General features: G+C 33.9%; 117 protein-coding genes and 2 tRNA genes (1 of these 119 running past the window's edge). 61 read left to right on the top strand and 58 right to left on the bottom strand.

The genetic code is table 11. The features are described 5' to 3' along the window. The 3 genes from AA088_RS03865 to AA088_RS03855 all read left to right on the top strand — a co-directional run. A protein-coding gene (locus tag AA088_RS03865) for a sensor histidine kinase (protein ID WP_046743643.1) crosses the window boundary here: on the top strand, positions 1–1,684 show its 3' portion. The gene continues 1,241 nt to the left of window position 1, outside the view; the window shows 1,684 of its 2,925 coding nt (coding positions 1,242–2,925); its start codon lies beyond the left edge, outside the window; its stop codon occupies positions 1,682–1,684. Positions 1,685–1,702: 18 nt separating this feature from the next. Next, entirely contained in the window at positions 1,703–2,458 is a 756-nt protein-coding gene (locus tag AA088_RS03860) for a LytR/AlgR family response regulator transcription factor (protein ID WP_046743642.1), read from the top strand. A 204-nt stretch (positions 2,459–2,662) separates the two neighbouring features. Continuing rightward, positions 2,663–2,845, top strand: a complete 183-nt coding sequence (locus tag AA088_RS03855) for a hypothetical protein (protein WP_156168394.1) — start codon at positions 2,663–2,665, stop codon at positions 2,843–2,845. A gap of 806 nt (positions 2,846–3,651) precedes the next feature. Here AA088_RS03855 and AA088_RS03850 read toward each other — a convergent pair. Genes AA088_RS03850 through gpmI form a run of 5 tightly spaced genes read right to left on the bottom strand, consistent with a single transcriptional unit; the run spans position 3,652 to position 7,805 of the window. Continuing rightward, positions 3,652–4,419, bottom strand: a complete 768-nt coding sequence (locus AA088_RS03850) for a class I SAM-dependent methyltransferase (RefSeq protein WP_046743640.1) — start codon at positions 4,417–4,419, stop codon at positions 3,652–3,654. 12 nt (positions 4,420–4,431) lie between these two features. Further along, positions 4,432–5,241 (bottom strand): type I methionyl aminopeptidase, encoded by an 810-nt coding sequence (map, locus tag AA088_RS03845; protein ID WP_046743639.1) that lies wholly within the window; start codon positions 5,239–5,241, stop codon positions 4,432–4,434. After that, entirely contained in the window at positions 5,238–5,648 is a 411-nt protein-coding gene (locus tag AA088_RS03840) for a BT0820 family HAD-type phosphatase (protein WP_046743638.1), read from the bottom strand. Before AA088_RS03840 ends, map begins: the two co-directional genes overlap by 4 nt. 45 nt (positions 5,649–5,693) lie before the next feature. Continuing rightward, on the bottom strand, positions 5,694–6,275 hold the full coding sequence (locus tag AA088_RS03835) for a thioredoxin family protein (protein WP_046743637.1): 582 nt from the start codon (positions 6,273–6,275) through the stop codon (positions 5,694–5,696). Positions 6,276–6,287: 12 nt separating this feature from the next. Beyond that, positions 6,288–7,805 carry a 2,3-bisphosphoglycerate-independent phosphoglycerate mutase gene (gpmI, locus tag AA088_RS03830; RefSeq protein WP_046743636.1) on the bottom strand — a complete coding sequence of 506 codons (1,518 nt, stop codon included), beginning with the start codon at positions 7,803–7,805 and terminating at the stop codon, positions 6,288–6,290. Positions 7,806–8,174: 369 nt separating this feature from the next. On the opposite strand from gpmI, the gene AA088_RS03825 reads away from it, so the two are divergent. After that, the gene (locus AA088_RS03825) at positions 8,175–8,549 is read left to right on the top strand and encodes an ankyrin repeat domain-containing protein (protein ID WP_162199670.1); all 375 of its coding nucleotides are present in this window, start codon (positions 8,175–8,177) and stop codon (positions 8,547–8,549) included. A gap of 56 nt (positions 8,550–8,605) precedes the next feature. On the opposite strand, the gene AA088_RS18170 is transcribed toward AA088_RS03825, so the two are convergent. The 5 genes from AA088_RS18170 to AA088_RS03805 form a co-directional block, all read right to left on the bottom strand. After that, positions 8,606–8,779, bottom strand: coding sequence for a hypothetical protein (locus tag AA088_RS18170; protein ID WP_156168392.1), 174 nt, complete (start codon positions 8,777–8,779; stop codon positions 8,606–8,608). A 195-nt stretch (positions 8,780–8,974) separates the two neighbouring features. Continuing rightward, the gene (locus AA088_RS03820; protein WP_046743634.1) at positions 8,975–9,739 is read right to left on the bottom strand and encodes a M48 family metalloprotease; all 765 of its coding nucleotides are present in this window, start codon (positions 9,737–9,739) and stop codon (positions 8,975–8,977) included. Between the two features lie 36 nt (positions 9,740–9,775). Continuing rightward, positions 9,776–10,507 (bottom strand): M15 family metallopeptidase, encoded by a 732-nt coding sequence (locus AA088_RS03815; protein WP_046743633.1) that lies wholly within the window; start codon positions 10,505–10,507, stop codon positions 9,776–9,778. After that, positions 10,500–11,456 (bottom strand): TolB family protein, encoded by a 957-nt coding sequence (locus AA088_RS03810; protein WP_241483379.1) that lies wholly within the window; start codon positions 11,454–11,456, stop codon positions 10,500–10,502. Before AA088_RS03810 ends, AA088_RS03815 begins: the two co-directional genes overlap by 8 nt. 55 nt (positions 11,457–11,511) lie before the next feature. Beyond that, positions 11,512–11,961, bottom strand: coding sequence for a GNAT family N-acetyltransferase (locus AA088_RS03805; protein ID WP_046743631.1), 450 nt, complete (start codon positions 11,959–11,961; stop codon positions 11,512–11,514). Positions 11,962–12,052: 91 nt separating this feature from the next. Here AA088_RS03805 and AA088_RS03800 point away from each other — a divergent pair, with 91 nt between their 5' ends. The 3 genes from AA088_RS03800 to AA088_RS18165 all read left to right on the top strand — a co-directional run bounded on the left by AA088_RS03800 (position 12,053) and on the right by AA088_RS18165 (position 12,863). After that, positions 12,053–12,478 (top strand): GNAT family N-acetyltransferase, encoded by a 426-nt coding sequence (locus AA088_RS03800; RefSeq protein WP_046744133.1) that lies wholly within the window; start codon positions 12,053–12,055, stop codon positions 12,476–12,478. Positions 12,479–12,528: 50 nt separating this feature from the next. After that, a tRNA-Gly gene (locus AA088_RS03795) sits at positions 12,529–12,601 on the top strand. 109 nt (positions 12,602–12,710) lie between these two features. Then, positions 12,711–12,863 carry a hypothetical protein gene (locus AA088_RS18165; protein WP_156168390.1) on the top strand — a complete coding sequence of 51 codons (153 nt, stop codon included), beginning with the start codon at positions 12,711–12,713 and terminating at the stop codon, positions 12,861–12,863. 36 nt (positions 12,864–12,899) lie between these two features. On the opposite strand, the gene pepE is transcribed toward AA088_RS18165, so the two are convergent. Beyond that, the gene (gene pepE, locus AA088_RS03790) at positions 12,900–13,607 is read right to left on the bottom strand and encodes a dipeptidase PepE (RefSeq protein WP_046743630.1); all 708 of its coding nucleotides are present in this window, start codon (positions 13,605–13,607) and stop codon (positions 12,900–12,902) included. A 156-nt stretch (positions 13,608–13,763) separates the two neighbouring features. Between pepE and AA088_RS03785 the strand changes: the two genes are divergently transcribed. The 6 genes from AA088_RS03785 (at position 13,764) to AA088_RS03760 (ending at position 19,930) form a co-directional block, all read left to right on the top strand. Continuing rightward, positions 13,764–14,525, top strand: a complete 762-nt coding sequence (locus AA088_RS03785) for a carboxypeptidase-like regulatory domain-containing protein (RefSeq protein ID WP_046743629.1) — start codon at positions 13,764–13,766, stop codon at positions 14,523–14,525. An 80-nt stretch (positions 14,526–14,605) separates the two neighbouring features. After that, entirely contained in the window at positions 14,606–15,103 is a 498-nt protein-coding gene (locus tag AA088_RS03780; RefSeq protein WP_046743628.1) for a DUF6702 family protein, read from the top strand. A gap of 62 nt (positions 15,104–15,165) precedes the next feature. After that, entirely contained in the window at positions 15,166–17,439 is a 2,274-nt protein-coding gene (locus AA088_RS03775; RefSeq protein WP_046743627.1) for a M1 family metallopeptidase, read from the top strand. A 101-nt stretch (positions 17,440–17,540) separates the two neighbouring features. Then, the gene (locus tag AA088_RS03770) at positions 17,541–17,813 is read left to right on the top strand and encodes a Sec-independent protein translocase subunit TatA/TatB (RefSeq protein ID WP_046743626.1); all 273 of its coding nucleotides are present in this window, start codon (positions 17,541–17,543) and stop codon (positions 17,811–17,813) included. After that, entirely contained in the window at positions 17,813–18,376 is a 564-nt protein-coding gene (locus AA088_RS03765; RefSeq protein WP_046743625.1) for a phosphatase PAP2 family protein, read from the top strand. Before AA088_RS03770 ends, AA088_RS03765 begins: the two co-directional genes overlap by 1 nt. Positions 18,377–18,412: 36 nt before the next feature. Beyond that, the gene (locus tag AA088_RS03760) at positions 18,413–19,930 is read left to right on the top strand and encodes a S8 family peptidase (RefSeq protein WP_046743624.1); all 1,518 of its coding nucleotides are present in this window, start codon (positions 18,413–18,415) and stop codon (positions 19,928–19,930) included. Positions 19,931–20,040: 110 nt separating this feature from the next. Here the strand turns inward: AA088_RS03760 and AA088_RS03755 are convergent, their stop codons facing one another. Next, positions 20,041–20,682, bottom strand: a complete 642-nt coding sequence (locus tag AA088_RS03755; RefSeq protein ID WP_046743623.1) for an O-methyltransferase — start codon at positions 20,680–20,682, stop codon at positions 20,041–20,043. A 193-nt stretch (positions 20,683–20,875) separates the two neighbouring features. Here AA088_RS03755 and AA088_RS03750 point away from each other — a divergent pair, with 193 nt between their 5' ends. From AA088_RS03750 to AA088_RS03740, 3 genes are all read left to right on the top strand, one after another. Next, positions 20,876–24,631 carry a transglutaminase domain-containing protein gene (locus tag AA088_RS03750; RefSeq protein WP_156168388.1) on the top strand — a complete coding sequence of 1,252 codons (3,756 nt, stop codon included), beginning with the start codon at positions 20,876–20,878 and terminating at the stop codon, positions 24,629–24,631. 443 nt (positions 24,632–25,074) lie between these two features. Next, positions 25,075–26,334, top strand: coding sequence for a kynureninase (kynU, locus tag AA088_RS03745; RefSeq protein ID WP_046743621.1), 1,260 nt, complete (start codon positions 25,075–25,077; stop codon positions 26,332–26,334). A gap of 1 nt (position 26,335) precedes the next feature. Further along, positions 26,336–27,733 carry an FAD-dependent oxidoreductase gene (locus tag AA088_RS03740; RefSeq protein ID WP_046744132.1) on the top strand — a complete coding sequence of 466 codons (1,398 nt, stop codon included), beginning with the start codon at positions 26,336–26,338 and terminating at the stop codon, positions 27,731–27,733. A gap of 6 nt (positions 27,734–27,739) precedes the next feature. Here AA088_RS03740 and AA088_RS03735 read toward each other — a convergent pair whose 3' ends face one another. The 5 genes from AA088_RS03735 to AA088_RS03715 all read right to left on the bottom strand — a co-directional run bounded on the left by AA088_RS03735 (position 27,740) and on the right by AA088_RS03715 (position 32,607). Beyond that, positions 27,740–28,261, bottom strand: a complete 522-nt coding sequence (locus AA088_RS03735; protein ID WP_052752775.1) for a TPM domain-containing protein — start codon at positions 28,259–28,261, stop codon at positions 27,740–27,742. 78 nt (positions 28,262–28,339) lie between these two features. Then, entirely contained in the window at positions 28,340–29,065 is a 726-nt protein-coding gene (locus AA088_RS03730) for a phytanoyl-CoA dioxygenase family protein (RefSeq protein WP_046743620.1), read from the bottom strand. Next, positions 29,034–30,278 (bottom strand): hypothetical protein, encoded by a 1,245-nt coding sequence (locus tag AA088_RS03725; RefSeq protein ID WP_046743619.1) that lies wholly within the window; start codon positions 30,276–30,278, stop codon positions 29,034–29,036. The genes AA088_RS03730 and AA088_RS03725 overlap by 32 nt, the downstream gene beginning before the upstream one ends. A 158-nt stretch (positions 30,279–30,436) precedes the next feature. Continuing rightward, positions 30,437–31,324, bottom strand: a complete 888-nt coding sequence (locus AA088_RS03720; RefSeq protein ID WP_046743618.1) for a dienelactone hydrolase family protein — start codon at positions 31,322–31,324, stop codon at positions 30,437–30,439. Positions 31,325–31,434: 110 nt separating this feature from the next. Then, entirely contained in the window at positions 31,435–32,607 is a 1,173-nt protein-coding gene (locus AA088_RS03715) for a metallophosphoesterase (RefSeq protein ID WP_046743617.1), read from the bottom strand. Between the two features lie 206 nt (positions 32,608–32,813). On the opposite strand from AA088_RS03715, the gene AA088_RS03710 reads away from it, so the two are divergent. Continuing rightward, positions 32,814–33,653: a sensor histidine kinase gene (locus tag AA088_RS03710; protein WP_046743616.1), complete on the top strand. Its 840-nt coding sequence runs from the start codon at positions 32,814–32,816 to the stop codon at positions 33,651–33,653. A gap of 36 nt (positions 33,654–33,689) precedes the next feature. Further along, complete coding sequence (locus tag AA088_RS03705; RefSeq protein ID WP_046743615.1) at positions 33,690–34,394, top strand: LytR/AlgR family response regulator transcription factor; 705 nt, start codon at positions 33,690–33,692, stop codon at positions 34,392–34,394. Between the two features lie 9 nt (positions 34,395–34,403). On the opposite strand, the gene AA088_RS03700 is transcribed toward AA088_RS03705, so the two are convergent. Further along, entirely contained in the window at positions 34,404–35,087 is a 684-nt protein-coding gene (locus tag AA088_RS03700) for a hypothetical protein (RefSeq protein WP_046743614.1), read from the bottom strand. Between the two features lie 592 nt (positions 35,088–35,679). Between AA088_RS03700 and AA088_RS03690 the strand changes: the two genes are divergently transcribed. The 8 genes from AA088_RS03690 to AA088_RS03655 all read left to right on the top strand — a co-directional run bounded on the left by AA088_RS03690 (position 35,680) and on the right by AA088_RS03655 (position 44,156). Then, positions 35,680–36,204: a DUF1697 domain-containing protein gene (locus AA088_RS03690; RefSeq protein WP_046743612.1), complete on the top strand. Its 525-nt coding sequence runs from the start codon at positions 35,680–35,682 to the stop codon at positions 36,202–36,204. A 191-nt stretch (positions 36,205–36,395) separates the two neighbouring features. Then, positions 36,396–36,800 (top strand): RidA family protein, encoded by a 405-nt coding sequence (locus AA088_RS03685; RefSeq protein WP_046743611.1) that lies wholly within the window; start codon positions 36,396–36,398, stop codon positions 36,798–36,800. A 4-nt stretch (positions 36,801–36,804) separates the two neighbouring features. Then, entirely contained in the window at positions 36,805–38,250 is a 1,446-nt protein-coding gene (locus AA088_RS03680) for an aldehyde dehydrogenase (RefSeq protein WP_046743610.1), read from the top strand. A gap of 102 nt (positions 38,251–38,352) precedes the next feature. Continuing rightward, a complete protein-coding gene (locus AA088_RS03675; protein WP_046743609.1) occupies positions 38,353–39,141 on the top strand; it encodes an SDR family oxidoreductase in 789 nt (262 codons plus the stop codon). A gap of 238 nt (positions 39,142–39,379) precedes the next feature. Further along, positions 39,380–39,964, top strand: coding sequence for a hypothetical protein (locus AA088_RS03670; RefSeq protein ID WP_046743608.1), 585 nt, complete (start codon positions 39,380–39,382; stop codon positions 39,962–39,964). Positions 39,965–40,261: 297 nt separating this feature from the next. Further along, the gene (locus tag AA088_RS03665; protein ID WP_046743607.1) at positions 40,262–41,347 is read left to right on the top strand and encodes an amidohydrolase family protein; all 1,086 of its coding nucleotides are present in this window, start codon (positions 40,262–40,264) and stop codon (positions 41,345–41,347) included. A gap of 3 nt (positions 41,348–41,350) precedes the next feature. After that, a complete protein-coding gene (locus AA088_RS03660) occupies positions 41,351–42,490 on the top strand; it encodes a hypothetical protein (protein ID WP_046743606.1) in 1,140 nt (379 codons plus the stop codon). 121 nt (positions 42,491–42,611) lie between these two features. Next, positions 42,612–44,156, top strand: a complete 1,545-nt coding sequence (locus tag AA088_RS03655; RefSeq protein ID WP_046743605.1) for a peptide MFS transporter — start codon at positions 42,612–42,614, stop codon at positions 44,154–44,156. Positions 44,157–44,279: 123 nt separating this feature from the next. Here the strand turns inward: AA088_RS03655 and AA088_RS03650 are convergent, their stop codons facing one another. Continuing rightward, complete coding sequence (locus AA088_RS03650; protein WP_046743604.1) at positions 44,280–46,214, bottom strand: T9SS type A sorting domain-containing protein; 1,935 nt, start codon at positions 46,212–46,214, stop codon at positions 44,280–44,282. Positions 46,215–46,333: 119 nt separating this feature from the next. Here AA088_RS03650 and AA088_RS03645 point away from each other — a divergent pair, with 119 nt between their 5' ends. Beyond that, positions 46,334–47,137, top strand: coding sequence for a class I SAM-dependent methyltransferase (locus tag AA088_RS03645; RefSeq protein WP_046743603.1), 804 nt, complete (start codon positions 46,334–46,336; stop codon positions 47,135–47,137). A gap of 31 nt (positions 47,138–47,168) precedes the next feature. Here the strand turns inward: AA088_RS03645 and AA088_RS03640 are convergent, their stop codons facing one another. Continuing rightward, positions 47,169–47,948 carry a zinc ribbon domain-containing protein gene (locus AA088_RS03640; RefSeq protein WP_046743602.1) on the bottom strand — a complete coding sequence of 260 codons (780 nt, stop codon included), beginning with the start codon at positions 47,946–47,948 and terminating at the stop codon, positions 47,169–47,171. A gap of 2 nt (positions 47,949–47,950) precedes the next feature. Continuing rightward, positions 47,951–49,045 carry a Nif3-like dinuclear metal center hexameric protein gene (locus AA088_RS03635; protein ID WP_046743601.1) on the bottom strand — a complete coding sequence of 365 codons (1,095 nt, stop codon included), beginning with the start codon at positions 49,043–49,045 and terminating at the stop codon, positions 47,951–47,953. A gap of 171 nt (positions 49,046–49,216) precedes the next feature. Between AA088_RS03635 and AA088_RS03630 the strand changes: the two genes are divergently transcribed. Both AA088_RS03630 and lpxK read left to right on the top strand, forming a co-directional pair. Then, the gene (locus AA088_RS03630; protein WP_046743600.1) at positions 49,217–49,648 is read left to right on the top strand and encodes a hypothetical protein; all 432 of its coding nucleotides are present in this window, start codon (positions 49,217–49,219) and stop codon (positions 49,646–49,648) included. A gap of 43 nt (positions 49,649–49,691) precedes the next feature. Then, the gene (gene lpxK / locus AA088_RS03625; protein ID WP_046743599.1) at positions 49,692–50,720 is read left to right on the top strand and encodes a tetraacyldisaccharide 4'-kinase; all 1,029 of its coding nucleotides are present in this window, start codon (positions 49,692–49,694) and stop codon (positions 50,718–50,720) included. A gap of 263 nt (positions 50,721–50,983) precedes the next feature. Here lpxK and AA088_RS03620 read toward each other — a convergent pair whose 3' ends face one another. The 7 genes from AA088_RS03620 to AA088_RS03590 all read right to left on the bottom strand — a co-directional run bounded on the left by AA088_RS03620 (position 50,984) and on the right by AA088_RS03590 (position 58,558). After that, positions 50,984–53,185: a response regulator gene (locus AA088_RS03620; RefSeq protein WP_064972160.1), complete on the bottom strand. Its 2,202-nt coding sequence runs from the start codon at positions 53,183–53,185 to the stop codon at positions 50,984–50,986. Positions 53,186–53,210: 25 nt separating this feature from the next. Beyond that, positions 53,211–54,206: a type I glyceraldehyde-3-phosphate dehydrogenase gene (gap, locus tag AA088_RS03615; RefSeq protein ID WP_046743598.1), complete on the bottom strand. Its 996-nt coding sequence runs from the start codon at positions 54,204–54,206 to the stop codon at positions 53,211–53,213. Positions 54,207–54,508: 302 nt separating this feature from the next. Next, on the bottom strand, positions 54,509–55,384 hold the full coding sequence (lipA, locus tag AA088_RS03610) for a lipoyl synthase (protein ID WP_046743597.1): 876 nt from the start codon (positions 55,382–55,384) through the stop codon (positions 54,509–54,511). Between the two features lie 86 nt (positions 55,385–55,470). Beyond that, positions 55,471–56,688, bottom strand: a complete 1,218-nt coding sequence (locus AA088_RS03605) for an Nramp family divalent metal transporter (protein ID WP_046743596.1) — start codon at positions 56,686–56,688, stop codon at positions 55,471–55,473. Continuing rightward, complete coding sequence (locus tag AA088_RS03600; RefSeq protein WP_046743595.1) at positions 56,685–57,242, bottom strand: RNA polymerase sigma factor; 558 nt, start codon at positions 57,240–57,242, stop codon at positions 56,685–56,687. The genes AA088_RS03605 and AA088_RS03600 overlap by 4 nt, the downstream gene beginning before the upstream one ends. Continuing rightward, on the bottom strand, positions 57,233–58,333 hold the full coding sequence (locus AA088_RS03595) for a glycosyltransferase (RefSeq protein ID WP_046743594.1): 1,101 nt from the start codon (positions 58,331–58,333) through the stop codon (positions 57,233–57,235). Before AA088_RS03595 ends, AA088_RS03600 begins: the two co-directional genes overlap by 10 nt. Positions 58,334–58,354: 21 nt before the next feature. Next, positions 58,355–58,558 (bottom strand): hypothetical protein, encoded by a 204-nt coding sequence (locus AA088_RS03590; RefSeq protein ID WP_046743593.1) that lies wholly within the window; start codon positions 58,556–58,558, stop codon positions 58,355–58,357. A gap of 338 nt (positions 58,559–58,896) precedes the next feature. Between AA088_RS03590 and aqpZ the strand changes: the two genes are divergently transcribed. Then, positions 58,897–59,577 carry an aquaporin Z gene (aqpZ, locus tag AA088_RS03585; RefSeq protein ID WP_046743592.1) on the top strand — a complete coding sequence of 227 codons (681 nt, stop codon included), beginning with the start codon at positions 58,897–58,899 and terminating at the stop codon, positions 59,575–59,577. A 110-nt stretch (positions 59,578–59,687) separates the two neighbouring features. Continuing rightward, on the top strand, positions 59,688–60,206 hold the full coding sequence (locus AA088_RS03580; RefSeq protein ID WP_046743591.1) for a DUF4136 domain-containing protein: 519 nt from the start codon (positions 59,688–59,690) through the stop codon (positions 60,204–60,206). A 21-nt stretch (positions 60,207–60,227) separates the two neighbouring features. On the opposite strand, the gene AA088_RS03575 is transcribed toward AA088_RS03580, so the two are convergent. From AA088_RS03575 to AA088_RS03565, 3 genes are all read right to left on the bottom strand, one after another. Further along, positions 60,228–60,836 carry a hypothetical protein gene (locus AA088_RS03575; RefSeq protein WP_046743590.1) on the bottom strand — a complete coding sequence of 203 codons (609 nt, stop codon included), beginning with the start codon at positions 60,834–60,836 and terminating at the stop codon, positions 60,228–60,230. Positions 60,837–60,906: 70 nt separating this feature from the next. Further along, the gene (gene murB / locus AA088_RS03570) at positions 60,907–61,923 is read right to left on the bottom strand and encodes a UDP-N-acetylmuramate dehydrogenase (protein ID WP_046744129.1); all 1,017 of its coding nucleotides are present in this window, start codon (positions 61,921–61,923) and stop codon (positions 60,907–60,909) included. Positions 61,924–61,931: 8 nt separating this feature from the next. Next, positions 61,932–63,122, bottom strand: coding sequence for a pyridoxal phosphate-dependent aminotransferase (locus AA088_RS03565; RefSeq protein WP_046743589.1), 1,191 nt, complete (start codon positions 63,120–63,122; stop codon positions 61,932–61,934). 174 nt (positions 63,123–63,296) lie between these two features. Between AA088_RS03565 and AA088_RS03560 the strand changes: the two genes are divergently transcribed. Continuing rightward, positions 63,297–64,649, top strand: coding sequence for an aspartyl protease family protein (locus tag AA088_RS03560; protein ID WP_052752773.1), 1,353 nt, complete (start codon positions 63,297–63,299; stop codon positions 64,647–64,649). 89 nt (positions 64,650–64,738) lie between these two features. Here the strand turns inward: AA088_RS03560 and AA088_RS03555 are convergent, their stop codons facing one another. Then, positions 64,739–65,164, bottom strand: coding sequence for a DUF1573 domain-containing protein (locus tag AA088_RS03555; protein WP_046744127.1), 426 nt, complete (start codon positions 65,162–65,164; stop codon positions 64,739–64,741). A gap of 193 nt (positions 65,165–65,357) precedes the next feature. Here AA088_RS03555 and AA088_RS03550 point away from each other — a divergent pair, with 193 nt between their 5' ends. Further along, positions 65,358–67,991: a valine--tRNA ligase gene (locus AA088_RS03550; RefSeq protein WP_046743588.1), complete on the top strand. Its 2,634-nt coding sequence runs from the start codon at positions 65,358–65,360 to the stop codon at positions 67,989–67,991. Positions 67,992–68,187: 196 nt separating this feature from the next. Here the strand turns inward: AA088_RS03550 and AA088_RS03545 are convergent, their stop codons facing one another. From AA088_RS03545 to rsfS, 6 genes are all read right to left on the bottom strand, one after another. Next, a complete protein-coding gene (locus AA088_RS03545) occupies positions 68,188–68,445 on the bottom strand; it encodes an acyl-CoA-binding protein (RefSeq protein ID WP_046743587.1) in 258 nt (85 codons plus the stop codon). After that, positions 68,445–69,092: a phosphatidylserine decarboxylase family protein gene (locus AA088_RS03540; RefSeq protein WP_046743586.1), complete on the bottom strand. Its 648-nt coding sequence runs from the start codon at positions 69,090–69,092 to the stop codon at positions 68,445–68,447. Before AA088_RS03540 ends, AA088_RS03545 begins: the two co-directional genes overlap by 1 nt. Next, positions 69,082–69,903, bottom strand: coding sequence for a phosphatidate cytidylyltransferase (locus tag AA088_RS03535; RefSeq protein ID WP_046743585.1), 822 nt, complete (start codon positions 69,901–69,903; stop codon positions 69,082–69,084). Before AA088_RS03535 ends, AA088_RS03540 begins: the two co-directional genes overlap by 11 nt. A gap of 1 nt (position 69,904) precedes the next feature. Then, entirely contained in the window at positions 69,905–70,513 is a 609-nt protein-coding gene (locus AA088_RS03530) for an LUD domain-containing protein (protein ID WP_046743584.1), read from the bottom strand. Between the two features lie 113 nt (positions 70,514–70,626). Beyond that, positions 70,627–72,564: an ATP-dependent zinc metalloprotease FtsH gene (ftsH, locus tag AA088_RS03525; RefSeq protein WP_046743583.1), complete on the bottom strand. Its 1,938-nt coding sequence runs from the start codon at positions 72,562–72,564 to the stop codon at positions 70,627–70,629. A gap of 18 nt (positions 72,565–72,582) precedes the next feature. Further along, positions 72,583–72,954 carry a ribosome silencing factor gene (gene rsfS, locus AA088_RS03520; protein WP_046743582.1) on the bottom strand — a complete coding sequence of 124 codons (372 nt, stop codon included), beginning with the start codon at positions 72,952–72,954 and terminating at the stop codon, positions 72,583–72,585. 92 nt (positions 72,955–73,046) lie between these two features. Between rsfS and AA088_RS03515 the strand changes: the two genes are divergently transcribed. Continuing rightward, the gene (locus AA088_RS03515; protein ID WP_046743581.1) at positions 73,047–73,778 is read left to right on the top strand and encodes a biotin--[acetyl-CoA-carboxylase] ligase; all 732 of its coding nucleotides are present in this window, start codon (positions 73,047–73,049) and stop codon (positions 73,776–73,778) included. 82 nt (positions 73,779–73,860) lie between these two features. On the opposite strand, the gene AA088_RS03510 is transcribed toward AA088_RS03515, so the two are convergent. Then, a complete protein-coding gene (locus tag AA088_RS03510; protein WP_046743580.1) occupies positions 73,861–74,253 on the bottom strand; it encodes an SRPBCC family protein in 393 nt (130 codons plus the stop codon). A gap of 22 nt (positions 74,254–74,275) precedes the next feature. Then, positions 74,276–74,920, bottom strand: coding sequence for an orotate phosphoribosyltransferase (gene pyrE / locus AA088_RS03505; RefSeq protein WP_046743579.1), 645 nt, complete (start codon positions 74,918–74,920; stop codon positions 74,276–74,278). Between the two features lie 7 nt (positions 74,921–74,927). Here pyrE and AA088_RS03500 point away from each other — a divergent pair, with 7 nt between their 5' ends. Further along, entirely contained in the window at positions 74,928–75,509 is a 582-nt protein-coding gene (locus AA088_RS03500; protein WP_046744126.1) for an NUDIX hydrolase, read from the top strand. 72 nt (positions 75,510–75,581) lie between these two features. Here the strand turns inward: AA088_RS03500 and AA088_RS03495 are convergent, their stop codons facing one another. Next, positions 75,582–77,333: a M14 family metallopeptidase gene (locus AA088_RS03495; protein WP_046743578.1), complete on the bottom strand. Its 1,752-nt coding sequence runs from the start codon at positions 77,331–77,333 to the stop codon at positions 75,582–75,584. Between the two features lie 185 nt (positions 77,334–77,518). Here AA088_RS03495 and AA088_RS03490 point away from each other — a divergent pair, with 185 nt between their 5' ends. The 3 genes from AA088_RS03490 (at position 77,519) to AA088_RS17535 (ending at position 83,604) form a co-directional block, all read left to right on the top strand. Further along, positions 77,519–79,126: a SulP family inorganic anion transporter gene (locus AA088_RS03490; protein ID WP_046743577.1), complete on the top strand. Its 1,608-nt coding sequence runs from the start codon at positions 77,519–77,521 to the stop codon at positions 79,124–79,126. Positions 79,127–79,208: 82 nt separating this feature from the next. After that, complete coding sequence (locus tag AA088_RS03485; RefSeq protein ID WP_046743576.1) at positions 79,209–81,425, top strand: tetratricopeptide repeat-containing hybrid sensor histidine kinase/response regulator; 2,217 nt, start codon at positions 79,209–79,211, stop codon at positions 81,423–81,425. Then, the gene (locus AA088_RS17535) at positions 81,412–83,604 is read left to right on the top strand and encodes an ATP-binding protein (protein ID WP_082106548.1); all 2,193 of its coding nucleotides are present in this window, start codon (positions 81,412–81,414) and stop codon (positions 83,602–83,604) included. The genes AA088_RS03485 and AA088_RS17535 overlap by 14 nt, the downstream gene beginning before the upstream one ends. A gap of 17 nt (positions 83,605–83,621) precedes the next feature. Here AA088_RS17535 and coaD read toward each other — a convergent pair whose 3' ends face one another. Further along, positions 83,622–84,074, bottom strand: coding sequence for a pantetheine-phosphate adenylyltransferase (gene coaD, locus AA088_RS03475; protein ID WP_046743575.1), 453 nt, complete (start codon positions 84,072–84,074; stop codon positions 83,622–83,624). 32 nt (positions 84,075–84,106) lie between these two features. Next, complete coding sequence (locus tag AA088_RS03470; protein ID WP_046743574.1) at positions 84,107–85,087, bottom strand: D-alanine--D-alanine ligase; 981 nt, start codon at positions 85,085–85,087, stop codon at positions 84,107–84,109. 121 nt (positions 85,088–85,208) lie between these two features. Between AA088_RS03470 and AA088_RS03465 the strand changes: the two genes are divergently transcribed. Together AA088_RS03465 and AA088_RS03460 are read left to right on the top strand one after the other, a co-directional pair. Then, on the top strand, positions 85,209–85,805 hold the full coding sequence (locus AA088_RS03465; protein ID WP_046743573.1) for a PASTA domain-containing protein: 597 nt from the start codon (positions 85,209–85,211) through the stop codon (positions 85,803–85,805). Next, the gene (locus AA088_RS03460; protein ID WP_046744124.1) at positions 85,792–86,832 is read left to right on the top strand and encodes an RluA family pseudouridine synthase; all 1,041 of its coding nucleotides are present in this window, start codon (positions 85,792–85,794) and stop codon (positions 86,830–86,832) included. The genes AA088_RS03465 and AA088_RS03460 overlap by 14 nt, the downstream gene beginning before the upstream one ends. A 54-nt stretch (positions 86,833–86,886) precedes the next feature. Here the strand turns inward: AA088_RS03460 and AA088_RS03455 are convergent, their stop codons facing one another. Both AA088_RS03455 and AA088_RS03450 read right to left on the bottom strand, forming a co-directional pair. Further along, a complete protein-coding gene (locus tag AA088_RS03455) occupies positions 86,887–87,330 on the bottom strand; it encodes a hypothetical protein (RefSeq protein ID WP_046743572.1) in 444 nt (147 codons plus the stop codon). A gap of 35 nt (positions 87,331–87,365) precedes the next feature. Continuing rightward, positions 87,366–87,914, bottom strand: coding sequence for a hypothetical protein (locus tag AA088_RS03450; RefSeq protein ID WP_046743571.1), 549 nt, complete (start codon positions 87,912–87,914; stop codon positions 87,366–87,368). 190 nt (positions 87,915–88,104) lie between these two features. Between AA088_RS03450 and AA088_RS03445 the strand changes: the two genes are divergently transcribed. Genes AA088_RS03445 through AA088_RS03430 form a run of 4 tightly spaced genes read left to right on the top strand, consistent with a single transcriptional unit; the run spans position 88,105 to position 91,017 of the window. Then, positions 88,105–88,761 (top strand): VOC family protein, encoded by a 657-nt coding sequence (locus AA088_RS03445; protein ID WP_046743570.1) that lies wholly within the window; start codon positions 88,105–88,107, stop codon positions 88,759–88,761. Between the two features lie 30 nt (positions 88,762–88,791). Further along, positions 88,792–89,550 (top strand): peroxide stress protein YaaA, encoded by a 759-nt coding sequence (yaaA, locus tag AA088_RS03440; protein ID WP_046743569.1) that lies wholly within the window; start codon positions 88,792–88,794, stop codon positions 89,548–89,550. A gap of 4 nt (positions 89,551–89,554) precedes the next feature. Next, on the top strand, positions 89,555–90,286 hold the full coding sequence (locus AA088_RS03435; RefSeq protein WP_046743568.1) for a hypothetical protein: 732 nt from the start codon (positions 89,555–89,557) through the stop codon (positions 90,284–90,286). 8 nt (positions 90,287–90,294) lie between these two features. After that, positions 90,295–91,017 carry a uracil-DNA glycosylase family protein gene (locus tag AA088_RS03430; RefSeq protein ID WP_046743567.1) on the top strand — a complete coding sequence of 241 codons (723 nt, stop codon included), beginning with the start codon at positions 90,295–90,297 and terminating at the stop codon, positions 91,015–91,017. A 10-nt stretch (positions 91,018–91,027) separates the two neighbouring features. Here the strand turns inward: AA088_RS03430 and rlmF are convergent, their stop codons facing one another. The 12 genes from rlmF to AA088_RS18155 form a co-directional block, all read right to left on the bottom strand. Continuing rightward, positions 91,028–91,924, bottom strand: coding sequence for a 23S rRNA (adenine(1618)-N(6))-methyltransferase RlmF (rlmF, locus tag AA088_RS03425; protein WP_046743566.1), 897 nt, complete (start codon positions 91,922–91,924; stop codon positions 91,028–91,030). 271 nt (positions 91,925–92,195) lie between these two features. After that, positions 92,196–92,960, bottom strand: coding sequence for a tryptophan synthase subunit alpha (gene trpA, locus AA088_RS03420; protein ID WP_046743565.1), 765 nt, complete (start codon positions 92,958–92,960; stop codon positions 92,196–92,198). Between the two features lie 8 nt (positions 92,961–92,968). Next, positions 92,969–94,156 (bottom strand): tryptophan synthase subunit beta, encoded by a 1,188-nt coding sequence (gene trpB / locus AA088_RS03415; RefSeq protein WP_046743564.1) that lies wholly within the window; start codon positions 94,154–94,156, stop codon positions 92,969–92,971. Between the two features lie 30 nt (positions 94,157–94,186). Then, positions 94,187–94,819 carry a phosphoribosylanthranilate isomerase gene (locus AA088_RS03410; RefSeq protein WP_046743563.1) on the bottom strand — a complete coding sequence of 211 codons (633 nt, stop codon included), beginning with the start codon at positions 94,817–94,819 and terminating at the stop codon, positions 94,187–94,189. Positions 94,820–94,827: 8 nt separating this feature from the next. After that, a complete protein-coding gene (gene trpC / locus AA088_RS03405; protein ID WP_046743562.1) occupies positions 94,828–95,613 on the bottom strand; it encodes an indole-3-glycerol phosphate synthase TrpC in 786 nt (261 codons plus the stop codon). 78 nt (positions 95,614–95,691) lie between these two features. Further along, a complete protein-coding gene (trpD, locus tag AA088_RS03400; protein WP_046743561.1) occupies positions 95,692–96,684 on the bottom strand; it encodes an anthranilate phosphoribosyltransferase in 993 nt (330 codons plus the stop codon). Between the two features lie 111 nt (positions 96,685–96,795). Then, complete coding sequence (locus AA088_RS03395; protein ID WP_046743560.1) at positions 96,796–97,362, bottom strand: anthranilate synthase component II; 567 nt, start codon at positions 97,360–97,362, stop codon at positions 96,796–96,798. Positions 97,363–97,477: 115 nt separating this feature from the next. Beyond that, on the bottom strand, positions 97,478–98,872 hold the full coding sequence (locus AA088_RS03390) for an anthranilate synthase component I family protein (RefSeq protein ID WP_046743559.1): 1,395 nt from the start codon (positions 98,870–98,872) through the stop codon (positions 97,478–97,480). A gap of 197 nt (positions 98,873–99,069) precedes the next feature. Further along, entirely contained in the window at positions 99,070–99,636 is a 567-nt protein-coding gene (locus AA088_RS03385) for a YceI family protein (RefSeq protein WP_046743558.1), read from the bottom strand. 44 nt (positions 99,637–99,680) lie between these two features. Then, on the bottom strand, positions 99,681–100,148 hold the full coding sequence (locus AA088_RS03380; protein WP_241483378.1) for a MarR family winged helix-turn-helix transcriptional regulator: 468 nt from the start codon (positions 100,146–100,148) through the stop codon (positions 99,681–99,683). A 249-nt stretch (positions 100,149–100,397) separates the two neighbouring features. Then, positions 100,398–100,553, bottom strand: a complete 156-nt coding sequence (locus AA088_RS18160; RefSeq protein ID WP_156168384.1) for a hypothetical protein — start codon at positions 100,551–100,553, stop codon at positions 100,398–100,400. A gap of 21 nt (positions 100,554–100,574) precedes the next feature. Continuing rightward, on the bottom strand, positions 100,575–100,730 hold the full coding sequence (locus AA088_RS18155) for a hypothetical protein (protein ID WP_156168382.1): 156 nt from the start codon (positions 100,728–100,730) through the stop codon (positions 100,575–100,577). A gap of 186 nt (positions 100,731–100,916) precedes the next feature. Between AA088_RS18155 and AA088_RS03375 the strand changes: the two genes are divergently transcribed. From AA088_RS03375 to AA088_RS03360, 4 genes are all read left to right on the top strand, one after another. Then, entirely contained in the window at positions 100,917–101,459 is a 543-nt protein-coding gene (locus AA088_RS03375) for a TlpA disulfide reductase family protein (protein ID WP_046743557.1), read from the top strand. 14 nt (positions 101,460–101,473) lie between these two features. Next, entirely contained in the window at positions 101,474–102,145 is a 672-nt protein-coding gene (locus tag AA088_RS03370) for a thioredoxin family protein (protein WP_052752771.1), read from the top strand. Between the two features lie 154 nt (positions 102,146–102,299). Next, positions 102,300–102,611 carry a rhodanese-like domain-containing protein gene (locus tag AA088_RS03365; RefSeq protein WP_046743556.1) on the top strand — a complete coding sequence of 104 codons (312 nt, stop codon included), beginning with the start codon at positions 102,300–102,302 and terminating at the stop codon, positions 102,609–102,611. 51 nt (positions 102,612–102,662) lie between these two features. Further along, complete coding sequence (locus AA088_RS03360; protein WP_046743555.1) at positions 102,663–103,022, top strand: rhodanese-like domain-containing protein; 360 nt, start codon at positions 102,663–102,665, stop codon at positions 103,020–103,022. Between the two features lie 45 nt (positions 103,023–103,067). On the opposite strand, the gene AA088_RS03355 is transcribed toward AA088_RS03360, so the two are convergent. Then, entirely contained in the window at positions 103,068–103,934 is an 867-nt protein-coding gene (locus tag AA088_RS03355) for a peroxiredoxin family protein (protein ID WP_052752769.1), read from the bottom strand. A gap of 162 nt (positions 103,935–104,096) precedes the next feature. Between AA088_RS03355 and AA088_RS03350 the strand changes: the two genes are divergently transcribed. The 13 genes from AA088_RS03350 to AA088_RS03290 all read left to right on the top strand — a co-directional run bounded on the left by AA088_RS03350 (position 104,097) and on the right by AA088_RS03290 (position 115,298). Then, a complete protein-coding gene (locus AA088_RS03350; RefSeq protein ID WP_082106544.1) occupies positions 104,097–105,374 on the top strand; it encodes a DUF2851 family protein in 1,278 nt (425 codons plus the stop codon). Positions 105,375–105,517: 143 nt separating this feature from the next. Next, on the top strand, positions 105,518–106,354 hold the full coding sequence (locus AA088_RS03345; RefSeq protein WP_046743554.1) for a M57 family metalloprotease: 837 nt from the start codon (positions 105,518–105,520) through the stop codon (positions 106,352–106,354). A 92-nt stretch (positions 106,355–106,446) separates the two neighbouring features. Beyond that, entirely contained in the window at positions 106,447–106,674 is a 228-nt protein-coding gene (locus AA088_RS03340) for a PspC family transcriptional regulator (protein ID WP_046743553.1), read from the top strand. 33 nt (positions 106,675–106,707) lie between these two features. Further along, positions 106,708–107,685, top strand: a complete 978-nt coding sequence (locus AA088_RS03335; protein ID WP_316931671.1) for a potassium channel family protein — start codon at positions 106,708–106,710, stop codon at positions 107,683–107,685. 114 nt (positions 107,686–107,799) lie between these two features. After that, the gene (locus tag AA088_RS03330) at positions 107,800–109,395 is read left to right on the top strand and encodes an alanine/glycine:cation symporter family protein (RefSeq protein ID WP_046743551.1); all 1,596 of its coding nucleotides are present in this window, start codon (positions 107,800–107,802) and stop codon (positions 109,393–109,395) included. A 29-nt stretch (positions 109,396–109,424) separates the two neighbouring features. Then, positions 109,425–109,634, top strand: a complete 210-nt coding sequence (locus AA088_RS03325; RefSeq protein WP_046743550.1) for a hypothetical protein — start codon at positions 109,425–109,427, stop codon at positions 109,632–109,634. 83 nt (positions 109,635–109,717) lie between these two features. Then, entirely contained in the window at positions 109,718–110,596 is an 879-nt protein-coding gene (locus AA088_RS03320) for a ComEA family DNA-binding protein (RefSeq protein WP_046743549.1), read from the top strand. Positions 110,597–110,619: 23 nt separating this feature from the next. Next, positions 110,620–111,786, top strand: coding sequence for an acyl-CoA dehydrogenase family protein (locus AA088_RS03315; RefSeq protein ID WP_046743548.1), 1,167 nt, complete (start codon positions 110,620–110,622; stop codon positions 111,784–111,786). 204 nt (positions 111,787–111,990) lie between these two features. Continuing rightward, the gene (locus AA088_RS03310; RefSeq protein ID WP_046743547.1) at positions 111,991–113,373 is read left to right on the top strand and encodes an alpha-amylase; all 1,383 of its coding nucleotides are present in this window, start codon (positions 111,991–111,993) and stop codon (positions 113,371–113,373) included. Between the two features lie 224 nt (positions 113,374–113,597). Then, a complete protein-coding gene (gene rpsU, locus AA088_RS03305; protein WP_046743546.1) occupies positions 113,598–113,792 on the top strand; it encodes a 30S ribosomal protein S21 in 195 nt (64 codons plus the stop codon). A gap of 104 nt (positions 113,793–113,896) precedes the next feature. Next, entirely contained in the window at positions 113,897–114,784 is an 888-nt protein-coding gene (locus AA088_RS03300; RefSeq protein WP_046743545.1) for a tyrosine-type recombinase/integrase, read from the top strand. 46 nt (positions 114,785–114,830) lie between these two features. Next, the gene (gene hpf, locus AA088_RS03295; protein ID WP_046744119.1) at positions 114,831–115,130 is read left to right on the top strand and encodes a ribosome hibernation-promoting factor, HPF/YfiA family; all 300 of its coding nucleotides are present in this window, start codon (positions 114,831–114,833) and stop codon (positions 115,128–115,130) included. A gap of 94 nt (positions 115,131–115,224) precedes the next feature. Then, a tRNA-Thr gene (locus AA088_RS03290) sits at positions 115,225–115,298 on the top strand. The last annotated feature ends 45 nt before the right edge of the window (positions 115,299–115,343 follow it).

Raw genomic sequence — 115,343 nt, 5'->3', positions numbered from 1 at the left:
GAGCTTGTCTTATCTTAATGCTTTTGAATTTTTCTATACAAACTATAACGGAGGTGTTCGTATAAAGAATGGGAAGGAAATCATGCGTTTTAGGGGTGTACGTGGTTACAAAGGCTTTCATGATACGATTAGTAAACATAGTTACATATCCTACGTAGATGATTTTGTAAAGTTTGATGAAGATTTCAAAGCAACCAAAATTAGGTATCAAGGAAAACGAATTCATGCCATGGGAATTACAAAAACTAACGATGGAATGATTTGGGCATCTACCTTCAAAGATGGAATATATGGTATTCAAAACGATAGTGTCGTCATTAACTACTCTATTAAAAACGGACTGATATCCGATCGTACACAAACCATTCAGAGTGATGGAGATCAATTGTGGATTATTACAAATAAAGGAATCCAATTATTAGACACAAAAAGCAATACATTTAAAACGCTCACAAAAAGTGATGGTATAAACACTTTTTTAGTAAGTGATATAATTCCATTTAAAAATCATGTTGTATTTGCAACCAACAAAGGAATTTTTTCAATTGACCGAAAAACGGCTTTTCAGCCTAAAACTCAGCCTGAAATCTATTTTACAGGAATTCAAATCAATGAAAAAGACACATTGCTTCACAAAAAATATAGATTGCCTCACTATCAAAACGCAATCAAACTAAGTTTCAATGCCAATGGTTTTCGTTCTAAGGAACACATTCGTTATTTCAGTCGTTTACTAGGATATAAAGATGATTGGATTCCTGTAGATGAAGAAATCGATTTTGTAAAATATAATAGTTTACCCGTAGGAAACTATACTTTTCAAGTAAAAGCGGTGTCTACCTCTCTAGCAGGAGAATCTAAAATAGCAGCAATTAATATTGCAATTGAAAGTCCTTTTTGGAAACGAACATGGTTTATTTTAATTGTCATTTTTATACTGTTACTGCTCATAGTTCTGTATTATAGGACAATTTTGAGCAAGCGTGAGAAACAAAAAAATAAAGAACTAGAAAAACTGGCACAAGAGCGTGAACTTGTTTTCTTAAAACTTGAAAACTTGCGTTCACAAATGAATCCACACTTTATATTCAATGCGCTAAATTCCATTCAAGAATACATTATCCTCAACAAAAAAAATCTTGCAAGTGATTATCTGGGTAAATTTGCCGATCTAATTCGCACATACCTCAATCATAGTAATCGCGGAACAATCTCTTTACAGGATGAAATAGAATGTTTGCAAATGTATCTGGAATTAGAAAAATTGCGTTTTGAGGATAAATTACAGTACTCTTTTAACATTGCAAAGACTATAGACACTGAAACAGTCACGATTCCTACGATGCTTATTCAGCCATATGTAGAAAATGCTCTGAAACATGGATTATTGCATAAAAAAAATGATAGAAAGCTATACATTACTTTGCTTGGTTCGGATGTTACGGATGTAATTACTTGTATTATTGAAGATAACGGGATTGGCAGGGAGAAAGCAGTGGCTATAAAAGAAAAAAAAGATAAAATGCATCAATCGTTTGGAACACAAGCCACACAAGATAGATTGCATTTACTGAATTATGGAAAAGAAAAACAAATAGGAGTTTCAATAGAAGACTTGTACGATGTTCACGGGCAATCTTGTGGAACAAAAGTAATCATCACAATCCCTATAAAAAACCTATAAATAAAAAACCAAAAAACCATGAAAGCATTAATTATAGATGATGAGCGTAAAGCTAGAAACTTACTACATGTGTTGCTTGATGAAAATTGCCCTAACATAAAAAAAATATATGAAGCAGAAGATTTGTTAGCAGGTGTAGAACTCATCAAAAAAGAACAACCACATATTGTATTTTTAGACATAGAAATGCCACAACATTCGGGGCTAGAAATTCTTGATTTTATAGGAAAAGAACAGTTCAATTTTGAAATCATTTTTACTACGGCATACAGCGAATATGCAATTAAAGCCTTTGAGTTGTCTGCTATTGATTATCTCTTGAAACCAGTACGTGCTACACAAATACTAAATGCTGTAGAAAAAGCAATGGCACATATAGGCAAATCACAAATCAACATAAAACTAGAAGAACTCAAACAAAGTCTAGCTTCTTCAAACTTTCATAAAATTGGACTGCCATTTTCAGACGGTTTCAAATTTGTAAACTTCAATGAGATTATTTTGCTCGAAGCAGATGGAATGTATACCAAAATTACGACAATCAATAACTCGGAAATCTTAGTCAGTAAACCTCTAAAACATTTTGTATCTCTTCTAGAAAAAGTAACTGTTTTTTACAAACCACATCGTTCATATCTTATCAACTTAAAATTCATTAAAGAATATATCAAAAAAGATGGAGGATATATTGTTATGGATAATAATCAAACGGTTTCAATTTCTAAAGACAAAAAAGAAGAGTTCTTAGCTATTGTTCAAAACATTGGATGCTAGTTTAGCAATTCAAAACCTACTTTCAGCAACTAGCAATATATACAGCATGCTGCATACTTTTTGCCTTCGTAAATTATTAATTTTCAGGCTTGATGTTTTATAAAACGTCTATTACTCTTCTTTTTGACGCTTGTTTTTTTTCATTTATTTACTGCATTATTAATTGTAAAATCATTCATTATGAAAAAAAGAAATCTTAAATCTTTGAAGCTAAACAAAAAGTCTATTTCTAACTTTGAAGTTAATGGAGGAGCACTTCCTAGAACTCTTGCTTATTGTGATGTGCCTCCTTATACGGAAGGTGATAATTGTAATACGCTTGCGACAATAGCTGGTTTGGATTGTGTATATACAAATGTATTATGTGGTGATTCAAGATTATGTTAGTTTTAACGTATTAATCGTTTAATTTTAAGCGAACTTCGGTTCGCTTTTCTTTTCTCCTTACTTTATATACTACAGAAAGTAATACACTTTTGGATGGATGAACTATACGATGCAACATAACAATAGAAGTACTAAAGATTGTGGCTGTGCAATTATAAGGGACAAAGCGGTGACTAGAGTAACCAAACGTTTTATCAAGCAATAATTTATAGTTTAGTTTTTACTGTTATCCTGCGATAGTTACTATCGCAGGATTTTTATTTCGAAATACAACTAAAGAATCATATGTTAGACACGTGTTAAGAAATTTAGGTGGAGTATCGAGTAATTAAACAAAAATCAACTTTCAGCAACTTAAAAAACACTTTCAGCAACTATTGCCATTGTTGATAAATCATCTCATGTATTTTAGATTACGAAACAAAGGATAGGGGCTTTTTATACAGAAGAAAGCATCACTTTCTTAATTATTTACAAGAGAATCTTTACGATAAAGATTCTCTTTTTTGTTTTATAGCTTTTCAAATGGAATATAGCACCTTTGCATAATTATTTTTCCTCTTCATCAAATGTTGCTTAAGTGTTCTAAAAAAATAAATGGAAGAATGAATCTTTGTCAAGTTGGTTGCTTTTGAGAAGAGCAGAAACTAGGGTGTTTTTTTAAGCAATCTCGCTGCGCCCGATTTGGCATTTTATATTCAAATCGCAATTTGGAAATACTACTGTGAAGGAAGTATTTGAGCTTACAATTTACGGGAACGAGAGATTTAGGAAGAATCTCATAGTTGATTACTAAAACCTGCTACTTACTTCTTAAAACACACAGGAATAATTTCGCCTTCCATTAAGCAATATCTTTCAATCTCTTCGGGAGTGAAATGATTGGTATAGGATACTTCTTTAACGGTAAAACCTACGCTTCTGAGTTTGTCAAAATAATCGAGTCCATACACACGCACATGGTCATACTGCCCAAAGATTTTAGTTCGCTCTTTTTTATCGGTGATGGAATCATCTTCAAAAGTTTTTTTGCGTTCCAAATCTTGCGGAATCTGTAAGATAGCCATGCCATTTGGTTTTAATATGCGATACAATTCTTCCATGGCTTTGGTATCGTCAGGAATATGTTCTAATACGTGGTTGCAAAGAATGGTATCAAATGAATTGTCTTCAAAAGGCAAATCACATATATCTGCTTTTACATCTGCCAAAGGAGAAAAAAGATCGGTTGTAGTATAGTCTAAATTTTTCTGTTTCTTGAAACGTTTATAAAATGCTTGCTCAGGTGCAAAGTGTAATACTTTTTGAGGTTTGGTAAAAAAGTCTGTTTCATTTTTTAAATACAGCCACAACAACCGATGACGTTCTAAGGATAGTGTGCTTGGAGACAGTGCATTTTCTCTATTGATTGCATATCCATAAGATAGGAATGATCGAAAACTTTTTCCATCAATAGGATCGGTATATTTATTACCTTTTAATACCAGTGTAATGATTGGGCGAATCCAATAACTCATTTTAATTAAAAGAGGTCTTGGAATGTTATTGAGTATATATTTAAAAAGTTTTCTCACTAAAGTAAAGCCTTATACTTTTTGTTTAAACTCTTCCTCTTCATTACTTTCAATGCCTAATGCATCATAAATATATTGGAAAGTAGAAAGCAATTCTGGTTTTCCGTCAATTATAGCTACGTCATGTTCAAAGTGAGCACTAGGTTTTCCATCGCGCGTTAAAATAGTCCAACCGTCACGTAATTGTTTGATGTTTTTTGTTCCCATATTAATCATTGGCTCAATGGCAACAACCATACCTTCTACAAATTTTTTACCACGTCCACGACGTCCATAATTTGGCATTTCTGGATCTTCGTGCATTTTTCGTCCGAGTCCGTGTCCTACCAATTCTCTTACAACTCCGTAGCCATGTGCTTCAGTATATTGTTGAATGGCATGGCCTACGTCGCCCACACGATTACCTACTTTAAATTCTCGAATACCTACATATAGAGATTCTTTGGTTACTTGTAGAAGTTTTTCAGTTTCTGGAGCAATGTTACCCACCGCAAATGTATAAGCATGATCTCCATAAAATCCATTTTTCAAAGCACCACAGTCTACCGAAATAATGTCGCCTTCTTCTAAAGGAGTGTTGTTAGGTATTCCGTGTACAACTTGCGCATTAGGGCTCATGCATAAACTATTAGGGAAGTCATATAACCCAAGGAAAGCAGGCACTGCTCCGTGATCACGGATAAATTCTTCTGCTAGTTTGTCTAAATATAAAGAGGTAACACCTGGTTTAATTTCACTAGCAATCATTCCCAATGTTTGGGAAACGATATTTGCGCTATGGCGCATCAACTCAATTTCTTCTCGTGTTTTAGGTATGATCATTTCTTTAGAAAGGAAAACAATCCTTTTTTCTTTTTAAGGTTTACATTTGGTGTTTCGTTGGTAAGGAGTTGATATATTTTTCCCCAGCCAATAAAACCGCCAATATTTCTATCGTCAATAAAATAGTCAGCGTTAATTTTTCTGCTTAGTTTTCCTTCATAAACTTCTTCAGGATAGCTCTTATTTACAGCGTAAAAAGTAATGCCTTTTTCTTTACAAAAGGCTACTGCTTCTTCCAAATACTTTCCGCTTCGGTATGTCCACAAAATCAATCGATGTCCGTCTTGCTCTAAACGTTTGAGTGTTTCAAATGCAAAGATTTTCGGACTTCCAATTTTGGGATATGCATCTTCTACGATAGTGCCATCAAAATCTACGGCAATTAATAAGCTCTCTTTCACAATCATTCTGCTTCCTATTTTGTGCCTGCAAAGCTACAAAGAAATACTTTGTTATTCAGCATAGGTATGCTTATAGTCTTTTCCTGATAAAATATCAAGCATATCTTGTTCCAAAGAAATTACGGGAGATTCAACGATTCTGTTCAGTTCTTTGCCGTTTCGATAAAAAATCAACGTAGGAACATTTGTAATATCTAGTCCTTCTTCAAGGTTTTGAGGAGTTGTTTTATCTTCATCTACAGTAATTAATTCTACTTTCTTTTCGCTGATGTCCATCATATCGAGAATCTTATAGAATTGAGGAACTTCTCGCTGACTGTCTTCACACCACGTTCCCATGAAAACTTTTACATGTACGTCTTCAAATAAAGGTTTTATTTGTGTAGCTAATTCTTTGTCAACAGGATATACTGCATATGTTGGTTCAAACCAAACATTATATGGCGCTTCAGAAATTGCAGTACGTGATTGTATCCCTGTTAAAATAGGCAGTTCTTCTTCCTCTTCTTCTGAAGAAACTTCAGTGTTGGTTTCTTCTGTAGAGGTAGCTGTATTTTCAGGTGTAGATTCTTTCTTTTCATTTTTGCAAGCCATAAAACTTACAAGAATCAAAATGTATAAGGTTTTTTTCATGAGTGTTGGGTTTTATATAAGTGAGTGTTGCGTCATTAATTCAGATTGTGGCAATCCAATCATTTGTAAAATGGTAGGAGCAATGTCGCCCAGCACGCCATCTTTTACATGTTTGATGTCTTCGTCAACCAAAATAATTGGTACAGGATTCGTGGTATGTGCTGTATTAGGGCTTCCGTCAGGATTTATCATAGTATCGCAATTTCCATGATCGGCAATTACAATGGTACTATAGCCATGTTTTTGAGCTGTAGTGATGATATCATTCGCACATTGATCTACCACTTCACAGGCTGTAACAGCTGCTGCAAAATTACCTGTGTGTCCAACCATATCTGGATTGGCAAAATTTAAACAAATAAAGTCTGCTATTTCTTTTTGGAGTTCAGGAATAATTTTATCGCGAATTTCATATGCGCTCATCTCTGGTTTTAGATCATAGGTAGCCACTTTTGGAGAAGGGCATAAGATGCGCTCTTCGCCCTTAAACGGAGTTTCTTGTCCACCATTAAAAAAGAATGTTACATGAGGATATTTTTCTGTTTCAGCAATACGAATTTGCTTCTTTCCGTGTATTGCTAATATTTCTCCCAAAGTATCTTTGATGTTCTCTTTATTGAATATAACGTGAATCTCTTTAAAGGAAGCATCATAGTTGGTCATTGTGACGTAATAGAGTGGAAGCTTTTGCATGCGAAACTCAGGGAAATCTTTTTGAGACAAAGCTTCTGTTAGTTGGCGTCCGCGATCTGTTCTAAAATTAAAAAAGATAACCACATCATTTGCTTTAATCGTAGCAATAGGCAAATTAGTATCATCGGTTAGTACGATAGGTGTAATAAATTCATCAGTAATGCCTGCTTCATAGCTTTCTTGAATACTCTGTGTCGCATTTTTGCTTAGAGTCCCTTGTCCATGAACTAAGGCATTATAGGCTAGTTGCACACGTTCCCAACGCTTATCTCTATCCATTGCATAATAACGCCCGGTGATAGAGGCTAATTTTGCGTTATTTTGGTTGCAAAACTGCTCAGTTTGAGCAATGAACTCTTTTCCAGACTTAGGATCTACATCTCTTCCATCTGTAAATGCGTGTACAAATACTTTATCAAGTCCCTTATTGTGGGCTATGGTCAACAAACCTTCTAAGTGATTAATATGCGAATGGACACCGCCATCAGAAACTAACCCCAAAAAGTGAACTGCTTTCCCATGATTTTTAGCGTGTTGTAGCGCTTCTTTTAAGACTATTTCATCAGAAAGCGTATGGTTTTGTATGGCTAAATTGATTTTAGCTAAATCTTGATAGACTATTCGTCCTGCACCCAAATTCATGTGTCCAACTTCACTATTGCCCATTTGACCATCAGGTAATCCTACATTCATTCCATCAGTGAGTAAATTAGCATTGGGATAATTTTGGTATAAACTATCTATAAAAGGAACATTGGCATTGGCAATAGCAGATACTTTAGGGTTGGGAGATTTTCCCCATCCATCCAATATCATTAGCATGACTTTCTTATTCATATTGAGAGTGATTCTTTTTTAAAAAATAAAAATAAGTCTATTTGCTTACATAACACAATGCTAACTAGAAAAACGAACTATTTTTATCAAGGTTTATCATATTAGCAGTAAAAAGATGTTTTTTTCGTAAAAATGTCAAAAAATATGGATTAAGGAATTCTTAATGATTTCTGTAGAAACTCTTAATAAAATTGTGATTTTTAAGATGTCTTTAACAGATTTTAGGCCTAATGGTTAAGGAAGTGTTATAATTGGATTTTGGTTGCAACAATTTAGGATAAGTATCGTCTCTTTGGTGTAATCAAATTATAAAAAATCGACAATCATCAATTACAAAAAACAACAATCATTATGAGAAAAACAATCTTTATGATCGCTCTTATAGTAGGAGCTTCATTCACAACGGCTAACGCAACAGAAGGAAACAACGAACCAACAACAACAAACAAAGTTACAGTAACTAAAGTTGTGAAAGTAAATGCATTTTGTATCGCAATATCAAAAGGTGATTTTGAAACGGTGAAGAAAATGATCGAATTTGGAGAAAATGTAAATAAAACATCTAATGGAAAAACTCCGCTAATGTATGCGGCAAGATATAATAGAGCAAAAATTGCTGCTTTGTTATTAGAAAATGGCGCAAAATTAGATTACAAGGATAGTAATGGACAAACGGCTAGCGATTATGCTAAAATTTCGAAAGCAACAGCTGTGCAAAAAGTTTTAAAACAAGCAGCAGAATAATAAGAATCTAATGCAAATAAAAAAGCCGCTTCCATTAGGAAGCGGCTTTTTGTTTATTATGGCATTGGTGGCCATTTTTGGCATCTTATAGCTCCATAGCACATTGTAATTTGTACAGTTTCTTCTGGACAAGCATTTGTCCACATAGGCAAACCTCCTTTTACAGTAGAAGCATTTAGCATACTAATTTGTTTCTTGTTCAATCGTAATTGACTTACTTTTTTCTTCATGGTTTAATTATTTAAGTTGATAACAACTTGAAATATAAATAGAAAAAGTAGTCTTGTGTTACAGTTTTACCGCCATAAAGGTAGTGTTCCCTATAGATGTGATGGTTTTTAGGTAGAATAATTTGTTATAACCTCATGGTTGGGTTTGATAAATACTATTTTTTTAATGAAGAAGAAATCGGGCTAAGAAAAATACTAACCTCGATATTTTGCAATAGCTTCTTTAATTTTCTCTATCCGGTTTTCAGGATCTGGATGTGTGCTTTGAAATTCAGGAACTCTATTTGGACCTCCCGCAGCTTTTAAAATTTGCATTACTTCAATCATTGCTTCAGGTTCATAACCAGCATACATCATTAAAACGACACCAAGTTCATCACTTTCCAATTCATCTTCACGACCATTTTTTAATAATGTTTGTTGTCCAATCCCTCCAATCATATTGCCCATATCAGCACCAACAGAAGCGCCCGTTTGCAATGTTTGCCAAAAATCTGTTTCTGCAATTCGTTCCGCAGAATGCCTCCCCAATACATGACCAATTTCATGGCCTAATACACCTGCCAATTGATCGTCATTGAGTTTACTATACAAAGCATTTGTAATAAAAATTTGTCCGCCAGGCAAAGCAAAAGCGTTAATGGCTCTATTGTCAGCAAGTAAATGAAATTGAAATTTATATGGAGATTCCGCAGCCATTGTATTAGAGTGAACTAGTTTTTCTCCAATCATATCTACACGAGCCTGCGCACCAGCATCAGGATACAGACCTCCGTGTTGTTGAGCCATTGCATCTCTGTTGGCAAAACCTAATTGGATTTCTTCTTCAGAAGTCATGTTGATAGTTTGTACGCGATTTGTGTACGGATTGGTTTCACGATTGGCACATTTCTTAAAAAAGGCAAACGCTACAATAGCAAGTCCAATCAATAAACGAATTTTTAATCTGCTCCCTCTCATGATATATTACTTAGGTGTTGTATAAAAGTACAAAACCTACGACAAAAGCACAGGATTGATATCGAGAATATTCTCATCAATATATGAATTGATAAATTTTTCGTTGAAATGCTCGCTACCCATAAGTTTTTCGGCTTGGAGCATTTCTTTTAAATGTAACTTTCGGTAAGCAGATAACATTGGTTTGGAAAGTGGTGCATAACTGTAATGCCAAGGTTCGTATTTAAAGCCTTTACGTTGTGCATTATCAGTATATACAATATAAAAACCATAAGTTTCTGCATTTTTTTCAAGCCATTCTCTCAACTTGCAAAAAGGACCATCTCCGTGAAATTTGTCAGGAACAAGTACATCGCCACTATAGTTGGCATTACGGTCAATAATATCAATATCTGTTGCCCAATGATGTCTAGAAGTCCCTGGAATAGTTGAATAAGCAATAATTTTTTCAATAGCTTTTAAGGGAGTAAGTCCTTGTTTTGTATATCGTTTAAACTTGCGTTCCCAAATTCTATTTTGATGTGCGTAATTGCGGTAACTTGATACTACGTGAATAGCGATTCCTTCTTTAGCCGCTGCCGAACGCATTTGTATAAATGCATCATACGCTTCTTTTCGTAAAGAAAAACCATTGCCAAAAACGACAGGATTTCCTTTACCAATCAATTCTTTTGTTGTATATGTTTGACTCGCAAACGCCATACTTGGAATACTGTATAAAGTGGCGCTTCCAAGACCGAGAAGTTTTAGAAATTTAGTTCTATTCACGATTGAGAGATGTTAACAATTTGTCAAACGGAAGATAATAAATTTTTGAAGTTCCATTGCTATTGTTATTGAAAACGCTTTGTAAAATGTCTATGGACATTTTTTGATACGAACTTTGTATGGTTGATTTTTCACTAGTAAAGAAAAAATATTTTTGATCAAATGAGACAAATGGACAATAATCAATTTGATTAGAATTAATTAGTGCTCCAAGGTGAATAGCTTCTTGCCAAGCACCATCTTTATAAAAACTGATATACAAATCGCCTCTACCCAAGCTTTTTTCTCTGCCGTAAGAACCAAAAATTAAAAAACGCTCGTCCGGACTTACATAGGCGTTGTATTCATAAGTTTTTGTGTTGATACCAGTTCCTAAACTTACAGGTGTTTGGTATACACCATTGATGTTTTCACTTTTATAAATATCTTCTTTACCTTTTCCATCTTCTCGTTCCGCAGTAAAATAGATAGTTCCATTCTTCGCAATTGAAGGATAATATTCATTTTTGGAAGAATTAATAAGTTCTGGTAATCGTACAGGCTTTTTCCAGATTCCATTTTCTTTGGTGGTAACCCACAAGTCATAATCTTTTTTAGGAATAGAGTCGGAATCTACAGGACGTTTGGAGGCAAAAAATAATTGCGTGCCATCTGGTGAAAAAGCAGGCTCAATGTCGTGATAATTTCCAGAGAAAGAGGCAATAGAAAAAGGAGTCCATTGTCCATTTACTTTTTTGGTGGTCAAAATAGTTCGGAAAGCATTTTTGGGTGCATCTAGTGTAAAAAAAAGTTCATCATACCCAGGAGAAATGGTACAATCTCTAACGTTGATATTTTTAAAATTAGGAAGCTCAATAAAAACTTTAGGAGTACTAAAATCATTTTCAAATTTAATGTTTGCATTTTCTTGCGCTAGCAATGATAAGTGCAAAAAAAGCAAACAATACATAATAAACTTTCTATACAAATTGATTGACGCGTTCATAAAATCTAACGAAAACAGATTATAAGGTTTTAATCATTACATAATGTAACCCTATTTTTGGAATGGTAAAAGGGTTTCCATATTTTTGATAGCCTAGCTTTTCATAAAAGCAAACAGCAATTTCTCTAGCATTCATCCAAATAAAAGTTCCTCTGCGTGCTATGGTAATTTCTTCAGCTTTTTTTACCAAGGCATCACCAATACCTCTTTTTTGAAATGAAGCTAATACTGCCATACCACGTAATTGAAATGATTTTTCCGAGTTGATTGAAGCTAGTTTATTTTCCATCATTGTCACGACGCCAACTAATTGTTGATTGATAAAATAGCCTAAGTGAAATGTAGTTGCTAACGTATCACCTTCAAAATGGCAAGACTCTAATGGTTTGCCTTCACGCAATACAGGATGGCGTACTTCAAAAGCTTTGCGAGCGGAAATTTCTTGTATGCAAATAGCAGGAGTTGGCATAATCACAAAATTTATCGAGACACTCAAAAGTATAACTAATTTCGGAGTTGAGTTTTATGGAAATCGATTAATTTTACCAAAAACTAAGAATATGCAAATTACGTTCAAGCGATTGGAAGCGAACAAAGCGTCTATAATTTTACCATATTTAGACATCATGAATCAGCACAAAGTTCCGATGGAAATCCTCAAAGAACGGTTTGAAGAAATGTTAACACAGAATTATGAGGCATTTGCTATTTATGATCAAGATGAAATTATTGGGTGTTTTGGTTTGTGGCATATGACACGACATTACTGCGGAAAAAGTCTTGAGCCAGATCATGTATACATTAAAGATACCTATCGAAGTAAAGGAATAGGAGCTCAACTTTTTCAGTGGATTGAGTCTTACGGAAAGGAAAAAGGCGTAACGACAATTGAATTGAACACATACATAGAAAATTTTCCGTCGCATAAATTCTATTATAATCAGGGATTTGTGGCGCGAGGATATCATTTTTTGAAAAAAATGTAAAAAAATATTTGGAAAAAGAAATCTTATTTTTCTATATTTGCATCCGCTTTGCGAGAGTAGCTCAGTTGGTAGAGCGTCAGCCTTCCAAGCTGAATGTCGCCGGTTCGAACCCGGTCTCTCGCTCAACTCAAGCCGATTCAGTCTGAATCGGCTTTTTTTATGGAAAAACCTTACTTGAAATTCATTTTCTATTTTTAGCTTGTGAGCTTATTAACTGTTAAAATACATTATCATGAAGAAAAGAGAATTCAAGAAAAAACTAAACTTTTCAAAAGTTGCAGTAATTGATTTATCAAACATAGCTGGAGGAAGAGCTGAAGGAACACATTACGAATGGTGCGAAAAAGGATGGACCGAATTTCCGTGTAATTTAGAAAATGAATAAAAAAACAAAGGCTGTGTAACCTAAGTTAAACAGCCTTTAGTATAAAAACTGAATTTTGGCTCCAGTTTCCAATTCGTAAGGAGTTTTAGCCTGTTCAAAAATACGTGCTGTGTGAGGTCCTTCTATAGTAATACTTTCTCCTTGTACTCGAAGCCAACTACCTTCTCTAATACCCACAACAGGTAAAGTGTTGAATTTATGAAATTCTTTAATACGTGTTTCTCGTGTTTCTCCCATATGTGTACTGCCCTCAATAGGGTCTAAATAGTGAGGATTGATATTGAAAGGAATGACACCTAACGTTTTAAAGCTAGGCGGATATATGATGGGCATATCATTAGTAGTTTGCATTGTCAATCCACAAATATTACTTCCTGCGCTTGTTCCCAAATATGGAGTTCCGTTAAAAATAGCTTCTCTTAATGGTAAAAGAACATTGTGTTTATATAATTGTGATACTAATAAAAATGTGTTGCCTCCTCCTGTAAAGATGCCTTTAGCTTTTGTAATTGCTGCAACAGGATCTTTACATTCGTGAATTCCATATATTTTTTTACCAATGCTAGCAAAAGCTTTTGATACAGTAGCCGTATATTCATCATGAGTAATTCCACCAGGCCTAGCGTATGGGATAAATAAAATTTCTTCCGTATCTTTATAAAAAGTGACTAGTTCATCAAGGATATATGCTAAATAGCCGCTTCCATGAACGGTTGAAGTGCTTGCAACAATGATATTTTTCATGAGGGTTTACGCTAAATTTAATTATTAAGAACGTAAAAATAACGATTAAAAGGTTTTAACAAAAGTTTAATGTAAGTTGACATTTTTTTAAGGAGAATAAATAATTACTTTACCCAAAAATAGAACATTACTTTTCAACCAAAACGCCAAATAACCATGAAACAACAAATACTCGTATTCTTTTTACTTGCTTCCACAATATTAATCGCCCAAGATGCCGAACGCAAACTTTTGCGAGGAGCTGTGGTGTATAGAGACGTGAAAGTTACAGGCGTAAATATTGTTAACAATTCAACGAGTAGAGGGACAACTACCAATCAAAAAGGAGAGTACGAAATACTAGTTAAAGAAGGTGATGTATTGATATTTTCTTCGGTGCAATATATAATCAAAGAGGTGTCTATTACGGCAGCGATTATTCAAAAAAATAGATTGGTAGTTGAGGTTAAAGAGAAAGTAGAAGAATTAGACGAAGTTGTGATAAGTCCAGAGAACAGAGATAAATTTCTGGATTTTCAAGAAGAGCAAATTGTAAAATATAAAAACTATCAATTCTCTGACGACCGTTATTCGCAAGTTAAGAATGAAGCCTTAGGGCAGGCAGATTTTAGAGGGGTCAATGTGCTAGGATTAGCAGGAATGTTATTAAGCTCTATTTTTAAAGGAGGGAAAAAGAAAGAAAAAGAAAAACCAATATACGAACGTACTAGTTTTAATGAAATTCGTCATCGCTACAAAGACGAATTTTTTACAGAGAATTTAGGAATTCCTAAAGACAACATTAGTGCATTTTTATACTTTTTAGATGATCAGAAGCCTTCAGAAGACATTTTTCTTAAAAAGAATGAATTTTTAATGATTGATTTTATGGTAAAAAACAGTAAAACGTATTTAGATTCTTTGCAAACCAAAAACTAGAAAAATAGTCTACTGATATACACTGTATTTGGAATGCTTTTTGAATATCTTTGTTCAGTATATAAACTCTTTTAAGCGTTATGAAAATTCATAAAATACTATTATTTCTGTGCATTCCATTGGTAGCTTTTGTCTCGGCTCACAAATTTTACGTAAGTGTAACAAACATAGAATATAACAAAAGTGCCAAAACGTTGCAAATAACAACACGAATCTTTATTGATGATTTTCAACGATTGCTACAAGAGCGCTATGACCTAAAAGAAGAGCTTACAACGGAGAAAAAAGTAAAAGAGGTAGAGCAAATGATGGCTTCCTATATTGGCAAGAAGCTCAAAATTTCAGTAAATGGAGAATTAAAAACGCATACTTTTTTAGGTAAAAAATATGAAGACGATGTAACTGTGTGTTACCTCGAAATTATTGGTGTAGAGAACGTACACTCATTAGAAATTGAAAACGGAATCCTCTATGAAATAGAAGAAGATCAGCAAAATTTAGTGCATACCAAAATAGGAGATCAACGAAAGAGTTTACTATTAGTTAAAGAAAACGATAAAGGTTTGTTAAAATTTTAACACATACCCTGCAAAATAGTTACTTTTAGAGATTGAATTTAAAAACCTATTTTAAGAACCTAATGAGACATATACATTTTTACCTTCTTGCATTTCTTTTTGCAGGGATGAATTTAGCACTTGCTCAGAATAGCCAAGGTGATGAGAAGCCGCAAGGACACACAAATGAAAACAAGTTTAGGCAACTCTACCAAGAATTTTCAACTCCCAACATGTACCGTACTGCTTCTGGTGCGCCAGGAAAGGCATACTACCAACAACAAGCAGACTATGAAATGGATATTGAATTAGATGATAAAAATCAAAAATTATATGGTGTAGAAACCATTACATATCATAATAATTCTCCTGACAATCTAGAATATCTATGGGTACAGTTAGATCAAAATATCAGAGCAAAAAACTCGGTTGCCAAACTAAAAAATGGAGAGCGAATTCCACGTTTACAAAGAACGTCTACTTTTGTAAGTAGCTACGTAGCAGATCCGTTTGATGGAGGTTTCAATATTGATTATGTAAAAAATGATAAAGGAAAGCCTATGTCATTTGTAATCAATGAAACAATGATGCGCATAGACCTTCCAGAAGCATTAAAATCAGGAGATAAGATTTCATTTTCTATCAAATGGTGGTACAACATTAACAATCACGTTACGAATAGAGCGCGTTCTGGATATGAGCATTTTCCGAAAGATGGAAATAATGCGTATGTAATTGCACAGTTTTTCCCTCGTATGGCTGTGTACAATGATGTTGAAGGATGGCAAAACTATCAGTTTTGGGGAAATGGTGAGTTTGCATTACCTTTTGGAGATTACAAAGTAAATATTACAGTTCCTGCAGATCACGTATTAGATGCTACAGGGAAACTTCAAAATAGAAAAAATGTATATTCAAGAGAAATGATGAATCGCTATGAGCGTGCATTGGAGTCGTATGATAAGCCAGTAATCATCGTAACTCAAGAAGAAGCGGAAGCAGCTGAGAAAAACTTTTCAAATAAAAAGAAAACATGGAAATTCCACGCTGAAAATGTAAGAGACTTTGCTTTTGCTACGTCGCGCAAGTTCATTTGGGATATGCAAGCGGTTGACATTAATGGGAAAAAAGTAATGGCTGTATCGATGTATCCTAAAGAAGGAAATCCGCTTTGGGAAGAATACTCTACGAAAGCAGTTGTAAGTACATTAAAAACCTATTCAAGACACACATTTGATTATCCATACCACAAGGCAATTTCTGTACATGCAAAGAATCAAGGAATGGAATATCCTATGATTTGTTGGAACTATGGGCGTCCAAATGAAGATGGAAGTTACTCTGAGCGTACAAAGTTTGGAATGATTAGTGTAATTATTCATGAAGTAGGACATAACTTTTTTCCAATGATTGTGAACTCTGACGAGCGCCAATGGGGATGGATGGATGAAGGACTAGACACATTCATGCAGTACCTAGCAGAGCAAGACTTTGGAAAAACGCATCCAGAATCAGTAGCTTCAACCGGAGGGAAATATCCTTCACGTAGAGGAGAAGCTTCTAAAATAGTTCCATACATGAAAGGAAGTCAAGATAGATTGTCTCCAATCATGTCTAACCCAGAAAACGTATATCAATTAGGACCAAATGCTTATGGAAAGCCAGCAACAGGGCTAAATATTTTACGTGAAACTATCATGGGGCATGATGCATTTGATCATGCATTTAAAACATATGCGCAACGTTGGAAGTTTAAACATCCAACTCCAGAAGACTTTTTTAGAACAATGGAAGACGCTTCAGGAATTGATCTTGATTGGTTTTGGAGAGGATGGTTTTATACAACAGACTATGTAGATATTGGTATTGAAAAAGTTGATAAATATCAAGTGGGAACTCGTACAGCAGGAAACAATAGCTATGTATACTATATTGGAGAAGAGGATGAGCGTTACAAAAAAACTGACGAAGGAAAATCTGTATTGGATACAGAAGCCAATGCGGCTTTGAAAGAATATTTGATGGATAACTTTTCTGCTGAGGAAAGAGCGCAAATGAAAAATCCAAAATACTTCTATGAAGTAACTTTCAACAAGCCAGGAGGTTTGGTAATGCCTATCATTTTTGAATGTACTTATGCTGATGGAACTACTGAAATGATGAAATATCCAGTTCAAATTTGGAGAAAGAATGATCGAAATGCTACTGTTGTAATAGCATCTAGTAAAGAATTGAAAAGCATTCAATTAGATCCTAAACTTGAAACGGCTGATATTGATACTTCAAACAATGCATGGCCAAGAGAAGAAGGAAAGTCTGATTTTGACCAATTCAAAAATGACAAGATGAAGCAATAAGCTTTAAGAACATCATAAAATCATAAAAAACCAGCAAATAAGCTGGTTTTTTTATATCATAATATTTACTTGATTATATTTGTAAAATAATAATACGAAGTATGGCATTATTCATCAGTGGAGGAGAAATATTTGTAATTATGCTCATCATTGTGATGGTCTTTGGGGCAGACAAGATTCCTGAAATAGCGAGAGGCTTAGGAAAAGGAATGCGACAATTAAAAGATGCAACCAATGAAATCAAGCATGAAATTCAAAAAAGTGCAGAAGACAATGGAATAGATACTGACATTGCTGGAGACGTTCAAAAAGAAATCAATAAAGTAAAAGAAGATATCGAAGATATGTCAGGTCCTATCAAAAGGCAATTTTAATGCTTGAGGTACTGGTAACATACGATAAAGAACTACTAATCTATCTTAACAACTTAGGCGAATTAAGATTCGATACTTTTTGGATTTTCGTCACGAACTTTGTCTATTGGATTCCTTTACTACTGTTCATTTTTTATAGGATATTTAAAAAATTTAGCAAACCGCAAGCTAAATATATCATAAGCTACGGACTTTTTATCTTATTTTTCTCATTAGCAATTGTAGAATTGACAAAAATAGGAGTTGAGCGTATACGTCCTTGCAATGACCCAACTGTTGCCCCTTTTTTAAATATCATAATACAGCCCACAAATTTTACTTTCTTTTCAGGGCATGCAACTGTATCATTTGCTTTAACCACTTTTTTATTTTTAATGGTCAGGAAAACATTACCTAGAATTCGTTTTCTCTACATTTGGCCGCTTCTTTTTGCTTACAGCCGTTTATATTTTGGAGTCCATTATCCTGTTGATATTTTTGTAGGAATGATTGTGGGAATTTTGGTTGGAATTGCATTTCATCGATTTTGTAATGCACGCATAGTAAAATTACGAATTTATTAATATATTCGTTAACACTTTAACCAATCAATAAAAAAAATGAAAAAAACCAATTTGAAACTAGTACTGGTAATGGCAGCACTAGGCATTGTTTCTTGTTCAAAAGATGTAAACGTTACAGAAAATCCTGAAGAAGAAAGCGTTGTTGTCGTACAAAAGACACCTCTTACGCCTACACAAATCAACGCAAAAATCAACGAAACTATTCAAAGTCGAGAAAAATTTGAGTGGACCAAGATGGATGCACACTTTATTTGGAGTGCAACTGTGCATGGAGACCAAATCTTAACGGTTGGATATGGAGATGATGCCAATGACTTTAGTAAAGAAAACTCAAGTGCTGAAGGAATTAAAAACAGACTTTTGCAACGCATTGTTTCTTTAGAAGGAAATGGGCAAAAAAAATCAAGCGATATCTTGATTGATGAAGATGAAAAACTAAATGTTATCGATGTAAAAATTGAAAACATAGAAACGGTTCAAGATCTTCTTGAGCAAAAAGGTATTCGTTATATAGAACCAGCAGGTTACCGATACATGTTGCATCAAGGTGGTACTGCTGAATCTGATTCAGGATGTGGGTATGAATCTCAATCGTTAAACTCAGGAGATTATACAACAGTTGCGCCAGGAGCTAAAGTGCCTTGGACATTTTATAAACACAATATTCCATCTGCTTGGAGTTATAGTACTGGATCAGGAGTTGGAATTGGTGTAATCGATACAGGATTGACTCCAGACAACTCTTTAATGAACGGTAACTTTAATGATGGGTATTCTTCTGGAAGATACAGACAACGTTACGGAACATATGTAGATTCATGGTGGCCATGGTCAACAAGTACTGATGGACCAAATGATAAATGTGGACACGGAACGAGTATGACTTCAGTGGCTACTGCTCCAAGAAATAACGACGGAATGCCAGTAGGAGTTGCATATAATGCAAATTTAATTAGTTATCGTGCTACAAAAAACGTAGTTTTGGATGGCTATCATGAGCAAAAAGGGGTTGCAAATGCGCTAACAGCTCTAGGAAATAGAAGTGATGTAAAGGTAATTTCAATGTCTATTGGTCACATTTTTTCTGTAGGAAGAATCGAAGATGCAATCCGTTATGCGAACAATAGAGGAAAATTAATCTTTGCGGCTGGTGGAACTTCCACAAGTTTTACTAACTTTGTAGGAGTTATATTCCCAGCATGGATGGATGAAACAGTTGCAGTAACAGGTGTAACAGACGCTAGTTACTACAAAGAATGTAACATTTGCCACAAAGGAGGGAAAATTGATTTCACAGTAGTTATGCAACGCAATGGAAATGCAAGTAGAACTACGCCAGTACTAAGCTACTACAATGGACAAACAGATTATGTTGGAGGTTCATCTGTAGCTACAGCAACAACGGCAGGAATCGCAGCACTAGTTTGGTCAAGACATCCAAGCTGGACAAAAACGCAGGTATTAAACAGATTGAAACAATCTGCTGATTTGTATCCATACAAAGATTCTAATTATGGATATGGAAATATAGACGCATTGCAGGCAGTTCAATAGAACAGTTGGCATATTTAGTTTAGTAAATAGGGAGAAACTCTCGTCGTATGACGAGAGTTTTTTTATATACTATTTTTATAGTAAGTTTTTCGGATAACGAAATCACGTACTTATTTTACGCGACTAATAGTGAGTCCATCTCTAATAGGTAAAATGACCGTTTCTATTCGAGGATCCTCTTTTAAAAGACGATTGTATGTTAGCAAAGCTTTGGTAGAGCTGTCTTTTTCTTGTAGAGGTTCTACCACTTTTCCACTCCACAATACATTATCTGATAAAATAATTCCATTAGGATTCATCTTGTCAATAATCTTATCGAAATATGCAGGGTAATTTGGCTTATCAGCATCAATAAAAACTAGATCGAATGTAGTTTGTAATGTAGGGATAATATCTAATGCATTTCCAGTATACTGAAAAATACGATCTCCAAAAGGAGAAGCATCAAAGTACTTACGTTGAAAATCATGAAGTTCTTCATTGATATCAATTGTATGTAAGGTTCCATCTGTTTGCATACCTTCAGCCATACACAAAGCAGAATAACCTGTATACGTGCCAATTTCCAAAATGGTCTTAGGACGAATTAGTTTAGAAAGCATACTTAACAATCTCCCTTGATAGTGACCACTCAGCATTCGAGGCTGTAAAATTTTTTGATGTGTTTCACGTGTTAAGGCTTTCAAAAGTTCAGGTTCGTCTTGTGAATGCGCTACTACATAATCGTCTAAAGCTTCAGGTAAAAAATGCATAACTCAGATTTTTTTCAAAAATATTAATTAAATCCACAAAAATTCTCGAAAATGAATTTCAAAAGGGGAATACATCTAAAAATTGGTGAAATCTACAGAAAAAGGGACAAACTCATTGTTCTTTATTTTGTTACCGAAGCAAAAGGTTATATTTTTACTAGCTAAGAGTCAAATAGAAAAATCAAAATTACGTATGAAAAAAGTGTACTGGCTTTTCGTATTTTCTTTAATTTTTTCCCTTAACTGTATCGGGCAAACACCACAAAAGAAATATTGGGAAGCACTCCTACAAAATGATCGCAAGGCAGCTATTGAAAAATTTAATCAAGAAAAGCCTTCTTCCAACATTGAAAAACAGATTACAGAACAAATACTGCTTGTAGAAGAAGGAAAACTTTTTGGGGGCGATCAAATCATTCCTGAGATAATTGACGACAATGATTTTGAAATGTACCTCTATGCGTTATGGAATGATCCATATTTCTTTAACACATACATTGATACAGGATTTAATCCTAAAGTGTTAGAAAATATTGAAGAGGTTAACAAAAAAACACTGCAAAACCAAACTATAATTGATGCAATGTACTATCTAAACGCAATTGCAGGTAGACATGAAAATGATTGGGATCGTTATCACAAGAACATTGCTAAAATGAACTTTATAAATGATTGGCAATACTGTGGAGTTTTTGAAAACTTAAACGAAAGTGGTTTAGATGAAATCTATGAGCCAGAAAAAAAAGCAGCTTCCAATGAAGATTTTAATGCTAACAGTAATGGTTATGTAAATTGGTATACACCAACTCATCAAGGAGCCGATGGATACCATTTTTTTACCAATCATAATGAATATGGAAGCGGTGTAAATTATGCACAAACATTCATTACAACAGACTCAGCTAGAAATGTTGTACTTCGTTTGGGGAATTCTGCAGCCTTTAAAGTATGGCTAAACGACGAATTGATTCTTACCAATTCAGAAGACGTACAAACTGATATTGACGCATATACTGTTGCTTTTACCTTGCCTAAAGGAACAAGTCGTTTGCTTATCAAAAATGCAGACAGCAGTAGCTCTAGTTATTTTATTGCTAGACTTACAGATGAAAAAGGAGTGCCAATTCAAGGAGTAACTTATAGCAGTAAAGTAACAGACTATCCAAAAGGACAAAAAGTAGCAACAACTACTGTTCAAAATGAATTTGAAACATTTTTCAAAGCTAAAAAAGCAGCAAATCCAGATAACTTTTTCTACGATTACTGCTTAATCAAATTATACATTCGTAACGAAAATTTCAAGCAAGCACGCAAGCATATTGATCCGCTGTTAAAAATGTACCCTAAAAGTTCAATACTTCGAAAATTGAATGTAAAAATATTGTCTTTAGAAAAAGACTTTACAACAGTTGAAGAAGTGAAGAAGAATTTAGAATTGGATGATCCTGATTACTACCTTTCATTGACATTCAAATTTCGTGATTCGGAAGAACTGTTCCGTATGGACATCAATGAAATGGAGAAGTTTTTACAGAAATTCTCAAAAGCAACCGATTTTGAAGTCTTCAAGCTTTCTGCGGAAATCATGTGGCAATTGCGTAATTCAGATCGTCAAGGATTGGAAAAAAGCATGAAAAAATTAATTACTGCCGCTCAAGGTTACCCGAAATTATTAAATACCTATGCACCTTTGTATGCTTCAATTTTAAAAGATGACGATAAAACGATTGAAATTCTTGAAGATTTAGTGGAAGACCACTTTGATTACAGAGCGATTAATAGCTTGGCTTATTATTATGAAAAGCAAAATAAAAAAGATAAAGCGCTCAAACTTTTCAAAGAAGTATACAAAAACATCAAAGGAGATAACTTTATCATCAAAGATATCATTGCGAAACTTCATAAATATGATCGCCACGAAAAATCGTTGCCTTACATCAAAGAACTAAAAGAAAATTTTCCATATTCTTTTGTTGCTGATCGTTATGAAGGAGATGTATATATAAAACTTGGAGAAAAAGAAAAAGCAGTAGCAGCCTACAAGGCTTCTTTATTACACAACATGGAAAATTCATCGTTGCGTAAAAAAATTCAGGATATCTTGAACCAAAAAGACTTCTTGGAAGAATTGCACGAGCCAGATATGTATAAATATATTGAAAAAGAACGAGGTCGAATCAAAGAAAGTAGTTTTGGATATACAATTTTATTAGACGACAAAGACGTTATACTTTTTAAAGAAGGAGGCGGAAAAGCTCGTTATACATCTGCTTATGAAATTATTGCTGAAGAAGGAGTTACCTTTTTTAAAGAATACAACCTTGGACTTTCAGGGAATTATAGCATCATCAAATCTGAAATTGTAAAAAAAGACGGTTCAGTAGTGCCTGCTGACAGTCAATACTCCAACTTGGTTTTTAATGGATTGGAAATTGGAGATGTAATTCATATTGATTACGAAATCAGTTTTAGTGGTAATGGTAGGTTTTATAAGGATTACACAGATTCTTATCAATTTGATGCTTTTGTTCCTTGTTTAAAATCCAATTACAGCATCTTAGTGCCAAAAGGACAAGACTTTTATTATAAAATGATGAATGGAGAGCTTGCTCATACCAAAAAAGATAAAGGTGACTACGATTTATATACTTGGCAATTAATTACGGACGATGTACTTCCTGAGCAAGAATATTACATGCCACGAGAAGTTGATTTAGCAAGATATTTACACATAAGCACAATTGATTCATGGGACGATATTGCAAAATGGTATTCTGACCTTGTACGAACGCAAATTGATGTTGACACGACAGTGGAAGAAATTTTCAAGCAATTATTTCCTGAAAAAGACGTGACTAAGTTATCAGAAGAAGAACGTGCAAAGCGAATTTATTACTACATCACTGGAAATTTGAATTATAGTTATGTGAGTTTTAGACAAAGTGGTTTCATTCCACAACGCCCTTCTAAAACGATTAAAACCAAATTGGGAGACTGTAAAGATTTTTCAACACTATTTGTAGCATTGGCTAAAAAAGCCAAATTAAACACCAACTTAGTATTAATTTTAACTTCTGATTACGGTCAAAACTCATTAGTTTTACCAAGTCAAGATTTTAACCACTGTATAGCAGAAGTACAATTGAATGGCGAATCTCAATTTTTGGAATTAACAGACAAAAATCTCCCATTCAAAGCATTACCTGTAAGCTTACAAGGAGCTACTGCCTTAAAAATTCCTTTTGATGCCAAAACAAATCAAAAGTTTGATTTAATGAAAATCAAGGAAGTTAATAGAACGCCAAGTGTATTCAAGAATACAGTAAAAGTAACAATTCAAGAAGATAAGCAATTGGTTGAAATGGATACTGAACTTACAGGAGAAATTGTTTCTTTCTTTTCAAGTACACTTACCAACAGGAGCTACGAACTTATGAAGAGCGATTTGCAAGATGACCTTAAAGGAAGAATAGGCGGGAATGTTACCATTGATACTATCACAAATATTACAAACAAAAAAGAAAGTGAAGTATTCAAATTCAAAACGGTAGCGACTATTTCTGAAAAAGCGAAGAAAATTGGTTCCATCAGTGTATTTCAATTACCAAACGTTTCTAATGCATACAATACAAGTATTATTAACTTTGAAGAAAGAAACTATCCAATCGAATACATTCAATATGAAAACGTAGACAACTACATTACGGAATATCAAATCATCATTCCGGAGGGAAAAAAATTCATTGAATTCCCTGAAAATATTGCGTTGAACTATAAAGGACATTCCTATAAAATTAGTTATAAACTAGAAAAGGATAATGAACTACATGTAGAGATTATTGCAAAAGTTGACAAAGCAAATTTAATTCTCCCTGAAGATTATCAGGCATTCAAAAAATATGTGGCGTCTACAATTGAAGGAAAAGAAGGTTTTATAGGTTACAAATAATAACATATACATTTTCATACAAAAGGAATAGAGGTCTTAACATCACCTTTATTCCTTTTTTTATATAATTTCTAATGAAATGACTATGTATATACAAACATTACGATTCTTTCTTAGCATCCTCACAATTGTGACAATACTCTATATCTTTATTTCAATAACAGATACAAAGCTTTAGATATTGCTAGACCGAAATTACAAAATCAATAGTATTATAATAGGATTTCATTTGGTAATAACTGGATGTTGTATATGGTATACATGGAAGAAAATGACAATCACAAAAAGCAAAAAAATAACAAATACGTTCATGATCTTGCTTTTGGGTATCATCGGTATGTGGTTGTGGTTTCCAAAGAAAAATGAATTAAAATAAAACTCTGTGAAATTGTACTTTTTTTAGACCGATGTAATATGTATTTTTGAGGAAAATAGCATTTCACATGTTTCAAAACACACGCTCGTACGCGCAAGCACAAGACGCTAATGATCCATTAAGAAATTACCGAGATAAATTTCACATTCCAAAAGATGCCCATGGAAATCAATGGTTGTACTTTTGTGGAAATTCCCTAGGGTTACAGCCAAAAATTACACAAGAATACATTCAGCAAGAATTGAATGACTGGGCAAACTTAGGTGTAGAAGGACATTTTGATGCTAAAAACCCATGGATGCCATACCATGAATTTCTCACAGAAAATATGGCAAAAATTGTAGGTGCGAAACCGATAGAAGTCGTGATTATGAATACCTTAACGACAAACCTTCACTTGCTGATGGTTTCGTTTTATCAACCTACCAAGACAAAATATAAAATTGTTATTGAAAGTGATGCTTTTCCTTCTGATCGTTATGCAGTAGAATCGCAGCTCAAGTTTCATGGTTTTGATCCTAAAGAAGGGTTGTTAGAGTGGAAACCTCGAAAAGGTGAAGAATTGCTTCGAATGGAAGATTTGGAAGCGATACTCAATGAACAAGGCGACGAAATCGCTTTATTAATGATAGGTGGAGTAAATTATTACACAGGACAATACCTTGATATCAAAAAAATAGCAGCACTAGGACATGCAAAAGGAGCAATGGTAGGGATTGATCTTGCACACGGGGCAGGAAATATTCAGCCAAATTTACATGATTCCAATGTAGACTTTGCTGCGTGGTGTACTTATAAATACCTTAACTCCGGACCAGGAAGCTTGGCTGGACTATTTGTTCATGAAAAGCATGCACACAACAAAGAGTTAAATCGCTTTGCAGGTTGGTGGGGACACGATAAAGAAACACGTTTTAATATGCGTCATGACTTTAATCCAATTCCAGGAGCGGAAAGTTGGCAATTAAGCAATCCGCCAATTTTATCGATGGCGGCAATCAAAGCATCGTTAGACATGTTTAACGAAGTAGGCATGGATGCTTTGCGTGAAAAATCTGAAAAATTAACAGCATATTTTGAGTATTTGATTAACGAGATTGATACAGATCGCATCAAAATTATTACTCCAAAAAATCCTGCTGAAAGAGGTTGTCAATTATCCATTCAAGTGAAAGATGCTGACAAGTCATTACATCAAAAACTATTAGATAAACATATCATTTCCGATTGGCGTGAACCAGACGTAATTCGTTGTGCGCCAGTTCCACTATACAACTCATTTGAAGATGTATACAACATGGTTGATGAACTCAAAAAATGCTTATAACATGAAAGAAAATATACTTATTATTGGTGCAGGTTTGTGCGGTTCTCTATTGGCATTACGTTTAGGACAACGTGGGTACAATGTCACAGTAATGGAGCGTCGTCCTGACCTTCGAAAAGTTGATATTTCTGCCGGACGATCAATCAATTTGGCATTTTCTGATAGAGGAATCAAAGCAATGAATATGGTAGGAATAGCGCATAAAGTAATGCCTTTATGCATTCCAATGCATGGACGCTTAATTCATGATACGGAAGGAAACACTTTCATGTCTAACTACTCTGGGCGTTCAAACGAATATATTAACTCTATCTCAAGAGGTGATTTGAATGCATTACTATTAACAGAAGCAGAAGAGCATAAAGCTGTTCATATCCAATTCAATAAAAAATGTACAAGTGTTGATATTGAAACAAATATAGCTACCTTTTACTGTTATGAAACCAAAAAAGAAATTACCATTCAAGCGGATGTCATTTTTGGTGCAGATGGAGCAGGATCTGCTTTACGTAAAAGCTATTATTTAGAACGTAAATTCTTATTCAGCTATTCGCAAAACTATCTTACGCATGGTTATAAAGAACTCAGTATTCCGCCAACAGCAACGGGAGGATTTCGCACAGAGAAAAATGCATTGCATATATGGCCGCGAGGAGATTATATGATTATTGCCTTACCAAATTTGGATGGGAGTTTTACGGTAACATTATTTTTATCGTATGAAGAAGGTGAATATAACTTTAATAATCTCACGACACCAGCACGTGTAGAAGAATTTTTTAATAAACAATTCCCTGATTTAGTACCATTGATTCCAGATTTAACCAAAGAGTATTTTGACAATCCAACATCTCCGTTGGGAACAGTAAAATGTTCTCCATGGTCGTACAAAAACAATACTATGCTCATAGGTGACGCTGCGCATGCAATTGTACCATTTTATGGACAAGGAATGAACGCTTCTTTTGAAGATGTAGTGGTGTTAGATAGTGTTTTAGATGAACTAGAAGGTGATTGGCAAGCCGTTTTTAAAACCTATGAAAAACGTCGTAAAAAAGATACCGACGCTATTGCAGACTTGGCGATTGACAATTTTTATGAAATGAGAGATCATGTAGCCAATCCAATTTTTAAAGAAAAACGTACGCTCGAAATGGCTCTTGAGAAAAACTTTCCAAAGCAATATTTCTCGAAATATTCAATGGTAACGTTCAATGAAGATTTGCCATATAGCAAAGCAATGGAAATAGGTCGTGCACAAGACAAAGCGCTGCTTAATATGATTGCAGATGATCAAATTGATACCACTGAAGATTTGAAAGCTATCCTAGCAAAAGTACAAGAAGAAACCAACGAAATATTAAACGAAGACAACGTTGCAAAAACAATGAAACATTAAAAAAGATTATTTCAATTCTCTAATAATCTCTTGAATACCATTGTGTAAACCCGTATAAAAGTCGTTCTTTTTAAACTCTGGGACAATTACTTTTTTGATAATATCTAGCGTTTCATCATCGGTCAATTTGTGCATAATACCAGTGCCATTTTGAATCCAAATGCGGCGGTCTTTCATGTAAATAGCAATTAAAACACCATTATCTTGATCGGCTTGACCAATTTTCCAATGATTTGCCAAGTCTAACGAATATTCTTCTAAGCCTTCATAATTTTGGAGTGAAGTAAGTGTGGCAATTGCAATTTGGTTGGTAGTTTCTGCTTCGTGCTGTTTTACCAATTGCAACAATTTAGCTTCTTGTTCATGTGATAATACATGGTCAAAATCATTAATGAGCCCTACAGGAATGGGAAAATGAACAGTATCGTTTTGAGCAGTTAAATGTCGATGATTATGTGTGCTATGCGCGGCTTCACAGCCTATGCATACAATAACGAGCAAAGAGTAGAGCAGGTTACTAAACTTCATGGTTGATTATTAAGATCGGTTGGGTAACTGCAATATAAGAAATTCCTTTTAAATCGTCAGTAAAATTAATAGTCTACGTCAAAATAGATTATCAAATTCCAACCATTTTAATGGAGGAGCTAAATTTTTACTGCTAAATTCTAAATGTAAAACACGTCGTTGGTTGCCATTCGTAGTGCGGTTGGAAGCGTGAAGCGTTAACGGTTTCATTAGCATTATGCCGCCTTTCTCAACCTCACATGTATGTTCTGTTTCTGTATTCCAATCAATGGTTTCTGCTCTGTAAATACCTTTACAGTGTGATTTTGGAATGACTTTTAGTGCGCCATTTTCTTTTTTGGTATCGTCTAAGTGAATTCTTACCGTGACAATATTCTCCAAAATAGCTACAGGTGGTTGCACGCCGTATTGCCCTTTTTTAAAAGTCCAATGAGTGTAATTATTTACATCGGCTTTGTGATTTACAGAAATACTCAAATCTTGATGGTAGGCTACAAACCAATTTGATTCACTCGGTTTGTCAAAATAAATAGATTTGGTCAAAAAATACGATTCCTCAAAAAGAACAGTTAATAATGAACGAAGCTTATCCGTAAAGATTACCGATTTTAGCGTTGGAATCTTTTTCATCACTTGTCGAATAGCAAACAAATGTGTAGAGCTTTCTGCAAAGATCTGTTGGGTACTTGCTGTTTCAATACATGCAATAATATTCTCTACTTCCTTACCGGAGTATATAGAATCTACTACGGCATAACCAAATTGTTGTAAATTATTCTTGATTAGTGAATTCGATTTTTTCATGAATATAATTTGGAAGTGTAGCTACAGCATTTTTAAATGCCACAGTACTTTTTTCTTTTTGTGTTTCATCACTCAAATAGTAAATATAATTGCGATATAAGTAAAACGCAATGACTCTATTATAATCATCCAAGGTTGGGTCTTTCATCATTGATGCTAATTGGTGTTCAATTTGATCTTTGTATTTAGATTCGGCTAAGGCTCTTCCAATCCTGAAAATAGTTCCATAGTAATGATTTTCAGCAGGATTTTCTATACGCAATGAGATTCCAAAAATAAGATCATAAGTATTGATATTAAGTGTCTCTAATTCTTTGATATATGTTTGTCTTGACGCTTGTGCATAGCTTCCATCAGAAGCTCTGTCAAAACGATCGTTCATAATGTCTAAATGCGATCTCAAAAAAACTTCCCAATGCAAAGTTTCAGCAGAGAGTAATGCAATATTCACGGAATGAAATCTTGGACTTGTGTCCATGCTACAGGAGCCAACTACTTTGACACTTCTCAATGTATCTAGCAGATTTTCTTTTTCTTTCATGGGTAAATTTTGCCAGTTGTCAGGAAGTCGGGTATTGTAATATCTTCGAGTGGCTTCTTTCTTAAATTTAGTACTAGTCGTATCAATCAAGCAATCTGCATAGCCAACCATTCGAGCATACTTTTCCGTAAGAGCAGGTGCATTCATGTCAGTAGTAAAGTAAATAGCGTTTATAGTGGCATCTTCTTTATCATAGTTATATAACCAGGTTTGCGCTTTAACAGTGTCATATTGAGTCAAATTTTCTGAAAAATATAAGCCAAAACCATAATTTCCATTCAATACCACTTTATCAAAATCTACAACTTGTTTATCTTCATAATTCTTGTAAGCAGAACGAATGATAAGTACATTTTTCTCAATGGTTGCAGAAGGATATGTGGTTACAAAAGTATTGAAATCCATTTGCGAGTCCATGTCTTTCTTGGCTTTTGCAATGTTTCCTTTTTCTATTCGTACAATATGTCCAATTGCTTGCTTTTTGGCATAGTAAGTTTTGTTAAGTTCACAATACATATACTTTAAGTTTAATGAATCGACAATACGAGTTAGCTTGTTTATAGTAGGCTCACTGTAAATTAGTCCATTGTTATATGTGGTGAATTCTTGGCTATGTAGGAGTTGTAAAGAGCAAAAGAAAAGGCCGATAAAAAGTAAAAATAGTTTCTTCATAAAAATACGGTATATATAAATAACCAATTAGTTAAAAATTTATTCAAAATGTATATATGAATATTTTCATTTGCAATGAAGAATGAGTTAACGCCTCTTTTCAGTTAGCCAATAGCATGTAATTCTTTACAAGTTTTTTTGAAATCCTAGTAATTGAGTTATGTTAAATGTTTTTTAAAAAAAGCAATCGTTCGTTCCCACGCTAAGGTTGCAGCTTTTTTATCATAACGAGGTGTCGTATTGTTATGAAAGCCATGATTAACATTTGGATAGAAGTGAGTTGTATACTCAATTTTATGTGCTTTCAATACTTTTTCAAAAGCTTCCCAACCGGCATTCACACGCTTGTCTAGCTCCGCATACTGCAACAACAATGGCGCTTTGATTTTTGCGGCTTCGTCGTCATTAGGTTGCCTACCGTAAAATGGTACGGCAGCTTGTAAATCGGGCAAACGAACGGCCATCATGTTGGAAATCCAGCCGCCAAAGCAAAAACCAACTACACCTACTTTTCCGTTGCAATTAGGGTGTTTTTTTACATACTCGAACGCAGCAATAAAATCTTCCAGCATTTCATTCCTATTGCGTTTTTTTTGCAAAGCTCTTCCATCGTCGTCATTGCCAGGATAACCACCAAGCGGTGTTAATGCATCTGGAGCTAAACTGATAAAACCTTCCAAAGCAGTTCGCCTGCCAACATCTTCAATGTATGGATTTAATCCCCTGTTTTCGTGTACTACAATCACACCTGGTACTTTAGTTTTTGTGTCTTTTGGCAACGAAAGCAGGCCTTTCATGTTTCCACCACCTTTGGGTGAATCGTACATAATGTAACTTGATTCCAACCTTTCATCGTCTTTCGCAACTTCGGCTGTGGTTGTATAATTTGGCGACATAAAGCTGAGTAACGAACCAACAGTAATACTGCCTGCAGCGTATAAGGAAAGTCGTTCTACAAACTGACGTCTGCCAATCTTATTATGTGCATAATCGTCATACAAGTCAAATACTTCTTGTTGAATATCTTCTTTTTTTAACTCATTCATGATTACAATTTTTTTTGGTTTCCTTAAAGTTACGGAAACTTCATGACTTTAAAATTCGCTTTCTCAGCTTAAGAAAAGTCGCATCAAGGCAAAAAACAGCAACAACATCTCTATAATTTTATTCTAGTTCCATCATTTAATAAGCGGTACATGGCAGTATGATCTATACTTAATCCTTCGGAAGAAGCGTTAGGCCAACTTTTGCTATAATCTTTAGGATGTTTTACGTCAATCGCTACAACTTTTCCATTAAAGAAACGCTTCACTTTTGACTGTAATGTGTGACCAACCACTACTGATTTTGCTTCAAATGTTTTTAACTGTGCATCAATTTGTGTTTGCGATATATCTTCTCTAAAATATCCACGATACCATGAAAGTCCTTTGCGTGTAGAAGTGAGCAATTGTGCTGGTGTTTGTTGAGGTTGAGGAAAATAGGCTTTGTAATAATGTGCTCGTGAAATACGATTCATTGTTTCCAAAGACATCTTCAATGCGGCTACTTCTGGATGAATCCCGCCATGAACAAATAAATGTCCGTTGATTTTCTCAATAGTATTTTTGCTCGACAACCATTTTCCTAAAAATGATTGCTGATTGTACAATTGGTATTGTTGCTTGTCTAAAATTGCTGAAACAGCCAAATACTTTTGTGCAGCAGCTCCAAACTTAGCTTGCATATTTTTTAGTTCGTGATTTCCAATAATGAAATGTACCATGCCGCCATGTTTCTGAGCATCTTGCTCCAACTTATAAATAAACCATAGCACTTGTGTGGTAGAAAATCCTCGATCGACAAAATCGCCAACCAATACCAAGTGTCCTTTCTTAAAAATCCAGTTCAATTTAGTATCAATGACTTTGTGGTTAATCAAGAAATCACGAAAACATTTAAAGCCACTTTCTATATCTGAAATTGCAATGATAGGTTGTTCATCATCATACACACTTGGAGGTGTTTTTATAGTGTTTGATATAGTGAAGTGAAAGTTGGTCTCTTCCAATGGGAAATAACAATGAGCAGTAATTGTGTCATTTACTGTGAACGTTTCTTTTGTAGTGTAAAAACCATCATCTTTAGAACCATTGAGGTAATTTACACTTAGTGTGGAATCTGTTTCATAAAAAACGTAGGGTCCTTCTTTGTTAAGATTCATGCGGGCAGGATGATCGCCATACTGAAGAGAGGCACCGTGATACAGCCCAAAAGAAATTGCGGTAATTGTCAATACTAAAAAAGTAAAAAAGAGATGTTTAAAATATCGTACTATTCGTTTTTTCATGATGTATTATTTAATGATGTCAGCAAACCTAGATACAGTTTCATCTATGTCAAAACTTTTGGGTTCAACACCTTTATAGCTGTGATATACAGTTTGTGGATAAGTACCAAAAACGTTCATCACAGGGACAACACCGTAGAACCTCGTTTGGATATCGTTTATCAACATGTTTTGTGAACGTACACTTTTCGGTTACATTTGTCACTATGTTACTTACAAAGCAAAACATACGTCTCTTCGTTATCAGTGGAATTATTATTTTGTTATTGCCACTGTTGATAGCATTTATAGAAGTATCAATTTCCGATAAGAATGCTGTGGTGTTTTTTGAAGGTTATCCTACAGTAGTTAGTATCACACTTCTTAGTGCCTACATTGTGCTATTTGTTGTTTTGGTAAGTTTTGGTATTTATAAACTCGTTCAATTAATTCAAACAACGTTGGTATTGCGAACTGAGCAACAAAAAATGGAACTCCAACACTTACAAAGTCAAGTAAACCCACATTTTTTCTTTAACATGTTGAATAATCTATACGGTTTGGTGGCAAAGGATACGGAAAAGGCTCAGGCATTGATTCTAAAATTGTCAGACATGATGCGATACAGTATTTATGATGGGCAACAAACCAGTGTGAACATTTTACAAGAAATAGCGTATCTACAAAATTACATTGAGTTGCATACCATGCGCTATCATAAAAAGATTGATATACAATTTCATACTGACATTCAAGATGAAAACGCCACTATTGTTCCGTTGTTATGTATTATTTTATTAGAAAATGCATTCAAACACGGTGTGGAAAATAAACCAGAAGATGCATTTGTACATATACACCTTGCTGTGACAACAAACGAAATTTATTTTGCCGTGACAAACAATTTTGATGCAGCAGCACTTTCTACGGAAAAAGGAATCGGACTTCAAAATTTGAAACGTCGTTTAGAATTGATTTACCCTAAAAAACATTTGCTATCTTTCGATAAACATACAGATGTATACAAAGCACAACTGCGGATACAAAGAACAAACGAACGAAATTAAATTGTGAAAAATCTGATTCAATAAGAAAAATAAAAGATGCCGAACATACAGTATTTGATTGTAGACGACGAACATATTGCACATGATATCATTAAAGGATATTGTGATTTGTTGCCCAATATGGAATTAAAAAAACATTGCTACAATGCTTTGGAAGCAATGGAATATCTTAATCAACACTCTGTCGATTTAATTTTTTTAGATTTAAACATGCCCAAACTCAAAGGATTTGAATTTCTTAGAACAGTGCCACATCCACCTAAAGTGATTGTTACAACAGCGTATCAAGAATATGCTCTAGAAGGGTATGAATTGAATATTGTAGACTATCTACTCAAGCCTTTTTCGTTTGAACGATTTTTAAAAGCCATAAACAAAGCAATTGGAATTCCAGTCAAGCATACACATCAACCAACTGTGATACGAAACGAAACAACGCAAAGTATCTTCTTGCGTTCACAGCAAAAGTACGTACAAGTATTTTTAGATAAAATATACTACATAGAAGCATCGGGGAACTACACTAAAATCATTACAAAGGAAGATACCATTGTAATTCGTGAAAAACTGTCGGACATTATTGCAATATTACCATCAAAAGATTTTTTACAGGTACACAAGTCCTTTGCTGTGGCTATCAAACACATTCATAGTATTGAAGGCAACCGAATCTATATGGGCGAACAGTTCGTTCCTATTGGGAAACTTTACAAAGCGAATGTGAATGGGTTGTTGGGGTAAAGGTAAGTTTTAATTACTCTTTGTCAATTTACCTTTCTTATTTTCAAATCGATAATCAATCTCTAAAAAGTAAACTTCTCCTTTTTTTAACTTTGTGATAAGTTTTGGAGCGGAAACAATTCCTTGAATAATAATAAAACCATCAAAATCAATAATCTTGTAATCAGATTCCCATTCAGAACTACTTTCCAAAGGATGCACTTTTACAAGGTTAGTATCTTGATATGTGAGTTGATACTTATTAACATCGGCGACTGTTTCTACAAATGGAGTATTTATCAATTCAGCTTTTAGCTTTTCCAAATCTACACTGTTAGCTTTTTCGCTAAGTTTGACATAAGGCAACGTATATCCTTTAAACGTAATTGTAAGTGAATCTTTAGAATGTAGTGTTAATACTTCTTTATCACTGGCTTGGTAATGATTCTTGCCTAAGGAGACCAAGCGTAACGTATCTCGATATACGAAAACTTTCGTTTCCCCAGTTTCCATATTAATTTTGTCCTGAGTCTGCAACCTATGAAACTCCTTAGAATTAGTGCTAACTAGGAAACTTTGAATTTTAGCACGCTCTATAAAATTACCTAAAGAGTCATACACGCCTTTAGTTCGCCACAGTTTTTCTTTTTCAATATTTTGTCCGAAACTTACGGTAGAAACTATCAATAGTAAAAATACAAATACGTTTTTCATGAGTTGTGTTAATTAAAATATGGAAGCAGCTAATGTAGTAAATATAGAACTGTTGGAAAATATTTCAAGAACTTCAGTAAACTTTCCAGCATTATTTTTTTACATAAACACAGTTAGGTTGGAAATTGAAACAATCGTTTCCGATTAATAGCCTTTAAATTTCAGTGTATTAGAAACCTTCCTGTAGATGTACAGCACACTTTCTACGTGGACAATGTGTTCCTGCAGAGTTGCGAGAAGCTTTCGGGAAACCCCGAAACGTTCCTGCAGCCGTGCGAGAAGCTTTCGGGAGCGTACAAAACCGCCTCGTAGACCTACAGGAAGCTTTTGTTTCCGTCGGAAAACGTCTCGCAGCGCTGCGAGAGACTTTCCAACACATTCGAAACGTTCCTGCAAAAGTGCAACAAGCTTTCCAACGCATTTGAAACCTTCCTGCAATCATGCGACAAGCTATCAAATAGTTTTTATAGTTTTAAGAGCCAAGACAAAAAGACAAATCCACACTTCGACAAGCTCAGTGTAAACAAACAACAAACAACAAAAAACAAGAAAAAAGAAAAACCGTATCTTTGAAAACATACAATCAACAAACATGACTTACATCGCCATTTTACGCGGAATTAATGTTTCTGGAAGTAAAAAACTGCCCATGGCAGAACTTAGAATATTGCTTGCGAAACTTGGTTTTCAAAAGGTTCAAACCTATATTCAAAGTGGAAATGTAGTATTTACGTCCGATGAAAAAAATCAAGAAAAGTTAGAAGAACACATTTCTGAAGCCATCAAAAAGCAGTATGATTACGATGTGCCTGTGTTGGTCAAGACAATTGCACAATGGAAAACAGCGGTGGCAAATAATCCGTTTACTGAAGAAGACATTTCCAAACAAGCAATCACGTTTTTAGCAACTGCGCCCAAAGAAACGACTATCGAAATAGATAGTAAAGATGATAAATTTGAAATCATCAATTCGGAAGTCTATCTCTATTGTCCGAGTGGTTTTGCTCGGACCAAATTAAATAACAATTTTTTTGAACGAAAACTAAAAACACAAGCCACCACACGAAATTGGAAAACAATATATAAACTGTTGGAAATAGCGGAAGCGATGGAGTAATAAACGTTGAATTATAAATTTAGGAATAGTTGGTACGTCATTGCGAGGCAGAGCCGTGGCAATCTGTCGTATCCTATAATATGATTGTTATTTGATAATGAGATTACGTCGTCACATATGTTTCTCGTAATGACGATTCAAAATAGGTAAATAAATAGAAAATATATTGACCAATAACCAAACAAAAAAATATGCAAGAAAAGAAAGTAACTCCAAGAGGCGCCTATCCACATACCAAACGTGTGGGCGATTTTATATTTGTGTCGGGAACTAGTTCAAGACGACCAGATAATAGCATTGCAGGCGTGGATATTATTGACGAAATGGGAACGAAGCACTTAAACATTCGTACACAAACTCGTGAAGTGCTCAAAAACATTGACAAAAATTTACAAAATGTAGGCGCTAGCTTGGCAGATGTGGTAGATGTCACCTCGTTCTTGGTAAATATGAACGATTTTGCAGGATATAACGAAGCCTACGGAGAATTTTTTGACAAAGAAACAGGGCCAACACGAACCACGGTTGCTGTACATCAATTACCACATCCAGATTTGGTGATAGAAATCAAAGTGGTAGCGTATAAAAAGCAGTAAACTCATGAAAAAAATTCTCAACTATATCAACGGAACGTATGTAGAACCTAAAAGTAATGAGTGGATTGATAATTACAATCCGTCCAATGGAGAAGTGTACGGACACATTCCAAACTCTTCTGCCGATGATGTAGAGGCTGCCTATCAAGCGGCAAAAGCAGCATTTCCCGATTGGTCGCAAACCACACTAGAAGAACGCAGTCGTATACTGAATAAAATTGCTTTTCTGATTCAAGAAAACTTACCAGATCTCGCATATGCAGAATCGTTGGATAATGGAAAACCACTCAGTTTAGCTACTCAAATTGATATTCCACGTGCCACGAGTAATTTTAAATTCTTTGCGCAAGCTATCACACAATTTTCAAGTGAAGCCCACGAAAGTGTCGGTCTGAATGCGATGAATTTCACACTGCGTCAACCGATTGGTGTTGTGGGATGTATTTCTCCTTGGAATTTACCGCTGTACTTATTCACATGGAAAATTGCACCAGCGCTCGCCGCAGGAAATACGGTAGTTGCCAAACCAAGTGAAGTTACCCCGATGACTGCCTATTTGTTAGGAGACATTTGTACAAAAGCTGGTCTGCCAAACGGTGTTTTAAACATTGTACACGGTTTGGGACACACTACGGGACAAGCCATTACGGAACATCCCAACATCAAAGCAATATCTTTTACTGGCGGAACGGCTACAGGAGCACATATTGCTCGAACAGCAGCACCAATGTTTAAAAAACTTTCGTTAGAACTAGGTGGAAAAAACCCAAACATCATTTTTGCAGACTGTGATTATGAAGAAATGTTAAATGTGACCGTGCGTTCGTCTTTTGCGAATCAAGGACAAATCTGCTTATGTGGTTCGCGTATCTTCGTAGAACGAAGTATCTATGATAAGTTTAAAAGAGATTTTGTGGAACGTGTGAAACAACTCAAGGTAGGAAATCCATTTGAAGCAACTACAAAAGTTGGCGCATTAGTATCGAAACCGCATTTAGAAAAAGTAAAATCATATATAGAAATTGCCAAAGACGAAGGCGGAATTGTACTTTGTGGCGGAAAAGAAGTTACGGTTGAAGGATTTGAAAACGGGTACTATTTAGCACCAACAGTTATAGAAGTACCCACCGATCAATGTCGTGTAAATCAAGAGGAAATATTTGGTCCTATTGTCACAATCATGCCTTTTGATACCGAAGCAGAAGTCTTGCAAATGGCAAATGGAGTTCGTTACGGGTTATCAGCTACTTTGTGGACAAATAACTTGAACCGAACCATGCGAATGAGCAAGCAATTAGAAGCAGGAATTATTTGGGTAAATACATGGTTGTTACGGGATTTGCGTACCCCTTTTGGAGGAATGAAAAATTCTGGCGTAGGACGTGAGGGCGGACTAGAAGCACTACGCTTCTTCACTGAACCGAAAAATGTGTGTATTAAGTATTCTTGATTTAGGTATTAGGTCTTGGGCATTAGGCATTAGTATAAACAATAAATCGACATATTGACAAATCCACAAATTAACTAATCACAAACAACGAATAATAAAAAAATGAACCTAAACATACAAAACAAAAACGCCCTCGTTTGTGGAAGCACGCAAGGCATCGGAAAAGCGGCAGCTATAGAATTGGCAACTCTCGGAGCCAACGTGGTGTTGACTGCTAGAAACGAAGAAAAACTCAAAAATGTACTTTCCGAATTGGACACTTCGCAAGGACAGCAACACAAGTATATTGTAGCAGATTTTCAAAAACCTGATGAACTTCGTGAAAAGATTGAAGCGTTTATTGCTAAAAATCATTCCTTTCATATTTTGGTCAACAATACGGGTGGTCCTGCAGGCGGCCCGGTATTCAATGCTAAAGTTGATGAATTTGAACGCGCTTTTACACAACATTTAAAATGTAACCATGTATTGGTGCAAAGTGTTGTAGAAGGTATGAAAGAGGCGGGTTACGGACGTATTATCAATGTAATTTCTACTTCCGTAAAACAACCATTGGATGGTTTGGGCGTTTCGAATACCATTCGAGGCGCTGTGGCGAATTGGTCAAAAACGTTAGCAAATGAACTCGGACAATTTGGAATTACGGTCAATAATGTATTACCTGGTGCTACAGCAACAGAACGTTTATCGGAAATCATACAAAACAAAGCAAATAAAACAGGAAAGAGTATTGAAGAAGTAGGTGAAGCCATGAAAAGTGCGATTCCTGCCAAACGATTTGCACAACCTAGCGAGATTGCCAATGCGATTGCGTTTTTGGCAAGTGAAGCAGCTTCTTACATAAATGGAATCAATGTGCCTGTAGATGGAGGACGAACTAAGTCGTTGTAAATAAGTTACTCAAAACATTTTTTGAACTTTATTTTGATGGGGTGAATGATTAATTGATATGGCTTTTAGAGGAATCTTTTGTACTTTGTTAAATCTCTTACAAACAGTACCGTAGAACTACGTAACTTTTTATTTTTTTAACATTAATTAAAAAAAAGTGTTAAAAAATTCCTAAATTACAACACCGAAAACCATTTTTTGCAACGCTTATGTGTTGCAGACTAATAAACTAACCAATATGAATAGAAGAAACTTTATTGTATCTAGTGTAATGGGCGCTGGAGCTATTTCCATGTTTCCGAGCTCAGCACTAGCGAGTACCAACGGAATTTCCCTATCGCGAATCGGAAAAGGATTTGATCGCTTATTGCATGCAGTTGAGTATGTTTCAGCCTCTCATTTAACAGGTAGTGTAGCCAATGCGCATCAACGACTTATGACTACTTTACAAAACGAAGGATATACATACAATGCTGCACGAGTAATTAAATTTAACAGCTCTTGTTATGCAGTGCCATTGCATAAAAAACCGATTCTAGGGTTTGCGAGTAACGAATTAGCATTGATCGTAAAACATAATGGTGTGAGCAAGTTTTATATCTTAAATGAAAAACTAGCAACTGAATTTGCAGGATTAATTGAGAATTTTAGCCAAAATTCGGCATCACATGAACTAAACTTAGATGCGGCATCATTTGTATTTCCTACAAGGGTAGTACAACAAACACAAGGAAGAGAAACTTTATTTGTTTATCAAAACAAGCTCAACAATACAATCACCTTGAAGCAACAACGAAAAACAGCCTCAGTCGTTGTAAGCTAAGCAAGGAGTTATACCATATTATTAGACAGAGAAAGTCTTTATACTTTTTTGCATAAGCAAGAAGGAGTAAAGGCTTCTTTTTTTTATGATTAAAATATTATACTGTTAAATACATCACATTTTTTAGAAGAAATAGTATTTTTATAGGATAATTTATGCGTGAGTGAAGGAAATACTTTGGCTATACTTAGTACGAGTATATAAGAGTTTCTTTTAGCACAATTAAACTCTCATTACTAATATACTAATCAAAACAAAGAACACATCATTTTAACCACGCTCAAAAACAACACCACCTTGAAAAGAAAACTGCGCATTAACGGACATTCACATTTGTTGCCTTACCCTGAACAAATTCCTCAATTTATGAAGGAGAAAAAGATTTTTTGGGTAGACGACGAACGAAAATATATGTTGCAATCCGATTGGAAACGACCTGTGACTGATTCAAGTTTTTTTTTAAATGAAAAACTAGAGTGGATGGAACGCAATAAAATTGACCATGCTGTGATTTTAAATTTATCGCAATTGTACGGAAATGGTTTGCGTTTGGAAATGATGAAACATGCATTGCGTTTTCAAAATGATTTTAACGCAGAAGTACAACGAAATCATCCTGCTAAATTTACATGCGGATTTGTTGTGCATCCTGGGTTTATTCATGGTGCTTTATGGGAAATTGAGCGTTGTGTGGAAGAATTAGGATTGCGCGTACTGTGTTTGCCTACACATTTTATGGATTCCATAGGGCAGTGGCGATGTGTGTTTGATGAAGAAAATGATCCAATTTTCGAATTGGCTAATAAATATAAACTCGCTATTGAGATTCATCCGTATGACGGAGATAAAATGATTAAACTAGAAAATGTAAACTGGCGTTTTCATTTAATATGGATGTTGGCTCAATGTGGAGATGCTTATCATTTTTATACGTTGAACGGAATGCAGGAACGATTTCCTAATATAAGAACTTGTTTTGCACACGGTGGACAGTTGGCACAAATGAATCTCGGGAGAAGGATTCAAGGGTTTGATGGTCGTCCAGATTTGTTTGAAGGAAAAGTACACCCACGAAAAGCAGTGGGACATCCAAATATTTATTTTGACACATTGGTACACGATACAGATTCGTTTAAATTAATGGTGCAACGTCAAGGAAGTCAGCAAATTATTATGGGACTTGACGATCCTTATCCGTTAGGAGAAATGGAAAGTAAGCCACAATCTTCTTATCCAGGAAAGTTATTGGATTTGGCAATTGAACGCGATATCATTACACAACAACAATACGATGACATTTGGGAAGATAATGTACTACGTTGGTTATTTGGAAACGATGAAGAGACAAAGAAAAAGCTGGTGGATAAAATATTAGCAAAATAATCAATGACAGCAGTAGAGCAATTTCACAATTTAGCGCATATTTTTATTTCCTTCATTGGAGCGATACTGCTATTAGCTATTTATTCAAATATTCGGAAGCGTTTCCGTCAAATTCTTGAAGAAGATGAGTCGCAAAAACGTGTTGATAGTGGTTTGTTGTATTTGAGTTTGGCAATGTTTGTGTGGGTTGGCTCTGGAATATGGGCGTATGCGTCCAAGCATTTTCACTTTTCGGAAAGTATGACTTATCAAATAGGTGTTAACTTGTTGTCTATCATCAACAACCTATTTTTATTAATGGCGCTTTTTTACTTTTATTATGCGCCCAAATTCATTTATAACAATACTAAAAATGTCCGAATTATAATTGGAATTATATTTGGAGTTGCATCAATCACTTTGATTATGGCGGCCATTTTAGGTGAAAATAATATTTATCATAATGTAAAACTAAATGCATTGCCTGACTTACTACTATCGGGGTTTTTATGTTTTTTATTGATGCTATCGTTTTACAAAACCTTTTTATATCGTGGACTCAAGTTGGTTGCAATGATTTCGGTAGTAATCATGTTTTTAATTTTGGTATCTCAGTTGCCAGAAGTGTTTTTAAGTATCAATGATGAATTTACTACGTTACTCATTAAAATTATTGCCAAAACCTCTTTAATCTCTTTGTTTTTGGTACTGGCTACCAGTTGGGTAATTCAATTGGCAAATACACCAAGACCTAATGAAATGCGAATTAGGTTTTTGGACTGGGCATTGATTCAATTGAGTATTCCGTCAAAAAATATCAATAACGCTACAGTCGATTTTGGCTCTAAAACTACTCAATACAAAAACTTACTAAAATTTGCCATTCGTCGTGCACATGCAAGTAGTGATCAACAAAGTATGTTGGTAAGTACTGCCGGAGAAATAAAAAACCAAACTTACCTTACCCGTATTATAGAGAATGTCAATGAAATTTTACAGTTAGAAACTGATCAGCAACTAGAACGTAGAGATTTGTTTACGTTTTTGGGAGAAGGAAAGTACAGATTGCGTATGATTCCTGAGAACATTTTTATTGATGAAGGATTGCTGCATGAGTTTGTGCAGAAGGCTGAAAATGAATTGTATAAGGATATTTGTAATTAATTGTGTTTTACTTACAATTTCACACAACTTATTATTTTTTATAATACTTTACTACACAACTTCTATTTCCTTTTTATTCCAAACATATTTGTCATGTTACTAATTTTTAAACCAAAAATACATGACATCATCTACAGTTTCCGAAACACGTTTTGGACATCCTAAAGGACTTTTTTATTTGTTTTTTGCTGAATTATGGGAGCGTTTCTCTTTTTATGGCATGAAAGCATTGCTTATTTTATATATGACCAAACAATTGCTGTTTAGTGATGATATGTCTATTGGAATTTTTGCAGCGTACATGTCGCTTGTCTACGTGACACCAGTATTAGGAGGTATTATTGCCGACCATTATATAGGCTATCGGAAGGCAATTTTTCTTGGAGGTGTATTAATGGCATTGGGACATTTTTTTCTGACTATAGAATTGCCAGTATTTTTTTATGGATCACTAGCTTTGATTATAGTGGGTAACGGATTTTTTAAACCGAATATTTCAACCTTTGTTGGTGCGTTGTATGATGAACAAGACAAACGACGAGATTCTGGATTTACCATTTTTTATATGGGAATTAACATAGGAGGAGCAGTTGCTCCATTACTATGTGCATGGTTTGCTGAGGTATATGGATGGCATTATGGCTTTATGTTGGCAGGAATAGGGATGATGTTAGGGCTGTTTTTCTTTTATAGAGGAACCCAAAAAAATGTGTTTCAAGGAAAAGGAAATGTACCTGATCAAAAAATATATGACAAACGATTTTTAGGGATGAATAAAGGACAATTGGTTTGGTTAAGCGCTTTCTTGGCAGTTCCTATTTTTGCAATGATTGTGCGTTTTAATGAGTATGAACATTATATAGTATGGATTGCTACGATTGCAATTACTGGAATGATGATTTACATTTATCGCTCGGTGGGAAGTATTGCAAAAAGGCGATTGTTAGTAACTGCATATTTTACCATTTTGATGGCTTTGTTTTGGGCAATTTTTGAACAAGCAGGCAGTTCATTGACTTTATTTGCCGATCGTAATATCAATCTTGTAGGAATGAATGCCGCACAAACTAATAGCATCAACTCAGGATTCATTATTTTACTGGCTATTCCTTTTTCATGGTTATGGACAGTGTTGATTCAAAGGAATAAAAACCCAAATTCGGCCATTAAAGCAGGGTTAGGATTGTTCTTTTTAGGAATGGGTTTTATTGTTTTTGCAATGTCGGCAAATTCAGTTGATGCATTTGCTAAAACGCCTATGTGGTATTTGTTTGTAGGGTATTTTATTTTAACAGTAGGGGAATTGTGTATTTCTCCAATAGGACTTTCTAAAATGACAGAGCTTTCTCCAAAAAAGTATTTAGCATTCATTATGGGAGTGTTCTTTTCAGCGTCTTTTTATGGACACTTTTTTGCTGGAAAAATAGCTAAGTTAACAACTGTTTCTGAGGAAGAAAATGTGTTTGCGAGTGGGATTTTTGGTCAAATTACTGAAACAATCACAGGACTTACAAGCAATTTCACAGGAAGTAACCAAGCGGCATTTGAACAATTATACCAATATGTCTCTGTGTATGCTGTATTTGGTGTGCTAACTGCTGGAATTGGAATACTTGTAATGTTGATATCGCCTTTTATTAAAAAGTTGATGAGCGGCGTTCATTAATCAAAAGAGGAAAAGAAAGTTATCCTTTTGTTTATTTGTAGCGAAAGAGCTAGCAATTTTTTCACAAAAAAAGCCTTGCATTTGCAAGGCTTTTCGATTTAGCACTATTACTTTGTTCAGCAATTACTGCTTCACAATAAGTTTTGTATATAGGTTTCCAGAAGTACCTTGTAAGCTCACAAAATAACTTCCTGTTTTTAGTTCGCTCATATCAATTGATTGTTGTGAGGCTTGTAGTAAAAAAGTTTTTACTTTTTGTCCTACAAGATTGTATATGATTACTTGTTGAATAGCTTCCGAAGATTCAATTTGTAGCTTTCCAGTAGTAGGATTTGGATACAAAGCAAATGAAGTAGCTGATACATCAGGAGTACTTAATGTGTTTGTAATGGTCATACTTGTAGAAGCGCTATATAAATTACAATCGCCAACGGTGTGTGTAATGGTGTATGTTCCATCAGTTGAAGCAGATAAATCAATTTCTCCAGTAGTAGCGTTGATTACTAATCCAGCAGGTTCAGCAGTAAATACACCCGTTACACCAGTAGTACGAGTAGGTGTTGGATCTGAGTCATCTGTTGCATACGTGTTAGAAGCATAGGCAAAATCTGCAAAGTCATTATAATGTAAGTCAATATAGTTTTTAATAACAGTGGCATAGTCGTCTGCAAATGGAACTAAAGTTTGTGGACGTGTATCGTATACATTTCCATTATATGTTCCTAAATCACGCACTCTACGATTTACTTCTGTCATGATACCATCAATTGTTCCGCCACCGCCTTGTCCGTCACTCGCAGCTGGTCCAGATCCATGACGTCTATTATTGTAATAATCTCCATCAAAATAAGCATTAGAATATGGGCGAGTATCATCACATGAAGATGAACCTCCATTTACGTTACTTGGTAAGGTACGGTATCCCGAAGTAACACCACAACCAGAATATCCTTGAGCGTTGTAAAAAGCACCACCTGTAGAAGCAAAAAGACCTCCAAGGCTATTAGGTCCTCTTACCAATTCTTCTTGTGTTAGGTTTCCTAAGTTGTTATTTACCAAATTTGTAATTGTAGTATTTGAAACAGAGTTTAAATAATTGGTTGTTGTATTGTTTAAATCAGATGAAGAGATATTGTACCCAGCTTCAATTCTAGGAATACTGTGACTTTGTCCATGTAAATCAATGTACAATCCTTTTCCCCATTTGCTCATTACATCGGCACTTGCTTGATCGATAAAGTTGTGAAATGCATTCCAATAGAATAAGGCATCAGCATCTCCACACGTAGCCTCGTTCTGTTCTCTGTTTGGATCAAGTTTACTTCTATGTAAATTGTTGATAATGATATATGGATAACAGCCCGTTTGATCGTATACTGACTGTTGAATTTCACGAATTAGAATGTCTGTATTATCGTCTCTTTCATTAGTACCACAGTTTCTATCTGGTAGCGTACTGTCGTTATCTGGATAAAATACACCTCCAATAGTTTGTCCTGATTGTTTTACACCTCCATGTGGAGCCGAAATAATAATAGGCATATTTCCTGGAATGTATTCAATGTACTCATTTCCACTGGTGTCAAATTGTGAAGGCTCAGGTACAGGTGTTGGTGCTGGGGTAGGTTGCTCTAATGCAAAATAGATAGTTTGTGTAATTTCGGTGTTGGTTCCGCTAGTATCAAAATTTCCATCAAATGTAAAAGCAGTTTGTCCATCAGCAGTAATGCTTAAACTACCACCTCCATTCCAGCCATCTCCATACGTATCGTATACAATCACATAATACCCCGTACCAGCAGGCATATTATCATCTACAGGATACGAAACAGACATCGTAGTTTCATTATAAGAGGTATTGGCACTTCCATCATAACCATTGTCAATAGTTTGCAAAAGTGTTCCACTAGGATTATAGAATTCTACTTTGTTTTCTGTAGACCAGTTTGGCCAGTTTACTGTTAGAATTACATCAACATTTTGAGCAAAAGTTGAAGCGCTCATCAATAAGCAACAAATCAAAATACTTTTAAATAAAGAAAAAGTAGTTTTTCTCATAGGTCAATTATTTAGTGTAAGATTAATTAGGGTACGATTTAGAATTTTTTCCTTACAATTGTAGTCAAGGAGAAAACCTAAACACAATAATACGATAAATGACATAAAAAATCGATAAAATGAATGATAATTATTTTAAGACCAATAAAGAAACTTGGAATCAAAAAGTAGCTATTCATGCTAAAAGTGAAATGTATGCGATGGAAGCTTTTAAGCTTGGAGCCACTTCGTTGATGAAATATGAGCTCGCTAGTTTGCCTGACATACAAGGAAAATCATTACTGCATTTGCAATGTCACTTTGGGCAGGATACGCTTAGTTGGGCTCGGATGGGAGCAAAGTGTACAGGGATTGATTTGTCGGATGAAGCTATTAAGCTAGCACGTTCATTGAACGAAGAATTATCATTGGATGCACAATTTCATTGTTGTAATTTATATGATGTAAATACTCATGTTACAGATACATTTGATATTGTTTTTACAAGTTATGGTGTAATAGGTTGGCTACCCAATCTCCATGAGTGGGCACAAATTATTGCTTCTCGATTAAAAGAAGGAGGTACATTTTATATGGTTGAGTTTCATCCTATTGTGTGGATGTTTGATTATTTACAAACTCCTCCTAAGTTAGCGTATGCATATAGTCAAGAAGAGGTTATTTATGAGGAATATGAAGGAACATATGCTGAAGATGGAGAAACAACTATGATTAGTAAGGAATACGCTTGGAATCATGGTTTAGGCGATGTAATTAATGCTTTGATTTCAGCAGGACTTACTATTGAGTTTTTAACAGAGCACGATGCTTCACCTTATAATGTATTACCCAATCTTACTCAAAATAAAGAAGGGTTGTATGAAACTAAAGACCAATTATATCCGTTAATTTATGAGTTAAAGGCCATAAAAAAACCTCGCTAAGTAGCGAGGTTTTTTTAAGATTATATTCGAATTAAAACTTTGCAAAAAGCTTATCCATTTTTTCTCTTTCTTCATCAGCTAATGCAGGATCTACTAAAATACGACCACTATGCTCATCAGTAATGATTTTCTTTCTTGAAGCAATTTCCACTTGTACTTGTGGAGGAATTGTAAAATATGAACCTCCAGAAGCTCCGCGTTCAATTTGTACTACTGCTAATCCATTACGTACGTTGCTACGGATGCGTTTGTAAGCAGCTAATAAGCGATCTTCGATTAATTTTTCAAATTCTTCAGACTTCTTCATTAAGAACTCTTCTTCACGCTTAGTTTCTTCTAAGATGTCGTTTAATTCTGCTTTTTTGTGCTTTAAGTGTGATTCTCTTTCACTTAAACGCTCTTTTGTTTGATCAATAACAGCTTTCTTTTGTTCGATGGCAGCTTTAAATTCTTTAATATGCTTTTCAGCTAATTGCATTTCCAATTCTTGGTATTCTACTTCTTTAGATAATGCGTTGTATTCTCTGTTGTTACGAACATTTTTTTGCTGCTCCGTATATTTTTTGATTAAGCTTTTTGCCTCCTCAATAATATTTTTTTTGCTTTTAATATCTTCATCAATCTGATCAAGATCATTATTAAACTTTTCAAGTCTTGTGTTTAATCCAGCCACTTCGTCTTCCAGATCTTCCACTTCCAAAGGAAGCTCTCCGCGAACATTTCTAATCTCGTCAACACGAGAGTCAATAAGTTGTAAATCAAAAAGTGCGCGTAATTTTTCTTCGACCGTAACTTCTTTCTTCTTTGCCATATTTATGAATACTTGATTGGATTTGTATTTTCTGCTGATAAAATGAACGCAAAATTAGGAATTTTTTTTGTAAGATACTCAAATAAAAGATTTTTTGTATACTGCTCACTTTCATAATGTCCAATATCAGCCAAAATCAACTGTCCTTCCGCTTTGTAAAAATCATGATATTTCAAGTCTGCTGTGACATACGCGTCTACACCAGCACGTTTGGCAGCTTCAATTGCAAAGCTTCCGCTACCACCCAAAACAGCTACTTTTTGAATCATTTTTCCTAATAAATGCGAGTGACGCACCACAGGAACTTTCATTTTTGTCTTTAAAAGTGTCATGAAATGCATTTCATTGATTGGTTTTTCAAAATGACCAATCATTCCCATACCTATATGTTGGTTTGTATTTTCAAGAGTTGTAACCTCATAAGCAACTTCTTCATAAGGATGTACTTGTTGCAGTGTATTTATTATTTTTCCTTCCAAGTGCCTAGCAAATGTAATTCCAAGTTGTACTTCTTCTTCAAAATGTGTTTCGCCTTTGATACCAATTGTAGGGTTAGATGCTTCATTTCCTCTAAAACTTCCTAATCCTTCAGTATTAAAACTGCAATGATCGTAGTTGCCAATACTTCCAGCACCAACGGCAAACAAAGCGTTGCGTACTTTTTCTGCAGAAGCCTTAGGAGCAAACGTAATTAGTTTTTTGATGGTTGCTTTTTGTGGAATTAATATAGATTTTTGAGTTAGTCCTAACTCGTCACAAATACGATCACTAACACCATTCCATGAATTGTCTAGCGCAGTATGCATTGCATAAATAGCAATATCATTTTTGATTGCTTTCTGTACTACACGTTCCACATAGGTTTTTCCAGTAATCTTTTTAAGACCAGAAAAAATGATTGGATGAAAACTCACAATCATATTGCAATTTTTTTCAATGGCTTCGTCAACAACATTCTCTAACGTATCTAAGGAGATAAGAACGCCATTTGTTTGTTGATTTCGGTCACCTACGAGCAAACCAACGTTGTCAAAATCTTCAGCGTAGGCAAGAGGACATAATTCCTCAATATGAGTAATAATATCTTGAACTTTCATGTATGTATGCTTTGACTCAAATATAAAAATTAGCTTGTTAATATAGATATTAAAAAAGGAAAAGCAAGTTTATTTAGAACGCTTACGAATTTATTTTGCTATTCGTACAATATTTTTCTACAGTTAGTGTAGAAAGTTTATTTTCAATACAGTAAATCTTAAATGTGTCATATGAAAACATATTTCTACGCATATCTAATCATTTATATATCGTCTACATTTTTTGTGCAGTCACAAAATAGTATAACACCTATTGAAGATGCAGAGTTGTTTAAAATATTGGTAAACATGAATGAGCATACAGTCATATCAAGAAGTAATGAATATTTTAGAATGCAGGCTATAAAAGTAACCAGTGACGAGCGTGCTATTGATGATGAAGATATTCAAGTATTTAAAAGCTTTTACTATATAGTAATTGCAGATTATGAAGAATCTCCGAATGGGAAATTGTATAAAACAAGCCATTTGATTTCGCCACAACTCATGGTGTATCCTGATAGCTATAAATTTTTCAAGATACTAATTACACATGGAAAGGAACAAGAACAACAATTAGTGTTATTTGCGTCCAATGAAAAACTATATGTGAAAAAGGAGTGAAGTTGATATTGACAATTCCTTAAAAAATTATACTTTCGTTGTTATGCGACGACTTCGATTGTTATTAGTACCCTTTGCTTTGATATACGGCATTATAGTATGGATACGCAATTGGCTATTTGATAAAGGAATTTTGAAATCAACTTCCTATGATTTTCCTGTTATCTGTGTTGGAAATGTAAGCGTTGGTGGCACGGGAAAATCTCCTATGATTGAGTATTTAATTCGGGTACTTAAAGACGATTATAAAATTGCAACATTAAGTCGTGGTTATAAACGAAAAACAAGAGGATTTGTACTTGCAAATTCATCAACAACTGCCGAAGACATTGGAGACGAGCCTTTGCAATTTTATCATAAATTTAAAAATGAAATTCGTGTAGCAGTCGAAGCCGAACGAACGGTTGGAATTGAAAGATTACGAAACTTGCCCAATCCACCCGAAGTTATTTTGTTGGATGACGCCTTTCAGCATCGAAAGGTAAAAGCAGGGTTTCATATTTTGTTAACACCGTTTGCAGATTTATATACAGACGACTGGATGTTGCCGGCGGGAAATTTACGAGAACCTATTGCAGGAGCAAAACGTGCAGATATAATTATAGTTACTAAATGTCCGATGTTTCTTTCTGTGGAAATGCAAAAAAAGATAGTGGGGAAGATACATCCTAAATCGTACCAACAGTTATTTTTTACCACAATTGCTTATGCAGAAGAAGTAATTGGTACTCATGATACAATGTTATTGTCATCATTTAGTGAGTCGGAATTTATACTTATTACAGGAATAGCAAATCCAACCCCATTGTTACAATACTTGAATGAGCAGCAGTTGCGGTATACACATTTAAAATATCCAGATCATCACCATTTTAGCGAAAGTGATATTCAACAGATCAAACAAAAAGCAATAAATACCCGTATTTTGACTACGGAAAAAGATTTTATGCGATTGCAAGATAGTATAGAAAAGGTGTATTATTTGCCAATCAGCGTACAATTTGTAAAAGATGAAGAGGTGTTTAAGGAAAAAGTGCAAACATTTGTGGAATGCCTCACTAAAGAGTCATGATGGTTTTTTATATGAATATAAACACCATTCTTCTATTATATTATTGAAATAAGCATCAAACGTAGCGATATAAAAAAGAAAGGCGAGTTTTATAACTCGCCTTGTTCTTTTAACTAACCAATCCAAAAATTTATATGAAATGAAAACAAAGCTTAATTGCTTTTTTTGATTTCATCGATACAAATACAAAACATATGCCAAAAGTTAAAAGTAAACTTTTTTAAACGCTAAATAGTTGTTAAATAAATGGTTGGGATTTTTGCTTACGTCAATATATTTGAGATTTTCTTATAGAAAATTTCTGGGTCAAACGGTTTTGAAATAACCTCATTGAAACCTTCATTTAAAAAATCATCTTTATTATCATCTAACGAAATTGCGGTAAGCGCAATGATTGGTGTGGATACGTCAAACTTTCTAATTTCTTTAGTGGCTTCAATACCGCTAATTCCAGGCATGTGAATATCCATCAAAATGAAGTCATAACGATTGCTGCGAGCATGATCAATAGCTTGATACCCATCATCTGCTATATCGCAAGTCATATTTTGCTTTGCAATGATTTTCTTTGTAATTACTTGGTTGATTTTGTTGTCTTCTACCAGTAATACTTTGAACTTTCGGCTTTTTAAATCAGTTTTTTCTTCACCAATAGTCTCAGTATTTACTGCTTCAGGTTTTAGTTTGTCTAACACTAAAGCAAATCGGAAAGTAGATCCTTTTCCAAGTTTACTTTCTAGTTGAATATCGCTTTCAAGCAATTCTAATAAACTCTTTACAATTGTCAATCCCAAACCTGTTCCACCATATTTACGGTTGATTTGTACAGAACCTTGCGAGAAGCTATCAAAAATAGTTTCTTGCATTTCTTTAGAAATCCCGATTCCGTTATCTTTTATTTCGAATGCAATAGTTTGTTGCAATTCCGTTTCGTTGACAATTTTAGCATTGATTTCAACAGTTCCGTTTTTGGTGAATTTTAAGGCGTTACTGATTAAATTGATAAATATTTGAGACATTTTCAAATAATCTCCAATAAGCTTTTTAGGAATATCTTCATCAATATTTAGAACAATCTTATTGTTGTTTTCTTTCGATGTTTGAGTTAGAGAATTTACAACATCGTTTAAGACCTTTTTAAGGTTTAGAGGAGCTTTTTCTACTGCCAATTTTTTGGCTTCTATTTTATTGACCTGTAAAATGTCATTAATAAATGTCAATAAATAATCTCCAGAAAATTTTAATGACTTCAAATGCTCTTTTTGACTTTCACTAGGATTTTCTTCTAATAGTAAATGCGTTAATCCAGTAACTGCATATAAAGGTGTGCGCAATTCATGAGTTACAGTAGATAAGAACTGAGCTTTTGCTTTCATTGCTTTTTCTGCATTGTCTTTAGCAAGTTGCAACTCAGAATTTTTCTTTAACAATAAGTTGTTAGTTTTTACTTTGATTTGATTGTTTCTATACAACGAAATTGTTAAGAGAGAAATAATGATTAAGAGAGCAGAACTCAAAATAGAAGTAAGCTTGTTTCGCTTCCCTTTTTCAGAAGAATCTTCATAATCAATTTTTAATTGCTCTATATGGCGCTTTTGGAATTCATTATCAAAATATGCGTTTGCTTCTGCAACACTTTGTAAACTGATTACGTTAAAAATAGAATCTTTAATTTTGATGTAATTCTCTTGAAATTGATATGCTTTTTCTAAATCATTTAAACTAGCATACGTTTCACTAATAATTTTAGTACTTTGAAGCTTGATAAGTGGAAAATCATAAGATTTACCAATAGCCAAGGCAGTTTCTGCATTAAGTTTAGCATCTTCAAACTTTTTAATGTTTTTATATGCTTTTGCAAGGTTTAAGTGTACTTTGGCGCGTAAATAATTTGGTTGGTATGGATCATTAATAGGAAGTGAATTTTCAAATCGTTCAATAGCGCGCCCATTAATTCCTTGACTTAAATAGAAAAGTCCTCGATAGTATTTTAATTTATTGATATCATCAAGCGAATGGTATTTGTCAAAAATTTTTTCTGCTTTGCTAAAATATGCATCTGCATTGCTGTAGGAAGTGTTTCGAGTTGCGGTTAAAGCTCTCAATACATAGTTGTATCCTAATCCTAAAGAGTCATCTTCTTCATTTTGAATTTGTTCCGCTCTTTGTAAGTAGCTTTCAATTTCAGAGATGTTAAAATTATCGTAGTTTTCTTCAATACCTAATTCGGCGCGAAGTAAGTAAGCTCTGGCTTTACTTTTTTTGTCTTGAATGCTATCTGAAAGTTCTAAAATAGTGGTTAGTTTTTCAAGAGCACTTCCCATTTTAGCCTTCTTTTTGTATTCATATACGTCAACAAAAGAGCGTTCTATACTGTCCTTGATATGTTCATCGGATTGAGCTTGGGACAATACAGAGAATAAAGCAAACCAGAAATATAGAATGTGTTTTACTTTACACACCATGAAGGATGAATTTATTCAAAAATACTTATTTATTTGAAATATATAACATTAAATCAATTAATCTGTTAGAATAGCCAATTTCGTTATCGTACCATCCGACGACTTTGACCATTTTTCCGATAACAGACGTCATAAGGGCATCAAACGTGCAAGAATACGGGTTGTCAATCACATCTACCGAAACAATAGGATCTTCGGTGTACGATAAAATACCTTTTAGAGAAGTTTCTGCTGCTTTTTTAAAGGCAGCGTTGATTTCTTCAATAGAAGTCTCTCGTTTTACGTTAAAGGTGATGTCTGTAAGTGAGCCATCTGGTACAGGAACACGAATACCACAACCTCCAATTACGTCTGAAAGTTCAGGGAAAATTTTAGTCAGCGCCTTGGCAGCTCCCGTAGTAGTTGGGACAATGCTTTGACTTGCGGCTCTTGCTCTGCGTAGGTCGCGGTGTGGTTGATCGTGCAAACTTTGATCGGTGGTATACGAATGAATAGTGGTTATATACGCTTGTTCAATTCCGCACAAATTATTGATAATTTGAATCATTGGAGCGGCATTGTTGGTTGTGCATGAAGCATTTGAAATAATGGTTTCAGAGCCATCAATAATTTCTTCATTTACACCTAAAACTACCATTTTTAAATCATCGTCTTGTGGAGGAACTGATAAAATTACTTTTTTAGCACCATTGTTAATGTGATGTTGAAGGAACGCTTTTGTTTTAAATTTTCCGGTAGCTTCAACGACAAAATCGATAATGTAAGGTTGCCAATTTAATTGTGTGATGTCAGAAATATTTGTTACGGGATACTTCTTATGATCTACCAAAATTTCGTTTTCAGTATGACTAACTTTGTGGGGTAATACACCATGAATGCTATCGTATTTTAATAAATGACTCAACGTATGTGTATCAGCTAAATCATTAATTACTACAACCTCAATATTTGGGTGATTGAGTAATAAGCGAAATAAATTTCGACCGATGCGTCCAAAACCATTGATGGCAACTTTTATCATGTGAAAGTATGTTTTGAGAACATCAAAATTACATCTTTTTGTTGGAAATTAAGGTGTGATTTATTAGATGTGTGAGTTTCTTGAAATGTGCAATATTTCTAATGTACTTGAAACCTAGTTTAGGTGAGCGTTTCAGAATAGAAAGTAATGAGGATACTTTATTTTAGTATACCTTACAATCTTAAAAATTTGTAGAAAAAGTATTGTGTAGCGTTGGAGTATGCTATAAAAAAAGGCTAGAAACAAAAGTGTTCTAGCCAAAAGGTATAATTTATACTTCTGAATTCAGTATTCAAAATTTACTAGTCAATATGTTTATGTGCTTTGTAAGATGAACGTACCAATGCACCGCTTTCAACATGACGGAAACCTAAGTCCAGCCCAATTTGGCGATAGCGATCAAATTCATCAGGTGTTACAAAACGTTGAACAGGTAAATGCTTTTTACTAGGTTGTAAATATTGTCCAATAGTTACTACATCAACATTTGCAGCACTTAGGTCATGTAATGTTTCAATGACTTCTTTTTCAGTTTCACCTAAACCTAGCATGATTCCTGATTTGGTTCTGTTGACTCCTTGGTCTTTTAGGTATTTTAACACAGCTAAGCTACGATCATATTTGGCTTGAATACGTACTTCACGAGTTAAACGACGTACTGTTTCCATGTTATGAGAAACTACTTCTGGAGAAACTTCTACAATGCGATCTAAGTGACGTTCAATTCCTTGAAAATCTGGAATTAGTGTTTCTAATGTGGTCGTAGGATTCATACGGCGAACAGCCTTTACTGTTTCTGCCCAAATAATACTTCCCATATCTTTTAAGTCATCACGATCAACAGAAGTCAATACTGCATGCTTAATGTTCATGATTTTGATAGAACGTGCTACTTTTTCAGGTTCATCCCATGCTACTGTTTCTGGTCTTCCCGTTTTTACACCACAAAAGCCACACGAACGTGTACATACATTTCCTAAAATCATAAAGGTTGCCGTTCCTTCTCCCCAACATTCGCCCATGTTAGGACAACTGCCCGATGTGCATATTGTGTTTAATTTATACTTATCAACAAGTCCTCTGAGTTCGGTATATTTTTTTCCTGTAGGAAGCTTTACACGAAGCCATTTGGGTTTGCCTTTAGGCGGCAATACACTAGCTGTTGTTTCTGTACTCATATATCTTTTCTTCAATCAAAATCAGTTACAAAGATACAAAGAATCTTATTGACATACATGTTTTAACAAGTTCTTAGATAAAGCATTTATAATAAGGTTATGTACCCAACAGAAAATCCTGTTAAAAAAATAATTCCTATCCAGCTTATTACTCGTAATATACGTGTTGGTTGCCATTGTTTAGGTGTGTGTTTGCTAGTGATGAGGATATAATTGGAGATAGCATAAAAAGGAGCTGTAACAAATGATAAAACAGTAGCTATATAAATAAGTGAACTCATTTCAGATAAAAATTGTGTCATGATGATAATAGTTCCCGCAACCAAGATGAGCATCCAAAAAATATAACTGTGTTTGATGTATCTTCCAAATAATAGCTGACTTGTTTTTGCCATCGCTCGAGGAGAAGCATCTAAAGTAGTGAGAGTAGTGCTGAACATTGTGGTAAATGCTGCAATTGCAATGATTACATAAAATCCGCTTCCCAGATTTTTTGTATACAAGTCAATCAATTGAGCGGCAAAAACACCTCCTTTGGGAGAGAATTCAATCCCAGAATTGTACATAACATATGCTCCTAAAGCTATAAAGCAAGCGCCAAGTATGATTGTTACGATATAACCAAAGTTAAAGTCAAAAAGAGCAGTTTTGGGAGTGAATTTTTCTGTTTCTTGTCGTTTTTCAATTGCCCAAAGAGAATGCCATATGGATATATCGAGAGGAGCAGGCATCCAACCCATAAAAACGATTAATAATGTAATTCCTCCAATTTCAGTTGGAAAGACAGGTGTTGCAGATAAAGCGTTGTTACCATTAGAGATTGCAAAAATAACTGCGACTATTGTGCTTACGGTTAACACGACAATTATCACCTTCATGAGTTTGTCTAATAACTGATAGCGCCCCATGGCTAAAATCCCTAAGCAAAAAAATGTAATAATAGTGCTCCAAGTTTCCATAGTAAGCGCAATACCAAATAATTGAGAAGCTAATCCGGCTGTTACAATAGTAACGGCTGTTTGAATGGTAAACATGGTAGCAAATGATAAAATAAAATACGCAATGAGCAATCCGTTTCCTAGTTTTTTGTAGCCTTCTAATAAACTTTCGCCTGTAGCAGCGGCATAGCGTGGCCCAAATTGAAAAAACGGATACTTACAAAAGTTTACGAGTAATAATGCCCATATTAATCCCAATCCAAATTCGGCACCAACTTTAGTAGAATTTACCAAGTGGGAAACACCTATAGACGCACCTGCAAATAATAGACCTGGACCTAATTTTTTGATAAATGAAGCTGTCATTTTTCTTGAATAATTTCGGCTAAGAGTTTTTTTGCTCGAAGTAATTTGACTTTTACATTGTTCATAGGTTCTTGAAGTTGCTCAGAAATTTCTTTGTAACTCAATTCTTGAAAATACCGCAAATTAATAACTTCTTGATAATGTGGTTTGAGTTTTTTGATATCACGTAAAAGTTTTGCAAGATTTTGCTCCGTAATGATTTTATCTTCAGGAGTTGGTCCGTCATCAATAATTTGATATACTTCTTCTTCCTGTTCTTTGGTAGTTTCTATTGATGATTTCTTTTTTCGTAAAAAGTCAATATGTACATTTTTAGAAATAGTAATAAGCCATGTTTTGAATTTATATTTTTCGTCGAACGTGTCAATCTTATCAAAAGCTTTGGAAAATGTTTGAATCGTAATGTCTTCCGCATCGTTTTCGTTTTGGACACGTTTTAGTTGAAAACCGTATACGTCATTCCAAAAAGAATTAAGTAAAAAGTTGAAAGCAATTTGATTGCCTTCTTTAGCTTTTTGTATGTAAGCTTTCAGAATCGTTTCAGCTATTTCCAATGCGTCGGTTTTGAAGTCATATTGGCTATAAAGATACCAAAATGAATCACAACTAAAAAGACTTCTAGTACAGGAAGCATATATAAAGTGTCTTGTTCTTTAAGCTTTTTTGCTGAAAATCCGATAACTAGGTATTGTACAATGAAGCGGATTCCTAGAATTCCTAATGCATATAACCAAACCGAAGAGCAAAGTAAACTTATGGCTACTCCCCAAAAAAGGAGTTGTGTAAAATAAAAAGTTCCTAATAAAAATTTATGAATGAACTTGTAATGTGATGATGTGCTTACGTGCCTTCTTTTTTGCTGAAACCAACTACTTAATGAAGTTTTAGGTTGTGAAACAGTAAAACTTTCTTTGGAAAAACAAATTGCAGTATTTTTTCCTGTTGCAGCGTCCTTGATGAATAGGTCATCATCTCCTGAGCGAATTTTCATGTGATTTACAAAACCATTTACTCTATAAAATTCGTCTTTATGATAGGCTAAATTCCTGCCTACAGCAGTGTAAGGGATGCCTAATTTTGCATAACTGAATGCTTGCACAGCTGCCATCAACGTTTCAAAACGTATTAAAAGATTTAAAAAGGAATATTTTTTTCTTGCATAAGCACCGTAACCAATTACAATTTTTTTAGTGCTCGAAAAACACGAGGTAATTTCTGTTAGCCAATGAGTAGAGGAAGGAATACAGTCAGCATCAGTAAATACTAAATATTCATTTGTTGCGGCTTTAATGCCAAGTGTGAGGGCATATTTTTTATTTCCCCAAAAAGCTTCATTATTTTCAACATTGACAAGTTTGATTTGACTGTTTTTTTGCTGAAAATTTTCAATCACTTCCAAAGTTTCATCTGAAGAAGCATCATTGATGAGAACAATTTCAAAGTTTTTGTAGGATTGTTGTAATAATTTAGGAACTAGAATCTGTAAATTTTCAGCTTCATTTTTGGCACATACAATAATAGAAACAGGTAAGTTGTATTGCTTTTTTTTACGAGATTTTGCAAAGGCAAATGTGCTAAAAAATAGAAAATAAAGAACTTGAATAGCCGTAATTACTATAAAACTATAGAGTAGAAGTGTAATCATATAATGAAAGCAAAGAACGACTTATTGATGTTGTGGCTCTGTACAGTTTTCAAATTGATCAGGTGTTTTACCACAAAACCCGCAAGCTTCTCCATCTTTATTGAGCATTGGATTTTGGCTTGCACATGTTCCAGCAAACTTTCCATCTTTTTTTGCCCAAAGTTTGATTGCAATTCCTGCAACTCCTACTAGTAATAAACCTATTGTTAATAATACAAGTTTCATCTGTCTGTTTTAATTTTATAGTTTTTTCAGATGTAATTCGCCAATAAAGTCATACGTCGGTATTAACTAATTATCATGGCTGATTTTATAATGTGGTGTGATTTTACTTTTTCAAGAAATCTCGTGCAAAGATACGGTTTTTTGTAAGATTGGTTTATGAGAATGTTTAAAATTAAATATTAACAATGGCAAATAAATAGAAAAGAAAGCTACAAGTGATAAATAAAGGGGAGATGGTTGTTTGAACTATTTCAAAAGGTTAATTGTTAGTAAGTTAAAATGTTTTGAGTGACTTTTTTCTATAAATTGATATCACTAATCAATAAAACATAATAATTATGAAAAAGTATTTCGCAGAGATTTTCGGAACATTTTGGCTTGTATTTGGAGGTTGTGGAAGCGCTATTTTTGCAGCAGGTTATCCTGATTTAGGAATTGGTTTTGTAGGAGTTTCTTTGGCTTTTGGTCTTACTGTGTTAACAATGGCTTATGCTGTTGGACATATTTCAGGAGGGCATTTTAATCCAGCTGTTTCCATAGGGCTTTGGGCAGGAGGAAAGTTTTCGGGGAAAGATTTACTTGGTTATATCATTTCTCAGCTTGTTGGCGCTATATTGGCAGCAAGTGCCTTGTACTTGATAGTTACTGGATCTGATAAAGCAATTGGAGGTTTTGCCGCCAATGGATATGATAGTTTGTCACCCGATAATTATTCTATGATGTCCGCTTTTGTTGCAGAGTTTTTACTAACTGCTTTTTTCTTATTAGTAATTCTTGGAAGCACTAATGAAAGGGCTCCAAAAGGATTTGCACCTATTGCTATTGGTTTATGTTTAACATTGATTCATTTAATTAGCATCCCCATAACAAATACTTCAGTAAACCCAGCACGTTCTACAAGTCAAGCATTGTTTGCAGGAGGTGATTATTTGCCACAAACATGGTTGTTTTGGGTAGCACCAATCTTAGGAGCTATGGTAGCTGGATTTATTCATAAAGCATTATTTGATAAAGAATAAATAAAAAACATATGAGATAAAGTAAAAATCCTGTTTTCCCATGAAACAGGATTTTTTATGGAATAATTATTGTTATCTTGTGGTAACTTTTGTAATGAAAAATTCATATTATGAAATATATAAATCTTGTGTTATTTCTACTGATTTTTGCGGCGTGTACCACACCTAGAGTTGTATATGATTATGATCATAAAACAAATTTTTCTAATTATAAAACATATAATTTATACCCTGAAATAGAAACTGGCCTATCAGAATTAGACAATAAGCGATTGTTACGTGTAACCGATTCAATAATGCAGGAACGAGGATTTGTTCGTACAGCAACACCAGATTTTTATATTAATATTGAAACTCATTTTTTTGAGCCAGATAGGAATAATGCTATAGGAGTAGGTGTGGGAGGAACAGGAAGAAACGTTGGAGGCGGAATTTCCATCGGGTTGCCTGTTGGAGATAAACACAATCAACAGTTTGTGTTTGATTTTGTAGATGTTCGTCAAGATGAGTTGTTTTGGCAAGCAGTAGTGGAAGGGTTTTACAAAGAACAATCAACACCTGAAGAACGAGAAGTATATTTTATCCAAATTTTACAAAAAGTATTAGAAGGATATCCTCCTAAAAAATGATGTTTTGTTTTATATGTAAAATCAATCGACGCAATAGACATTGTAATCTTGTACTAATTTTCGAATTGATTCTTTATCGTAGGCATCAGCTTTTAAGTCTTCAACGATTAAAGGACAGTCTTTAAAAAAATCGAGCATTATTTTTTTCCACTTTTTATAGTTCCATGATGGGCGAATGGGTAAAAGTGTATCTGAAGATGCTTTTTTTAAATAATAGGTTACAAAGTAATTTTGTGATTTTTTATCAAAAAGACGTGAGTCTATTTCATGGTTCCTAAACAGATAAGGTATTTTTTTTGTTCGTGTATATAACAGTATCTCCCCATATTCTCTAATCTCTAAAAGTCTTGACATTCCTTTGCGTACGTAGAAATATTCTAATTCCAAATCTCTGCTAGATCCAAAAAACCGAACACTTTTTACATCTTTAGCATCCCAAAGATCAGGCGTGCTATCACGTTCTATTGTAAATTCAATTTTGTCAGCTTTACCAATTTTACAAAAACCTATAAATGAGGAACTATCCTTAAAAATAAGCTCACATTTTTGAAATTCTTTTTTAGCTTTTATTTGCGAAAAGCTATACACTGATATTAAGGAGAAAGAAAGAATAAGTACGTATTTATACATAGATGTTATTTACGAATCTGTTAATCTGAAGGCTGTAAAAGGGAGTCTTAATTTGTGAAAAAACTTAAGTTTAAGCAATTACATTCACTTCTGCTTCAATAGAAATATTGAATTGATGTAGAACCGTGTCTTGAATTTTTTTAGCCAATGCTAAAATCTCTTTTCCTTTAGCATCTCCATGATTAACCAATACCAACGCTTGATTTTCATGGATACCGGCATCTCCAAAACGTTTCCCTTTAAAACCACATTGTTCAATCAACCAACCAGCAGGAACTTTAATTTCATTCTCAGAAACTACATAATGAGGAATCTTGGCGTGTTTTTGTTGTAGTAATTCAAAAGCAGTTTTTGAGATGACAGGATTTTTAAAAAAACTTCCGCTGTTTCCAATTTTCTTAGGGTCAGGAAGTTTTCTCTGACGAATTGCGATGACGGCATTACTAACATCTTTGATTGTTGGGTTGGTGATGTTATTGTCTTCTAATTCTTGTTGAATAGCTCCGTATGAAGTATTGATTTTATGATTTTTTGTAGTAAGTCTAAATACTACTGAAGTAATAATATATTCGCCTTTGACTTCATTTTTAAAGATTGAATTTCGATATCCAAAATTACAATCGCCTAAAGAGAATACCTTTTCTTCTTGAGAAGCTATATGTATTGCTGCACAAGCAACAAACGTATCTTTTAGCTCAATACCATATGCTCCAATATTCTGAATAGGCGAAGTTCCTACATTTCCAGGAATTAACGATAGATTTTCTACACCGCCAAGATTATTTTCAATACACCAAAGTACAAAATCATGCCAGTTTTCTCCAGCTTGTACTTTCACTAATACGTCATTGTCATTGGTTTTGATAATCTCTATTCCTTTACTATTGATGTGTAACACAGGAATATCAATATCTTTAGTCAGTAGCATATTACTTCCACCACCGAGAATAAAGTACTCTGAAAATTGAGGCAATTGTAGTGCTTCAATCAGTTCTGCTTTATTTGTGATTGAAATAAAATACTTGGCTTTAGCGTCAATACCAAATGTATTGTATGCTTTTAAAGAAACGTTATGTTGTATAGAAATCAATTTAGTTAAGCGTTGTATACTTTTAAAGCTTCTTTTAAAATTTCAACCGATTTTTTTAAACTATCTTCATTTAATACATAAGCAATACGAATTTGATTCATGCCAGTATTTGGAGAAGAATAAAAGCCTGCGGCTGGAGCTACCATGATTGTTGCTCCTTCATATTCGAAACTTTCTAATAACCATTTTGCAAAGTCTTCAGCATTTTCAACAGGTAATTCGGCAATACAATAAAAAGCTCCTTTTGGGTTTGCTACACGAACACCATCAATTTCTTTTAGTCCATCAATCAATGTATTTCGTCTGCTTACATATTCTTCAATGACATTGTCAAAATAACTTTGAGGAGTTTGTAAGGCCGCTTCACTTGCAATTTGTGCAAATGTAGGAGGAGATAATCGAGCTTGGGCAAATTTCATAGCCGTAGCCATTACTTCTTTGTTTTTGGAAACAATACAACCAATTCGAGCTCCACACATACTGTATCGTTTTGATACAGAATCAACCATGATAGCATGCTCTTCAAGATCTGGTTCTTGCATTACAGAATAATGTTGTAATCCGTCATAAGCAAATTCTCGATATACTTCATCAGCAATTAAAAACAGGTCATGCTTTTTAACAATTTTTGCTAATTTTTGAATTTCTTCTTTAGTGTATAGATAACCTGTAGGATTCCCAGGGTTGCAAATTAAGATTGCTTTGGTTTTTGGCGTAATTAACTTTTCAAATTCCTCAATTGGAGGCAAAGCAAAATTATCTTCTATCTTAGAAATTACAGGAACTACTTTTACGCCAGCAGCCACAGAAAACCCATTGTAATTTGCATAAAAAGGTTCTGGAATAATTACTTCATCATCTACATCCATTGTACTTCCAAAAGCAAACGCTAATGCTTCACTTCCTCCTGTAGTTACAATAATATTATTTGCATTTACATGGATGTCATGTTTCGCATAATAATCCGCAATTTTATTTCTATATCCTTCTGAACCGTCAGATTTAGTATATGCTAGTACATCTAACATGTGTACTTTAACGGCATCCATTGCAATTTCAGGAGTTTTAATGTCCGGTTGCCCAATATTCAAGTGATATACAGTTTTTCCTTGTTTGTATGCTTTTTCAGCATATGGAACCAATTTGCGAATTGGCGACTCTGGCATAGCAATTCCTTTCTGGGAAATAGTTGGCATGATCTTGTATTTTTAAGAGTTACAAAAGTGCAAAATATTTTATAGATACGAGCACTATAAATTTATAAATATGTAAAATAGTCTTGATATTTTGTGATGTTAAAAGCAAGATAAAATTCGGAAACAAAAAGTTAATTTTGTATATTAGTGTGTTACCAAATTTCCTCTCAACTCTTGCAACTAATAAAAAAACATATCATTATACTTCTATTGAGTGTTTGTGGAATCGTGCAAGCACAAAATGATTTTCGTATTGTTACTGGAAAAGACAAAGGTTCTGTGTCGTTTCAATTGATTAATAATTTGATTGTCATACCTGTCGAAATTAATGGTGTAGAAATGTCTTTTCTACTAGATTCGGGAGTTAACAAACCAATACTTTTTAGTTTAAACCCAGGCGATTCTCTCTCAATCGAACAAAAAGAACGTATTCAACTTCGCGGGCTTGGTTCAGGAGATGCTATTGATGCGGTTCGAGCAGCATCTAGAACGTTTAAAGTGAATGATATAGAGAAGCGAAACATGGAAATCTATATCATTCTTGATAAAGATATCAACATGTCTACTCGTCTCGGAGTGCCAATTCATGGAATTATTGGGTATGATATTTTTAAGGATTTTGTTGTTGAGATAAACTATGGAACCAAGAAAATTAAGTTTTATGATCCTGAGAGTTATACCTATAAAGATTGTAAAAGATGTACAGATTTACCGTTAACATTCCGGAATAATAAACCGTATATAGACGTTGCTGTTGCCATTCATGAGCAAGATGAACCAGATATTCCTGTCAAATTATTAATTGATTCTGGAGGAAGTGATGCTTTATGGCTTTTTGAAGAAAAAGAAAAACGTATCTCTGTACCAGAGAAAAATTTTGAAGACTTTTTGGGAAGAGGTTTGAGCGGTAGTATTTATGGGACACGTTCGCGAGTAAACAAGTTTAAAATTGGTGATTTTGTTTTTGATAATGCTAAAGTCGCTTTTCCAGATTCTACTGCAATTACTTACGTGAAAAACTTTAAAGAACGAAATGGTAGTATTGGAGGTGAAATTTTAAAACGCTTTAAGGTAATTTTTGATTATGGGAATCAAAAAATACGACTTCGTAAGGGTAAATATTTTTCTGATCCGTTTCACTATAACATGAGTGGTATTGAATTACAACACAACGGAATGCGTGTAATTAAAGAGGTTGAGAAACGAAATAATTCTATTCATACCAATTATGGTCGTAATGCCAACAATAAAGTAGGCGAGGTAAATGTTGTTTTTGAGCATTACAATAAGTTTAGTTTAGTTAAAGCCTATGAGATTGCAGAAATTCGTAAAAATTCACCTGCTGCTTTGGCAGGTTTGAAAGAAGGGGATATAATAGTCTCAATTAATGGAAATGTAGTAGATAGACTTTCTTTGAGCAAGGTAACAGGAATGCTTCAAGGAAGAGAAAATAAAAGGATGCGTCTAAAAGTCATTCGTGGAAAATCAGTATTGAAGTTTGAATTCAGATTGAAAGAAGTACTTTGATAAATACCTGAATTTTACCATAAAAAAACGCCTCATCATTTTTTTGATAAGGCGTTTTTTCAACTTGTATATTTCTTTTTCGTAAGTTTTTATGATTCAATCTCTGATTTATCTTTCATCATGATACTTTTCTCTTTGCTAGGATCAACTACTTTTCCTTTAATCTTGATAGCTTTAGTAGGTTCATCGGCATTTGAATATACAGTAATCGTTTTGCGAATTGGCCCCACACGCTTTGTATCATATTTAACTTCAATAACACCTGTTTCTCCTGGAAGGATAGGTGCTTCAGGTTTTTTAGGAATCGTACATCCACAACTAGAGTACACACGAGTAATGATTAAAGGCGCATCTCCTGTATTAGTAAACTCAAATACACGAACTCCATCAGCACCTTTTTCTATAGTACCATAATCAATGGTTTCTGTTTTAAATTTAATCTTTGCGGTTTTTTCTTGCGCTTGAAGAGCAAAAGTGAATAAACCAACAAACAATATTGCAACTATTCTTTTCATCATTTTTATTTTTTTAGTATGAGTGTAAAATTAACTACTTATTTGTAATCTCACAAAAATTGGGCACAAAAAACAAAGTAACCAGTATCATTTACACATATTTAACAATTAAATGCAAAAGTGACAAAACACTTTTTAAATAGTACAGATATAAGTACTTTTGCAAACTATTATTACAAAAACAATACCAAAAATGAGTATTCAAAAAAAGTATGATCCAAGTCAGATCGAAGACAAATGGTACCAATATTGGATGGAGAACAACTATTTCCATTCTGAACCAGACGAACGTGAAGCGTATACCATCGTAATTCCTCCACCAAACGTCACAGGAGTCTTGCACATGGGACACATGCTTAATAATACCATTCAAGATGTATTGATTCGTCGAGCACGTTTACAAGGATATAATGCTTGTTGGGTTCCTGGAACCGATCACGCTTCTATTGCTACAGAAGCAAAAGTGGTAAACAAACTAAAGCAAGAAGGGATTAAAAAATCTGATCTAACAAGAGAAGAGTTTTTAGAGCATGCGTGGGAATGGACACATAAGCATGGAGGAATTATCCTTGAACAACTTAAAAAGTTAGGAGCTTCATGTGATTGGGAAAGAACGAAGTTTACGATGGATGACGATATGTCAGAAGCGGTAATCAAAACGTTTGTTGATCTGTATAGTAAAGGATTAATATATCGAGGTTATCGTATGGTTAATTGGGATCCTGAGGCAAAAACAACTCTTTCTGATGAAGAGGTAATTTATGAGGAAAAACAAGGAAATTTATACTACCTAGCGTATGAAATAGATGGAAGTGATGAAAAAGTAACCATTGCTACAACACGTCCAGAGACCATTTTGGGTGATACTGCTATATGTATCAACCCTAATGATGAGCGTTATACGCATTTAAAAGGAAAGAAAGCAATTGTTCCATTAGTAGGGAGAACAATTCCAATTATTGAAGATGAATATGTAGATATTGAATTTGGAACGGGTTGTTTGAAAGTAACGCCTGCACACGATGAAAACGATAAGGTATTAGGTGATAAGCATAATTTAGAAGTAATTGATATTTTTAATGATGATGCAACTCTTAATAGCTATGGGTTGCACTATAAAGGAAAAGATCGTTTTGTAGTTCGTAAAGAAATTGCTAAAGAACTAGAAGAGAAAGGATATTTAATCAAAACGGAACAACATATAAATAAAGTAGGAACCTCAGAACGTACCAAAGCTGTAATAGAGCCAAGATTATCAGATCAATGGTTCTTAAAAATGGACGATTTGGTAAAACCTGCTCTAAAAGCTGTATTGGAAGACAACGAAATTAAATTATTTCCTAAAAAATTTGAAAATACCTATCGTCATTGGATGGAAAACATTCGCGATTGGAATATTTCACGTCAGCTTTGGTGGGGACAACAAATTCCTGCCTATTATTTTGGAGATGGAAAAGAAGATTTTGCTGTTGCCGAAACGAAAGAAGCTGCGTTGGCATTGGCAAAAGCTACGACTGGGAATGAACACTTAACACTTGATAATCTTCGACAAGATGAAGATACGCTTGATACTTGGTTTTCTTCTTGGTTGTGGCCTATTAGTGTTTTTGATGGAATTCGAAATCCTGAAAATAAAGAAATTCAATATTACTATCCAACAAATGATTTAGTAACAGGTCCTGATATTTTATTTTTCTGGGTGGCACGTATGATTATTGCAGGATATGAGTATCTTGATGAGAAACCATTTACAAATGTATATCTTACAGGATTGGTTCGTGATGAGAAAGGACGTAAAATGTCCAAGCAGCTAGGGAATTCGCCTGATGCCTTAAAGTTGATAGAAGATTATGGTGCTGATGGAGTTCGTGTAGGGTTGTTGTTGAGTTCTGCTGCTGGTAATGATTTATTATTTGATGTAGCTTTATGTGACCAGGGGAAAAAATTTGCCAACAAGATTTTTAATGCGTACAACCTAACACAAATTTGGGAAGTAAGCGATCAAGTAGCGCAACCTGAAGTTGCAAAGATTGCAATTGACTGGTACGAGTCAAAACTGCAAAAAGCATTAGTAGAACTAGAAGATCAATACAGTAAATACAGAATCTCTGATGCGCTAATGATTACATACAAGCTCGTTTGGGATGATTTCTGTTCGTGGTTTTTGGAAATGGTAAAACCAACCTATGGTTTGCCAATTGATAAGAAAACGTATGACAAAGTAATTTCGCTTTTTGAAGAAAATTTAAAGATTCTTCACCCATTTATGCCTTTCCTTACCGAAGATATCTGGCAGCGAATGACTACACGTTCTAAAGAAGATGCTTTAGTAGTTTCAAGTTGGCCTAAAAGCACTACGGTAAACGAACAACTATTGGTAGATTTTGAAATGATTCAAGAGGTGGTTTCTGGAGTTAGAACAATCCGTAAAGAAAAAAATATCGCTAATAAAGAGGGTATTTCCTTAACAATTGTAAACAATGAAAATGCAGCTACAAATTTAGATGCTGTGATTGCAAAACTTGGAAACGTTGAAAAGGTTAACTATAGTGATGAAAAAATAGAAGGCGCATTATCGTTCCGTGTAAAATCGAATGAATACTTTATTCCAATGGAAGGAGCTATTGATGTGGAAGCTGAAATAGAAAAACTAACCAAAGAATTGGAGTATGTAGAAGGTTCGTTACGAATTGTTCAAAAGAAGCTTTCTAACGAAAGTTTTGTTAACAATGCTCCTGAGCAAGTTGTTGTGAATGAAAAGAAAAAAGAAGCGGATGCTCTTGCTAAAATTGAAACGCTAAAAGCGAGTTTGGCAAGTTTACAATAGATAACGATTGTATTATATAATTCAATAAGCCACGTACAAAATTATTGTGCGTGGTTTTTTTATGCAGAATTCAAAGATAGTTTACTTGTTAAGTTTTTTTGAAAGTTTCTGCACGGAGAATTTAGTAAAATTACGGTTAAATTAAATCACTTCCAGTAGGAAGCAGAGAAGTGGAAATCAATATGCGTTTTGGATGTTAGTTGAAATATGAGTCAACTAATTTAATGTATGCATGTTTGGCTTCTTCGGGAGAAATATTTTGTATCTGAAGTAATGCATTCATTTTAAACGCATTAATGATTGGTCGTTTACTACTTGGTTTATCATCATTATTGGTAGCGCGTTTATAATATGCATACAAACGCAATAGAAAATCTGCTGGAAACGGATCTGTGCTATTGTTGACACGTTCCACAGCCTCAAAAAATGCTATGTCCAACTCTGAAGTACTCATTATTTCATTGCAATAACGTCAACACCTCCTTTTACGGTTTGATTCAATTGTACGTTTATTTTTGTGTCTAACGGTAAAAATAAATCTACGCGTGATCCAAATTTAATAAAGCCGGCGTCTTCTCCTTGTACAGCTTCGGCATCTACTTCTGCATAATTTACGATTCTTTTGGCTAAAGCTCCTGCAATTTGACGATATAAAATAGTGCCATATGTTGGATTTTCAACCACAATCGTGGTACGTTCATTTTCTTCGGAAGCTTTTGGATGCCATGCAACTAGATATTTTCCAGGATGATATTTACTATATTTTACAATTCCTCCAATCGCATAACGTGTTACGTGTACATTAATTGGTGACATAAAGATTGAAACTTGCATACGTTTGTCTTTGAAGTATTCTTTTTCAAACACTTCCTCAATCACAACTACTTTACCATCTACAGGAGCAATAACGTGTTCGTCATTTTTGGGTGTAGTACGCGAGGGATTTCTAAAAAATTGTAGAATCAATAATAAAAATACAACAGCAACGGCTTGCAAGGAATATTTAACCCAACTAATGTCAATTTTATCAGAAGTAACCACAATAGCAGCTACGATAATAAATGTTACGATAATAATTTTATAACCTTCTTTATGAAACATACTGTACAATCTTTAAAAACAAATAAATAAAAGGTGCTGAAAAAAGCATACTATCCAATCGGTCAAAAATTCCACCATGTCCAGGCATGATAGAGCCGCTATCTTTTACATTCGCTTGTCTTTTAAACTTTGACTGGATTAAATCACCAATGGTTCCAATAGAACTTATGATAATTGCTAAAATGAGCCAACTACTGAAACTCAAAGTTGCTGTAAATTTAGCAATAAAATAGCTAGCAATACATGCAAAAAGTAACCCGCCAAAAAAGCCTTCTACAGTCTTTTTGGGTGAAATTCGTTCAAATAGCTTTTGTTTTCCAAAATTTTTACCAACCAAATAGGCAAAAGAATCATTAATCCATACTAAAATAAAACTCCCGAGAATAATGCGTGGTTCATAGGTTTCTTCAACACATGGGATTAATAATAAAAACACAAAACTACTACTGATATAAAAAGTAGTAAGCAGGTATTTTTTAAAAGCAAATTCAGGAATAATCTTCTTTGAAAATAAATCTCTTATCAAGAAAAGTGATACAAATAGGGAAATTGCCAATAAAATCATGATTGCTTCTTCTACATTGAGGTCTGGTTGTATTTGTTTCCAAAAAATAAAAACACCCAAAGCTATAAGAAGAATGATGTATTGAATAATGCTTTTTAATTCGATGAGTTTGCTAAACTCGTACATACAAACTAGTCCAAAAATGGTAAAGACAACCAAAAGGGCTTCATGCGAATAAAAAACGGATGAAATAAGTAGGCCTACGAATAATAATCCTGTTAAAGATCGTGTAAAAAGTTCTTTCATTTTAGAGGTCTTCCAGTAGCAGCAAATATAGGTTTTTTGAGCTACTTCCGTATGATAAAAAGTCCTTTTCTTCTTGAACTTGAAAATGTTTTATAGTAGTGATATTACTAGGGATACTAGACTTGTATTTGGTTTTGATACCGCGTAAACCTTCGCCAATAGTAGCTACTAACTGACTAGTGGTGGCTAAGATTACAAAGTTATCAGGAAGATCATTTAGCTTCTTTTCTTTTATTTGACGTGAGCAAACTAAAATAGAGCCATTATCAGCAATTAAATATTCGCATGAGGCTAAATAAAAACTAGCGTTTAGGTTGATGCGTGAAAACTTCACATCAAAGTTGCCAAATCGATCTTGAAGTTGCTCATCAAAACACAACACTTCTTTGCCTTCCCAACCGTTTTCAATCAATATATTTTCTAAACTGTCATATACATCAGTAAATGAATCGCAATACAAGAATTTACCACCATTTTTGCGAAAATTAATTGTAAATCGCTCATCAATAGGGAGTTGGACTTGAGGCATGTATTTGCCACGCTCTTCAGCAGGATTGTCATCCTGTTGAGGTTTAGATTTGGAACCAAAAATTTTTTTAAAAAGACTCATAGAGTCAATTGTAGTTTAATATAATCAATAAATTATGTAAAGATAAAAAATCTCGACTTACGCACGAGGTAAATCGAGATTTTTTAGTTGTTTTTATGCTTTGTTTTCTGATATTATTCTTCTGAATCTGAAATTGTGTCAGATTTTACAAACGGTCTTGCTCCGAAAATTACCTCTAAGTCATCTTTAAAGATAACTTCTTTTTCTAAAAGAAGCTCTGCAAGCTTTGTAAGTTTGTCTTTATTTTGCTCTAATATTTGGATAGCTCTTTGATATTGATTTTCTATAATTTTAGAAATTTCTTCATCAATAGTTTTGGCAGTTTCCTCACTATACGGTTTGCTAAAGCCATTATCATTTCCGCTTGAATCGTAGTATGTTAGGTTTCCAATTTTATCATTCAAGCCATATACGGCAACCATAGCACGTGCTTGTTTAGTTACTTTTTCCAAATCACTTAATGCTCCCGTAGAAATTTTGTTGAAAATTACTTTTTCAGCAGCACGTCCACCAAGTGTAGCACACATTTCATCTAGCATTTGCTCCGTTCTTACGAGCATACGCTCTTCAGGTAAGTACCAAGCAGCTCCTAATGATTGACCTCTAGGAACAATAGTCACTTTTACCAACGGTGCAGCATGCTCTACTAACCAACTTACTGTTGCGTGTCCAGCTTCATGGAAAGCGACTGTTTTCTTTTCTTCAGGGGTAATGATTTTATTTTTCTTTTCCAATCCACCTACGATTCTATCAACCGCATCTAAGAAATCTTGCTTTTCAACAGCTTTCTTTCCTTTACGAGCCGCAATTAAAGCTGCTTCGTTACACACATTTGCAATATCAGCTCCAGAAAAACCAGGCGTTTGTTTTGATAAGAAATCTGTATCAAGGTCTTCTGATTTTTTTAATGGTTTCAGGTGTACTTCAAAGATTTCTTTACGCTCACGAATGTCTGGAAGATCTACATAAATTTGTCTGTCAAAACGACCAGCACGCATTAAGGCTTTATCTAATATATCTGCACGGTTAGTAGCGGCCATTACAATTACATTTGTATTTGTGCCAAAACCGTCCATTTCGGTAAGTAATTGATTCAGCGTATTTTCGCGTTCGTCATTTGATCCTGTAAAATTATTTTTACCTCTTGCACGACCAATTGCGTCAATTTCATCAATGAAAATAATTGCTGGCGACTTTTCTTTTGCTTGTTTAAATAAGTCACGAACTCTTGAAGCTCCAACACCGACAAACATTTCAACAAAGTCAGAACCAGACAGAGAGAAAAAAGGTACTTTTGCTTCTCCAGCGACAGCTTTTGCAAGCAATGTTTTTCCTGTACCTGGAGGTCCTACCAACAAAGCTCCTTTAGGAATTTTTCCCCCAAGAGAGGTGTATTTTTCAGGATTTTTCAAGAAATCAACTATTTCTTGTACTTCTTCTTTAGCACCTTCTAATCCAGCAACATCCTTGAATGATGTTTTCATGTCTGTTTTCTCATCAAATAATTTTGCTTTTGATTTCCCGATGTTAAAAATTTGTCCACCAGCGCCGCCACCGCCGCCGCTAGACATTCTTCGCATGATGAAAATCCAAACTCCGATGATTAGGATGAAAGGTAATAAGCTTACAATAAAACTTGATATTGTATTGTCTTGTTGATCAGAGGCAATCTCAAAGTCTAAATTATTAGTCTCTTTGATTTCATTTAGATAATCCTCAAAATTTTTAAGATCTAAATATTTGATTGAAAAATCGGGATGGTCTCCCATTAAGAAAAGACTGCTACGAGGATTGACAATTCCTTTATAGATATCTTTTTCTTCACTTCCTTCTTTTAAATATACTCTTGCGAATTTGGCATTGGTTACCACTTCAATTTTTTTGATGTCATTATTAGGTACCAATTCTTTAAACTTGGAAAACGTTACTTTGTCGCTTCCGCCAGAATCGTTAGAGAAAATTAAAAAAATAAGGAAAATCCCAATTAAACCATAAATCCAATATGGACTGAACTTAGGCTTTTTTGCCATGTTATTGTTGTCTTTTGCCATTAAATCAAAATGTAATTTTTAATAATTTGTTTCGATATTAGTTACTTTGGCATCTCCCCAAAGTCCTTCAATATCATAAAACTCACGGATGTGTTTTTGGAAAACATGTACTACAACATTTACGTAGTCCATCAAAACCCATTCTGCGTTTTCAGTACCTTCTACATGCCAAGGTTTGTCTTTTAATTCTCGGCTAACCATTTTTTGTACTGAACCGACAATGGCATTCACTTGTGTATTGGAATTACCATTGCATATTATAAAGTAGTCACAAACTGTGTTGTCTAATTCGCGTAAGTCTAAGATAGTGATATCATTTCCCTTTACTTCTTCTATTCCTTTTATGATGCCTGTGATCAGTTGATCTGTACTAACCTTAGTTTTTGTCATTCAATTAATTATATTTTATACAAAAGTATTACTTTTAAATGTTTTTTATTACTCCTTTATCATAAGAATATCTAAAGATTTTTAAATATACAATGAAAATTATCAAACTTGATGCCATTGATTCCACAAATAGCTATTTACGAGCGTTAAGTACCAGAGAAATTTTAGATGATTATACAGTAGTAACAGCAAGATTTCAAACTGCTGGGAAAGGACAAATGGGAACACAATGGGTTGTTGAGCAGGGTAAAAACCTAACTTTTAGCGTGTTTAAGAAGATTGAACAGTTAGAAAATAATCAAGGGTTTTTTATAAGTATGGCAACTTCTTTGGCAATTTATCATGCTTTGAAACAACTTCAAATTCCTAAACTAGCGATTAAATGGCCAAACGACATTTTGGCAGATAATCATAAGATTTGCGGAATTTTAATTGAAAATGTCATACAAAATAACAAAATGACAGCAGCAGTTATAGGAATTGGATTGAATGTGAACCAACTTCAATTTGAAACGCATTTTAGAGCTACATCTTTAAGGAGAAATACAGGAATTCAGTATGATTTGAATGAAGTTTTATTTGTGATTTTGGCGCAACTGAAAGCTTTTTTTCAATTCATCGAAACTCAGTCTTTTGAACAACTACAACATGCGTATGAGTCTTTGTTGTTCAGAAAAGATAAACCTTCTACCTTTTTAAATGCTAACAATGAGCGATTTATGGGGTTTATAAAAGGTGTAGAAAAAAGTGGAAAGTTAAAGGTGCTGTTGGAAGATGATGTTCTAAAGACATTTGATTTAAAAGAGATAAAACTATTATACTAGAATTGTAATGTTAATTTTTTACTCAATAAAAAAGTCGAATAAATTTACTTCATTCGACTTTTCTATATAGTAATGGTACAACTTATAAGTTGCTCATATTTTCTGCGAGTGTATTTACAAACTTGCCAATAGGACCTTTAATCATCATAGCCATCATTGGGTTAAAGCTTCCTTCAAAAACCAATTGAGCTTCACTTTTTCCAGTTTCTATTTCTTGTATATTTCCAGTAAGTGTAAAAGGAAGTTTGTCTGAAGCAGCTCCTAAAACAACAGTGTTTGGAGGAGTACTCTCTTTTAATTTTAAAACAATTTCAGGCATTCCTTTTAAGGCAAATAGAAATTTACCTTCTTCCAACACTTCAAATTTGCTAATGTTTTCAGGCATTAACTTTTCAAAATTTTCGACATTCGTCAAAAAATCATACAGTTCTTGAGGAGATTTGTGTACTGTAACTTTAGGGCTTTCTATATTCATATTATTAATTTATAATATTCAATCAATTAGCATTCCAATTTGCAGGGTCTTTTCGCCAATTTTCTAAAGATTCTAATTCTGCAGACGTTATATAATTGGTTTGTAATGCTTGTTCTAACAAGTTTTCATAATTACTTAGTGTGTGCAAATTGACATTGGTTTTTTCAAAATTTTCTTTTGCGATGTCAAAATCATATGAAAAAATAGCCACCATTCCTTTTACATTCACTTCTGCAGCTTCAAGTGCTTTTACAGCATTTAAGCTACTTTTGCCAGTACTAATTAAATCTTCAACGACCACTACATTTTGTCCTTTTTGTATAAATCCTTCAATTTGATTTTGACGTCCGTGCTTTTTTGCTTCTGGTCGAACATATACAAAAGGAACACCCAAATATTCGGCAACCAAGATTCCAATTCCGATAGCGCCTGTTGCTACACCAGCGATCACATCAGGCTTTCCATATTCTTTCTCAATGTGTTTAGCAAACTGCTCTCGCAGGTAGTTGCGTATAGGCGGAAAAGATAAGGTGATTCTATTATCACAATAAATAGGCGATTTCCAACCAGAAGCCCAAGTAAAAGGTTCTTGTGGTTGTAATTTTATTGCGTTAATTTGCAATAACAATTCCGCAGTTTTTTTGGCTGTGTTTTTATCAAAAATCATAATGCAAATGTATAAAGTTTTTATCAATGAAAAGCTCATTATTTTATCAAATGAAATACAAAAAAGTGAAATTTCTGACGTTTATTTGTTAAAAGATATTGATTTTGAGTGGCTTATCGGGAAAATGGTCTCTGGGAAAATAGAAAAAGCGATCTTATATCATGCTTATGAAGATGAGTTGTTGCCTTTGTTGTACAGAAAACTTCCTTTGGTTGAAGCTGCTGGTGGTTTGGTGAAAAATGAAGAAGGGAAAACATTATTTATTTTCAGAAATGGAAAATGGGATTTACCTAAAGGAAAAACAGAAAAAAAAGAAAGTATTGAAGAGACAGCCATACGAGAAGTAGTAGAAGAGACAGGCGTTAGAGGATTAATGATTACTGATTTTTTAATGCAAACTTACCATATTTTTAAGCGTAATGGAGAATACCGATTAAAGCTAACTCATTGGTATGCCATGAAAACAGCATATAATGGAGTTCTGTGTCCGCAAGAAGATGAAGGGATTGTTCATGTAGTGTGGAAAGATGATGAAGAAATTAGGGAAGCATTGCAAAATTCTTATGAAAATATAAAGTTATTGTTTTAGACTGAAGCAAAATATTTAAAGAGTTTACTTTACCTCAAACAATAAAATATGCACCTTTGGCAAGGATATCGATTACTTTAAAATTCGAAAAATAGGATAGCGTAAATGTGCTTTTTCGTAATGATGTGATTTTTTATAAATCCATTGAAGTTGTTGTGACGCATTTTTAGCAAATGTTTCATCGGAAGCTTTCAAGTTTTCAAATTCTGTATTCCAAGATGGATTTTTTTCTAGCAATTCTTTAGCTTCGTCTTCAAAAACATACGCCGAAAACCCTTCTTTTTGTTGTAAAACTGTATCGAAAAAATTCCAATTAAAAAACGAATCTACAGCTTCAGGTTCTAATGTTTCTATTAAGTAACGAAAAGCTGGTTGATTTGTTCTTATGACTATATCTCCTTTTCGAAAAACAAGTTTGTTTAAAGAGCTAGTGACTTGTGTATTGTAATGTGGGTAATGACCTTCGTATGGATTTTGATATGTTTTATAATCGGCAATATGATATACTTCTACATCTATCAATGTATCTTTTTCAACGGTTTGCATCTCTACTTGATTCAGTCGAAGTAAAGCCAATACATCGTGCCAACCTTGCGGAATTACATATGCTTTTGGTACAATGATTTCTTTTTTCGGTTGAAAATAATTATAATAATCTACTGGTTTTGTGAATGGTTTACTTGCATCGTACTTTAATCGTTGTTGACCTGTAACTTCACTTTCTACCAAACTACCTTCAAAACCTTTAAAAAGGAGTGTACTTTTTTGTTCTCTATTTAATTCCCATTGTATTGGATACGTAACATCTGCTAAAAACGATTCATGTGTTTGTTTTCTAATCGTTTTAATTTTTGTGTGATGTTTTGTGTCAATATTTTCAATCAAAGCGTCCATCAGAGCATACGTTCCTTCTACACGTTGTTTATACGGTTTGAGCATATGCGTTTCTACCATCAATCCAAGCGAGTTAAAAAGTGTAGTATAGCCTGTTGAATATCTTGGCGAATCCATAAATTGAGAAAATCCAGCTTCAGGTGTTCTTCCAAAAACATTTACATAAGGTGTAATGTCCCAATTATTTTTTGCAAGTGTATTTTCTAAATCAGGCATCAAGGTTTCATGTAAAAATTTGCCAGCTTCGTGTCCTAATTTATTATGTTGAGTGAATAAATGCGTGAGTGCGTATTGATAATCAGCTCCATTACTCACGTGATTGTCTACAAATACATCTGGTTGTACTTTGTGGAAAATTTTAGCGAATGTTTTTGCATTTTTCGTATCCGATTTAATAAAATCACGATTTAAGTCGTAATTCCGAGCATTTCCGCGAAAGCCGTACGATTCAGGACCATTTTGATTAGCTCTAGTGCCTGAATTTCGATTCAAACTACCACCAACATTATATACAGGAATTGCTGAGATTACTACATTTTCGGGTGCTTTTTTAGTGCCATTTGCCAAATCTCTTAATAAAAGCATTGTCGCATCAATTCCGTCACTTTCTCCAGGGTGAACTCCATTATTGACCAATAAAATCGTCTTCTCTTTTCGGAGTTTGTCAAAGTCAAAAGTACCTTCTGGATTGTACGTTACCAAATGTAATGGCTCGCCCGAATCGGTTTTGCCGATTGTTTCTAAATGAATTTCAGGATAAGTTTCTGCTAAGTTTTTGTAAAACTTGATAACTTCAGGATAGGTAGGAGTCTGTGTTCCTTTAGAAGTCTCAAAGACAGTCGTAAAATTATAAGATGGAGAGTTTTCTTTGTTGGAAGTAGTACAAGCAATAAAGATTGCTATAAAAAAAAGACAAAAAGAAGTTTTCATGAAAAATAATTTATGACTTGTCAAACTTAGTCAAAAAAACATAAAAAATTCTTACGAACCATAACTGAACATTAATGTTGTATGGAAAGCGTTGCAATTTCATATTCTTAAAAAACTTGTCAGAAGAAATAATAACTGTATTTTTGCCGCTTCTTAAAATCAAGAAAATTCAAGACTAAAGAAGTATGACTGAGTTTATTAGAAAGCGAACGGCAAATGCCAAGAATGACATATTAAGTGGATTAACAGTAGCATTGGCTTTAGTGCCTGAAGCAGTAGCTTTTGCCTTTGTTGCTGATGTGCCGCCAATGGTTGGATTGTATGGTGCCTTTATGATGGGATTGATTACAGCTGTTTTTGGAGGTCGTCCAGGGATGATTTCTGGAGCAACAGGAGCAATGGCTGTAGTAATGGTTGCCTTGGTGAAAAAAGGAAATGAGTTTGGAATTGAAGGAGGAATGGGTGAACAAGGATTACAGTTTTTATTCATCACATTACTGATGGTTGGAGTAATTCAAGCAATGGCTGGAGCTTTTAAACTTGGGAAATTTGTACGATTAATTCCGCACCCAGTAATGATGGGATTTGTAAATGGTTTGGCAATCGTAATTTTTATGTCACAGCTAGAAATGTTCAAAACAGGAACTGGAGATGAGAAGGTCTGGCTACAAGGTACTGCTTTATGGATAATGCTTGGATTGGTTGGACTCACTATGTTAATTATGTGGGGATTGCCAAAATTGACCAAAAAGTTGCCAGAAGCATTAATTGCGATAATTGTGGTTTCTGCAATTGTAATTTTAGGAAATATAGATGTTGCTACAGTAAAATCATTTATTGTAGAAGGAAGTGGAGGCACAGCTACAGGTTTAAAAGGCGGTTTGCCAATGTTTCAAGCAGATATATTTTCAACTAAGCTTTGGACAATTGAAACACTTACTATTATGGCTCCGTATGCACTTATATTAGCTGCGATTGGATTGATTGAATCATTGATGACTTTAAACTTGGTCGATGAACTGACTGAAACGAGAGGAAATAGTAATCGCGAATGTTTAGCACAAGGAGGTGCAAATATTATCAACGGACTTTTTGGCGGAATGGGCGGTTGCGCAATGATTGGACAATCTATTATTAATATCAAAGGAGGTGGACGCGGTCGATTGTCAGGAATTGTAGCAGCAATTGCCTTATTATGCTTTATTTTATTTGCTTCAGGATTAATTGAACAAGTACCTATTGCCGCATTAGTGGGCGTAATGTTTATGGTTGTAATTGGTACGTTTGCGTGGAGTAGTTTTAGAATTTTACATAAAATTCCTGTAAGTGATGCCGTTGTATTAGTGGCTGTTTCTTTAATTACAGTATGGAAAGATCTAGCTATAGCGGTAATTGCAGGAGTCATTATTTCGGCATTGGTATTTTCATGGGAAAATGCAAAGCGTATTCGAGCACGCAAAAAAACATTGCAAGATGGAACGAAAGTGTATGAAATTTTTGGGCCCTTATTTTTTGGAAGTATTCAAGCGTTCAATAGCAAATTTGATGTGAAAAATGATCCTGAAAAAGTAGTGATTGACTTTATGGAATCGAGAGTATCCGATCATTCTGCTTTGGAAGCGCTTTTTAACTTGATTCAAAAATATGAAGTAGCAGGTAAAGAACTCCGTATTAAACATTTAAGTGACGATTGTAAAGCGTTGATGATCAAAGCTTCTCCAAAATTAGCAAATGTAATCGAAGATGATATAGATGATCCTAGGTATTATGTCATGATGGATCTTCAAAAATAAATCTTTCAGAAGAAACGTTAAAAAAATAAAAACTACGTTAAATTTCGTATCTTTTTCGGCGGATTATAGCCTACTACCAGATATGAATGCTTTACGCGCGTTTCTATTGTTTTTTGTTTTTACAAATCCTCTATTTGGACAAATAGGGCGTACGGTTGATAAAGATAGTATCATTCAACTGCAAACCACTGCAAAAGAGTTATTAAAGCTTCGAAAATTTAGTCAGGCTCTTGCCCATAGCCAACGAGCTTTAAAATATGCAGATCTTTTGGAGAATGATAGTTTGGTAGCTGAAAGTTATCGAACAATAGGTAGCGTATATTTACAAATGCGTTCACAAAATCAGGCAATTCAAAATTATGAGAAAGCAATTTCATATTACAACCTAAAAAAAAATGAACGACGCTTACTTACAATTTACAATAACATCACCAAATACTTACTGAAAAATAAGTTCTATGCCAAAGCAGATGAGTATCTTCAAAAAAGTCTGGTTTGCTCAAAGAAGTTTACAAATGAAATAGCTTCCATTGTACCAAAACATTACATGGGTAAATTGTATTTGGTAAAAAAAGAGTACGCAAAGGCACAAGATTGCTTTGATAAGGTAATAGATTTCTGTACTAATAATCCAAAGGATAAGGCTGACAATGAACTATTAGAGCAAGCTTATTATTACAAAGGAAAAACGTTGCGTTTGTTAGGAAATATGGACGAAGCCAAACAGTATTATCAAAATGTAATCTCAATATGTAATCCTATACATAAAACACATTTAGAATTATTGTCTTTAGTGTATCAAGATTTAGCTACTATTTACAGAGCAGAAGGTAATATTGATGCAGAATCGAGAGCTTTAGAAAAATATGCTGAGTATTATGAAACATTCAGTGAACAGCAAAAAGAAGAAACGCTTTCTGAAATAGTACTTAAATATGGAATTGACGAATACGAAAATCGTCTCGAAGTGATAGAAGACGATCGGGAATCAAAAGAATTATACATAAGAAATTATAAACGACTTACTACTATTTTGGTCATAATATTGATTGTTCTTGGAATTTTGACTGGGATATTTTATCTCAATCAACGCGCAAAAATTAGAACCAATGCATTACTAAGTAAACAAAATCAAGAGCTATTTGAAGCCAAAAAGCAGATTGAAAATGTTTCTAAAATTCGGTCAAACTTTTTCTCATTAATCAGTCACGAACTACGCACACCTTTATATGCTATCATAGGAATGACCAATTTATTGCTTCTAGAGAAACCGGAAAAATATCAGGAACGTTATTTAAAATCATTAAAATTTTCAGGAGAACATCTACTTGCAATCATCAATAATATTCTTCAAATGAATAAGATTGAAGCGAGTAAAATGAAAGCTGTTAAAGAAAATGTAGATCTTCGTAAAAGTGTTAAAAATGTAGTGAATTCGGTAGATTTTCTAGTAAAGGAAAATCGAAACTCAATTGATATAAAAATTGACGAACGAATTCCTGCTCAATTATTAGGAGATAGTCTAAAAATATCTCAAATTCTCTTTAATCTGTTGGATAATGCTGTACGTTATAATATGGAATCAGCAGTGCGATTGCGTATTTATCAAGTCTCAGAAACATTAGAAACAGTTACGTTGAAATTTTCAGTAAAAGATAATGGTTTAGGGATTCCTCAGCAAAAAAAGCATATTGTATTTGAAAATTTAGAAAAAGGAATTGTACTAGGCGAAGATAATGGATACCTTGAATTAGGCTTAGGACTTACTACTGTGAATAATCTATTAAAAGTACTAAAGTCTAAGCTTCATTTGAGAAGCGTATTAGGCAAAGGTTCTGAGTTTTATTTTGAGTTAGAACTGGGAAAAATAAAATCTGGAGTAGAAGAAGATGAATTTGAAAACAAGAACTATCACTTTGATAATCTTGAAATATTGATAGTAGACGATAATGCTGTAAATGGTTTATTAACCCAAAAAATACTTGAACGTCAAAATGTCAAAACGAAAGTAGTGAATAGTGGTTTTTCAGCATTGGAAATTATAGAAAAGCAATCATTTGATTTGATTTTGATGGATATGTTTATGCCAAAATTGAACGGTTTGGAAACGATTCAAAAAATTAGAGAAAGCGATAATGATATCCCAATAATATTACTAACGGCAATGGAAATTTCAGATGCGTATGCAAAAGTTGTCGACACTAAAATTAGTGGTGTAATAAGTAAACCCTTTGAACCAGAAATGCTGTATGATAAAATTGATTATGTGATACACCAACAAGCAAATGATGAAGAATAATTACTATTTACATATAGTAGTGTGTTTGCTTTCATGTGTATGCATATATGCACAAGAAATAACCAAGGATAGTATTAAAACACTCAATGGAAAAGCGTTTGAGCTATCTAGAGACTATAGTTTTGGAAAAGCTTTGTCGTATAGTTACTTGGCTATTCAGCATGCAGCTAATAATGGAGACGACTCTTCGTTGGCTTCTTCATATCATATATTGGGACAAACGTATGCACGAATGCAATATCGTGACAAAGCAAAAAATTATTACACGAAGGCTCTTGAAATTCATCGAGAACTTGAAGATACTTTTGAAGTTATTTTAGTGTATCACGATTTAATTCGTTTAGAACAAAATCAGAAAAGCTTTATTGAAGCAGATAAGCATCTTGAAGAAGCATACGAAATTGCAAATACGTCTACTAATTTTGAGCATGTGCTCGTATTGGATTGGGCAAAAATTACCTCTTTAGTACTTCAAGAAAAATACAAAGAATTATTAGCACACGCAGAAATAGTTGAAGACCGTTCAAAAAAAACTGAAAATGAGCTTTTTAGAAAAGCACGGCTGAATTACATTGAATTTATCAAAGGACTTGCATATTACCATTTAGGAAACTACAAATTGGCACAAGTACTTCTTGAAAAACATACGCAGAATGAATATGTTCATGTAAATGATCTTGCGACTTCATACAAGTTGTTAGTTTCTATTTATAAGCAAAACGGGGAAACAGAAAAACAACGTGAGGCACAATACCAATACCAACAAAATCTTCAAAAAAAATTAAGGAAAGAACAAGAAAGTTTAGAAAAAGAACTATTTGCCAATTACAGTCCAAGCAAAGACCAAATTAAACTAGAAGATCTTGAGCAAAAAAATATTCAAAAAAGTATCATTGTAAATCGTTTTAAGATTGTATTAGTAATTATAGCGTTGCTATTAATAGGTTGTTTGATACTTGGTGCTTTGATTGTAAAAGCGATCTACAAAAAGATACGAAGCAATCGACTTTTACGAATCAAACAACTCAAATTGGAGGAAGCCAAATTAAAAGCAGAAATGGCTTCTAAAACAAAATCCAATTTCTTCTCTATGATGAGTCATGAACTTCGTACTCCTTTGTATGCTGTTACCGGAATCACTCATTTGTTGATGGAGGAAAATCCTAGAGCTTCACAACAACAATATTTAAAATCTTTAAAATTTTCAGGAGATCATTTATTATCGCTAGTAAATAATATTCTGCAGGCAAATAAACTAGAAGAAAATACAATCACCATTGGAGCATCTACGTTTAATTTAAAAGCGAATATTGACAATATAATCAAATCGTTTGACCTGTTAATTAAAGACCGGGAAAATGTATTACACATCGCTTATGATAGTGAAATCCCTGAATTGTTAGTAGGAGATAGTTTAAAAATATCACAAATACTGATTAATCTTATCAGTAATGCAATCAAATTTACCAAAGGCGGTGCCATTCGGTTAAGTGTTGAAAAAGTGGCAGAAACTGACGATGAAGTACAACTGCATTTTTGTGTTCAAGATACAGGAGTTGGAATTCCAAAAGAAAAACAGGAAAAAGTTTTTGAAATGTTTTCTCAAAATCAAGACAATGCCAACCACGAATACCAAGGTTCTGGTTTGGGACTATCAATTGTAAAAAAGTTACTTGAAGTGTATGATAGCGAAATTTACATGACAAGTAAAGAAAATGTAGGAACAACTTTTACATTTGACATTACATTCCCTAAAACAACAGAAGGTGTAGATCCTAACATTGAAGTTCATATTGATGATATAGACTTTAGTCAGCTTACAATGTTAGTGGTAGATGATAACAAAATCAACCAAATGCTGACTAAAAAAATATTGTCTACAAAGCAAATAACTACTGATATTGTTGCTAGCGGTGCTGAAGCCATTGAAAAAGTAAAAAATACACACTACGATGTTATTTTAATGGATATCCATATGCCTGAAATGGATGGTTATGAAGCAACAAAAGCCATACGGAAATTTAATAAAGAAGTGCCAATTATTGCTTTTACGGCTGTTTCTTTAGATGATAGTTTGCCTAAAATTATTAGTTCGGGGATGAATGATATGTTAATCAAACCTTTTGTGGCGTCTCAATTATTTTCTCTCATTAAAAAATATGTAAAGAATAACCAATAACGATTCATCCAGAATATTTACACGCGAACACTATCTGGTACAAGTAAAGTATAATCGCCATTATTTCGGATTACTTCACGTACTATTGAAGATGAAATATAGGAAGTACTTGCAGCAGTCAATAAAAAGACTGTTTCGACAGGCGCCAAATCACGATTGGTATGAGCAATTGCTTTTTCAAACTCAAAATCAGCAGGATTTCGTAATCCACGTAAAATAAAATCTACATTATTTTGCTCACAAAAATGAACGGTTAATCCTTCGTATGTAACAACTTTAACACGAGGCTCATCTTTAAAAGCTTCCTCAATGAATTGCTTGCGTTGCTCTAAACTGAACATGTATTTTTTTGAAGAATTTACACCAATTGCCACAATAATTTCATCAAATAATTTGATACCTCGTTGAATAATATCGTAGTGGCCTAAAGTGATTGGATCAAAAGACCCTGGGAAAATAGCTCGTTTCATGATTGTGTAATTTCTGTAATACGTACAAGATACTATTTTTTAGCCAAAGCCAATTCAATAGCATTTCCAAATAACTCCGTCAGTGAAATACCTGCAACTTTTGCTTGTTTTGGCAAAATACTTTCTTCAGTCATTCCTGGGACAGTATTCACCTCTAGAAGATAAGGTTCTCCATCTTTAAAAATGAATTCGCTTCGAGAAAATCCATCTAATTTTAAGATTTCATAAATATGTTTTGCAACTGTTCTTACTTTTTCTTCCATATCAACAGAGATGCGAGCAGGTGTAATTTCTTGAGATTTTCCCAAATATTTCGCTTCATAGTCAAAAAAATCGTTTTCAGAAACAATTTCAGTAATTGGCAAAACGGTGGTTTCTCCTTTATAATTGATAACTCCTACAGAAACTTCGGTTCCTTCTAAAAAAGATTCGATAATAACCTCATCATCTTCATGTAAGGCAACAGCTATCGCTTTTGGAAGCTCTTCTATACTGTGAACTTTGGACACACCAAAACTACTACCTGCTTTATTTGCTTTCACAAAACAAGGCAAACCTACTTTATCAATAATAGCTTTCGCATTTACAGTATCACCAGCATTTAAATAATAAGAAGTAGCACATTTAATTCCGTAGGGTTTCAATGTCGAAAGTAAATCTCGTTTATTAAAAGTTAGTGCGGCTTGGTACATTCCACAACTTGTATGAGGCATTCCCAACAAGGCAAAATAACCTTGCATATAACCATCTTCTCCAGGGGAGCCGTGAATTGCATTAAAAACACCATCAAAAGATATTTTTTGTGTGTCTATTTGAACGGAAAAATCATTTTTATCTATAGGAAATTCTCGTTCATTTTCGGTAACGCATACCCATTTATCTTTAAAAATATGGACTTTATACACGTTGTATAAATTTTTATCCAAATGTTCGTATACTACGCTACCTGTTTTCAATGAGATTACGTATTCACTAGAATAACCGCCCATAATAATGGCTATATTTTTCTTCATTCTTACAAGAAATAACTCAAATAATCGTTATGTAAACGAAAGTAAATGTATTTGAGGACAAATCAAAGTAGAATAAAAGGAATAACATTATGTATATTTGTCCTTTTAAAATAAGTTATAAATGGATTTTATCAAATTTATATTCACCAAAACATTCTTAAAGCAACTGGCAATCGCTGTTGGTGTGTTAGCAGTATTGGTGTTTATTATCATGAAGTGGCTAAATATGTCTACTAATCATGGTGAATTTAAAACGGTACCTGACCTGAGTAAACTTTCTTTTGAAGAAGCAAAAGCAAAATTAGCAGAAAATGATTTGCGTTATTACTTAGAAGATACCATTAACTATAATCCTGACTATCCTGCTTATTCAGTAATTGAACAAAATCCAGTTGCAGGCGAAAAGGTCAAAGAAAATAGGAAAATATACTTAAAAATTAATCCATCTAAATATCGTGAGATTTCAGTTCCGTATGTAGTTCAAATTACAAGAAGAACTGCAGAGTCTACACTCAATGCAGTAGGTTTTTCGGTTGATAAAGTTATATACAAAGACAATATCGGGAAAGATATGGTTTTGGGGATGCAACATGAAGGTAAACCCATAAAACCGGGAGACAGACTTCCCAAAAAATCTAAAATAGAACTTATTTTAGGAAATGGAAAACGACCAGGAAGCAGTACATCTCAACAAACGAATGATGATGCAGGAGCATAATTTTCCACAACCAGAAGAGGAGAGCGACGAGTTGTACGAACACTACTCGTTTACAGCAGAGAAAGGACAACAGCCGCTACGTGTTGATAAATATTTAATGAATTTTATTGAAGGAGCTACCCGTAATAAAATTCAACAAGCTGCCAAAGACGGTAATATTTATGTGAATGACAAACCTGTAAAATCGAATTACAAGGTTAAAGGAAATGATGTAGTCAGAGTGTTGTTTGCACATCCGCCATATGAACATTTATTGGTAGGTGAAGATATACCAATTGATATAGTTTATGAAGATGAAGATGTCTTAGTAGTCAACAAACCTGCTGGAATGGTTGTGCATCCTGGGCATGGAAACTACTCAGGAACATTGATCAATGCTTTAATTTATCACTTTGATAATCTTCCTAAAAACTCTAATGAACGACCAGGATTAGTACACCGAATTGATAAAGATACAAGTGGATTATTGGTAGTCGCTAAAACGGAAGAAGCAATGACGCATTTGGCGAAACAGTTTTTTGACAAAACTTCAGAGCGTTTGTATTATGCATTGGTTTGGGGAAATGTAGAAGAAGAGGAAGGAACTGTAGAGGGCAATATTGGACGTCATCCAAAAAACAGATTACAAAATACGGTATTTCTAGGAGATGATGCTTACAAAGGAAAACCTGCCGTTACACATTACAAAGTTATAGAGCGTTTTGGATATGTTACATTAGTCTCTTGTAAATTAGAGACTGGACGTACACATCAAATACGTGTGCATATGAAACATATCGGTCATACTCTATTTAATGATGAACGCTACGGAGGAGAACGCATATTAAAAGGAACTACATTTACCAAGTACAAACAGTTTGTAGAAAACTGTTTTAAGACTCTTCCAAGGCAAGCCTTACATGCAAAAACACTTGGGTTTGTACATCCAAGAACAGGAGAAAAAATGAGTTTTGAATGTGAGATTCCTTCTGATATGGAAGAATGTATTGAAAAATGGCGCAACTATGCAAAACATGTAGATCTCTAAAAGAGAAACATATACAAGCAAAGTTTTTAATGACTTATTTAATTAATTAGACAACTAATTAGTTTGTTCAAAAAGCAGTGATTTTTTCTTGTAGTCTAACTGAATTTGTGAGTATTTTTTCTTTTTAATGAAGTTCAAATCCTTTTTAGAAATCTCAAAACTTACTTGAGTAATCCAACGGTTAAACTCATCTGAAAACTCTGAATTTATTTCTTTACTATCAGAAGTCAATGACAATTCTGTATCGCCTAAAAAACGAAGTGTAACACCTTTAAATGTTTTAATCTTAGCTGTTTCAAGAATAATTAGCTCCATGAATACATAACCGTTTAATTCTTGAATGCCAGCCCAAATGCCACCAGCCTCAGAACTTGCTAACTGTTCTCCAGGAATTTGTTTGATTTTTTCTGCTGAGAGCGGTTCATTATAAGCGCGTTCTGTAGCTTTTGAACTTCCCATACGAGCTAATACTTTATCAACGGTTTTAAATAATTTCATGCGTATTTTTTTAAGAGCTGCAAGATAATGCTATTCTAAGAAAGATGTAACAATTGATTCAAAATATCTAAATGTGATTGTTCACTTCTCAATTCAATATCTAGGCGGTTAGTTGTAATTGAAACCTTGAAAATTTTACCAGATGTAAATAACGGTTGTAAAATAGCCAATACCTTATCAAAATAAACAGATTCTTCACCTTTATACATTATTCCATATTTAGGAAACAACGTCATTTTTTTAAATGACGGATTAAAAAAATTAAAAAAAGTCCTCTTTCGGATTACTACAGTATTCAAAGCCGTAATAGTACAAGACCAGTGAGCAAGCTCAAGTAAATTTTCAAATTTAGAAGATAAAAGTAAATTTCCCGTTCCAGTATATGTTGCTTTCTTATATTTTAACATCCATGTTTTATGGGTAGTGATTTTGCCTTTTATGAAATAACTGTTCGCATTGTACAATCCTTTCACGTTTCCGTGTTTATCTTTAACAAAACTTTCAACTTCTTCACAAAACATTTTATTAGCAATAAAAAAAGGAGAGTTTACTTCGTAAGGTAATGCGTTGGATTTTATCTTCATGATATCGCTTTTTAAATAAGTTGAAAAAAGATTTTAAATGTTACATTCCTAAATCAGTGATTTGTAGAATTTTGGTAAGAAGTATTTATTTTCTTAATAGCAAACACCTCATAAATAAATACTATTTCTTTATAAATGATAACTTTTTGGAAGGTTATTATGTATCGAGGAAAAGTAGTAATTTTAAGTCATGCAAATAAATGAACTTACTCTTTTTACGACAAATTTGGAAGCACAGCAGTATTTTTACACGCAAGTGTTAGAATTCCCTTTAATAGCTGCCGATGTGGAAAAATTTACCGTAAAATTAGGGGTTTCTTCTCTCACGTTTGTGAAATCAAATCACAGTCAGCAAGCCCATTTTGCCATTAATATTTCTTCGTATAAAATACAGCAAGCATTGCAATGGATTCAAAAGCGAACGGATATTCTACTCTGTGATAACGAAACTATTGCTGACTTTTCTGGTTGGAATGCGGAAGCTTTGTATTTTTATGATAAAGACCGAAATATTGTCGAATTCATTGCGCGGAAAGATTTAGATGTGGTAAATACGCATCCTTTTTCTACAGCAGATTTGTTAAGCATTAGCGAAATAGGAATCGTTTCTACTGATAATAAATCAATTTATGATGAATTGAATAAATTGCGACCAATTGAAATATATGATGGAAGTTTTGACCGTTTTTGCGCTCTTGGAAATGCCGAAGGATTGTTCATTCTAGTAAATAAAAACAAGAAAAAATGGTTTCCGACCAATGAAGAAGCATTTATTGCAGATTTTCGTATAAAAGGCGACTATAATTTTGCGTATATCAACGGATCTATAGTCACCGAAAAATTGTAATTTTAACACTCAAAAAAGAAAAAATACCCAATGAAAATTGTTATTTCACCTGCAAAATCTTTAGATCTAGACAGCGCAATTCCGACAAAGAAATACACAGAAGCGTGTTTCTTGAAAGAAGCAGAACGATTAAATAAAATTCTTAGAAAGAAATCGCCCAAAAGCTTATCGAAACTAATGAATATTTCTGATTCGTTGGCAGATTTGAACTATCAGCGTAATCAAGAATGGGAATTGCCGTTTACCACTGAGAATGCGCGTCCAAGCATTTATACATTTAGCGGGCAGGTTTTTCAAGGATTGGATGCATTTACACTTCCTGAAAATAAAATAGATACGTTGCAAAATACCTTGAGAATTCTCTCTGGTCAATATGGTTTATTAAAGCCATTAGATTTAATACAACCGTATCGTTTGGAAATGGGCACAAAATTACCAGTAGGGAAAAATAAAAACCTATACGAATTCTGGAAACAGAAAATTACGACTCAATTGAATAACGAATTGGAAGATGGTGAATTATTTGTCAATTTAGCAAGTAATGAGTATTACAAAGCTGTAGATGAAAAAGCGTTGAAAGTCCCTGTAATTACTCCTGTTTTTAAAGACTTCAAGAATGGACAATACAAAAGTATCATGACTTATGCAAAGCTTGCTAGAGGATACATGACACGATACATTATTGATACAAATGCGCAAACTATTGATGACGTAAAAGGATTTAATTATGAAGGTTATGGTTTTAGTGAAGAACTTTCAAGCGGAAACGAATTGGTATTTACTAGATAAGTAAATGATTCGATTTTTTACACCTGTATTGATATTACAATTATTCTGTTTGTATCATGCTTACAAGAATAAAAAGGACGCTTTTTGGTATTATTTAATATTCATACTTCCGTTGATTGGCGCTATAATTTATCTTATTACACAAGTATTTAACAAAGCAGATATAGAAAAAGTAACAGATGAAATAGCTACGGCGATTATTCCTTCTAAAAAAGTGAAAGATGCCGAAAAAAGATTGGCTTTTGCAGATACATTTCAAAATAGAGTAGCACTTGCCGATGCGCATTTTGAAAATGGAAATTTTGAAGAAGCAAGCACACATTACAATGCTGTTTTAAAGGGGAATTTTCAAAATGATTTTTATGTGATATCACAACTTATTAATGCAAAGAATCACATGCAATGCTATGAAGAAGTTATTCAGCTAGCTGAGAAAGTCAAAAACAAACAGGAATTTAAAAACTCCAAGACACAGTATGTTTACGGATTAGCATTAGACGCGGTGGGACGCACAGAAGAAGCAGAAGAAAATTTGAAAACGATAGACCAACGGTATTCCAATTATGCAGAACGATTGATGTTGGCAAAGTTTTATGAAAGAAACGGGAAAAGTGCCGCCACCATTGAAATTTTAGACGAGATTATAGCAGAATCGGAGCACATGTCCACTCATAATAAAAGAATGTATCGTTTTGTCGTCCAAGAAGTGAAGAAATTTAGAACGGAATTACAGTAACTCATTTTATGTTTTTTCACAAGCATCCATACGCACCATTTATTCAAGATGATACAGAAAAACTGATTGTAGGAACTTTGCCTCCGCCACGATTTTCTACGGGCAATTTGCTCGAAAAAGATGTGGATTTTTGTTATGGAAGTTACTACAATTCGTTGTGGTTGTTTTTGGATAAAATTTACGATTTAAACTTACGGTACGACAATTCAAAAGAGGCAATTGATCAACGAAAAAAATTTCTCATTCAACATAAAATTGGTGTTTGCGATATAGTTGATAGTTGTGAGCGTGAAAAGATTGATGCATCCGACTTAGGAATGCAACAGATTCAATTGCGTGATGTAATTGGATATTTGAGAAAGTTTCCAAACGTTCATACACTACTTTTTACAGGAGGCAATTCAAAAAATGGTCCAGAATATTTCTTTCGAAAACACTTAAAAGAATATGATTTAAAGCTTGAAGTTGTTTCTAATGAAATTCCTAGAATTCATCAATTTGACGTGAGCAAAGCTAAACGTATTTGTCATACAGAACGTGATTTAATAGTACAGACAAAAAAATGCAATCAATTACCTTCTAGATACATTAAAACAGTTTCTTTGACTTCTTCTTCGGGCGCAGCCAATCGCTCCATAGGAAGCAATCCGTTGTATAAAAAACTAAAACGTCAAAATCCAGATTTTACTACTTTTGATTTTCGCGTGAGACAGTATCAAGAGTTTTTCTAAATAGTTTTTCCTATTGAAAACTCCAAGCCAAAATTCTACTGAGCTTGTTGCCTTGTCCCATCGGAATGGTTTTGACAGTTTTTGCATTGACACGTTTCAAGGCTTCGTAAAATGCAGGGAGATGCTCCTTTTTGGAAACTAAAGTCGTAAACCACTTGCATTGTTTGGAAAACAAAGCACTTTCTTTAATCATATTTTTAATAAACTTCTTTTCACCACCTTTACACCACAATTCATTATGTTGTCCTCCAAAATTGAGTGTCAAAGTTAAAGGATGTGTTTCTTGAAGATTTTGCAATTTTCGACGGGTACCTTCTTGAGCTTGTTTAGCAGATCTGTGAAATGGCGGATTACAGATCGTAACGGTAATCTGTTCTTTCGGGCGAATAATTTCTTTAAAAATAAAGTTTGGATTTTCTTGTTTTCTCAATTCTACACGATTATGTAAACGAGAATTATTCTCAATAATATTTGTTGCATTTTCAAGAGAAACGGTTTCAATATCACTAGCGATGAACGTCCAGTTGTATTCGTGTGTACCAATGATTGGGTAAATTAAATTAGCACCAGTGCCAACATCTAAGCACGTTACATTTTGTGTAAGATTCGTTTCTTTCAATAAAGATGCTATATGATGAATATAATCGGCTCTACCAGGTATTGGTGGACATAAGTAATGTTTGGGAATCTCCCAAAAGTCAATTTTATAATACGCTTTCAGCAATGCTTTGTTTAGTAACAATACTGCTTTAGGATTGAAAAAATTGATAGTTTCTGTGCCAAATTCGTTAATGTTTACAAACAGTTTCAGTTCAGGGCATGCATTTGTTAATACTCCAAAGTCATATTGACCTTGATGTTTGTTTCGAGGGTGTAAGGATACTTTTTGTTCTTTGGATGAATTCATGTCGGAAATTGTATAAACAGCTCAAAATTTTATTAATAGGGCTCCTTATTTTTAATTTTTAAAATATATAAAATATAAAGCGTACAAATAATTAAACCAAAAATTAAGCCCATTAGTCTTGAAATAATAAAACCATCTCTGTCTAATTCTAAGAAGTAACTTATAATCATAGCCAACATCATTAGAGCAGTATAAATGACCAAAAAATAATTTGAAGCTCTTCTTTTGTTTGACATTATTCTAATTTTAATTAAGTAAAAAAATAGAACAGTTACTTTAAAATTCCATCTACGAATTCTTTCACAGATGTAGCTCCATGTTCGGAAAGATGTTTGATAAATGCACTACCAATAATTGCGCCTTTGGCTTTTTGAGTAGCTTGTGTAAATGTATCTTTATTCGAAATCCCAAAGCCAACGATTTGTGGATTTTTTAAGTTCATTGCTCCAATTCGTTCAAAATAAGTTGCTTGAGAATCACTAAAACTGTTTTTTGCGCCTGTTGTTCCTGCAGAACTCACCATGTAAATAAATCCGTTGGAAATACTGTCAATAAATCGGATGCGTTCTTCAGAGGTTTGAGGTGTAATTAAAAATATATTGATTAAACCATATTTTTCAAACGTCTTTTGATATTGCTCGTGATACACATCAACAGGCATATCAGGAATAATTAAACCGTCAACACCCACTTCTTTACATTTGGCACAAAAAGCTTCAATTCCGTATTGCATCATTGGATTTAAGTACCCCATAATAATTAGTGGAATAGATACACTTTGACGAATGTTGGCTAATTGTTCAAAGAGCAATTTACTTGTCATTCCATTTTTTAGTGCTTGGGTAGAACTTGCTTGAATAGTAGGGCCATCGGCTAATGGGTCACTAAAAGGCAAACCAATTTCAATCATATCAACACCATTTTTTTCTAAATTTTCAATGATGCTGACCGTATCATGTAGTTTTGGAAAACCAGCCGTGAAATAGATGGATAGTAATTTCTTATCTTCTTGTAATTTTTGATTGATTCTATTCATGTTCAATACTATAAATTAAAATATTTTATATAGGTATCTAAATCTTTATCGCCACGACCTGAAAGATTCAGTACTACAATCTCTTCTGGTTTAAATTTTCGTTGTTCAAATACGGCTAGCGCATGTGAAGTTTCAATTGCAGGAATGATGCCCTCTAGCTGCGATAATTCCAAGCCAGCTGTCATGGCTTCATCATCTGTAATGGAAATAAATTCAGCTCGTTTACTTTCGTATAAATGTGCATGCATTGGTCCAACGCCAGGATAATCCAATCCGGCAGAAATTGAATATGGTTCTGTAATTTGCCCATCTTTTGTTTGCATCAATAAAGTTCTACTTCCATGAATGATTCCATCTTCGCCTAATACAGAAGTAGCAGCACTTTCTCCAGAATGAATGCCTTTTCCTGCTGCTTCCACAGCAATTAGATTTACTCGCTCATCATCTAAATATTGATAAAAAGCACCAGCGGCATTACTTCCTCCACCAACACAAGCAATCACATGATCAGGATATGAACGACCTTCTTTTTCTTGCAATTGCCATTCAATTTCCTCTGAAATAACTGCTTGAAAACGTGCTACCATATCAGGATATGGGTGCGGACCAACCACTGAGCCAATAATGTAATGCGTATCCAACGGATTGCTAATCCAGTCACGAATAGCTTCATTTGTGGCATCTTTTAAAGTTTTACTGCCAGATTTAGCTGCTCGAACTTCGGCTCCTAACATTTTCATACGTGCCACATTTGGTGCTTGTCGTGAAATGTCAATTTCTCCCATATATACAATGCATTTCATTCCCATTAAAGCACAAACAGTTGCTGTTGCTACACCGTGTTGACCTGCGCCAGTTTCTGCTATAATGCGAGTTTTTCCAAGACGCTTTGCCATTAAAATTTGCCCAATTGTATTGTTTACTTTGTGTGCGCCTGTATGATTCAGATCTTCTCGCTTTAAGTAAATTTTCGTATGGTATTTTTGGGATAAGCGTTCCGCATGGAATAGAGGAGAAGGGCGACCTACATAGTCTTTCAGTAATTGCTTGAATTCTTTTTGAAAGGAATCTTCATACATGATTTGTAGATAGTGTTTACGTAACTCTTCTACATTTGGATAGAGCATTTCAGGAATATATGCACCGCCAAAATTTCCATAATATCCTTTTTCGTTTACATGATACGTTTTTTTCATAGCTTCTATTTTTCCCACGAAAGTGATTTTTTAATACGCTTTTATTTGTTCTTTGAATTGTTTTAACGTTTCAATATGTTTCATGCCAGGAACAATTTCAAATTTGCTATTTACATCTAGTGCATAACAGTATTTGGAAGCGTTACTTCGCATAAAATCTTTTAGTTTAGAAACCGTTTCCAAACCAATTCCGCCACTTAAAAAGAATGGCTTTTTTGAAACATAGTTTTTTAATACATTCCAATTGAATGTAACACCATTGCCACCGGGTAACTTTCCTTTGGTGTCAAACAAAAAGAAGTCTACATACGCTTCGTAAGGTTGTAAAATGTCAAAATTAAATTCGTCTTTGATAGAAAAAACTTTAATGATTTCTAGATTTTGACCAAATTCAGTTTTTAGATTCTTACAAAATTCTGCACTTTCACTACCATGTAATTGAATTGCTTGCAAATCGTGTAAAATTATTTTTTTCTTTATTTCAATTAAATTCGAATTGACAAACACTCCTGTTTTTTTGATGTTGCTAGGGATTTTTGGAATTACTTGGTCGAAGAAGCGAGATGATTTTTTGTGAAAAATAAAACCCAAATAATCTGGTTTCAAATTACTTACTGCTTGTATATTGCCCTCGTATTTCATTCCGCATATTTTGAGTTTCATTGTGACGTTTATTTTTTCAAGTTTTGTATAAATTCTAATGCACTTTTGCCTGGATTTTTAGTTTTCATAAAATTCTCTCCGATTAAAAAACCTTGGTAACCATAAGGTTGTAGTTTTTTGATTGCTTCAACGGAACTAATACCACTTTCGGAAACTTTTACAAAATCATTAGGAATGTGTGTTGACAATTCCTTGCTAGTTTCCAAACTAACTTCAAAAGTTTTTAGATTGCGATTATTTACACCAATCATATCTAATGAAGGCATAATTGATTTTTTCAGTTCTTCAAAATTATGTACTTCTAGTAAGACGTCTAATCCTAAACTTTTTGCTGTTTCTGATAATGTTTTAATCTCTTTTTGAGTTAATACTGCGGCAATTAACAAAATGACATCAGCGCCATAGGCTTTGGCTTCAATAATTTGATATTCATCAATGATAAATTCTTTTCTAAGAATAGGTACTTGAGTACTAGCTCTTGCCAAGATGACATCATCTAATGAACCTCCAAAATAGGTTCCATCAGTCAATACAGACATGCCGCAAACACCTGCATTTTGATATCCTGTTGCAACTTCATTTACGATAGCTTTTTGATTGATAACAGCTTTGGAAGGGGAACGACGTTTAAATTCGGCAATAATGCCTGTGTCACTTGCTCGTAATGCTTCAGACAGAGAGAAAGTTTCACGAGCAAACAATGCCGTACGCTCCAAAAACGACATTGGAAATATGCTTTTTTTTAGTGAAACTTCTCTATGTTTGGTGGTAATTATTTGGTCTAAAATTGTCATAGTATGTTGTTCGTGTATGCGATAACTTTTAAATTTTTTGATACAATTTTTAGTTGTATGTATAGTAATAAAAAAAGCTTATTGACTGAGTTGTTGTAATTTTTTTAATACGTGTAATGCTTTTCCAGATTGTAAGGATTCTTTTGCGATTTCAAAGCCTTCTTTTGCCTCCAGATTATTAACAGTAGCAATTGCCATTGCAGCATTTGCACAAACTACATTGTTTTGAGGTTCAGTACCATTTCCTTCAAGAATATTTGTAAAGATTTTTGCAGCAGAGGCAATAGAATCGCCTCCATAGATATCAGCTTGTGTATGTTGAGAAACACCAAAATCTTCGGGAGTTAACATTTCTTCTGAATGATTTCGAATTGCCTTAGTTGCTCCTGTTAATGAAATCTCATCATAGCCATCTAACGCATGTAGAATGGTATATTTTTTATCAGTATTTTGATATAAATACCCATACATTCTAGCAAGTTCTAGATTAAACACTCCTACCATTTGATTTTTTGGAAATGAAGGATTAACCATTGGACCTAACATATTAAAAAATGTTTTTACACCTAATTCTCTTCGAATGGGCGCAACATTTTTCATAGCAGGGTGAAATAAAGGTGCATGCAGTACACAAATTCCAGCGGTATCAATACATTTTTCCAAAAAATTTACATCGTTGGTAAATTTAATACCTAAATATTCCATTACATTTGAGGAGCCACTTACAGAAGAAACACCATAGTTTCCATGTTTAGCCACTTTTACGCCAGCACCTGCCGTAATAAAAGAAGCCAATGTAGAGATATTAAATGTATCTTTTCCATCACCACCAGTTCCACAAAGATCGATAGCATTATAAGCAGATAAATCCACAGGAATGCAGAGTTCTAATAATGCATCTCTGAAACCTTTTAGTTCTTCTAGCGTAACACTTCGCATCATAAAAACAGTCAAAAAAGAAGCGATTTGGCTTGGGTTGTACATGCCTTTTGAAATATTGACGAGTACTTCTTTGGCTTCTTCTTCTGAGATGTTTTCGTGATTAATCAGTCGATTCAGTAACTGTTTCATGCTATTTTTTGTCTTTTGACTTTATTGTATATTTTGTTTGTTATTTTATATAAGGGAGAAAAGTATTGAGGTATGAAAAAAATACAACTACTAACATCCAACTACTCAATACTAATTTCTCACCCAATTTTCTAAAATTTGTTTTCCGTGTGGAGTCAATACCGATTCAGGATGGTATTGAACGCCTTTTACATCATATTCTTTATGGCGTAATGACATGATTTGTCCATTTTCATCAAAGGAAGTTGCTTCTAGACTTTCTGGCAACGGGTTGGCAACCACCCATGAATGGTAACGTCCTACTTCAAAGTTTTTTGGCAATCCTTTAAAAAGGGATTCGTCTTCAACCGAGAGTTCAATGGTTGTGGCAACACCATGATATACTTCAGCTAGATTTGATAGTGTTCCTCCAAATACTTCGCCTATAGCTTGTTGGCCTAAGCATACACCAAGGATGCTTTTTGTTGGAGCATATGTTGAAATTATTGACTTTAATAACCCAGCTTCTTCAGGAATGCCCGGTCCTGGTGAAAGAATAATTTTTTCATACGCTTCAACTTCTTCTAGCAAAAGCTGATCATTCCTTTTGACTGTAACATCACAACCTAGATCTTCTAGATAATGAACCAAGTTGTAAGTGAAACTATCGTAATTGTCGATGACTAATATTTTTTTCATTTTTATTGCTTTTCACTTATAGCTTATAGCTATTTGTTTTCAATTTAATTGTTATGAAAAGAGTTAGTTCGTAAGATTTTAATCTTAATAAATTAACTCTTGTATTTCAATCATTTTAGATTGTTTCAGCAATTTCTATAGCTGTGTTTAATGCTCTTAATTTATTGTACACTTCTTGATTTTCGTTTTCTTCAGATGATTTGGCTACAATTCCAGCACCCGCTTGATAGTGTAATTGATGATTTTTACTTAAAAAAGTACGAATCATAATTGCGTGATTGAAATTTCCTTGAAAATCCATAAAACCAATAGCACCGCCATAAAAATCCCGATTAGAGCGTTCGTATTTTTCAATGAGTTGCATTGCCTTGTGTTTTGGCGCTCCGCTTAAAGTTCCAGCAGGAAAGGTGTCTGCTACTACTTGCATGGTTGGTACATGTAGGTGTTTTTGGGCCGTAACTTTAGAGACCAAGTGGATGACATGAGAAAAAAACTGCAATTCCTTATAGGTTTCTACGTGTACTTGATTTCCATTTCTACTCAAATCATTTCGAGCCAAATCGACCAACATGACATGTTCGGCATTTTCTTTTGGGTCGTCAAATAAGCGTTTTGCTACGGCTGCATCTTCTTCATCGTTCCCTGTACGTTTAAAAGTTCCTGCAATAGGATGAATTTCTGTATGTCCCTCTTTTACGACCAATTGAGCTTCTGGGGAAGATCCAAAAATTTTAAAATCTCCGTAATCAAAGTAAAATAAATATGGTGACGGATTGATACTACGCAATGCTCGATATACATTAAATTCGTCGCCTTTAAATTTTTGAATAAAGCGCCTAGATAAAACCAATTGAAAAACATCACCTCGGTAACAGTGTTTTTTAGCTAGTGCTACATTTTCTTTGAATTGCGCATCACTTAAATTAGAAGTACGTTTTCCATCAGTTTGAAAACTATACGTAGTAAAGTTTCGAGTACTTAGTAAGTGCTCTATTTCAGCAATATTATTTTCTTTTTCATAGCAATGTGAAAATATATATGCTTCGTTTTTAAAATGATTAAAGGCTATGATATTTTGGTAAATAGCATAATGCATGTCAGGAATATGAAGAGAGTGTTCTTTTTTAGAAATCTTAATATCTTCAAAGTAACGAACAGCATCATACGCTATGTAGCCAAACAAGCCATTGTTTATAAACTTAAAGTCATTTTCATCTGTTTTGAATTGTTGTGAAAATTCATGGATTAATTGGGGGACATTGGTTTTTTCGTCAATAACTATGCACTCTTTTTTTCCATTTGGAAACTCACGTGTCAATTTTTCATTTTCTACTTTTATATGAGCAATGGGATTGCAACATACATAAGAAAAACTATTTCCACTTGCGTGGTAATCACTACTTTCTAGTAATAAGCTATTGGGATACTTATCTCTAATTTTCAAATACACATTTACAGGAGTAATGGTATCAGCTATAATTTTTTTGTATGTGGTTTTTAGTGTGTACATGTTCAAATTATTTCAAAAAAAAAGACTTGTCGTGATGACAAGTCTTTTTCTCTATATCTTAAATTTTGTAAATAGGGACTTTCCTCACGATTTCGATGTTCGTAAGTTCCACCACCAAGTATTTACTAAAATTGTTCTCATTTTTCTGTTTTGTTAGAACAAATATATAGAAATGAATTTTAGAATAAAAAATATTTTTAAAATTTTAAAGTAACTGCTAAATCAAACTCATTGTTGATGGCCTTATCTTTTAAGTCATCAAAAAACGAAGCAGAACCATATTTAATCCCGTATTTAGTGCGATCTACCTTCAATTGAGTTTCAGCAGAATGATCTTCTAATTCTATGTCGAAAGTAATAGGAGATTTATTTCCTTTGATAGTCAAATCAGCAGCCACTCTATATACATTATCGTCAATTTCAACTACTTTTCTAAAGTTTAAAACTGCATCAGGATATTTTTCAACTCCAAAAAAGTCATCAGATTTTAAATGTCCATCCAATTTGTCTTTCATACCACCACTCAAATCAGTAGTGTTGATTGTTTTCATATCAATAGTAAAAGTTCCTCCTACTAACTTCCCGTCTTTAAAATCTAATGCACCACCTTTAAAATTAATGGTACCTTCATGCTGACCAGTTACTTTGTAACCTGTCCACTGGATAGTACTTGCTTGTGCGTCAATTCTTTTTTGTTGAGCAAAAGTTGTGGTTACTGTTGCCAATATGAAAATGGCTACCAATGATAAAATTCGTGTTTTCATTTTTCTTTGTTTTTATATAATGTTAATTGAGTTTTTTGACAATTTTAGGAGGATTGTGAACCTCTTATTTTTTCTAAAATACTATTGAAAGTATTGATTTCTTCTTGTGTTAAGGATTGAAACAATTGAGTTTCAATAGTATTCAATTCAGGATCTATTGTTTCTAATAGTTGCATTCCACTTTTGGTAATGACAATTTCGACTTTCCTGCGATTATTAGGGCAAATACTACGTTCTACATATTCTTTGGTGATAAGTTTATCAATCAAACGAGTTGTATTGCTGTTTTTGTGAATCATTCGCTCTTGTACGGTTGCTAAATTTGCAGGCTTTCCTTTTTGTCCTCGTAAAATTCGCAGCACATTATATTGCTGCATTGAAATGTCATAGGATTTAAAAAAACTTTGTAAATGCTCCATAAAAAAATTGCTGGTTACAATGAAATTGATGGCGGTTTTTTTAAATAGTGGCAATTCTACATTACTTTTTAATATATCATTTAATGAAATCATTGTATGTACAATATTTGTATATACAAATGTATGAATTTATGAGGATGTTTTTTGTAGAGTAGTGTTAAATTTTATCTAATTTTTAAAAATGTTTGTGTAAACGGTTGAACGAGAATAGGAAAAATAGGATATACGGATATTATAGATTTTATAAAAAAAATACACGCATCAATTTTTAGCAATGGTTTTGGCCATAAATGTAAAAATGATGCGTGTATTTTTTACAGAAGTATCTGTACTATCGTTGTCTTAAGCACAACACACTCTATTTGTTCCTGCATTACAGCGACTTACAGCAGTTTTTTCTTCTGCAGGTGATCTGAGTCCACCATAAAGTAGCGCAGTATCTAATGTAGAAATAGTACGTTTGTTAAGTGAAATTGTTTTGAGATTTCTTTTTTTCATGACTACATGTTTAATTGATTATTAAGCACAACATTGTATACGAGAACCTACATGACAATAACTAATTCTTGATCCGCCTTCAACTGGTTTTTCTAAGCCTCCAAGAATTGTATTGCTAGTTAATGTAGAAATTACATTTTTGTTCAATCGAATTCTATTCAAATTTTGTTTCTTCATAATTTTAGTTTTTAAAAACTACAAGATACAGAAGTTCTCAATGGATTATTTACGGTAAAACCGTAGATGTTAGTTAGATGCAGTTTATCAATTCTTATCTATTCTTTACGTTATATATCTTAAAAAGTGTTAAATAAAAAAGGAAACGATAGAGTTTTAGTATTTTTAGTCCTCATAAAAATACTCATGAAAAAAATTTATTACATACTGTTGCTAAGTGTACTAATGTCATGCAAAACTGAAACAAAATCTGCTGAAGTTGCGAATCACACAAAAACATCTGTTCAAGAGGTTACAGAAAAAGTTCCTGTAAAGGCTTCTGAGGTACCTATTTTGAACTTTGAACAGTTTGAAAAATACCTTCACTTGGATGATGAGTATATTCATGTCGTAAATTTTTGGGCAACATGGTGCGCTCCTTGTGTAAAAGAGCTTCCGTATTTTGAAGCCGTAAATCAAGAGTATAAAGACAAAAATGTGAAGGTATTGCTTGTAAGCTTAGATTTTAATTTAAAAAAACTAGATGCATTTTTAGCAAAAAATGAACTGAAATCTGAAAAAGTACTACTTGATGATCCCGATCAAAATAGTTGGATTCCTAAAGTATCTCCTGAATGGTCAGGAGCAATTCCTGCGACTGTTATTTATAAAAAAGGGAAACGAAAATTTTACGAACATTCGTTTACCAAAGCTGAATTAGAAAGTGAATTAAGACATTTTATAAACTAAAAAAAAAACCGAAAATGAAAACAATACAAGTAGCGATGTTAGCAATGATTTTCATGATTTTTTCGTGTGCAGAAAAGAAAAAAGAAAATGAAAATGCAGCCAAAAATGTTTCAAAAACAATTGCAGAAAATGTTGAAAAAGAAACTGTTAATGGCTATCAAGTTGGTGATATTATAAAAGATTTTTCTTTAAAAAATGTAGATGGGCAAATGGTTTCCTTAGCTAATTATAGTGATGCTAAAGGATTTATTATCACGTTTACATGCAACACATGTCCTTATTCAGTAGCGTATGAAGATCGTTTGATTGCTTTGGATAAAAAATATGCGAGCAAAGGATTTCCTGTTATTGCCATCAACCCGAACAACCCAGAAGCAAAACCTGGAGACAGTTATGATGCGATGAAAGTTCGTGCCCAAGAAAAAGGATTTACATTCCCTTATCTTTTTGATGATGGACAAAAAATTTACCCTGTATTTGGAGCAACAAGAACACCGCATATGTACGTCATTGCTAAAACAGACAAAGGCCTTCAAGTGAAATATATAGGCGCAATTGATGATAACTATAAAGATGCAGATGCAGCTACAAAACATTATGTTGAAGATGCAGTCAATGCGTTGTTGGAAGGTAAAGAAGTTGAGGTAACTTCGACCAAAGCGATTGGTTGTTCCATAAAAGTATAAAATTAATAGTAATTTATACGATTAAAAATCTAATCAAGGCATGATGATTGTCTATACAAAGCCGAAGTGAAGAACTTTGGCTTTTTTTGAATAAATTCTTCTGAAAAGGTTACCTTTGGAATAAAATATTAATTACAACTCTATTTATTACGCTATGGCAGATTTATCTCAACAAGAATGGCAAAAACAATTAGCAAATGATGACAATGCAGTCATCATTGATGTACGTACACAAGATGAAGTTGATGAAGGACATATTCCAAATGCTTTACATATTGATATCTTCTTAGGGCAAGGTTTTATGGATGAAGTTAAAAAATTAGACACTTCTAAAAACTATTATGTTTACTGCCGCTCTGGTGGAAGAAGTGCACAAGCATGTGCGGTAATGAATAGTTTAGGTTATGACAATACTTATAATTTGATGGGAGGATTTTCTGAATGGGAAGGTGAAAAGACAAACTAAGAATTCATAGCAATGAAACTCCAAAAGCTTTTAAAAAAGGTAATTTTCTTTGTGAGTACACTTTTTATTGTGAGCTGCACTCATGTGCCTAAAGAAAACAATATTACAGTTGAAAAATTGCACGAAATCCTGAAATCAGACTCTGTAACAGTATTGGATGTTCGTACACCTGAAGAAATAGATTTAGGAAAAATAAAAGCGGAGGCACTTGAGGCAGATTATTTTGCCGAGGATTTTGTTGAAAAAGTTGTAGCGCAATTGCCAAAAGATAAAAATGTATATGTGTATTGCAGAGGAGGCAATCGAAGTGCAAAAGCCGTTAATAAACTACGCGAATTAGGCTATGAAAAAGTGTTTAATATAGAAGGCGGCATTAATGCATGGAAAGCTAAGGAATACCCAGTAGAATAATTTTTTTAAAAAATAATTAAAAATTGATGAGTATTGGTAATATGGTTACAAATGCTCATCAATTACTTTTAAGAGGGTAGTTGGTTCAGGTCGTTCTCTATAATTTTCTGCTTGATTGGTGTAAATAATTCGTTCTTCAGCATCTGTAATAATAATAGTGGGTAAAATGGTATGCGATCCAAAACCAAAAAGTTGCAATCCGAAAGGCAACCCATGTGCATCAAAAATATCCAACTCTTTAGCTGTTTTTCCATCTACATCTACTAGAAATTGAAAATCGAGAGGATACTTTTTCATTAAACTTTCACTAAAACGCTTAGGCTGCGAACTAATAAAAATGGTATTAATATTTCTTTTGACCAATTCTTTTTGGTGCGAAACCATTTCTTTGATTTGCGCGATACAAAAAGGACACCAATTGCCACGATAGAATACAAAAATACTTGGTGTTCCGGCAAATTGTTTAGAAGTCACAACGTTTCTGGAAATATCTTCAAAAGTTAATTGCGGTAATAAACTTCCTTTTTTTAGGATAGCATTATTTCTAACATTTCTTCCTTGAAAAAAAGAATACCAAAGTAAAAATACGATCCAACCTATAGTAAGAAGTAAATTGTAGGTTACGCATACAATTCGAATTGGCTCGTCTTCTTGTATTGTTATAGCCAATAAACTTAACAAACACCCTAAGAAAATAATGAATGTATAAGTTTGTAATACACTATCTGCACGCGGTACAGGTTTCACAAAAACTTTCGTAAAATAAAAAACAATGCAAATAGCTGTGCTAAAATGAGCGAGATGCTGAATAGTAACTCCTGAAGAATACATGAAACCAATGCTATCAATCAACGCTACAAGTGCAAGCAATGGAAAAATGACTATATAAATAGACTTAAATATAGAATTCATAAGCAAAAAAAGATTGTGGGCCTATATACTTTGTTAAAGTATTCTCTTAACAATTTATAAAAATTAAATGTAAAAAAGTGTATTTTTACAATAATAATCTTACAAAGAATACATAAACCTCTTTCCTCATTGAAATTATTAGTAATCTAATAATTTCTAAAAATGACGATTAAAGAAGATTTTCTCTATTACATTTGGCAACAAGGAAACCTCCAACAAAAAATAATAAAGACCACTAAAAATGAGGCTGTGACTATTATTTCGTTGGGAACTAGAAATTTGCATGCAGGTCCTGATTTTTTTAATGCAAAAATTCGCATTGGCGAGCAGTTGTGGGCAGGAAATGTGGAAATGCATATTCAAAGCGGACATTGGTTTGTTCATCACCACGAAAACGACACCAACTATGATAATGTAATTTTACATGTAGTTTGGGAACATGATGTTGACATTTATCGAAAAGACAATACAGTCATACCTACACTTGTTTTACAAAATTACACAGATACGTCAATGCTAAAGCGCTATCAAAAGCTAATGAATACTTCTCGAAAATGGATTCGTTGTGAAGCTGATTTTCCTGTGCTTTCAAATTTTCAATTAGAAAACTGGTTGGAACGACTTTATATTGAACGATTAGAAGAAAAAGCATCCATTATAAACCGCTTAGTGAAAAATTCAAACTACCATTGGGAAGCTGTACTGTTTCAGCTATTAGCTAAAGGTTTTGGACTCAAACTCAATAGTGACGCTTTTTTTGAAGCCGCAAGTTCCGTTGATTTTACAGTTATTCGTAAAATAAGTGCAGATCAATTTTCTTTGGAAGCATTCTTATCTGGGATTTTTGGATTACTTTCTTTAGAAAATGTACAAGATACATACTATCATAGTCAATTAAGAGAATATAAATACTTGTGTCATAAATTTCAACTGCAATCAATCAAAAAGCAAACATTACATTTTTATGGAACTCGTCCGGCTAATTTTCCAACAATTCGTACCTCACAATTAGCTACATTGTATTATAACGAACAAAATCTCTTCTCTAAAATAATGACAAGTGCTTCTGTAGAAAAATTATATGAAATATTTCAAGTAGCTACGAGTGTATTTTGGGAAACGCATTACACGTATGATAAAATGTCGCCACAACGAATTAAAAAAGTGTCCAAAAAATTTATTGATGTATTATTAATCAATAGTGTCATCCCCTTAAAATATTGTTATGATAAGTATTTTGGAAAACTGGCTGTTGATGATTTGCTGGCAATGCTTAGAACAATTACTCCAGAAAATAATGCAATCATACAGAAGTTTGCTCAAAAAAAGATACAGATAAATACGGCATTGCATACACAGGCTTTATTAGAATTAAAAAAGAACTATTGCAATCAAGAACGTTGCTTGCAATGTGCTATAGGTAATATGTTGGTAAAGTAGTGTGTATAGTAGCTTATTGCTTGATTTTAATCATAATATGTTTCATAAAAAGAATGTATTTCATCGAAAAAAAATATTTTTTGTAGTAATAATCTTATTGGTTTTCTATTTTTAAGAAATTATTAACCCACAAAATATATATTATGAAACTTAAAAACTTAGTGTCAATCTTGAGTCTTTTTGCTCTTGCATTGGTGACATTCACAGCTTGTCAATCTGAACAAAATGATGAATTATTAGAGGAAGAAGGGAAAGTAAGTCCTGAAATTTTAGCAAAACTTGAAGCAGCATATTTTGATACTTCAAGAGCCTTTACAACCAATTTTATGGGAGAAGAAGGAGTTGCAGTTGAGGACATGTTTTTCACATATGCTCAAATTGATGAATTACAACCTATAGACCCATTGGCTAAACACTATCGTACAACAAACCTTGTAAGCGGATTGCCAAGAGTCATTACTATAAGTGTTGATCCAGCTTTGGGAACTTTAGGTTCTAATGCGTTAGACGCTACAATTACTATGTACAATAATTTAGGACTTCGAATTTCATTTAGCCGTGTGGCGTTTGGACAAAGAGGACGGAATAAAGCCAATATAGAAGTAACAGAATTCTATGAATTAGAATCAGGAGGATTTATCACCTTAGGAAGAGCCGCAGGTTTTCCTACACGTAAAGGTGACCCAGCTAAAGGATTTGGAATTAACAGTCGTTGGTTTGAATTATCTATTGCGCCAAACGTAAACGAATTAGCAGGAACAATGGCTCACGAAATAGGACATTGTATCGGACTACGTCATACAGATTATCAAACACGTCAAAGTTGTGGACAAAACGTTAACGAAGGAAGTGCTGGTGTTGGAGCCATTTATATTCCTGGAACACCTACAGGTTCAGACACGAACTCAATTATGCAATCATGTGGTCCAGCTATTACATTCAACAATAATGACAGGATAGCGTTAGAAACTCTCTACTAAAAAAAAGAATTCTTTAGAAACAGAAAAGTCACTAAGTTTAGTGGCTTTTTTTTGTAAAAAAATTATCTTGCGTATCGTAAGCAAGAAACAGTATGAAACTCATTTACAAACTGCGTTATTTTTTTGAGAAACACGGATTTGGAGCATTATCTCGTTTGGCAGATCGCCTAGGTATGCGAGCAAAAAATGTGCGTTTGTTTTTTATTTATATCACTTTTGCCACCTTAGGTGTTAGTTTTGCGCTATATCTTACCTTGGCTTTTATATTACGATTAAAAGACTTAATTTACACCAAACGAACCTCTGTATTCGATTTATAGCGTATGTATCGATTTTTTAAGTCAAAATTCTATTTGGCACTCTTTTTACTTTTTTTTGTACTCGTAGTTGGAGTTGTAGGCTATCGACTAGTAACCAATATGTCGTGGACCAATGCAATATACATGACTGTGATTACAGTTACTACTGTAGGTTTTGGTGAGGTAGAAGCTCTAGATCATACAGGTAAAATTTTTACAATATTCTTACTCATTATTAGTGTATTTGTATTTGCGTATGCAATCTCAGTTATTACCGAGTACATTTTGAGTAGAAGTACACTAAGTAATATCATACAACGAAAAACATTAAAAAAAATCAGACGAATGGAAAACCATACTATAATTTGTGGATTTGGACGAAATGGTAAACAAGCAGCTGAAAAACTAAAGGCACACAACCAAGAATTTGTCGTTGTTGAAAAAAGTAGAACGGTAATTGATCGTTATGAAGAGTCTGAGATACCTTTCATTGAAGGAAATGCAAGTGAAGATGAAGTGCTAGAAAAAGCGGGAATTCATCAGGCAAAGTGTTTAATTACTGCGTTGCCTAGTGATGCAGACAATCTTTTTGTAGTGTTGACTGCACGACAGATTAATGAAAAATTACTCATCATTAGTAGAGCTTCTGAAGAATCATCCTATAAAAAAATAAAGCTAGCAGGAGCTGATAACGTAATTATGCCTGACAAAATTGGAGGAGAGCATATGGCTTCATTAGTAGTAGTTCCTGATTTAGTTGAATTTATTGACAATTTATCTATTGGAGGAGACAATACCACAAATGTAGAAGAAATCAAAACGGAAGATATTACCTATCCAGACAAGGAAATTACACTCAAGGAACTTGATCTTCGAAGAAAAACAGGATGCACAGTAATTGGTTACAAAACTCCTGATGGTGAATATATCATTAACCCTGAAGCAGATCTTAAACTTGCCAAAGAATCTAAAATTATTGTACTAGGTCGTCCCGAACAAATCGAATTACTGAAAGAAAAATATGATCTCTAGAAAGCGTTGAAAAATCTTATTTAACAAGTGAAAACTTGATTAAGCAATTTTTTTTTAGCATATTGCTGCTTTTAAAAATTTAGATACAAATATTAACTAACTTATAACCTAATTATGAAGAAATTGTTTCTTTCATTAATGACTATTTTTTTACCTCTACTAACATTTGCCCAAGAAGCTACAGAAAAAGGACTGGATCAAAAGATTGATGAAGCTTTTGGAAGTGCTACAAGTTGGTTTGTAAATATTATTTTTTATCAAATACCTTTCACAGAAGATGTTAAAGTGTTTTGGGTATTATTCCCATTGATTTTAGGAGCATTATATTTTACTGTATACTTCAAGTTTATCAACTTCAAAGGGTTTTTTACATCCATTAATATTGTTCGTGGAAAATATGATGATATAGATCATCATGAAACAATGAAAACGGCAGGAAATTCTTCTCCTGATGGCGATATAAAACAAACAATTGCAATTGAAGGGCATAGTGGAGAAGTTTCTCACTTTCAGGCTTTAACGGCAGCTTTGTCTGCTACAGTAGGTTTAGGGAATATTGCAGGTGTAGCCATTGCAGTATCAATTGGTGGAGCAGGAGCAACATTTTGGATGATTGTCGCAGGATTTTTAGGAATGGCATCAAAGTTTGTAGAATGTACACTTGGTGTGAAATATAGAGATGTAGGTGAAGATGGAACGGTATATGGAGGACCTATGTATTACCTCACAAAAGGATTAAAGAGCAAAGGAATGGGTGGACTAGGAAAAGTATTAGCAGTTCTCTTTGCCATTTTTGTGATTGGAGGATCTTTTGGAGGAGGAAATATGTTCCAAGTAAATCAAGCCTTTCAATTAGTCCAAAATATAACAGGAGCAGAAAACTCGTTTCTTGCTGGGTATGGATGGGCTTTCGGATTGGTAATGGCCATTTTGGTTGGGATTGTAATTATTGGAGGAATTAAATCGATTGCTAAGGTAACTGACAAAATTGTACCTTTTATGGTTGCTATATATGTAATCGCTTCATTATTTGTAATCTTCTCTAATTTTGGAATGATTGGTACTGCGTTTGGACAAATTTTTGAAGGAGCATTTAGCCCTGAAGGAATTGCAGGTGGTGCAATTGGAGTTTTGGTACAAGGTTTTAGAAGAGCAGCTTTCTCAAATGAAGCAGGAATTGGTTCAGCTTCCATTGCACACTCTGCTGTTAAAACAAAATATGCTGCAAGTGAGGGATTGGTTGCACTATTAGAGCCATTCATTGATACAGTAGTGGTATGTACTATGACAGCTCTTGTATTAATTATTACTGGAAATGTTGACGCTTCAAATGCTTCGTTAAATGATGCTGACGCAATTTTATTAACGTCAGGAGCGTTTGAATCCGCAATTTCTTGGTTCCCATATGTATTAACTGTAGCAGTTGTATTATTTGCATTCAGCTCTATGATTTCTTGGTCATACTACGGTTTTCAAGGATGGTCATTCCTTTTTGGAAGATCTAAACAAGCCGAATATACATACAAGATTATTTTCTGTCTATTTGTAATAGTAGGAGCTGCAGCAAGTTTAGGCTCAGTAATTGGCTTCTCTGATGCAATGGTATTTGCTATGATGGTGCCTAATATGATAGGACTTGTGATTTTGGTTCCTAAAGTAAAAGAAGAGCTTAAACGATATATGAAAGCTATTAAAAGAGAAGAAGCATAATTTAACTTTATAAACTTAAACTCTACATTATGAAAAAAAGAAGCTTAAAAGGTTTAGGACTCAACAAAAAAACGATTTCTAATCTAAGAGACATTCAAGTAATTAAAGGAGGAGCATCTGATTCACCTACGACGTGTCAAGTATGTCCTGTGAAACCTATTGAAATTCCGACCATAGATATTCCAACTATAAACGATAGTTGTTTTTCTTGGTGTGATGACAAGTGTAATGATTTTTAAAAATCATTCATTTCATTCTTAAATAAGCAACAGAATAATAAACCTAATATACTCATGTGACGATTCATTAAAAATATCGAAACATGAAAAACATCAAATCTCACTTTACGTTTCTTACAACAGAGCGAAGTGGGATTTTGTGTATTATACTGCTTATTTTCTTGATGCAAGTAGTATATTTTTGCACAAATCCCGCAAAAACGGCTCATTCATTTACCGATGAAGAACTATTAGAGTTTCAGCAAAAAATAGATTCGTTAAAACTATTGGCAATCAATAAAAAGCCAAAACACTATCCGTTTAATCCTAATTTTATTTCAGATTATAAAGGATATACATTGGGTATGTCAACCGAAGAAATAGATCGATTGTATGCGTACAGAGCGCAAAATAAATATGTTAATTCTGCTAAAGAATTTCAAGAAGTCACTAAAGTTTCAGATTCTTTACTAAATATAGTACGTCCCTACTTTAAGTTTCCAGAATGGGTAACAAATCAAAAAAAGAAAAGGAAAAAAGTATTTAAACACCAATCCTTTGTTAAAAATACAAATGAAAAGATTGAAAAAAAAGATTTGAATCTGGCTTCGGCAGAAGAGCTAACAAAAGTGTATGGGATCGGTCAGAAACTATCTGCTAGAATAATAAAATATAGAACCAAGCTCAAGGGCTTTGTTGCAACATCTCAAATTAATGATGTATATGGACTAAAACCAGAAGTAATCAAAGAACTCTGGAATCATTTTTATTTAGTGCCTCCCCAAATAAAACAAATAAATCTCAATACATGTGAGTTGGAAGAATTATTGCAAATTCCCTATATCAATTATGAAATAGCGGATCAAATTATCAATCAACGAGTTCTGAGAGAAGGTTTCAGAAATTTTGAAGAATTGACAAAAATTCAAAACTTTCCATCCGATAAATTAGAGATAATTAAGTTATATTTGCTAATCCAATAAAAAAAACAAAAAAATTGCCAGGTATGGAAAGCATATACTTCAATGAAGAACATCAGCTTTTTAGAGAAAGTTTGAGAGATTTTTTAAAAAAAGAAGTCGTCCCTCATGTCGATAAGTGGGAAAAAACAGGAACCATTGAACGCTTTATTTGGGAGAAATTTGGAGAAATGGGATATTTCGGATTGGCATATCCAGAAGCGTATGGAGGTCTTGATTTAGATTTATTCTACACTGTGATTCTTTTAGAAGAAATGCAACGTATCAATTCCGGTGGATTTGCAGCGGCAATGTGGGCACATGCGTACTTAGCAATGACACATGTTAATAAAGAAGGAAGTCACGAAATAAAAGAACGGTATCTAGCACCTAGTATAACAGGGGAAAAAATAGGTTGTTTATGTATTACTGAACCTTTTGGAGGATCTGATGTGGCAGGAATGCGAACTACAGCTGTAAAAAAAGGTGATAAATATGTAATCAACGGGTCAAAAACCTTTATTACCAATGGTGTTTATAGTGATTACTTAGTAGTAGCTGCAAAAACGAACCCTGAATTAGGAAATAAAGGGATTAGTATATTCATCATGGATAGAGACATTCCTGGAATTTCAGCAACTAAATTAGATAAGCTAGGTTGGCGTGCTTCTGATACAGGCGAAATTGCTTTTGATAATGTTGAAATTCCGCTTGAAAATCTTATGGGAGAAGAAAATATGGGGTTTCCATACATCATGCAGCACTTTGCTCTAGAACGTCTCATAATGGGAATCAATGCACATGCAAGAGCCGAATACGCTATTGAGTATACATTGCAATATATGTCTGAAAGACAGGCTTTTGGAAGAACAATAGATAAATTTCAAGCATTACGTCATACAATGGCAGACCTTGCAACAGAAGTAGAAATTTGCAAAACATTCAACTATGCTGTTGCTTCTCGATTAGATAAAAACGAATATGTGGTAAAAGAAGCTACAATGTCTAAATTGCAATCCACTAAAGTAGCTGATAATGTAATTTATCAATGTTTGCAAATGCTTGGAGGATATGGTTACATGGAAGAATATCCTTTAGCACGTATGTTACGCGATAGTCGATTAGGGCCAATTGGAGGAGGAACATCTGAAATTCTTAGAGAAATCATTGCGAAGATGATTATTGACAAAAAAGATTACAAACCAGCAACATAACAACATCTTTCTATAAAATATTTAAAAGACCACTTTTTTGAAAGTGGTCTTTTTTTTGATAAAAATCGCACGGATACCTTACGGTAAAACCGTATAAATGATAAACTTATCAACACGAAAACGTTTTCGCTTATTGCAGAATTCTATTAGCATATATAATTGTTTTAACTTCAAATACACTTTAACCAAAATAATTACCAAAACATGAAAAAAAATAAACTAATTTATTTCTTACTAATCGGTCTATTTATCATTGGTTGTTCGAAGGATGAGCTAGCTCAAGAAAACGAACAAGGTAAAGAACCGACAAAAGAACTCAGTACGGCAAAAAACAGTGCAAACTTAAAACCTATTGGCTCTGGAGTAATGATGCAAGCATTCTATTGGGATGTGCCAGCCGGCGGAACTTGGTGGAATGTGGTGAAAGGAAAAGTAGCCGATTGGAGCAATGCAGGATTTGATGCTATTTGGCTTCCTCCAGCATCAAAAGCTCAAAATGGTCCATTCTCAATGGGATACGATCCATTTGATTATTACGATTTTGGAGAATATAACCAAATGGGAAGTGTGGAAACACGTTTCGGGTCTACTTCCGAACTACTCAGCTTAATCAATACAGCACATAACAGTCAATTAAGTGTGATTGCTGATATTGTTATAAATCACAACAGTGGTGGAGACAGTGAATACAATCCGTTTAAAGGAACCAATACGTACACAAATTACCAACCTATGTCCGGAATGTTCAATAGAACCTATTACGATTTTCATCCTAATGATTACCATTCTAATGACGAAGGTGTTTTTGGTGGTTTTGCAGATTTATGTCATCACAAAAGTTATGTGCAAGATTGGTTATGGCGCAATTCGAATTCAGTTGCTAAATACTACAAAAATGTTGTTGGATTTGACGGTTGGAGATTTGATTACGTCAAAGGATTTGCACCTTGGGTAGTGAAAGACTGGAAAAATGCTGTTGGCGGTTTTTCCGTAGGTGAGTATTGGGATGGAAACGCGGCAACACTTGACTGGTGGACAAGCCAAGCTGAAGTAAGTGCATTCGATTTTGCATGTTACTACAGAATGAGAGATGCATTTCAAGGAAATAATTTAAACAGACTTAATGATGATATGTTGTGGAAACGAAACGCATCTAGAGCAGTAACTTTTGTAGCAAATCATGACACAGATGAAATTATAAATAACAAAATCTTAGCGTACGCATATATCTTAACTCATGAAGGATATCCAACAGTATTCTATCGTGATTATGAAGAATGGCTCAACAAAGAACGTTTAAACAACTTGATTTGGATACATAACAACTTGGCAAGCGGAAACACTTCAATTTTATATACCGATACTGATGAATATGTCTCTAGAAGAAATGGATATAATGGTCCAGGCTTAGTAGTGTATATCAACAATTCTAATAACTGGCAAGAACGCTGGGTAGAAACTAATTGGTCAAACACACGAATCAAAGACTATACAGGACATTCCAATTGGGAACCAGTAACGCAAGGCGGACGTTGGGTGAAAATTCAAGCTCCACCAAAAAGCTACACAGTCTGGTCAGTTAAATAAAATTTGTTACCAAAAGAACAGAAGATACTATATAAAAAATATTATGGGCATTCCGCTACATTAGCGGCCGCGCTTTCGGCAGTCGCTCTCCCGATAAACTCGGGAGGAGCTTCAACATAGCCTCTATCGCTAATGCGAAAAATAAATAAAAAAGTTTCTTGGTGAATTAAAAATAGTCTGTATATTTGCACCCACAAATTCTAAAAGAGAGGAGGTTAAGGACTATGTTAATTATACCAGTTAAAGAAGGAGAAAATATAGACAGAGCGCTAAAGCGTTTCAAAAGAAAATTTGATCGTACCGGAGGAATGCGTCAGTTACGAGCTAGAAAGCACTTTACAAAGCCTTCTGTAGAACGTAGAGCACAAATTCAAAAAGCGCAATACATACAACATCTTAGAGATCAAGAAGAAGTTTAAGATGTCAAAAAAAACAAAAAAGGTTTCCATTTGGAAACCTTTTTTTATGCACAAAACTTTAGTACCTTGTAATAAATAAACAAGGAAATAATAGGTAGTCAAACATGACCTTCTCATCATTCACGGAATATTTAAAATTAGAAAAAAACTATTCTGCACATACTGTAACAGCATATGTGAATGACCTGTACTCGTTTTCAGAGTTTTGTAAGTCAGAGTACGAAAATGATTCAATAGATAATGTGTATTATGTTCAAATTCGAAATTGGATTGTTCATTTAGTAGAAGAAGGACTCTCAAATGTGAGCATCAATCGTAAAATATCTTCTTTAAAAGCGTACTATAAATACTTATTAAAAACTAAACAAATAGAAGTAAATCCGTTAGTCAAACATAAGGCATTAAAAACTGCCAAAAAAGTGCAAGTGCCATTTTCAGAAAAGGAAATGGAAATAATATTTAACGACATTCAATATGCTGATAATTTCGAAGGTATGCGAAACAAAGCAATTATTGAAATGTTGTATGCTACAGGAATGCGGCGCAGTGAACTAATCAACCTAAAATATTCTAATATTGATTTTTCAGCAAAAACAATTAAAGTTTTAGGAAAACGAAACAAAGAACGCATTGTCCCACTATTGCCAAAGCTTGAAAAACAACTAAAAGCATATTTGCGATACAGAGATGAAGTAAATATTAAAAAAGAACACGAATTATTTTTAACGGAGAAGGGAAATAAAATCTATCCGAATCTTGTTTATCGTTTAATAAATGACTATTTTAGTATAGCATCTTCTAAAGTAAAAAAGAGTCCTCATATTCTTAGACATACATTTGCGACTCATTTATTGAATCAAGGTGCAGACTTAAATGCTGTTAAAGAATTGCTTGGTCATGCTAGTTTGGCTTCTACACAAGTATATACACATAATAGTTTAGCTGAACTTAAAAATGTATATGCGAAAGCACATCCTAGAAACAAAAAGTAATCTTTAATAGGTAAAACCTAATATATAACCTCTAAAAATGCCGCGTATGAAAGTAAACATGCAGTCCGTAAACTTTACGGTAGATCGTAAACTAGTAGATTTTATTCAAAGAAAAATGGACAAACTTGAAACGTATTACGATAAAATAATAGATGCTGATGTCTATTTAAAGGTAGAAAATACAAGTGCAAAGGAAAATAAAATCGTGGAGATAAGAGTTAACATTCCGGGTGATGACCTTATGGTAAAGAAACAATGTAAAACTTTTGAAGAAGCCACAGATGAAGGAACTAAATCGCTTCAAAGAGCTTTATTGAAAAGAAAAGAAAAAGTACGTGCTCATTGATGAGTAAAAAATTTTAAAAAATAGTTTTGTTTAAAAAAAATAATCTATACATTTGCAGTCCGTTAGAAATAGCGGGCTTTTTTTATGAGCAAAAGCCGATGTAGCTCAGCTGGCTAGAGCAGCTGATTTGTAATCAGCAGGTCGTGGGTTCGAGTCCCTCCATCGGCTCTGATTTTTGAAATAATGATACCATTGGGGAGATACTCAAGCGGC

The organism is Kordia zhangzhouensis, assembly GCF_001005305.1.
Taxonomy (GTDB): Bacteria; Bacteroidota; Bacteroidia; order Flavobacteriales; family Flavobacteriaceae; genus Kordia; species Kordia zhangzhouensis.
The sequence above is the reverse complement of the archived record's forward strand: the minus strand, read 5'-3'. Positions and strand labels throughout refer to the sequence as shown.

Bases quoted from the DNA above. Each gene is read 5' to 3' on its own strand.
- AA088_RS03860 (WP_046743642.1), top strand. From the start codon at position 1,703: ATGAAAGCATTAATTATAGATGATGAGCGTAAAGCTAGAAACTTACTA.
- map (WP_046743639.1), bottom strand. From the start codon at position 5,241: ATGATCATACCTAAAACACGAGAAGAAATTGAGTTGATGCGCCATAGC.
- AA088_RS03840 (WP_046743638.1), bottom strand. From the start codon at position 5,648: ATGATTGTGAAAGAGAGCTTATTAATTGCCGTAGATTTTGATGGCACT.
- AA088_RS03835 (WP_046743637.1), bottom strand. From the start codon at position 6,275: ATGAAAAAAACCTTATACATTTTGATTCTTGTAAGTTTTATGGCTTGC.
- gpmI (WP_046743636.1), bottom strand. From the start codon at position 7,805: ATGAATAAGAAAGTCATGCTAATGATATTGGATGGATGGGGAAAATCT.
- AA088_RS03825 (WP_162199670.1), top strand. From the start codon at position 8,175: ATGATCGCTCTTATAGTAGGAGCTTCATTCACAACGGCTAACGCAACA.
- AA088_RS18170 (WP_156168392.1), bottom strand. From the start codon at position 8,779: ATGAAGAAAAAAGTAAGTCAATTACGATTGAACAAGAAACAAATTAGT.
- AA088_RS03820 (WP_046743634.1), bottom strand. From the start codon at position 9,739: ATGAGAGGGAGCAGATTAAAAATTCGTTTATTGATTGGACTTGCTATT.
- AA088_RS03810 (WP_241483379.1), bottom strand. From the start codon at position 11,456: ATGTATTGTTTGCTTTTTTTGCACTTATCATTGCTAGCGCAAGAAAAT.
- AA088_RS03805 (WP_046743631.1), bottom strand. From the start codon at position 11,961: ATGCCAACTCCTGCTATTTGCATACAAGAAATTTCCGCTCGCAAAGCT.
- AA088_RS03800 (WP_046744133.1), top strand. From the start codon at position 12,053: ATGCAAATTACGTTCAAGCGATTGGAAGCGAACAAAGCGTCTATAATT.
- AA088_RS18165 (WP_156168390.1), top strand. From the start codon at position 12,711: ATGAAGAAAAGAGAATTCAAGAAAAAACTAAACTTTTCAAAAGTTGCA.
- pepE (WP_046743630.1), bottom strand. From the start codon at position 13,607: ATGAAAAATATCATTGTTGCAAGCACTTCAACCGTTCATGGAAGCGGC.
- AA088_RS03785 (WP_046743629.1), top strand. From the start codon at position 13,764: ATGAAACAACAAATACTCGTATTCTTTTTACTTGCTTCCACAATATTA.
- AA088_RS03780 (WP_046743628.1), top strand. From the start codon at position 14,606: ATGAAAATTCATAAAATACTATTATTTCTGTGCATTCCATTGGTAGCT.
- AA088_RS03775 (WP_046743627.1), top strand. From the start codon at position 15,166: ATGAGACATATACATTTTTACCTTCTTGCATTTCTTTTTGCAGGGATG.
- AA088_RS03770 (WP_046743626.1), top strand. From the start codon at position 17,541: ATGGCATTATTCATCAGTGGAGGAGAAATATTTGTAATTATGCTCATC.
- AA088_RS03765 (WP_046743625.1), top strand. From the start codon at position 17,813: ATGCTTGAGGTACTGGTAACATACGATAAAGAACTACTAATCTATCTT.
- AA088_RS03760 (WP_046743624.1), top strand. From the start codon at position 18,413: ATGAAAAAAACCAATTTGAAACTAGTACTGGTAATGGCAGCACTAGGC.
- AA088_RS03755 (WP_046743623.1), bottom strand. From the start codon at position 20,682: ATGCATTTTTTACCTGAAGCTTTAGACGATTATGTAGTAGCGCATTCA.
- AA088_RS03750 (WP_156168388.1), top strand. From the start codon at position 20,876: ATGAAAAAAGTGTACTGGCTTTTCGTATTTTCTTTAATTTTTTCCCTT.
- kynU (WP_046743621.1), top strand. From the start codon at position 25,075: ATGTTTCAAAACACACGCTCGTACGCGCAAGCACAAGACGCTAATGAT.
- AA088_RS03740 (WP_046744132.1), top strand. From the start codon at position 26,336: ATGAAAGAAAATATACTTATTATTGGTGCAGGTTTGTGCGGTTCTCTA.
- AA088_RS03735 (WP_052752775.1), bottom strand. From the start codon at position 28,261: ATGAAGTTTAGTAACCTGCTCTACTCTTTGCTCGTTATTGTATGCATA.
- AA088_RS03730 (WP_046743620.1), bottom strand. From the start codon at position 29,065: ATGAAAAAATCGAATTCACTAATCAAGAATAATTTACAACAATTTGGT.
- AA088_RS03725 (WP_046743619.1), bottom strand. From the start codon at position 30,278: ATGAAGAAACTATTTTTACTTTTTATCGGCCTTTTCTTTTGCTCTTTA.
- AA088_RS03720 (WP_046743618.1), bottom strand. From the start codon at position 31,324: ATGAATGAGTTAAAAAAAGAAGATATTCAACAAGAAGTATTTGACTTG.
- AA088_RS03715 (WP_046743617.1), bottom strand. From the start codon at position 32,607: ATGAAAAAACGAATAGTACGATATTTTAAACATCTCTTTTTTACTTTT.
- AA088_RS03710 (WP_046743616.1), top strand. From the start codon at position 32,814: ATGTTACTTACAAAGCAAAACATACGTCTCTTCGTTATCAGTGGAATT.
- AA088_RS03705 (WP_046743615.1), top strand. From the start codon at position 33,690: ATGCCGAACATACAGTATTTGATTGTAGACGACGAACATATTGCACAT.
- AA088_RS03700 (WP_046743614.1), bottom strand. From the start codon at position 35,087: ATGAAAAACGTATTTGTATTTTTACTATTGATAGTTTCTACCGTAAGT.
- AA088_RS03690 (WP_046743612.1), top strand. From the start codon at position 35,680: ATGACTTACATCGCCATTTTACGCGGAATTAATGTTTCTGGAAGTAAA.
- AA088_RS03685 (WP_046743611.1), top strand. From the start codon at position 36,396: ATGCAAGAAAAGAAAGTAACTCCAAGAGGCGCCTATCCACATACCAAA.
- AA088_RS03680 (WP_046743610.1), top strand. From the start codon at position 36,805: ATGAAAAAAATTCTCAACTATATCAACGGAACGTATGTAGAACCTAAA.
- AA088_RS03675 (WP_046743609.1), top strand. From the start codon at position 38,353: ATGAACCTAAACATACAAAACAAAAACGCCCTCGTTTGTGGAAGCACG.
- AA088_RS03670 (WP_046743608.1), top strand. From the start codon at position 39,380: ATGAATAGAAGAAACTTTATTGTATCTAGTGTAATGGGCGCTGGAGCT.
- AA088_RS03660 (WP_046743606.1), top strand. From the start codon at position 41,351: ATGACAGCAGTAGAGCAATTTCACAATTTAGCGCATATTTTTATTTCC.
- AA088_RS03655 (WP_046743605.1), top strand. From the start codon at position 42,612: ATGACATCATCTACAGTTTCCGAAACACGTTTTGGACATCCTAAAGGA.
- AA088_RS03650 (WP_046743604.1), bottom strand. From the start codon at position 46,214: ATGAGAAAAACTACTTTTTCTTTATTTAAAAGTATTTTGATTTGTTGC.
- AA088_RS03645 (WP_046743603.1), top strand. From the start codon at position 46,334: ATGAATGATAATTATTTTAAGACCAATAAAGAAACTTGGAATCAAAAA.
- AA088_RS03640 (WP_046743602.1), bottom strand. From the start codon at position 47,948: ATGGCAAAGAAGAAAGAAGTTACGGTCGAAGAAAAATTACGCGCACTT.
- AA088_RS03635 (WP_046743601.1), bottom strand. From the start codon at position 49,045: ATGAAAGTTCAAGATATTATTACTCATATTGAGGAATTATGTCCTCTT.
- AA088_RS03630 (WP_046743600.1), top strand. From the start codon at position 49,217: ATGAAAACATATTTCTACGCATATCTAATCATTTATATATCGTCTACA.
- lpxK (WP_046743599.1), top strand. From the start codon at position 49,692: ATGCGACGACTTCGATTGTTATTAGTACCCTTTGCTTTGATATACGGC.
- AA088_RS03620 (WP_064972160.1), bottom strand. From the start codon at position 53,185: ATGGTGTGTAAAGTAAAACACATTCTATATTTCTGGTTTGCTTTATTC.
- gap (WP_046743598.1), bottom strand. From the start codon at position 54,206: ATGATAAAAGTTGCCATCAATGGTTTTGGACGCATCGGTCGAAATTTA.
- lipA (WP_046743597.1), bottom strand. From the start codon at position 55,384: ATGAGTACAGAAACAACAGCTAGTGTATTGCCGCCTAAAGGCAAACCC.
- AA088_RS03605 (WP_046743596.1), bottom strand. From the start codon at position 56,688: ATGACAGCTTCATTTATCAAAAAATTAGGTCCAGGTCTATTATTTGCA.
- AA088_RS03595 (WP_046743594.1), bottom strand. From the start codon at position 58,333: ATGATTACACTTCTACTCTATAGTTTTATAGTAATTACGGCTATTCAA.
- AA088_RS03590 (WP_046743593.1), bottom strand. From the start codon at position 58,558: ATGAAACTTGTATTATTAACAATAGGTTTATTACTAGTAGGAGTTGCA.
- aqpZ (WP_046743592.1), top strand. From the start codon at position 58,897: ATGAAAAAGTATTTCGCAGAGATTTTCGGAACATTTTGGCTTGTATTT.
- AA088_RS03580 (WP_046743591.1), top strand. From the start codon at position 59,688: ATGAAATATATAAATCTTGTGTTATTTCTACTGATTTTTGCGGCGTGT.
- AA088_RS03575 (WP_046743590.1), bottom strand. From the start codon at position 60,836: ATGTATAAATACGTACTTATTCTTTCTTTCTCCTTAATATCAGTGTAT.
- AA088_RS03565 (WP_046743589.1), bottom strand. From the start codon at position 63,122: ATGCCAACTATTTCCCAGAAAGGAATTGCTATGCCAGAGTCGCCAATT.
- AA088_RS03555 (WP_046744127.1), bottom strand. From the start codon at position 65,164: ATGAAAAGAATAGTTGCAATATTGTTTGTTGGTTTATTCACTTTTGCT.
- AA088_RS03550 (WP_046743588.1), top strand. From the start codon at position 65,358: ATGAGTATTCAAAAAAAGTATGATCCAAGTCAGATCGAAGACAAATGG.
- AA088_RS03545 (WP_046743587.1), bottom strand. From the start codon at position 68,445: ATGAGTACTTCAGAGTTGGACATAGCATTTTTTGAGGCTGTGGAACGT.
- AA088_RS03540 (WP_046743586.1), bottom strand. From the start codon at position 69,092: ATGTTTCATAAAGAAGGTTATAAAATTATTATCGTAACATTTATTATC.
- AA088_RS03535 (WP_046743585.1), bottom strand. From the start codon at position 69,903: ATGAAAGAACTTTTTACACGATCTTTAACAGGATTATTATTCGTAGGC.
- AA088_RS03530 (WP_046743584.1), bottom strand. From the start codon at position 70,513: ATGAGTCTTTTTAAAAAAATTTTTGGTTCCAAATCTAAACCTCAACAG.
- ftsH (WP_046743583.1), bottom strand. From the start codon at position 72,564: ATGGCAAAAGACAACAATAACATGGCAAAAAAGCCTAAGTTCAGTCCA.
- rsfS (WP_046743582.1), bottom strand. From the start codon at position 72,954: ATGACAAAAACTAAGGTTAGTACAGATCAACTGATCACAGGCATCATA.
- AA088_RS03515 (WP_046743581.1), top strand. From the start codon at position 73,047: ATGAAAATTATCAAACTTGATGCCATTGATTCCACAAATAGCTATTTA.
- AA088_RS03510 (WP_046743580.1), bottom strand. From the start codon at position 74,253: ATGAATATAGAAAGCCCTAAAGTTACAGTACACAAATCTCCTCAAGAA.
- pyrE (WP_046743579.1), bottom strand. From the start codon at position 74,920: ATGATTTTTGATAAAAACACAGCCAAAAAAACTGCGGAATTGTTATTG.
- AA088_RS03500 (WP_046744126.1), top strand. From the start codon at position 74,928: ATGTATAAAGTTTTTATCAATGAAAAGCTCATTATTTTATCAAATGAA.
- AA088_RS03495 (WP_046743578.1), bottom strand. From the start codon at position 77,333: ATGAAAACTTCTTTTTGTCTTTTTTTTATAGCAATCTTTATTGCTTGT.
- AA088_RS03490 (WP_046743577.1), top strand. From the start codon at position 77,519: ATGACTGAGTTTATTAGAAAGCGAACGGCAAATGCCAAGAATGACATA.
- AA088_RS03485 (WP_046743576.1), top strand. From the start codon at position 79,209: ATGAATGCTTTACGCGCGTTTCTATTGTTTTTTGTTTTTACAAATCCT.
- AA088_RS17535 (WP_082106548.1), top strand. From the start codon at position 81,412: ATGATGAAGAATAATTACTATTTACATATAGTAGTGTGTTTGCTTTCA.
- coaD (WP_046743575.1), bottom strand. From the start codon at position 84,074: ATGAAACGAGCTATTTTCCCAGGGTCTTTTGATCCAATCACTTTAGGC.
- AA088_RS03470 (WP_046743574.1), bottom strand. From the start codon at position 85,087: ATGAAGAAAAATATAGCCATTATTATGGGCGGTTATTCTAGTGAATAC.
- AA088_RS03465 (WP_046743573.1), top strand. From the start codon at position 85,209: ATGGATTTTATCAAATTTATATTCACCAAAACATTCTTAAAGCAACTG.
- AA088_RS03460 (WP_046744124.1), top strand. From the start codon at position 85,792: ATGCAGGAGCATAATTTTCCACAACCAGAAGAGGAGAGCGACGAGTTG.
- AA088_RS03455 (WP_046743572.1), bottom strand. From the start codon at position 87,330: ATGAAATTATTTAAAACCGTTGATAAAGTATTAGCTCGTATGGGAAGT.
- AA088_RS03450 (WP_046743571.1), bottom strand. From the start codon at position 87,914: ATGAAGATAAAATCCAACGCATTACCTTACGAAGTAAACTCTCCTTTT.
- AA088_RS03445 (WP_046743570.1), top strand. From the start codon at position 88,105: ATGCAAATAAATGAACTTACTCTTTTTACGACAAATTTGGAAGCACAG.
- yaaA (WP_046743569.1), top strand. From the start codon at position 88,792: ATGAAAATTGTTATTTCACCTGCAAAATCTTTAGATCTAGACAGCGCA.
- AA088_RS03435 (WP_046743568.1), top strand. From the start codon at position 89,555: ATGATTCGATTTTTTACACCTGTATTGATATTACAATTATTCTGTTTG.
- AA088_RS03430 (WP_046743567.1), top strand. From the start codon at position 90,295: ATGTTTTTTCACAAGCATCCATACGCACCATTTATTCAAGATGATACA.
- rlmF (WP_046743566.1), bottom strand. From the start codon at position 91,924: ATGAATTCATCCAAAGAACAAAAAGTATCCTTACACCCTCGAAACAAA.
- trpA (WP_046743565.1), bottom strand. From the start codon at position 92,960: ATGAATAGAATCAATCAAAAATTACAAGAAGATAAGAAATTACTATCC.
- trpB (WP_046743564.1), bottom strand. From the start codon at position 94,156: ATGAAAAAAACGTATCATGTAAACGAAAAAGGATATTATGGAAATTTT.
- AA088_RS03410 (WP_046743563.1), bottom strand. From the start codon at position 94,819: ATGAAACTCAAAATATGCGGAATGAAATACGAGGGCAATATACAAGCA.
- trpC (WP_046743562.1), bottom strand. From the start codon at position 95,613: ATGACAATTTTAGACCAAATAATTACCACCAAACATAGAGAAGTTTCA.
- trpD (WP_046743561.1), bottom strand. From the start codon at position 96,684: ATGAAACAGTTACTGAATCGACTGATTAATCACGAAAACATCTCAGAA.
- AA088_RS03395 (WP_046743560.1), bottom strand. From the start codon at position 97,362: ATGAAAAAAATATTAGTCATCGACAATTACGATAGTTTCACTTACAAC.
- AA088_RS03390 (WP_046743559.1), bottom strand. From the start codon at position 98,872: ATGTACACACTAAAAACCACATACAAAAAAATTATAGCTGATACCATT.
- AA088_RS03385 (WP_046743558.1), bottom strand. From the start codon at position 99,636: ATGAAAACACGAATTTTATCATTGGTAGCCATTTTCATATTGGCAACA.
- AA088_RS03380 (WP_241483378.1), bottom strand. From the start codon at position 100,148: ATGATTTCATTAAATGATATATTAAAAAGTAATGTAGAATTGCCACTA.
- AA088_RS18160 (WP_156168384.1), bottom strand. From the start codon at position 100,553: ATGAAAAAAAGAAATCTCAAAACAATTTCACTTAACAAACGTACTATT.
- AA088_RS18155 (WP_156168382.1), bottom strand. From the start codon at position 100,730: ATGAAGAAACAAAATTTGAATAGAATTCGATTGAACAAAAATGTAATT.
- AA088_RS03375 (WP_046743557.1), top strand. From the start codon at position 100,917: ATGAAAAAAATTTATTACATACTGTTGCTAAGTGTACTAATGTCATGC.
- AA088_RS03370 (WP_052752771.1), top strand. From the start codon at position 101,474: ATGAAAACAATACAAGTAGCGATGTTAGCAATGATTTTCATGATTTTT.
- AA088_RS03365 (WP_046743556.1), top strand. From the start codon at position 102,300: ATGGCAGATTTATCTCAACAAGAATGGCAAAAACAATTAGCAAATGAT.
- AA088_RS03355 (WP_052752769.1), bottom strand. From the start codon at position 103,934: ATGAATTCTATATTTAAGTCTATTTATATAGTCATTTTTCCATTGCTT.
- AA088_RS03350 (WP_082106544.1), top strand. From the start codon at position 104,097: ATGACGATTAAAGAAGATTTTCTCTATTACATTTGGCAACAAGGAAAC.
- AA088_RS03345 (WP_046743554.1), top strand. From the start codon at position 105,518: ATGAAACTTAAAAACTTAGTGTCAATCTTGAGTCTTTTTGCTCTTGCA.
- AA088_RS03340 (WP_046743553.1), top strand. From the start codon at position 106,447: ATGAAACTCATTTACAAACTGCGTTATTTTTTTGAGAAACACGGATTT.
- AA088_RS03330 (WP_046743551.1), top strand. From the start codon at position 107,800: ATGAAGAAATTGTTTCTTTCATTAATGACTATTTTTTTACCTCTACTA.
- AA088_RS03325 (WP_046743550.1), top strand. From the start codon at position 109,425: ATGAAAAAAAGAAGCTTAAAAGGTTTAGGACTCAACAAAAAAACGATT.
- AA088_RS03320 (WP_046743549.1), top strand. From the start codon at position 109,718: ATGAAAAACATCAAATCTCACTTTACGTTTCTTACAACAGAGCGAAGT.
- AA088_RS03315 (WP_046743548.1), top strand. From the start codon at position 110,620: ATGGAAAGCATATACTTCAATGAAGAACATCAGCTTTTTAGAGAAAGT.
- AA088_RS03310 (WP_046743547.1), top strand. From the start codon at position 111,991: ATGAAAAAAAATAAACTAATTTATTTCTTACTAATCGGTCTATTTATC.
- rpsU (WP_046743546.1), top strand. From the start codon at position 113,598: ATGTTAATTATACCAGTTAAAGAAGGAGAAAATATAGACAGAGCGCTA.
- AA088_RS03300 (WP_046743545.1), top strand. From the start codon at position 113,897: ATGACCTTCTCATCATTCACGGAATATTTAAAATTAGAAAAAAACTAT.
- hpf (WP_046744119.1), top strand. From the start codon at position 114,831: ATGAAAGTAAACATGCAGTCCGTAAACTTTACGGTAGATCGTAAACTA.